107 protein-coding genes, 1 pseudogene and 1 riboswitch (2 of these 109 only partly in view) are annotated in these 113080 nt (G+C 62.3%); of the genes and pseudogenes, 44 read left to right on the top strand and 64 right to left on the bottom strand.

All coding sequences use genetic code 11. The features are described from left to right. The 3 genes in view from AB8B02_RS29800 to AB8B02_RS29790 are tightly spaced (at most 51 nt apart) and all read left to right on the top strand, a layout consistent with a single transcriptional unit that may run on beyond the window. Positions 1-928 carry the 3' portion of an L-threonylcarbamoyladenylate synthase gene (locus tag AB8B02_RS29800; RefSeq protein WP_120288449.1) on the top strand. 68 nt of this gene lie to the left of the window's left edge, so 928 of the gene's 996 nt are visible here — the last part of the coding sequence; its start codon lies off the left edge, out of view; the stop codon is at positions 926-928. A 51-nt stretch (positions 929-979) separates the two neighbouring features. Continuing rightward, on the top strand, positions 980-2437 hold the full coding sequence (locus tag AB8B02_RS29795) for an FAD-binding oxidoreductase (protein ID WP_120288448.1): 1458 nt from the start codon (positions 980-982) through the stop codon (positions 2435-2437). Then, positions 2434-2862, top strand: a complete 429-nt coding sequence (locus AB8B02_RS29790; RefSeq protein WP_120288447.1) for a GNAT family acetyltransferase — start codon at positions 2434-2436, stop codon at positions 2860-2862. The genes AB8B02_RS29795 and AB8B02_RS29790 overlap by 4 nt, the downstream gene beginning before the upstream one ends. Before the next feature lies 1 nt (position 2863). Here the strand turns inward: AB8B02_RS29790 and AB8B02_RS29785 are convergent, their stop codons facing one another. Beyond that, entirely contained in the window at positions 2864-3619 is a 756-nt protein-coding gene (locus AB8B02_RS29785) for an SOS response-associated peptidase (RefSeq protein ID WP_120288446.1), read from the bottom strand. 61 nt (positions 3620-3680) lie between these two features. Here AB8B02_RS29785 and AB8B02_RS29780 point away from each other — a divergent pair, with 61 nt between their 5' ends. From AB8B02_RS29780 to AB8B02_RS29765, 4 genes are all read left to right on the top strand, one after another. Further along, positions 3681-4196, top strand: coding sequence for a hypothetical protein (locus AB8B02_RS29780; RefSeq protein WP_120288445.1), 516 nt, complete (start codon positions 3681-3683; stop codon positions 4194-4196). A 4-nt stretch (positions 4197-4200) separates the two neighbouring features. Then, positions 4201-4623: an NUDIX hydrolase gene (locus AB8B02_RS29775; RefSeq protein ID WP_093759520.1), complete on the top strand. Its 423-nt coding sequence runs from the start codon at positions 4201-4203 to the stop codon at positions 4621-4623. 80 nt (positions 4624-4703) lie between these two features. Next, positions 4704-5078 (top strand): TIGR02301 family protein, encoded by a 375-nt coding sequence (locus tag AB8B02_RS29770; RefSeq protein ID WP_120288444.1) that lies wholly within the window; start codon positions 4704-4706, stop codon positions 5076-5078. 15 nt (positions 5079-5093) lie between these two features. Beyond that, complete coding sequence (locus tag AB8B02_RS29765) at positions 5094-5729, top strand: HAD family hydrolase (protein WP_120289111.1); 636 nt, start codon at positions 5094-5096, stop codon at positions 5727-5729. A gap of 9 nt (positions 5730-5738) precedes the next feature. Here the strand turns inward: AB8B02_RS29765 and AB8B02_RS29760 are convergent, their stop codons facing one another. Continuing rightward, positions 5739-7013, bottom strand: coding sequence for an acyl-CoA dehydrogenase family protein (locus tag AB8B02_RS29760; protein WP_120288443.1), 1275 nt, complete (start codon positions 7011-7013; stop codon positions 5739-5741). Between the two features lie 132 nt (positions 7014-7145). Between AB8B02_RS29760 and AB8B02_RS29755 the strand changes: the two genes are divergently transcribed. Further along, on the top strand, positions 7146-7925 hold the full coding sequence (locus AB8B02_RS29755) for an enoyl-CoA hydratase-related protein (protein ID WP_120288442.1): 780 nt from the start codon (positions 7146-7148) through the stop codon (positions 7923-7925). Between the two features lie 11 nt (positions 7926-7936). Here the strand turns inward: AB8B02_RS29755 and AB8B02_RS29750 are convergent, their stop codons facing one another. The 3 genes from AB8B02_RS29750 to AB8B02_RS29740 are packed head-to-tail and all read right to left on the bottom strand — an operon-like array spanning position 7937 to position 10166. Further along, positions 7937-8311 carry a DUF6285 domain-containing protein gene (locus tag AB8B02_RS29750; protein WP_120288441.1) on the bottom strand — a complete coding sequence of 125 codons (375 nt, stop codon included), beginning with the start codon at positions 8309-8311 and terminating at the stop codon, positions 7937-7939. Positions 8312-8369: 58 nt separating this feature from the next. Beyond that, entirely contained in the window at positions 8370-9368 is a 999-nt protein-coding gene (locus AB8B02_RS29745) for a phosphotransferase family protein (RefSeq protein ID WP_199712022.1), read from the bottom strand. 3 nt (positions 9369-9371) lie between these two features. After that, a complete protein-coding gene (locus tag AB8B02_RS29740) occupies positions 9372-10166 on the bottom strand; it encodes an enoyl-CoA hydratase/isomerase (RefSeq protein ID WP_120288440.1) in 795 nt (264 codons plus the stop codon). 218 nt (positions 10167-10384) lie between these two features. On the opposite strand from AB8B02_RS29740, the gene AB8B02_RS29735 reads away from it, so the two are divergent. After that, on the top strand, positions 10385-11176 hold the full coding sequence (locus tag AB8B02_RS29735) for an SDR family oxidoreductase (protein ID WP_120288439.1): 792 nt from the start codon (positions 10385-10387) through the stop codon (positions 11174-11176). Between the two features lie 153 nt (positions 11177-11329). Here AB8B02_RS29735 and AB8B02_RS29730 read toward each other — a convergent pair whose 3' ends face one another. After that, a complete protein-coding gene (locus AB8B02_RS29730; RefSeq protein WP_120288438.1) occupies positions 11330-12991 on the bottom strand; it encodes a flavin-containing monooxygenase in 1662 nt (553 codons plus the stop codon). Positions 12992-13202: 211 nt separating this feature from the next. Here AB8B02_RS29730 and AB8B02_RS29725 point away from each other — a divergent pair, with 211 nt between their 5' ends. From AB8B02_RS29725 to AB8B02_RS29715, 3 genes are read left to right on the top strand one after another with little or no spacing between them, the layout of a single operon-like run. Then, positions 13203-14336: a nitronate monooxygenase gene (locus AB8B02_RS29725; protein WP_120288437.1), complete on the top strand. Its 1134-nt coding sequence runs from the start codon at positions 13203-13205 to the stop codon at positions 14334-14336. A gap of 17 nt (positions 14337-14353) precedes the next feature. Then, positions 14354-15871: an acetyl-CoA acetyltransferase gene (locus AB8B02_RS29720; RefSeq protein ID WP_120288436.1), complete on the top strand. Its 1518-nt coding sequence runs from the start codon at positions 14354-14356 to the stop codon at positions 15869-15871. A gap of 6 nt (positions 15872-15877) precedes the next feature. Further along, positions 15878-16333 (top strand): PaaI family thioesterase, encoded by a 456-nt coding sequence (locus AB8B02_RS29715; RefSeq protein ID WP_120288435.1) that lies wholly within the window; start codon positions 15878-15880, stop codon positions 16331-16333. Positions 16334-16398: 65 nt separating this feature from the next. Here AB8B02_RS29715 and AB8B02_RS29710 read toward each other — a convergent pair whose 3' ends face one another. From AB8B02_RS29710 to ltnD, 5 genes are all read right to left on the bottom strand, one after another. Then, positions 16399-17604, bottom strand: coding sequence for an efflux RND transporter periplasmic adaptor subunit (locus AB8B02_RS29710; protein WP_092139487.1), 1206 nt, complete (start codon positions 17602-17604; stop codon positions 16399-16401). Then, a complete protein-coding gene (locus tag AB8B02_RS29705; RefSeq protein ID WP_120288434.1) occupies positions 17594-20779 on the bottom strand; it encodes an efflux RND transporter permease subunit in 3186 nt (1061 codons plus the stop codon). The genes AB8B02_RS29710 and AB8B02_RS29705 overlap by 11 nt, the downstream gene beginning before the upstream one ends. 458 nt (positions 20780-21237) lie before the next feature. Next, positions 21238-22515: a 3-oxo-tetronate kinase gene (gene otnK, locus AB8B02_RS29700; protein ID WP_120288433.1), complete on the bottom strand. Its 1278-nt coding sequence runs from the start codon at positions 22513-22515 to the stop codon at positions 21238-21240. After that, complete coding sequence (gene otnI, locus AB8B02_RS29695; protein WP_120288432.1) at positions 22512-23294, bottom strand: 2-oxo-tetronate isomerase; 783 nt, start codon at positions 23292-23294, stop codon at positions 22512-22514. Before otnI ends, otnK begins: the two co-directional genes overlap by 4 nt. Positions 23295-23311: 17 nt before the next feature. Further along, positions 23312-24244 (bottom strand): L-threonate dehydrogenase, encoded by a 933-nt coding sequence (gene ltnD / locus AB8B02_RS29690; protein ID WP_120288431.1) that lies wholly within the window; start codon positions 24242-24244, stop codon positions 23312-23314. 133 nt (positions 24245-24377) lie between these two features. Here ltnD and otnC point away from each other — a divergent pair, with 133 nt between their 5' ends. Beyond that, positions 24378-25046, top strand: coding sequence for a 3-oxo-tetronate 4-phosphate decarboxylase (gene otnC / locus AB8B02_RS29685; RefSeq protein ID WP_439065875.1), 669 nt, complete (start codon positions 24378-24380; stop codon positions 25044-25046). Between the two features lie 10 nt (positions 25047-25056). Here otnC and AB8B02_RS29680 read toward each other — a convergent pair whose 3' ends face one another. The 8 genes from AB8B02_RS29680 to AB8B02_RS29645 form a co-directional block, all read right to left on the bottom strand. Continuing rightward, a complete protein-coding gene (locus AB8B02_RS29680; RefSeq protein ID WP_120288429.1) occupies positions 25057-25311 on the bottom strand; it encodes a ParE family toxin-like protein in 255 nt (84 codons plus the stop codon). Then, the gene (locus AB8B02_RS29675; protein ID WP_120288428.1) at positions 25308-25508 is read right to left on the bottom strand and encodes a hypothetical protein; all 201 of its coding nucleotides are present in this window, start codon (positions 25506-25508) and stop codon (positions 25308-25310) included. The genes AB8B02_RS29680 and AB8B02_RS29675 overlap by 4 nt, the downstream gene beginning before the upstream one ends. A 52-nt stretch (positions 25509-25560) precedes the next feature. Then, positions 25561-26265: an ABC transporter ATP-binding protein gene (locus AB8B02_RS29670; RefSeq protein ID WP_068733264.1), complete on the bottom strand. Its 705-nt coding sequence runs from the start codon at positions 26263-26265 to the stop codon at positions 25561-25563. Further along, positions 26249-26983 (bottom strand): ABC transporter ATP-binding protein, encoded by a 735-nt coding sequence (locus AB8B02_RS29665; RefSeq protein WP_068733262.1) that lies wholly within the window; start codon positions 26981-26983, stop codon positions 26249-26251. The genes AB8B02_RS29670 and AB8B02_RS29665 overlap by 17 nt, the downstream gene beginning before the upstream one ends. Further along, positions 26980-27963, bottom strand: coding sequence for a branched-chain amino acid ABC transporter permease (locus AB8B02_RS29660; RefSeq protein ID WP_170849756.1), 984 nt, complete (start codon positions 27961-27963; stop codon positions 26980-26982). The genes AB8B02_RS29665 and AB8B02_RS29660 overlap by 4 nt, the downstream gene beginning before the upstream one ends. Next, the gene (locus AB8B02_RS29655) at positions 27963-28796 is read right to left on the bottom strand and encodes a branched-chain amino acid ABC transporter permease (RefSeq protein ID WP_210269314.1); all 834 of its coding nucleotides are present in this window, start codon (positions 28794-28796) and stop codon (positions 27963-27965) included. Before AB8B02_RS29655 ends, AB8B02_RS29660 begins: the two co-directional genes overlap by 1 nt. 267 nt (positions 28797-29063) lie before the next feature. Beyond that, positions 29064-30314: an ABC transporter substrate-binding protein gene (locus AB8B02_RS29650; RefSeq protein ID WP_120288427.1), complete on the bottom strand. Its 1251-nt coding sequence runs from the start codon at positions 30312-30314 to the stop codon at positions 29064-29066. A gap of 81 nt (positions 30315-30395) precedes the next feature. After that, complete coding sequence (locus AB8B02_RS29645) at positions 30396-31214, bottom strand: putative hydro-lyase (protein ID WP_120288426.1); 819 nt, start codon at positions 31212-31214, stop codon at positions 30396-30398. Between the two features lie 119 nt (positions 31215-31333). Between AB8B02_RS29645 and AB8B02_RS29640 the strand changes: the two genes are divergently transcribed. From AB8B02_RS29640 to AB8B02_RS29630, 3 genes are read left to right on the top strand one after another with little or no spacing between them, the layout of a single operon-like run. Continuing rightward, a complete protein-coding gene (locus AB8B02_RS29640; RefSeq protein WP_120288425.1) occupies positions 31334-32251 on the top strand; it encodes a LysR family transcriptional regulator in 918 nt (305 codons plus the stop codon). Between the two features lie 41 nt (positions 32252-32292). After that, positions 32293-33540, top strand: a complete 1248-nt coding sequence (locus AB8B02_RS29635; RefSeq protein WP_120288424.1) for a Zn-dependent hydrolase — start codon at positions 32293-32295, stop codon at positions 33538-33540. A gap of 22 nt (positions 33541-33562) precedes the next feature. Next, positions 33563-34471 carry an NAD(P)-dependent oxidoreductase gene (locus tag AB8B02_RS29630; RefSeq protein WP_120288423.1) on the top strand — a complete coding sequence of 303 codons (909 nt, stop codon included), beginning with the start codon at positions 33563-33565 and terminating at the stop codon, positions 34469-34471. Between the two features lie 73 nt (positions 34472-34544). On the opposite strand, the gene AB8B02_RS29625 is transcribed toward AB8B02_RS29630, so the two are convergent. Next, positions 34545-35621 (bottom strand): tartrate dehydrogenase, encoded by a 1077-nt coding sequence (locus tag AB8B02_RS29625; protein WP_093759542.1) that lies wholly within the window; start codon positions 35619-35621, stop codon positions 34545-34547. Positions 35622-35766: 145 nt separating this feature from the next. Here AB8B02_RS29625 and AB8B02_RS29620 point away from each other — a divergent pair, with 145 nt between their 5' ends. Continuing rightward, positions 35767-36546: an SDR family oxidoreductase gene (locus tag AB8B02_RS29620; protein ID WP_120288421.1), complete on the top strand. Its 780-nt coding sequence runs from the start codon at positions 35767-35769 to the stop codon at positions 36544-36546. A gap of 168 nt (positions 36547-36714) precedes the next feature. On the opposite strand, the gene AB8B02_RS29615 is transcribed toward AB8B02_RS29620, so the two are convergent. From AB8B02_RS29615 to AB8B02_RS29605, 3 genes are all read right to left on the bottom strand, one after another. After that, on the bottom strand, positions 36715-37626 hold the full coding sequence (locus tag AB8B02_RS29615) for a 4-(cytidine 5'-diphospho)-2-C-methyl-D-erythritol kinase (protein ID WP_120288420.1): 912 nt from the start codon (positions 37624-37626) through the stop codon (positions 36715-36717). Positions 37627-37630: 4 nt separating this feature from the next. Then, a complete protein-coding gene (locus tag AB8B02_RS29610; protein WP_120288419.1) occupies positions 37631-39418 on the bottom strand; it encodes a tetratricopeptide repeat protein in 1788 nt (595 codons plus the stop codon). A 310-nt stretch (positions 39419-39728) separates the two neighbouring features. Then, the gene (locus tag AB8B02_RS29605) at positions 39729-41387 is read right to left on the bottom strand and encodes an electron transfer flavoprotein-ubiquinone oxidoreductase (RefSeq protein ID WP_093759546.1); all 1659 of its coding nucleotides are present in this window, start codon (positions 41385-41387) and stop codon (positions 39729-39731) included. A 155-nt stretch (positions 41388-41542) separates the two neighbouring features. Between AB8B02_RS29605 and AB8B02_RS29600 the strand changes: the two genes are divergently transcribed. Beyond that, positions 41543-42376, top strand: coding sequence for a uracil-DNA glycosylase (locus AB8B02_RS29600; protein WP_120288418.1), 834 nt, complete (start codon positions 41543-41545; stop codon positions 42374-42376). Here the strand turns inward: AB8B02_RS29600 and AB8B02_RS29595 are convergent. From AB8B02_RS29595 to AB8B02_RS29580, 4 genes are all read right to left on the bottom strand, one after another. After that, the gene (locus AB8B02_RS29595; RefSeq protein ID WP_120288417.1) at positions 42373-43881 is read right to left on the bottom strand and encodes a glycosyltransferase family 39 protein; all 1509 of its coding nucleotides are present in this window, start codon (positions 43879-43881) and stop codon (positions 42373-42375) included. The two genes, AB8B02_RS29600 and AB8B02_RS29595, sit on opposite strands and share 4 nt — an antisense overlap. A gap of 82 nt (positions 43882-43963) precedes the next feature. After that, the gene (locus AB8B02_RS29590; protein ID WP_439065874.1) at positions 43964-44698 is read right to left on the bottom strand and encodes a ribonuclease HII; all 735 of its coding nucleotides are present in this window, start codon (positions 44696-44698) and stop codon (positions 43964-43966) included. 75 nt (positions 44699-44773) lie between these two features. Continuing rightward, on the bottom strand, positions 44774-45226 hold the full coding sequence (locus tag AB8B02_RS29585; RefSeq protein ID WP_120289109.1) for a VOC family protein: 453 nt from the start codon (positions 45224-45226) through the stop codon (positions 44774-44776). A 117-nt stretch (positions 45227-45343) separates the two neighbouring features. Then, on the bottom strand, positions 45344-46507 hold the full coding sequence (locus AB8B02_RS29580; RefSeq protein WP_120288415.1) for a PA0069 family radical SAM protein: 1164 nt from the start codon (positions 46505-46507) through the stop codon (positions 45344-45346). Between the two features lie 204 nt (positions 46508-46711). On the opposite strand from AB8B02_RS29580, the gene AB8B02_RS29575 reads away from it, so the two are divergent. Together AB8B02_RS29575 and AB8B02_RS29570 are read left to right on the top strand one after the other, a co-directional pair. Next, entirely contained in the window at positions 46712-47281 is a 570-nt protein-coding gene (locus AB8B02_RS29575; protein WP_089262399.1) for a glycosyltransferase, read from the top strand. Positions 47282-47316: 35 nt separating this feature from the next. Then, a pseudogene (locus AB8B02_RS29570) lies at positions 47317-47790 on the top strand (GNAT family N-acetyltransferase); the annotation flags it as partial. On the opposite strand, the gene moaB reads toward AB8B02_RS29570, so the two are convergent. After that, entirely contained in the window at positions 47787-48347 is a 561-nt protein-coding gene (gene moaB, locus AB8B02_RS29565; RefSeq protein ID WP_120288413.1) for a molybdenum cofactor biosynthesis protein B, read from the bottom strand. The pseudogene AB8B02_RS29570 and the gene moaB sit on opposite strands and share 4 nt — an antisense overlap. A gap of 5 nt (positions 48348-48352) precedes the next feature. Continuing rightward, entirely contained in the window at positions 48353-49294 is a 942-nt protein-coding gene (ypfJ, locus tag AB8B02_RS29560; RefSeq protein WP_089262405.1) for a KPN_02809 family neutral zinc metallopeptidase, read from the bottom strand. Between the two features lie 240 nt (positions 49295-49534). Between ypfJ and AB8B02_RS29555 the strand changes: the two genes are divergently transcribed. Next, positions 49535-50668, top strand: a complete 1134-nt coding sequence (locus tag AB8B02_RS29555; RefSeq protein ID WP_093759553.1) for a site-specific DNA-methyltransferase — start codon at positions 49535-49537, stop codon at positions 50666-50668. Positions 50669-50817: 149 nt separating this feature from the next. Continuing rightward, on the top strand, positions 50818-51504 hold the full coding sequence (locus tag AB8B02_RS29550; RefSeq protein ID WP_120288411.1) for a glutathione S-transferase N-terminal domain-containing protein: 687 nt from the start codon (positions 50818-50820) through the stop codon (positions 51502-51504). A 53-nt stretch (positions 51505-51557) separates the two neighbouring features. Here AB8B02_RS29550 and AB8B02_RS29545 read toward each other — a convergent pair whose 3' ends face one another. Beyond that, positions 51558-51986: a nuclear transport factor 2 family protein gene (locus tag AB8B02_RS29545; RefSeq protein WP_120288410.1), complete on the bottom strand. Its 429-nt coding sequence runs from the start codon at positions 51984-51986 to the stop codon at positions 51558-51560. A 91-nt stretch (positions 51987-52077) separates the two neighbouring features. On the opposite strand from AB8B02_RS29545, the gene AB8B02_RS29540 reads away from it, so the two are divergent. Together AB8B02_RS29540 and AB8B02_RS29535 are read left to right on the top strand one after the other, a co-directional pair. Then, positions 52078-53001: a LysR family transcriptional regulator gene (locus AB8B02_RS29540; RefSeq protein WP_120289108.1), complete on the top strand. Its 924-nt coding sequence runs from the start codon at positions 52078-52080 to the stop codon at positions 52999-53001. A 156-nt stretch (positions 53002-53157) separates the two neighbouring features. Continuing rightward, a complete protein-coding gene (locus AB8B02_RS29535) occupies positions 53158-53493 on the top strand; it encodes a hypothetical protein (protein WP_089262415.1) in 336 nt (111 codons plus the stop codon). Positions 53494-53571: 78 nt separating this feature from the next. Here AB8B02_RS29535 and AB8B02_RS29530 read toward each other — a convergent pair whose 3' ends face one another. Continuing rightward, the gene (locus tag AB8B02_RS29530) at positions 53572-54897 is read right to left on the bottom strand and encodes a methyl-accepting chemotaxis protein (protein ID WP_120288409.1); all 1326 of its coding nucleotides are present in this window, start codon (positions 54895-54897) and stop codon (positions 53572-53574) included. Beyond that, positions 54860-55396, bottom strand: a complete 537-nt coding sequence (locus AB8B02_RS29525; protein ID WP_120289107.1) for a PAS domain-containing protein — start codon at positions 55394-55396, stop codon at positions 54860-54862. Before AB8B02_RS29525 ends, AB8B02_RS29530 begins: the two co-directional genes overlap by 38 nt. 205 nt (positions 55397-55601) lie before the next feature. On the opposite strand from AB8B02_RS29525, the gene AB8B02_RS29520 reads away from it, so the two are divergent. After that, the gene (locus AB8B02_RS29520) at positions 55602-56891 is read left to right on the top strand and encodes a flavin-dependent oxidoreductase (RefSeq protein WP_120288408.1); all 1290 of its coding nucleotides are present in this window, start codon (positions 55602-55604) and stop codon (positions 56889-56891) included. Positions 56892-56934: 43 nt separating this feature from the next. Here the strand turns inward: AB8B02_RS29520 and mutY are convergent, their stop codons facing one another. Then, positions 56935-58047, bottom strand: coding sequence for an A/G-specific adenine glycosylase (mutY, locus tag AB8B02_RS29515; protein ID WP_120289106.1), 1113 nt, complete (start codon positions 58045-58047; stop codon positions 56935-56937). A 28-nt stretch (positions 58048-58075) separates the two neighbouring features. On the opposite strand from mutY, the gene AB8B02_RS29510 reads away from it, so the two are divergent. The 4 genes from AB8B02_RS29510 (at position 58076) to AB8B02_RS29495 (ending at position 60592) form a co-directional block, all read left to right on the top strand. Continuing rightward, entirely contained in the window at positions 58076-58555 is a 480-nt protein-coding gene (locus AB8B02_RS29510; protein ID WP_068733742.1) for a DUF721 domain-containing protein, read from the top strand. A 105-nt stretch (positions 58556-58660) separates the two neighbouring features. Continuing rightward, a complete protein-coding gene (locus tag AB8B02_RS29505; RefSeq protein WP_120288407.1) occupies positions 58661-59317 on the top strand; it encodes a DsbA family protein in 657 nt (218 codons plus the stop codon). Between the two features lie 62 nt (positions 59318-59379). Further along, complete coding sequence (locus AB8B02_RS29500; RefSeq protein WP_068733204.1) at positions 59380-59724, top strand: DMT family transporter; 345 nt, start codon at positions 59380-59382, stop codon at positions 59722-59724. A 616-nt stretch (positions 59725-60340) separates the two neighbouring features. Then, positions 60341-60592: a hypothetical protein gene (locus AB8B02_RS29495; RefSeq protein WP_120288406.1), complete on the top strand. Its 252-nt coding sequence runs from the start codon at positions 60341-60343 to the stop codon at positions 60590-60592. A gap of 536 nt (positions 60593-61128) precedes the next feature. Here the strand turns inward: AB8B02_RS29495 and AB8B02_RS29490 are convergent. After that, a complete protein-coding gene (locus tag AB8B02_RS29490) occupies positions 61129-61992 on the bottom strand; it encodes a S1 family peptidase (protein ID WP_120288405.1) in 864 nt (287 codons plus the stop codon). A 52-nt stretch (positions 61993-62044) separates the two neighbouring features. Beyond that, entirely contained in the window at positions 62045-62605 is a 561-nt protein-coding gene (locus AB8B02_RS29485; protein WP_120288404.1) for a hypothetical protein, read from the bottom strand. A 429-nt stretch (positions 62606-63034) separates the two neighbouring features. Between AB8B02_RS29485 and smc the strand changes: the two genes are divergently transcribed. Further along, positions 63035-66499 carry a chromosome segregation protein SMC gene (smc, locus tag AB8B02_RS29480; RefSeq protein ID WP_120288403.1) on the top strand — a complete coding sequence of 1155 codons (3465 nt, stop codon included), beginning with the start codon at positions 63035-63037 and terminating at the stop codon, positions 66497-66499. A 64-nt stretch (positions 66500-66563) separates the two neighbouring features. Here the strand turns inward: smc and AB8B02_RS29475 are convergent, their stop codons facing one another. Continuing rightward, on the bottom strand, positions 66564-67580 hold the full coding sequence (locus tag AB8B02_RS29475) for a DUF6892 domain-containing protein (protein WP_120288402.1): 1017 nt from the start codon (positions 67578-67580) through the stop codon (positions 66564-66566). Positions 67581-67703: 123 nt separating this feature from the next. Here AB8B02_RS29475 and AB8B02_RS29470 point away from each other — a divergent pair, with 123 nt between their 5' ends. After that, complete coding sequence (locus AB8B02_RS29470; protein ID WP_120288401.1) at positions 67704-68693, top strand: small ribosomal subunit Rsm22 family protein; 990 nt, start codon at positions 67704-67706, stop codon at positions 68691-68693. 67 nt (positions 68694-68760) lie between these two features. Then, entirely contained in the window at positions 68761-69141 is a 381-nt protein-coding gene (locus AB8B02_RS29465) for a COG4315 family predicted lipoprotein (RefSeq protein ID WP_093759564.1), read from the top strand. Between the two features lie 195 nt (positions 69142-69336). Here the strand turns inward: AB8B02_RS29465 and AB8B02_RS29460 are convergent, their stop codons facing one another. After that, on the bottom strand, positions 69337-72222 hold the full coding sequence (locus AB8B02_RS29460; protein ID WP_439065873.1) for an autotransporter domain-containing protein: 2886 nt from the start codon (positions 72220-72222) through the stop codon (positions 69337-69339). A 330-nt stretch (positions 72223-72552) separates the two neighbouring features. Between AB8B02_RS29460 and AB8B02_RS29455 the strand changes: the two genes are divergently transcribed. Together AB8B02_RS29455 and AB8B02_RS29450 are read left to right on the top strand one after the other, a co-directional pair. Then, complete coding sequence (locus AB8B02_RS29455) at positions 72553-73113, top strand: LemA family protein (RefSeq protein WP_120288399.1); 561 nt, start codon at positions 72553-72555, stop codon at positions 73111-73113. A gap of 26 nt (positions 73114-73139) precedes the next feature. Then, a complete protein-coding gene (locus tag AB8B02_RS29450) occupies positions 73140-74291 on the top strand; it encodes a M48 family metallopeptidase (protein WP_120288398.1) in 1152 nt (383 codons plus the stop codon). A 4-nt stretch (positions 74292-74295) separates the two neighbouring features. Here the strand turns inward: AB8B02_RS29450 and AB8B02_RS29445 are convergent, their stop codons facing one another. The 8 genes from AB8B02_RS29445 to AB8B02_RS29410 all read right to left on the bottom strand — a co-directional run bounded on the left by AB8B02_RS29445 (position 74296) and on the right by AB8B02_RS29410 (position 83564). After that, positions 74296-74928: a hypothetical protein gene (locus AB8B02_RS29445; RefSeq protein WP_089262445.1), complete on the bottom strand. Its 633-nt coding sequence runs from the start codon at positions 74926-74928 to the stop codon at positions 74296-74298. Positions 74929-75039: 111 nt separating this feature from the next. Then, positions 75040-76026 (bottom strand): acrylyl-CoA reductase (NADPH), encoded by a 987-nt coding sequence (gene acuI, locus AB8B02_RS29440; protein WP_120288397.1) that lies wholly within the window; start codon positions 76024-76026, stop codon positions 75040-75042. A gap of 139 nt (positions 76027-76165) precedes the next feature. Continuing rightward, the gene (locus tag AB8B02_RS29435) at positions 76166-76675 is read right to left on the bottom strand and encodes a 6,7-dimethyl-8-ribityllumazine synthase (RefSeq protein ID WP_120288396.1); all 510 of its coding nucleotides are present in this window, start codon (positions 76673-76675) and stop codon (positions 76166-76168) included. Positions 76676-76755: 80 nt separating this feature from the next. Further along, positions 76756-76908, bottom strand: a riboswitch (FMN riboswitch). Positions 76909-76973: 65 nt separating this feature from the next. Beyond that, positions 76974-78227 (bottom strand): MFS transporter, encoded by a 1254-nt coding sequence (locus AB8B02_RS29430; protein WP_089262451.1) that lies wholly within the window; start codon positions 78225-78227, stop codon positions 76974-76976. A gap of 78 nt (positions 78228-78305) precedes the next feature. Continuing rightward, the gene (locus tag AB8B02_RS29425; RefSeq protein ID WP_158596751.1) at positions 78306-78452 is read right to left on the bottom strand and encodes a hypothetical protein; all 147 of its coding nucleotides are present in this window, start codon (positions 78450-78452) and stop codon (positions 78306-78308) included. A gap of 40 nt (positions 78453-78492) precedes the next feature. Then, on the bottom strand, positions 78493-79950 hold the full coding sequence (locus AB8B02_RS29420; protein WP_439065872.1) for a cell wall hydrolase: 1458 nt from the start codon (positions 79948-79950) through the stop codon (positions 78493-78495). 364 nt (positions 79951-80314) lie between these two features. Next, positions 80315-83287 (bottom strand): pyruvate, phosphate dikinase, encoded by a 2973-nt coding sequence (ppdK, locus tag AB8B02_RS29415; protein WP_199712020.1) that lies wholly within the window; start codon positions 83285-83287, stop codon positions 80315-80317. Between the two features lie 118 nt (positions 83288-83405). Continuing rightward, positions 83406-83564, bottom strand: a complete 159-nt coding sequence (locus AB8B02_RS29410; protein ID WP_089262456.1) for a DUF3096 domain-containing protein — start codon at positions 83562-83564, stop codon at positions 83406-83408. Between the two features lie 247 nt (positions 83565-83811). On the opposite strand from AB8B02_RS29410, the gene AB8B02_RS29405 reads away from it, so the two are divergent. Beyond that, on the top strand, positions 83812-84177 hold the full coding sequence (locus AB8B02_RS29405) for a DUF1236 domain-containing protein (protein ID WP_089263628.1): 366 nt from the start codon (positions 83812-83814) through the stop codon (positions 84175-84177). Between the two features lie 266 nt (positions 84178-84443). On the opposite strand, the gene AB8B02_RS29400 is transcribed toward AB8B02_RS29405, so the two are convergent. The 7 genes from AB8B02_RS29400 to AB8B02_RS29370 form a co-directional block, all read right to left on the bottom strand. Next, complete coding sequence (locus AB8B02_RS29400; RefSeq protein ID WP_120288393.1) at positions 84444-85544, bottom strand: hypothetical protein; 1101 nt, start codon at positions 85542-85544, stop codon at positions 84444-84446. A 252-nt stretch (positions 85545-85796) separates the two neighbouring features. Next, positions 85797-87968: a glycine--tRNA ligase subunit beta gene (gene glyS / locus AB8B02_RS29395; protein ID WP_120288392.1), complete on the bottom strand. Its 2172-nt coding sequence runs from the start codon at positions 87966-87968 to the stop codon at positions 85797-85799. Then, positions 87968-88900 carry a glycine--tRNA ligase subunit alpha gene (locus tag AB8B02_RS29390; RefSeq protein ID WP_089262462.1) on the bottom strand — a complete coding sequence of 311 codons (933 nt, stop codon included), beginning with the start codon at positions 88898-88900 and terminating at the stop codon, positions 87968-87970. The genes glyS and AB8B02_RS29390 overlap by 1 nt, the downstream gene beginning before the upstream one ends. A gap of 407 nt (positions 88901-89307) precedes the next feature. Next, positions 89308-89499 (bottom strand): hypothetical protein, encoded by a 192-nt coding sequence (locus AB8B02_RS29385; protein WP_116661316.1) that lies wholly within the window; start codon positions 89497-89499, stop codon positions 89308-89310. 108 nt (positions 89500-89607) lie between these two features. Continuing rightward, complete coding sequence (locus tag AB8B02_RS29380; RefSeq protein ID WP_120288391.1) at positions 89608-90492, bottom strand: S49 family peptidase; 885 nt, start codon at positions 90490-90492, stop codon at positions 89608-89610. 234 nt (positions 90493-90726) lie between these two features. Continuing rightward, positions 90727-91503 carry a methyltransferase gene (locus AB8B02_RS29375; protein WP_120288390.1) on the bottom strand — a complete coding sequence of 259 codons (777 nt, stop codon included), beginning with the start codon at positions 91501-91503 and terminating at the stop codon, positions 90727-90729. Positions 91504-91507: 4 nt separating this feature from the next. After that, complete coding sequence (locus AB8B02_RS29370; RefSeq protein ID WP_068733164.1) at positions 91508-91735, bottom strand: putative signal transducing protein; 228 nt, start codon at positions 91733-91735, stop codon at positions 91508-91510. A gap of 236 nt (positions 91736-91971) precedes the next feature. On the opposite strand from AB8B02_RS29370, the gene AB8B02_RS29365 reads away from it, so the two are divergent. Next, the gene (locus tag AB8B02_RS29365; RefSeq protein WP_068733162.1) at positions 91972-92982 is read left to right on the top strand and encodes a polyprenyl synthetase family protein; all 1011 of its coding nucleotides are present in this window, start codon (positions 91972-91974) and stop codon (positions 92980-92982) included. A 9-nt stretch (positions 92983-92991) separates the two neighbouring features. Here AB8B02_RS29365 and AB8B02_RS29360 read toward each other — a convergent pair whose 3' ends face one another. Continuing rightward, positions 92992-93993, bottom strand: a complete 1002-nt coding sequence (locus tag AB8B02_RS29360; protein WP_120288389.1) for an NADP-dependent oxidoreductase — start codon at positions 93991-93993, stop codon at positions 92992-92994. A gap of 20 nt (positions 93994-94013) precedes the next feature. Next, positions 94014-94889, bottom strand: a complete 876-nt coding sequence (locus AB8B02_RS29355) for an alpha/beta fold hydrolase (RefSeq protein ID WP_120288388.1) — start codon at positions 94887-94889, stop codon at positions 94014-94016. A 156-nt stretch (positions 94890-95045) separates the two neighbouring features. Here AB8B02_RS29355 and AB8B02_RS29350 point away from each other — a divergent pair, with 156 nt between their 5' ends. Continuing rightward, complete coding sequence (locus AB8B02_RS29350; protein WP_089262474.1) at positions 95046-95477, top strand: winged helix-turn-helix transcriptional regulator; 432 nt, start codon at positions 95046-95048, stop codon at positions 95475-95477. A 43-nt stretch (positions 95478-95520) separates the two neighbouring features. Here AB8B02_RS29350 and AB8B02_RS29345 read toward each other — a convergent pair whose 3' ends face one another. Further along, the gene (locus AB8B02_RS29345; RefSeq protein ID WP_120288387.1) at positions 95521-96411 is read right to left on the bottom strand and encodes an AraC family transcriptional regulator; all 891 of its coding nucleotides are present in this window, start codon (positions 96409-96411) and stop codon (positions 95521-95523) included. Positions 96412-96544: 133 nt separating this feature from the next. On the opposite strand from AB8B02_RS29345, the gene AB8B02_RS29340 reads away from it, so the two are divergent. Further along, the gene (locus AB8B02_RS29340) at positions 96545-97300 is read left to right on the top strand and encodes an SDR family oxidoreductase (protein WP_120289105.1); all 756 of its coding nucleotides are present in this window, start codon (positions 96545-96547) and stop codon (positions 97298-97300) included. A gap of 69 nt (positions 97301-97369) precedes the next feature. On the opposite strand, the gene AB8B02_RS29335 is transcribed toward AB8B02_RS29340, so the two are convergent. Continuing rightward, positions 97370-98215, bottom strand: coding sequence for an alpha/beta hydrolase (locus AB8B02_RS29335; protein WP_439065871.1), 846 nt, complete (start codon positions 98213-98215; stop codon positions 97370-97372). A gap of 132 nt (positions 98216-98347) precedes the next feature. On the opposite strand from AB8B02_RS29335, the gene AB8B02_RS29330 reads away from it, so the two are divergent. From AB8B02_RS29330 to AB8B02_RS29320, 3 genes are all read left to right on the top strand, one after another. Further along, complete coding sequence (locus tag AB8B02_RS29330) at positions 98348-99772, top strand: amidase (protein ID WP_439062139.1); 1425 nt, start codon at positions 98348-98350, stop codon at positions 99770-99772. Between the two features lie 360 nt (positions 99773-100132). Continuing rightward, complete coding sequence (locus tag AB8B02_RS29325) at positions 100133-101368, top strand: MFS transporter (RefSeq protein ID WP_120289104.1); 1236 nt, start codon at positions 100133-100135, stop codon at positions 101366-101368. Between the two features lie 30 nt (positions 101369-101398). Beyond that, a complete protein-coding gene (locus AB8B02_RS29320) occupies positions 101399-102061 on the top strand; it encodes a sulfite oxidase-like oxidoreductase (protein ID WP_120288384.1) in 663 nt (220 codons plus the stop codon). Positions 102062-102082: 21 nt separating this feature from the next. On the opposite strand, the gene AB8B02_RS29315 is transcribed toward AB8B02_RS29320, so the two are convergent. The 4 genes from AB8B02_RS29315 to AB8B02_RS29300 form a co-directional block, all read right to left on the bottom strand. Beyond that, positions 102083-102649, bottom strand: a complete 567-nt coding sequence (locus tag AB8B02_RS29315) for a DUF2478 domain-containing protein (RefSeq protein ID WP_120288383.1) — start codon at positions 102647-102649, stop codon at positions 102083-102085. Between the two features lie 149 nt (positions 102650-102798). Next, on the bottom strand, positions 102799-103173 hold the full coding sequence (locus AB8B02_RS29310) for a winged helix-turn-helix domain-containing protein (protein WP_120288382.1): 375 nt from the start codon (positions 103171-103173) through the stop codon (positions 102799-102801). A 291-nt stretch (positions 103174-103464) separates the two neighbouring features. After that, the gene (gene wrbA / locus AB8B02_RS29305) at positions 103465-104064 is read right to left on the bottom strand and encodes an NAD(P)H:quinone oxidoreductase (protein ID WP_068733146.1); all 600 of its coding nucleotides are present in this window, start codon (positions 104062-104064) and stop codon (positions 103465-103467) included. Between the two features lie 66 nt (positions 104065-104130). Beyond that, positions 104131-104829, bottom strand: coding sequence for a pirin family protein (locus AB8B02_RS29300; RefSeq protein WP_120288381.1), 699 nt, complete (start codon positions 104827-104829; stop codon positions 104131-104133). A 107-nt stretch (positions 104830-104936) separates the two neighbouring features. Here AB8B02_RS29300 and AB8B02_RS29295 point away from each other — a divergent pair, with 107 nt between their 5' ends. Then, complete coding sequence (locus tag AB8B02_RS29295; RefSeq protein ID WP_120289103.1) at positions 104937-105863, top strand: LysR family transcriptional regulator; 927 nt, start codon at positions 104937-104939, stop codon at positions 105861-105863. Here the strand turns inward: AB8B02_RS29295 and AB8B02_RS29290 are convergent. Continuing rightward, positions 105860-106960, bottom strand: a complete 1101-nt coding sequence (locus AB8B02_RS29290; RefSeq protein WP_158596750.1) for a glycosyltransferase family 4 protein — start codon at positions 106958-106960, stop codon at positions 105860-105862. The genes AB8B02_RS29295 and AB8B02_RS29290 overlap by 4 nt on opposite strands. 387 nt (positions 106961-107347) lie before the next feature. On the opposite strand from AB8B02_RS29290, the gene AB8B02_RS29285 reads away from it, so the two are divergent. Next, positions 107348-108316, top strand: a complete 969-nt coding sequence (locus AB8B02_RS29285) for an ABC transporter substrate-binding protein (RefSeq protein WP_120289102.1) — start codon at positions 107348-107350, stop codon at positions 108314-108316. Here AB8B02_RS29285 and AB8B02_RS29280 read toward each other — a convergent pair. The 3 genes from AB8B02_RS29280 to AB8B02_RS29270 form a co-directional block, all read right to left on the bottom strand. Beyond that, entirely contained in the window at positions 108288-109544 is a 1257-nt protein-coding gene (locus AB8B02_RS29280; protein WP_120288379.1) for an MFS transporter, read from the bottom strand. The two genes, AB8B02_RS29285 and AB8B02_RS29280, sit on opposite strands and share 29 nt — an antisense overlap. After that, positions 109541-109909: a hypothetical protein gene (locus tag AB8B02_RS29275; protein WP_231078134.1), complete on the bottom strand. Its 369-nt coding sequence runs from the start codon at positions 109907-109909 to the stop codon at positions 109541-109543. The genes AB8B02_RS29280 and AB8B02_RS29275 overlap by 4 nt, the downstream gene beginning before the upstream one ends. Before the next feature lie 99 nt (positions 109910-110008). Continuing rightward, on the bottom strand, positions 110009-112213 hold the full coding sequence (locus AB8B02_RS29270; RefSeq protein WP_439065870.1) for a TonB-dependent receptor: 2205 nt from the start codon (positions 112211-112213) through the stop codon (positions 110009-110011). Positions 112214-112449: 236 nt separating this feature from the next. Here AB8B02_RS29270 and AB8B02_RS29265 point away from each other — a divergent pair, with 236 nt between their 5' ends. Further along, on the top strand, positions 112450-113080 hold the 5' portion of the coding sequence (locus tag AB8B02_RS29265) for a helix-turn-helix transcriptional regulator (RefSeq protein ID WP_439065869.1). It continues 410 nt past the right edge of the window; only the first 631 of its 1041 coding nucleotides appear in the window; the start codon lies at positions 112450-112452; the stop codon falls past the right edge of the window.

The following is a 113080-nucleotide window of genomic DNA, read 5'->3' as shown; positions in this document are numbered from 1 at the left end:
CCTGCGCGCGGGCGGGCTGCTGGCGTTCCCGACCGAGACGGTCTACGGGCTCGGCGCCGATGCAGCCAATCCACGGGCCGTGGCGGGGATCTATGAGGCCAAGGGACGGCCGTCGTTCAATCCGCTGATCGCCCATGTAGCCGATCTCGCCGCAGCCCGGCGCATTGCCCGATTCGATGCGCGCGCGCTGGCGCTTGCCGAGGCGTTCTGGCCGGGGCCACTGACGCTGGTGCTGCCCAAGGCGGCGGACTGCCCGGTGGCTGATCTGGCCACCGCCGGCCTCGACACCATTGCCATTCGTGTGCCGGCCCATCCCGTGGCCCACGCGCTCCTGCAGGCCTTTGGCGGTGCCGTGGTGGCGCCGTCAGCCAATATCTCCGGGCATGTCTCGCCGACCACCGCAGCCCATGTGCTGAGCGATCTGGATGGCCGGATCGACATGATTCTCGATGGCGGACCGGTTGAAGTGGGCGTTGAATCCACCATCGTCGGTTGTTTCGACACGCCGATGCTGCTCCGCCCCGGTGGCCTGCCGCGCGAAGCGATCGAACAGGTATTGGGCCAGCCGCTGGCGAGCCCGCCGGACGAACCCGCAAGCGATACAAACCAGCCGCTGGCGCCGGGCATGCTGGCCTCGCATTATGCACCGCGGACACGGGTGCGGCTGCTGGCCGAGGCCGTGAATCCCGGCGAGGCATTGCTGGCTTTTGGGCCGGCGTCATTGCCGGGTATGGAGGCCGCCGCTGCTATCCTGAATTTGTCCGAACAGGGCGATCTCGGGGAAGCCGCCACCAATCTTTTCGGCTATCTTCGCGCGCTCGACGCCGCTGCTATGGCTTCGGGCGCGAGCGGCATCGCGGTGATGCCGGTGCCGAACCATGGGCTCGGCGAAGCCATCAATGACCGGCTGCGCCGCGCGGCCGTGTAACGCGAACACGAGACCAAGAAACGCGCCAAGAAAATATCCAAGGGAATAGTTATGAATATCGTCCAGCCGAAGCCGCCCACGCTTTCTCCCGAAACCATTGCGCGCTTCCGGGCCATCGTCGGCGACAAATACGCCATCACCGATCAGGCCGACGTGCATCAATACGTCACCGAGGATCGCAACCTGTTTTTCGGCACCTCGCCGCTGGTACTGCGCCCAGGCTCGACCGCCGAAGTCGCCGCGATCTGCAAACTCGCCACCGAGACCCGCACCGCACTGGTGCCGCAAGGCGGCAATACCGGGCTCGTCGGCGGCCAGACGCCCTATGGCGGCGAGGTCGTGCTGTCGATGCGCCGGATGGACAAGGTGCGCGATCTGGACACCTCGTCCAACACCATGACGGTGGAAGCCGGCCTCGTGCTGCAGGTCGCGCAGCAGCGCGCCGCCGAAGCCGACCGGCTGTTTCCGCTGTCGCTGGGCTCCGAAGGCAGCTGCACCATCGGCGGCAATCTCTCCAGCAATGCCGGCGGTACGACCGCCCTCGCCTATGGCGTCGCGCGGGAGATGGCCCTCGGCCTCGAAGTCGTGCTGGCCGATGGCCGCATTCTCAATGGCCTGTCGAAGCTGAAGAAGGACAATACCGGTTACGACCTGCGCAATATCTTCATCGGCGCTGAAGGCTCGCTCGGCATCATCACCGCGGCAACGCTGAAACTGTTTCCGAAGCCGCGCGCGGTCGAGACCGCCTTTGTCGGCCTGAAGTCGCCGGACGATGCGCTGAAGCTGCTCAGCATCTCCCGCTCCGAGGCCGGCGGCAACCTCACCAGTTTCGAACTGATCGCCGATATCGCTGTCGATTTCAGCGTCCGTCACGGTATCGGCATTCGCGATCCGCTCTCCAGCAAACACGCCTGGTATGTCTTGATGGAATTGTCGTCGGGACGCGACGATGCCCGCGCGACATTGGAGGCGATCCTCGAACGCGGCTTCGAAGACGGCATCGTGGATGACGCCGTGATTGCCGAAAATATCGCCCACCGTCAGGCGTTCTGGAAACTGCGCGAGGAAATCTCGCCAGCGCAGAAGCCGGAAGGCGGATCGATCAAGCACGATATCTCGGTGCCGGTCGCTTCCGTGCCCGCCTTCATCGCCGAAGCCAATGCGGCCGTCGTGAAGCTGATGCCCGGCGCACGTCCGGTGCCGTTCGGTCATCTCGGCGACGGCAACATCCACTACAATGTCACGCAGCCCAAGGAGACGCTCGGCGACAGCGACGGCCGCGAGAAATTCCTGGCGCGCTGGCACGACGTCAACGAAGTCGTCTTCGACGTCGTGTTGCGCATGGGCGGTTCGATCTCCGCCGAACATGGCATCGGCCAGATGAAGGCGGCTGAGCTGCCCTCGGTGAAGGACCCCGTCGCCATCGAGCTGATGCGCAGCTTGAAGGCGATGCTGGATCCGCTGAACATCCTCAATCCGGGCAAGGTGCTGCTGCCGGTGCAACATTGAAAGTTGCCCGGCTCGTCGACACCGACATTCAAGCGGTCGTTCAGCTCTGGCTGCGCTGCGGACTGGTGCGGCCCTGGAACGATCCGGAGGCCGATATCAGGCTGGCGCGCACAGGCACCAATGCCGATGTCCTGGTCGGTCGCAAGGGAAGGACCATCGTCGCCTCCGTGCTGGTCGGCCATGATGGCCATCGCGGCTGGGTCTATTACGTCTCGGTCGATCCCGACCACCAGCGCCAGGATTTCGGCCGCGGCATCATGAGTGCAGCCGAAGACTGGCTGCGCGAGCGCGGCATCGAGAAGATGCAGCTCATGGTGCGCTCGGATAATACCAAGGTGCAGGCGTTTTATGAGTCGCTCGGCTATGGCGAACAGAAGCGCGTGATCTATGCCAAGTGGCTCGACGGACGGCCGCTGACGCCCTGAACTAGAACAATGATCCCTGCCCGTCGTCCTCGACCACCACGACCTTGCGCGGCGCCCTCATCGGCTTCACCTGCTCCACAGCGGCCTCTTCCGCCGAGATCGGCAGGATCAGTTGCGCATCGTCATTGGCCACCTTGTTGACGGCCATCGCCACCGGATGCCAGGCGAAGGTGCCGTCTGCGGGCGCAGCGAGCATCGTCATCACGTCGGACGCGCTATCCGAACTGCAATCGAGCCACTGGCCGAAATGATCGGGTGCGATCGTCACCGGCACGCGATGGTGCAGTACCGACATGCCCGTGCTGGCTTCCGCAGTGATGATCGCAACCGTGTCGACTTCTTCGCCGTTCGGTCCCATCCAGGTCTCCGCAAGACCTGCGAATCCCATAGGCCCGCCTGCACGTGGGTGGATAAAATACGGTTGTTTGCGTTCACCGCGATTTTGCCATTCGTAATAGCCATCGGCCGGAATCAGACAGCGGCGGCGGCGAATCGCGTTTTTGAAGGCCGGCTTTTCTTGCACCGTCTCGGCGCGTGCATTAATCAGAAGCGTAAACTTCCGCGGGTCCTTGACCCAGGAGGGCAAAAGGCCCCATCGCATTAGACGGAAATGCCGGGATCCGTTTTCAACGATGACAACAGGAACCGGCTGCGTCGGCGCAATATTGTACCTCGCAGGAAAATTCGGTTGCTCGATATAACTGAATACCTGCCGTAACGCTTCCGGCGCTGATGTAATGACAAACCGCCCGCACATTCTCGATCCGCAATCCTGCCTCTTCAGGCGGTTTTAACCCAAAACCCCAACAGTGCGACATATGACCCTGACGGCCATACAACCGGCGCAGCATGACCATCACGATCTGGCCAGTGCCGGTGCCGGCCCCGTCGCGTCCGCTGCCGAGCTGATGGCCGCCAATATCAACCCACGCACGGGTCTGGCGACCGACTATCTCAATCACTTCAATGAAGCCATCATGTTGCTCGAGCTGATCCCGGACATGCCGGACTGCTATGAGCTGTTCCTGGAATGGCAGCCGCTCAGCTATGCCGAGCACTTCATCAAATCCAACTTCAAGGCACGCGATCTCGCCATCGCATCCTATGAGGCTGCACGCCCGGCCATCCGTGCAGAATTCGATGCGCTGGTCGCGAACATGACGCAAATCCTGACAACTGTCGGCGAAGCCATGCGCACCGTGCAGCAGGACCGGACCCGCGCCATGCTGGCCGAACAGGCTGCCGGCTGGGTCAAGCCCATGGTCGGAACGGCCGGCGGCATTATCAACGGCCGCGATCAGGAATCCGACATCGATAGCATTATGGCGCAATGACCTCGTGACCGACACGCCTCCTACCCATCCGCAGCTCGCTACCAGCGCCGCCATCTTCCGGGATGGCAAGGTACTGCTGGTCCGCCGCGCCCGCTCGCCGGGCAAGGGCTTCTATTCGCTCCCCGGCGGACGCGTGGAATTCGGCGAATCCCTCGCCGTCGCGCTCGCACGCGAGGTGATGGAGGAAACCGGGCTGACCATCGATATTGTCGGCCTGTCCGGCTTCCGCGAAGTGCTGCCCAACGACAAGGTCGCGGGGCATTACCTGATCATGTCCTTTGCCGCTCGCTGGGTGGCTGGCGAGCCCGAGCTGAATGACGAACTTGACGATTTCCAGTGGGTCGCGCCGGACGATCTCGGCGCCTTCAAAACCACCGATGGCCTCGGCCCGATCCTCGCTATGGCGGAAGATCTGGTCGGACCATAGATAGCTCCTTGCCGCACCAGCAGCGTTGCCTTGCTTCAGACGCCTTGAAAAGGCATATCAGCCGGGTTCCGGGACCATTCATGTTGAAGCATCTGCTCATCATTCTGACCATTGCGATGACCTGCGCTGGCTCTGCCCGGGCACAGGACACGGCTGCGCCGTTCGACAATGACCTGCAGCGGATGTCCGAGATTCTCGGCGCGCTGCATTATCTGCGCGGCATCTGCGGCAACAACGAAGGCAACAAATGGCGCAACGAAATGCAGGCGCTGGTCGATGCCGAGACGCCGTCGGGCGAGCGCCGCGCCCGCATGATCGCCGGTTTCAACCGCGGCTATAACGGCTTCCAGCAGACCTACCGGACCTGCACGCCTGCTGCCAGTATCGCGATCCGCCGCTATATCGACGAAGGCTCGCGGATCTCGCGCGATCTCACCGCAAGGTATGCGAACTAGATGAAGCCACATGCCATCGACACTGTCTTTTTCGATCTCGACGGGACGCTGACCGATCCCAAGATCGGCATCACGGGCTCGATCCAGTATGCGCTCGGCAAGCTCGGGCTTCCCGTCCCGACACAGGACGAACTGACCTGGTGCATCGGCCCACCGCTGCGCGCCAGCTTCGTGGCACTGCTCGGCAGCGAGAAAGATGCCGATCGCGGCGTCGAACTCTATCGCGAACGCTTCGGCACGATCGGCCTGTTCGAGAACACGCTTTATGATGGCATCACCGCGACGCTCGATACGTTGCACACAACAGGCCGCCGGCTGTTTGTCGCCACCAGCAAGCCGCATGTATTTGCCGATCGCATCGTCGATCACTTCGGCCTGCGCCAATACTTCACGCGCGTATTTGGCTCAGAGCTCGATGGCACTCGCGTCGACAAGAGCGACCTGCTGCGTTATGCGCTCGACGAAACCTCCGCCGATCCCGCGCGAGCGATCATGATCGGCGATCGCAAGCACGACATCATCGGCGCAGCGAATAACGGCATTCCGGCGATCGGCGTACTCTATGGCTATGGCGGCCGCGAGGAGCTAACGAGCGCCGGGGCGAAGCACCTGGTGACCTCGCCTGCAGAAATTCCAGGCTACATCAACTGACGCAGCACATCAGTGCTTGTTGACGCCCATATAGCCAAACAGGAATCCTGCAACCTTGCGCTTCTGGATTTCCTCGCTGCCTTCGGTGATGCGATAGCGACGGTGATGGCGATAGATGTGTTCGAACGGCTTGTGCCGTGAATAGCCCATGCCGCCATGCACCTGCATCGCGCGATCGGCGGACTCGCAGCACAGCCGGTTGGCCCAGTAGTTACACATCGACACCTTGTCGGACAGCGTGTGTTCGACCTGCGCCTGGGTGAGCTGGTCCATCTCCCACGCCGTCTTGCGGATCAGGAGTCGCAGCATCTCCGCCTGCGTCGCCAGCTCGACCAACGGAAACTGAATTCCCTGGTTGCGCGCCAGCTCCTCGCCGAACGGTTTTCGCTCGCGCGCATATTTCACGCTTTCATTGATGCAATAGACTGCGGCGCCGAGTGAGCTCGCCGCCTGACGGATGCGGTTCTCATGCACAAAGCACTGCGCCAGCGACAGACCACGACCGATCTCGCCGAACAGTGCATCATCCGGCACGAACACATCGGTGAATGACACGCGCGGATGGTCCGTGGGCATGTTGAAGGTCCACATATACTCTTCAATCTTCACGCCCGCAGCCTTCGCCGGCACCAGGAAACAGGTGATACCGCGCGCATCGCCATCGTTCCCCGACGTGCGCGCGAACAGCGCGCAATGCGTGGCCACGTGCATGCCCGTGGTCCACATCTTCTCGCCGTTGATGACCCAGCCCTTAACGCCATCACGCGTCGCCTCGACGGCCGTCGTCTCCATATGCGTGGCATCGGAGCCGTGCTCGGGTTCGGTGAGGCCGAAGGTGATGCGATATTTGCCGGTGATCGAGCCCTCGATCATCTCCTTCTGGTCCTCGCGGCCGTAACGATCCAGCATCGTCACCAGCGGCAGATTGCCGACAATGGAATGTTCGTTCTGCAGATCGTTGTGCAGGCCGAGGCCTTTGGCGGCGAAATGTTCGCGGATGACAGCCATCCAGAGATTGCTGCCATCTTTGCCGCCATAGCGCTTTGGGATTGCAAAGCGCAGATGGCCGGCGCCGTCGGCGAGTTTCTTCGCCTGACGCAGCAGCTGCTCCCATTCATGCCGCGGCAACCCGCCATTGTCGAAATCGGTGCGCGCCCATTCGCGGCGATGATCGAAGAAGCGGATATTGTCATCCCGCTCTTCGAGCGGTTTGATCTCGCGCAGGATGAATGAATCGAGTTCAGCGAGATAGGCGACCAGATCGGCCGGCAGGGAAAAATCCAAGGCGCTCTCCCGATTGTTTTCCGAGCTTTGTTGCTCTTGTTAATCGAGCGATTAAGATGGCATCGTCCGATCAAGTCAAGCGCGCCCGCGCGGCGTAAATTCTGCCTAACGAAAAACAAAAGGGAGGCCGCGATGGCTCTGCAATTCTCAACCGTGACCCGCAAGGGACCGATCACCATCGTGACGCTGTCGCGTCCGGAAGTTTACAACGCACTGCACACCGATGCGCATAACGAGTTGCACGAGGTGTTCAACGACTTCGCTAGCGATCCCGAACAGTGGGTGGCGATCGTCACCGGCGCCGGCGACAAAGCGTTCTGTGCCGGCAACGATCTGAAGTGGCAGGCCGCCGGCGGCAAGCGCGGCTGGAACACGTCGGGCTTCGCCGGCCTCACCGCGCGCTTCGATTGTGACAAACCGATCATCGCTGCGGTGAACGGCGTCGCCATGGGCGGAGGCTTCGAGATCGCACTGGCCTGCGACCTGATCATCGCTGCGGAGAATGCGACCTTTGCCCTGCCCGAGCCGCGCGTCGGCCTCGCCGCACTCGCTGGCGGCCTGCAGCGCCTGCCGCGCCAGATCGGCATGAAGCGCGCCATGGGCATGATCCTCACCGCGCGCCATGTGAAGCCGCAGGAAGGCTATGAGCTCGGCTTCGTCAATGAAGTGGTGCCGCAGGGCGAGGCCCTGAACGCCGCGCTGCGTTGGGCCGAGACCATCTGCGAGAACTCACCGATGTCCATCCGCGCCTCCAAGCAGGCGATCCAGAAAGGCATGGCGGTGTCGCTGGAACAGGCGATTACCGAGCAGCGCGAATATCCCGCGGTGAAGGCCATGGCAGCGTCGGAGGATTATGTGGAAGGGCCGAAGGCGTTTTCGGAGAAGCGCAAGCCGAACTGGAAGGGGAAGTAGCGCCGCGGCGCTTACTTCGGTTCCAGCTCGCGTTTGTACGCCGCGTAATTCGGCTGATCGACGGCGAGCTTCGCCAGTGTCGTCTGCCACAGATGCTCTTTCACATCGGGCGTCGTGAGATCGATGTCGCCTTGCGCGATGCGGTCGGCAAGATCCTGGTTCAACCCGTCGAGCGTGCCATGCACGCCGAGCAGCATCGTCAATCCATGTAGCTCGGCGGCGTCGCTGTCGCCGGCGAGCGTGAGCTGCCGGGTCACCAGATCGAGCGCGTTGATCGCGACCCGCAGCTTGAACGCCGCATGGCCCGAGATCTGAGGCGCAATGTCGTTGCGGAGGAAGTCGGCAACGGCCTTTACCAGTTCGTCCGGCCTCGGTTCGTCCTGCATGTCATCACCTTGTTTTTGCGCATGATCTGATCCGAAAACCGGTCGCCACTTTTCGGGGTCATGCGCGCGGCGCCAATAGCCGTAACAGATCGATCTCCGTCTCCGACGAGCGCCGCCCGATCATCGCACGCTCCATCGAATGATCCGGGCCGAGACGAAACCGCTGCATCATGCCAACGCACATCACGCCCCAGCGCAGCGTGCCCATCACTTCCCAGAATTTCACGCGTGCCACATCGACGGCGATGCCGCTGGCCGTCTCGTAGCCGGCGAACAAATCTTCATAGGTGCCGAAACCGCCGACCGGCTTGTCGATGACGCCGAAGCGCCATGAATTGACGCAGATCCAGCCGAGATCTTCCATGGGATCGCCGAGATGCGCGAGCTCCCAGTCCAGCACCGCGCGGACGCCATCGGGCCCGATCATCAGATTGCCGTGACGGAAATCACCATGCACCAAAGTGACGCGCTCGGACGGGCCGGGATCGTGATCGCGCAGCCAGCAGAGCGCCAGCTGGAACACCGGCCGCGGCCAGCCAAAACCGTCGATCTCACGCTGCAATTCGGCGATTTCTGCTGCGGCATTCATGCGGCGAAGCTGCGGCAGGCTTGCAGCGGACAGTCCGTGGATCCCGGCAAGGATCTCCCCGCATTGCCGGGCAAGTTTGGGCCGCGCGTCGGCGAATTCATCGTCACGCAAGATCTTGCGCGGGATGGTTTCGCCGGCGACTCGCTGCATGATGAAACCCGTTCCCAGATCGTCATCCGCTTTGAGAACGTGAAGCACCTTCGGCGACGGCAGACCGGCGTCATGCGCGAGTTGCATCAGCACCGCTTCGGCATCGAGCCCTGCGGCTCGGCCGGGCGCAGCGCCATAACCCGACGGTGCGCGGCGCAGGATTGCGCCGATGGCGCCATCAGGATGCGTGATGTCGAACGACCACGTTTCTTGGCTGGCGCCGCCGGACAGCCGCGCTGCGGATGTCACGCCGGTGGCGCCATTGCACCACGACGTGACGCTGCGTGCGAGCAGCTCCGCGACGGAAGCTGAGCTCAAGGCCTATTTGCCCGTGAACTTGGCCGGACGTTTTTCCAGGAATGCGGCGACGCCTTCCTTGAAGTCCGGCGAAGCACCGGCGGCGCGCTGCGATTTTACCTCGAGATTGATCTGGTCCTCGAAGGAATTCTCCGGGCTTTCCCAGTAGAGCTTGCGGATCAGCGACAGCGCCAGCGTCGGACCATTGGCGAGATCGTGAGCGAGCTTCATGGCTTCATCCATCAGCGCCGCATCGTCATAGACGCGATTGACGAGGCCCCATTCCAGCGCCTTCTCGGCCGGCAGCTTTTCACCAAGCAACGACAGTTCGACCGAACGCGCCTTGCCGATCAAGCGCGGCAGGATCCAGGTCGAGCCGCAATCCGGCACCAGCCCGATACGACGGAAAGCCTGCAGGAAATAGGACGAGCGCGCACACAGAATGAGATCGCCCATCAGCGCAAAGCTCATGCCAGCGCCGGCGGCGGGGCCATTTACCGCGGTGACGATCGGGCAATGCAGGTTCTGCAGCCGGCGCAGGAACGGATGGAAGGCAGTCTCCAGCGTGGCGCCGGCGTTGCTGCGCGCCTTTGTGAGCTGATTGTTGCGCCCCTGAAGATTGGCGCCCGTGCAGAAGGCACGGCCGGCGCCGGTGAGGACCACGCAGCGCACGTCCGCCTTGCGATCATCGATCTCGTCCAGCGCTTCGCCGAGGCCGCCGAGCATGTCGACCGACACCGCGTTCATGACCTCCTGATGATCGAGCTTCAGGATGGCGACATTACCGTCGAAATCGAGCGTGACGTGTTTGAACTGCATGGTTTCCTCACGGGATGATCCGCGTGTTTATTCCGCGGTATGGAAGCTCTGTCTGGGCATGATCTGATCCGAAAACCGGCATCCACTTTTCGGGATCATGCGATTGTATGTCAGGCGGCATATTTGATTTTTCGGACGCGCTTGTCCATGCTTCCTGGGGAACACCAGCCCACCAACGGACGCACGGCATAACGCGCGCCAAACATGGAAACGCTGACATGGCAACGCCAACACACATTTTCGACCTGAGCGGCCGCGTGGCCATCATCACCGGCGGCAATGGCGGTATTGGCCTCGGCATCGCGCAGGCGCTGGCCACCGCCGGTTGCAACGTCTCGATCTGGGGCCGCAACGCCGAGAAGAACAAAGCCGCGGCTGCCACCATGGCGGATTGCACCGGCAAGGTCGACACGCTGGTCTGCGACGTGACCGACACCGCCTCGGTGAAGGCGGCGATGGATGCCACGCTCAAGACATTCGGCCGTGTCGATGGCTGCTTCGCCAATGCCGGCATCGGCGGCGGCGGCCGGCACAATTTCATTGACCGCACCGAAGAGCAGTGGCGTACCATGTTCGCCACCAATCTGGACGGTGTCTTCCATGCCTTCCAGGTGGCCGCACGGCATATGACCGAACGGGCCGAAGGCGGTGACAAGTTCGGCCGGCTGGTCGCAACATCGAGCCTCGCCTCGATCTTCGGCACCGCGCGCAACGAGCACTATGCGGCGACCAAGGCCGCGATCAATGCGCTGGTGCGCGCGCTGGCCGTCGAATTGGCCCGTCAGGGCGTGACAGCCAATGCGATCCTGCCCGGCTGGATCAAGAGCGACATGACCGCCGGGATCATGGGCAACGAGAAATTCGTCGCCAATGTGATGCCGCGCATTCCGGTGCGCCGTTTCGGCGAGCCCTCGGATTTCGGCGGCATCGCGGTTTATCTGATGAGCAAGGCATCGTCGTATCACACGGCGGATACGTTCGTGATCGATGGCGGGTATACGGCTTTTTAGCCAAAAACACAGACGTCATCCCCGGGCGGCGCGAAGCGAGCTTCGCTAGATGTCCCGGGGATTCACGTCTTGGCCTCAGCGCGAAGTAAGACGTGGATGGCCGGGACAAGCCCGGCCATGACGACCGGGGGGACCTAGTTTCTCGGCCCACCTCTACGATGCCACCGCCTCCTTTGGCCGCGCGCCCACCGTCATCGCGAATCCCTCATAGTCCTTTGTTGCGACATCATTGCAGATCTGCCGGTAGACACCGACGCCGCCGATATAGGGCATGAAAATCTGCGGCTTGCCGGGAATATTCGCGCCCATGTACCAGGAATTGGCCTGCGAATAGAGCGTGCCGGCCGCCACCTCATTGACATGCGCGACCCACTTGTCCTCCGCGGGATGCGTCGCCTCGATCACCTCTGCGCCACGGTTACGCATGTAGCTAAGGCAGTCGGTGATCCAGTCGACATGCTGCTCAATGGACACGATCATGTTCGACAGCACAGACGGCGAGCCGGGGCCGGTGACGATAAAGAGGTTCGGGAAGCCGGCACTCATCAAGCCGAGATAGGTTCGCGGGCCTTCCGCCCATTTGTCATTCAGCGTCTGGCCGCTGCGGCCGCGAATGTCGATCTTGGCGACCGAGCCGGTCATCGCATCGAAGCCGGTGGCGAGCACCAACGCGTCGACCTCGTAATCCTTGCCGCCGGTGCGCACGGCATGCGGCAGAATCTGCTCGATCGGATGGGCCTTGATATCGACCAGCGTCACATGCGGGCGATTGAAGGTCGCATAGTAATCTGTGTCGACGCAGATACGCTTTGAACCAACCGGATGATCCTTCGGCTGCAGCAGCCTTGCCGTTTCGGGATCGCTGACGATCTCCGAAATTCTCTCGCGGATAAAATCGGCGGCGGTATCGTTGGCGCGCTGATCCAGAACCAGGTTATTGTAGACGCCCATGAAGGTAAGCCCGCCCGATGTCCATCGCGCATGATACTTCTCACGCCTTTCATTTTCCGGATCGTCGAGCGCGCCGCGATCCGGAATCGGCTGCACGATGCCGTTCTTGAAATCCTCACGCGCCTGCCGGCGAATCTCCGGATAATTGTCGCGAAACGATTTACGCTCATCATCGGTGAGCGGCGCATTGCGCGCCGGCACGCTGAAATTCGCGGTGCGCTGGAACACGGTGAGCTGGCTCGCCTGTTCGGCGATCAGCGGGATCGACTGGATCGCCGACGAGCCGGTGCCGATGACGCCGACGCGCAGGCCGGTGAAATCGACTGTCTCATGCGGCCAGTTGCCGGTGTGATAGACCTTGCCCTTGAAGTCCTTCATGCCCCTGAATTCGGGCGTACGGGCGTTCGACAGGCAACCCGTCGCGAGCACGACATGCTGCGCGGTGGTGGTCTGACCATCGGAAGTCGTCACCGTCCATCGATTGGCGCGTTCGTCGAAGACAGCAGCTTTGACCGTCGTGTTGAACTGGATATCCCTGCGCAGATCGTAGCGATCGGCGACATGGCCGGCATAGCGCAGGATTTCCGGTTGCGGCGCGTAGCGCTCACTCCAGTTCCATTCCTGCTGCAATTTGTCATCGAACGAGAACGAATACTGCATGCTCTCGACGTCGCAGCGAGCGCCGGGATAGCGGTTCCAGTACCATGTGCCGCCGACATCGCCGCCCTGTTCGAACACCTTCACGGCAAGACCGAGGCCACGCAATTTGTACAACAAATAAAGCCCTGCGAACCCGGCGCCGACGACCACGACATCGATACGCGCGTTCTGATGCGAGACAGGTTGCGGCTGAGCAGCGGCCATGCGTTCACTCCCGTATTTTTTGCTTTGCTTGTTACAGGTAGCATTTCCCGCATAACGCGAAAGCGCAAGCAGGAAATCGGGCGTCGTTGCCCCGGTATTTTGCCAGGCGGAATGCCCCTCGTCCGCTTGGCATCGCCCTTCCCCATACGCTAGCGTTCATCACGAACTCGCCACATGAAGCGGGTCACAAGAGATTCAGGGAGACACGCCGATGAAGTCGCCGATCTGCGAGATGCTGGGCATCGCGTTTCCGCTACTCGCTTTCAGCCATTGCCGCGACGTGGTTGCCGCCGTCAGCCGCGCCGGCGGCTTCGGTGTGCTCGGCGCCACCGCGCATTCGCCGGAAACGCTGGAGCAGGAACTGAGGTGGATCGACGATCACGTCGACGGCAAGCCCTACGGCATCGACGTGCTGATCCCGGAGAACATCTCTACCGCAGGCGAGAAGGATGTCACCTGGAAGTCGCTGGAGCGCCGCATCACGCCGGAACATCGCGCTTTTACCAAGAACCTGCTGAAGAAATACGGCGTCGATCTCAAGATCACCGAAGTCTCCTCCGATCAGCCGCAGCCATTCGATGGCGAGACTGCACTGCGGCTGCTCGACGTCTCCTTCAATCATCCGATCCGGCTGATCGCCAATGCACTCGGCGTGCCGCCGAAGGCGATGATCGAGATGGGCAAAGCCCATGGCGTCCCCGTGGCAGCGCTCGTCGGTGCCAAGGAACATGCGATCCGGCAGGTTGCGGCCGGCGTCGATATTCTCGTGGCGCAGGGCACCGAGGCCGGCGGCCATTGCGGCGAGGTCTCGACCATGGTGCTGGTACCGGAGGTGATCAAGGCCATCAAGCCGATGCGCGAGGTCCCGGTGCTCGCCGCTGGCGGCATCATGACCGGGCGGCAGATGGCCGGCTGTATGGCGATGGGCGCGGCAGGCGTCTGGACCGGTTCGGTGTGGTTGGCCACGACAGAATCCGAAACCTCCGAAATTTTTCGCGAGAAGATGATTGCCGCCTCGTCGCGTGACGCGATCCGCTCCAAGGGACGCACAGGCAAGCCCGCACGGCAATTGCGCTCGGTCTGGACCGATGCCTGGGATCGCGGCGAGGACAGTCCCGGCGCGCTGCCGATGCCGCTGCAGAGCCTGATCAGCCGCGATGCTTTCGCCTCGATTGATCGTTCCGCAGCCGCGGGCAATGCGCAGGCACGGGATCTGGTCAGCTATTTCGTCGGGCAAGGCGTCGGCCTGATTGACAGCGTCAAGTCGGCAGGCGCAGTTGTGCAGGAATTCAAGGAGGACTTTGCCGAAGCGGCAGAGCACCTCACCATGCTGGTTTCCGAATAAAGGCAAGAGCAAGAACAATGGCAGCGTCGAACCAAGCTGAAGACCGCATCCCCGTCATCGTCGGCGTCGGCGAATTCTCGGATCATCCGAAGGAGCTCACGGAGGGTCTCGAGCCGCTCGCGCTGATGATCGAGGCGCTGAAGCGCGCGGAGCAGGACTCTGGCGGGAAGCTGCTTGGGGATATCGACTCGCTCGACATCGTGAACTTCCTGAGCTGGCGCTACACCGCACCGGAGAAGCAGCTCAGCGAGAAGCTCGGCATCGCGCCGAAGCACGCCTATTACGGCCCGGTCGGCGGCGAGAGCCCGATCCGTTACATTCATGAAGCAGCCAAGCGTATCGCGCGCGGCGAATCTCAGGTCGCAGCGATCACCGGCGCGGAATCGCAGGGCACGGCCACCAAGGCCGAACGCGCCAAGGTGGATCTGCCCTGGACGCCATTCGCCAAGGATGCGCCGGAGCCGCTGCGCGGTGCCAACTACCAGAAGCCGATGGCGACCAAGCTCGGCGTGGCCAAACCGGTCACGGTCTACCCGTTCTATGAAGCCGCCTCCGCCGCGCATTGGGGCCAGACGCCGCGCGAGGCCCATCGCGAATCCGGCGAGCTGTGGTCGCGCTATGCAGGCGTCGCGGCGACCAATCCGGAAGCGTGGAACAAGAAGGCCTTCACGCCCGACGAGATCACAACGCCGACGCCTGACAACCGGCTGATCGCCTGGCCCTATACCAAGCTGATGGTCGCCAATCCGATGGTGAACCAGTCGGCCGCCATCCTCGTCACCAGCCTTGCCAAGGCGCGCGCTGCCGGCGTGCCCGAGGATCGCATCGTGCATATCTGGGGCGGCGCTTCGGCCGAGGAGCCGCGCGACTATCTCGACCGCGACCAGTATGTGGAAAGCCACGCGCAGAATGCGGTGCTGAAAGTCGCGATGGATCTGGTCGGCGGCTCCGGCAAGAATTTCGGCGCCATCGAGCTCTATAGCTGCTTCCCCTGCGTGCCGAAGATGGCCCGCCGCACCCTCGGCCTTGGCAGCGATGTACAACCAACCGTGACCGGCGGTCTCACCTTCTTTGGCGCGCCGCTGAACGACTACATGGCGCATGCCGCCTGCGCGATGGTCCGCAAAATCCGCGCGGGGACCAAGACTGGATTGCTCTACGCGCAAGGCGGCTTCGTCACCAAGCACCACGCGCTGGTGGTGTCGAAGGCGATACCCAAGGCACCGATCGCACAGGATACAAACGTGCAGGCAGACGCTGATCGCAACCGCAAGCCCGTTCCGACATATGTCACCGAGGCCTCGGGCAACGGCACTGTCGAAAGCTTCACGGTGATCTACGGCCGCAGCGGCGAGATCGAGCACGGCGTGGTGATCCTGCGCACTGCTGCCAATGAACGCGCGCTGGCGCGTGTGCCGGTGCAGGACCAGGCGACGCTGGCGTTTCTGATGGATCAGGACAAGACGCCGGTGGGAGCGTCAGGGCCGATCAGCACGGCAGGTGACGGCGTGCTGGAGTGGCGAAAGGCGCGATAAAGCGAAATGACCAAATTCATTCCAAAGGACGCAAACTTCGAGGCCCGCGTGCAGGCGAGCTTCGCCCGCCAAACGGCGATGGCGACACTGGGTATCGAAGTTGCGCGTCAGGCAGCCGGCGAAGTCGAGCTCAAAATGCCGTACAACACCGCCTTTACGCAGCAGCACGGGTTCATTCATGCCGGCATCATCACGACAGCGCTGGATACAGCCTGCGGGTATGCCGCCTTCTCGCTGATGCCCGACGATGCCGCGGTTCTGACCGTCGAATTCAAGACCAATTTTCTGGCCCCGGCCCGCGGCGAGCAGTTCCTGTTTCGGGCCCGCGTGCTCAAGCCCGGCCGAACCATAACGGTTTGTGAGGGCCAGGCCTTTGCGGTGGAGCGAGGCGAGGAGAAACTGATCGCAACAATGAGCTGCACCCTGATGGCGCTGTTCGATCGCGAAGGCATCACGCACTAGATAATCGTAAACGCAGGGGTCGTTATGCCGGGCATACGAGCCCGGCATAGCGCGGCGTCAACGCCCTACCCCTTCACTTCCTTCTTGTCCGTCTCTGCCGTCGGCTTACCGCTCTTCGGCGCGCTGCCGCCGGTAATGCGGACCTTGTCGCCGTCGTTGAGGCCGTCCGGCGGGGCAATGACGATACGGTCATCGGCGGTGATGCCGGACGCGAGCTCGATGTCGCGGCCGAGATCGCGGGCAATGGTCACGGTCTTGAACAGGATCTTGTCGTCCGGGCCAACGGTCGCGACGCGTAGACCGCTCTTGTTGAAGATCAGCGCCGAAGCCGGCACATGCAGCGGCGCGGAATCGCGCGCGAGGCTCATCTTCACATTGGCATAGCCACCCGGCAGCAATTCGCCATTGGGGTTGTCGAGCACGAGCTGCATGCGCGTGGTGCCCGACGCCACATCGACCGATTGCGACGAGGCCTCCACCGTGGCCGGGAACGTCTTGTTCGGATGATCGGGCACGCTGATGATCGCCTTGGCGCCTAACCTGATCGCCGGCACATAGCTCTGCGGCACGTCGACATAAACGCGCAACTTCTTGATATCAGATACCACGAACATCGCGGCGCCGGTGCCGGTGCCGCCCGAGATCAGCGCGCCGACGTCGGTATTGCGCTGGGTCACAACACCATCGAACGGCGCGGTGATCTTCTTGTAACCGGCGAGTGCTTCCAGCCGTTCGACATTGGCCTGGCCGGAATTCACGGCGGCGCGCTTGTTATTGAGGTCGGCGGTGCGTTCGTCGATTTCCTGCGCCGAGACGAAATTCGACGCCACCAGCGTCTTGCGGCGGTTCAGCGTCGCTTCCGACAGTTTGGCGCTGGACTGCTGGCTGACAAGGTCAGCACGGGCCTGCAGCAACTGCTGATCGAGGTCCGGGGCTTCGATCTCGGCGATCACCTGGCCGGATTTGACCTGTGCACCGATATCGGCGCTCCAGCTCTTCAGATAGCCCGAGACGCGGGCAAAAATCGGCGCGCGGTAATAGGCTTCGAGCCGGCCGGGCAGATCGAGCGACGCGTTGAGAACGCGGGCATCCGGCGGAGCCACAGCCACCGTTGGGATCGCCTGATCGTCGGTCCAGGCCTTTAAATCGCTCTCGGTCTTGGCGCGGGCCATGATGCCGGTGACGACGATGGCGCCTGCGGCGCACAGGCCAATCACTCCGACCAGGCCGAGCTTGCGGCGCGATACCGGGGGGGTCTGCTCAGTGGGCATGCAAAGTCTCCGAGGTGGCCGCGTCCGGCGCAGGCTGCTGTTTCTTGTGAACCATGCTGAACACCACCGGCACGAACATCAACGTGGCGATGGTAGCAAAAATCAGGCCGCCGATGACAGCGCGGCCAAGTGGCGCATTCTGCTCGCCGCCTTCGCCCAGCCCGAGCGCCATCGGCGCCATGCCGATGATCATGGCCAAAGCGGTCATGAGCACAGGCCGGAAGCGGACGAAACCGGCTTCCGAGGCGGCCTTGATGGGGTCGCCGAGGATCGCGTAGCGCTCGCGGGCAAAGGAAATCACCAGCACCGAATTGGCCGTCGCGACACCCATACACATGATGGCACCGGTCAATGCCGGAACCGACAGCGTGGTCTGCGTCGTGAACAGCATCCAGACGATACCGGCCAATGCCGCCGGCAGCGCGGTGATGATCACGAACGGATCGGACCAGGACTGGAAGTTCACGACGATCAAGAGATAGATCAGCACGATCGCGCCGAGCAGGCCGAACAAAAGGCCGGCGAAGGCGCTGTTCATGGTCTGCACCTGACCGAGCAGCGCCACATTGCTGCCCTTCGGCACATCCGCCTTGGTTTCTTCGAGCACCTTGTAGATATCGTTGGACACGGAGCCGAGATCGCGGCCCTGCGTGGTGGCATAGATCTGCACCATCGACTGGATGTCATATTGCGACACCACGGCATTCGAGGTCGAGCGATTGATGCTGGCAATGCCGCCGAGCATCGGGGAGTTGTTGCTGGCATTCACGGCGGTGATCGGCAGCGTCTCCAGCGCCCCCAGCGAATCCAGTTTGTATTGCGGCGTCTGCATCACGATGGAATAGGACACGCCGTTATCAGGACTGAGATAATAGGTCGGCGCGACTTGCGACGAACCTGCGAGGTTGACCACGAGGCTGTTGGTGACATCGCGCTCGGTCAGGCCGACATACTGCGCACGGGTGCGGTCGACATCGATGTTGAAGCCGGGATTGTTCGGCGACTGCTGGAGCCGTGCATCGGCAATGCCGGGAATGCGACGGATCTTGCCGAGCAGCTTGTTGGCATATTCGAAGTTCGCCGCGAGATTCGCACCGCGGATCTGCAGGTCGATCGGGGCCGGAGCGCCGAAGTTCAGGATCTGGCTGACGATGTCGGCAGGCAGGAAGGCAAAGCTGACGCCCGGGAACTGCCGCGGCAGTTGCTCGCGCAATTGTCGCACATATTCCTCGGTCGGCCTGTGGCCTTCCTTCAGCTTGATCTGGAAGTCACCATCCTGGGGGCCGATCACGCCGGTGTTGTTATAGGTGAGATTGATGCCGGAGACGGGCATGCCGATATTGTCGGTCATGGTCTCGATCTGATCCGGCGGGATGATCTTGCGCACCGCCTTGGTGATATCAGCGAACTGGTTCGCGGTTTCCTCGATGCGGGTGCCGACCTGCGCGCGAACATGCATCAGGATGGCGCCGCCGTCGACCGACGGGAAGAAGTTACGGCCAAGGAACGGCACCAGCAGAAACGACACGCCGACGACGCCGAGGAAGCCAATCACAAAAACGGGGCGCCGCGCCAGCGCCATATCCAGCAGGCCGTGATAGCCGCCACGGATACGCTCGAAGCCGGCCTCGAAGCCACGCTGGAAACGCACCAGCGGATTGCGGGTCGGCGGTTTCTCGCCGTCATGATGGACATGCGGCTGCAGCAGATACTTGGCCATGGTCGGCACCAGCGTGCGCGACAGCAGGAACGACCAGACCATCGCGAACATCACCGCTTCGGCCATCGGTACGAACAGGAAGCGCGCAATGCCGTTGAGGAAGAACATCGGCACGAAGACGATACAGATACACAGCAGTGACACGAAAGCCGGCGTCACGATCTGCGCCGCACCATCCATGATCGAGGTCTCGACGTCCTTGCCCTGCTCTAGATGGTAATTGATGTTCTCGATGGTCACCGTGGCATCGTCGACGAGAATGCCGACTGCGAGCGCCAGACCGCCCAGCGTCATGATGTTCAGCGTTTCGCCGATCATCGACAGCATGATGATGGCACCGAGCACCGCCAGCGGGATCGACACCGCGATGATAACGGTGGAACGCCAGCTGCCAAGGAACAGCAGGATCATCACCGACGTCAGCAAGGCCGCGATGACGCCTTCCACGGCCACGCCCTCGATGGCGCCGCGCACGAAGCCGGATTGGTCGCCGATATAGCTGATCTTCAATGCGTCCGGCAACGCGGCGCGATAATCGATCACCTTCTGCTTGATGCCGGATATGATATCGAGCGTCGAAACCGAACCGGCCTTCAGCACCTGCATCAGCACCGAGCGATTGCCATCCACATGCACGATATTGGTCTGCGGCGGATTGCCGTCGCGCACGGTGGCGACGTCATCCACATAGACCATGGCGCCGTTGACGCTCTTGATTGGCAGCCGGCCGAGTTCTTCGATCTTCAGCGGCGAGTTGTTGAGGTTGATCGTGTATTCGAACTCGCCGATCTTCTGCGTGCCGACCGGCGTGATCAGGTTCTGCGCCGCCAATGCATTGGCGACGTCCTGACCCGAGAGACCACGCGCCTGTAGCGCGCCCGGATTGAGATCGATCTGAATCTGACGCTGTTTGCCGCCAAACGGATATGGGATCGCGGCACCTGGCACGGTGACCAACGGCGTACGGAGCTGGTTGATGCCGATATCGGCGAGGTTCTGTTCGGTAAGACCGTCACCCGACAATGCAACGTTGATGATCGGAACCGTCGAGGCCGAGTAGTTCAGAATCAGCGGGGGCGTGGCGCCGGGCGGCAACTGCTTGATCAGCGTCTGTGAGATCGCGGTGACCTGCGCGTTGGCGGTGCGGATGTCGACATTGGGCTGGAAGAAGATCTTGATGATGCCGAAGCCGGCATAGGAATTGGCAGTGATATGCTCGATATCATTGACCGTGGTGGTCAGTGCGCGCTGGAACGGCGTGGTGATACGGCCGGACATCTGGTCCGGCGGCAGGCCGGTATACTGCCAGACCACGCCGATGACGGGGATGCGAATATCCGGGAAAATATCGGTTGGCGTGCGAAGTGCGGCCAGCGGCCCGACAATCAGCAGCAGCAGGGCCAGCACCACAAAGGTGTAAGGCCGGGTCAGGGCGATGCGCACCAACGAGATCATGAACGGGCAGTCCTCGATATATTGACGAGAGGGGCACTGCGGGAACCCGCCTGCCCACGATCGAATTCACCTGTTTAGAGAGATCATCCGCATCCGATTAGTGAGCCGGGCCGGCATAAGCCTATCGGCTCGGTTCATGAATGAACGGGCAATCCTCTTTGCATGAAGGGCTGCGAACGAGCGGTTTCCCGGCCTGTCCACGCCAGCAGATTTACCCGACCTGCGACAAAATAGCTAACGCGCGAAGCCTCACGGCAATTCACTTCAGCGGTATTGTTAATTGTTTCCGGGCCGCCGTGGCGTCCGCACAACAGTTTTAGGCTTAAATAGACGCGGCTGCGGCTCGCGACACCCAAGGTGTCATGGGCCGGTCAAGATGAACTATCTGTAATGCGCGCGGCGCAAGCAGCGCCCTGCCTATTCGGGCAGCCTGTCGCCCCGGGATTGGGCGACACTCATCAGGTCATCAGGCCAAGCGCATCTTCAAAAAAAGCCGGTCCACCGAAATTGCCGGACTTCAGCGCCAGCAGCATCTGGCGCTCTGCCGCGCCGACTGCGCGCAACACCGGCACACCGGCGGCGATTTCCGCACCGACCAGAAAACCCGGAATGCCCAAACGATCCACGACAGCGCCGGAAGTCTCGCCGCCAGCCACGACGAGCCGTTGTACGCCGGCGCGGACGAGACCTTCAGCGAGATCGGCCATCGCCTGCTCGATGGCGTGCCCCGCCGCATCGCGGCCATGGCGCTTTTGCAGGGCTGTCACCTGATCCGGCGTCGAACTGCTGGCGATCAGGACCGGGCCTTTGCCGAGCCGCTCTTTCGCCCAGCCGAGCGCGCGCTGAACTTCCGCGCCACCGGCAATCACCTGTTCGGGATCGAGATGCAACACCGGCATCACCAGTTCGGCGCGCGCGATCTGCTGCAGCGTCGCCTGCGAACAACTCCCAGCCAGACAGGCTGCAGCGCCGCCCACAGGCGTATCCTTGATCGATGTCGCCGCATTCGCCTTGACGCGCCCCGACGCGACCAGTGCGCGCGCGAGACCAAGCCCCATGCCGGACGCACCGACCGAGACGCGATGACTCAGGGCGACCGCACCGATGGTTTCCAGATCGCTGGCAAACACCGCGTCGATGATCGCCGCGCCAAAGCCATTCTCCGACAGTCCATCGAGATGCGTCCGCACCACGTCGGCGCCGCAGGCGACAACGCCGAGATCGACCAACCCGATATTTGTCGCGCTCTGCCGCGCCAGCACACGGACGAGATTGGAGTCGTGCATCGGATTGAGCGGGTGATCCTTCAGCGGACTCTCGTTCAGCGGCACGGAGCCAACGAACAGATTGCCCTGATAGACCGTGCGGCCGGTCTCGGGGAATGCCGGCGTCACCAGCACGATATTGTCACCGGAATCGAGCCGCAACGCGTCCATCACCGGGCCGATATTGCCGGCATCGGTGGAATCGAATGTCGAACAGATCTTGAACAGCACATGATCCGCGCCGCGGCTGCGTATCCATTTTTCGGCGGCGCGCGATTTCTCGACCGCCTTGCTGGCCGCGATCGAGCGACTCTTCAGCGATACTACAACGGCATCGACGTCCGGCAGCTGCAGATCATCAGCAGGAATGCCGATGGTCTGCACCGTGCGCAGACCGCAGCGGGTCAGCGTGTTGGCCAGGTCGGACGCACCCGTGTAGTCGTCAGCGATGCAGCCCAGCGCCAGCGTCATGCTTTCACTCCGGCATAGGGCTTGAACCAGCCAAGTCCTGCGACCGTGTCGCCGGCCGGGCGATATTCGCAGCCGACATAATTGTCGTAGCCGAGCCGGTCGAGTTCATCGAACAGGAACGGATAGTTCAGTTCCTCACCGGACGGTTCGTTGCGCGACGGCACGCTGGCGATCTGGATATGCCCGATCCACGGCAGCATCTCGCGCAGCCGCATCGTCACGTCACCGTGCATGATCTGGCAGTGATAGATATCGAACTGCAGCCCGAGATTGGGAATCTTCATGTCAGCGATGATGTCGCGCGCGAACATGAAGTCGTTGAGAAAATAGCCGGGCACGTCGCGCGGGTTGATCGGCTCAATCACCACGTCGACGCCATGTTCGCCGAGAAAATTCGCGGCCCATTCAACGGATTTGCGGAAGGCCGCGACGGCCTTCCGATCCTTGCGATCGGCGAGACCCGCCATCATGTGCAGGCGGCGGACATTGGTGGCCAGGGCATAAGGCAGTGCCGTGTGAATGCTCTGCCGGAGCTCATCGAACTTGTCGGGACGTGCGGCAAAACCCTTTTCGCCGGCATTCCAATCGCCCGGTGGCAGATTGAACAGCACCTGCTTGAGCCCGTTGCGTTCCAGTCGTTCGGCGATCGCTTCCGGCGGATGCTCGTAGGGGAACAGGAACTCCACCGCAGTAAAGCCTGCCTTGGCCGCGGCATCGAAGCGATCGAGGAATGCGTGTTCGTTGAACATCATGCTGAGATTGGCGGCGAAGCGGGGCATCGATCGTCCTCGTGTTCTTAATTCGGCTCGCCCGGCAGCTTGGTGCCGGTGACCTTGGCATACATCCGCGCCACCGACGCATCGTCATCGCGGCCCATGCCGGAGGCCGAGGTCATCAGAAACATCTGCAGTGCCGCAGCGGAGACCGGCACGGGGAATTTCGCTGTACGCGCCATGTCCTGGATGATGCCAAGATCCTTGACGAAGATATCGACCGCGCTGCGCGGCGTGTAATCGCCATCGAGCACATGCGGCATGCGGTTCTCGAACATCCAGGAGTTGCCGGCGGAGGCGGTGATCACCTCGTAGACCTTGCGGATATCGAGACCCTGCTTGGCGGCAAACGCGATGGCTTCCGAGGCGGCGGCGATATGTACGCCTGCGAGGAGCTGGTTGATCATCTTGAAAGCGGCGCCCTGCCCGGCGGCATCGCCGAGTTCGTAGAGCTTGGCGGCCATCGCATCGAGCGCCGGCCGCGCCTTGGCAAAGGCAGCCTCGCTGCCGGATGCAAGAATGGTGAGTTCGCCCTGCGCCGCGCGCTGTGCACCGCCGGAGATCGGGGCATCGAGGTAATGTCGGCCGGTGGCTTCGAGATCCCCGGCAAGGCGGCGGGCGACATCGGGATCCATCGTCGCGGACGATACGAATACCGCACCTTTCGGCAGCGTTTCGGCAACGCCATCCGTCCCGAACAGGATGGTCTCCGTCTGCGCGGCATTGACGACGACGCTGATGACGATATCCGCACCCTGCGCAGCGCCGGCCGGGGTATCCGCGCCCTGCCCTCCGTCGGCCACGAAGCGCTTCACCGCATCCGCCGAGACGTCACAGCCGGTCACCATGAAGCCGGCCTTCTTGAGCGACAAGGCCATGCCATAGCCCATCGATCCCAGACCAATAACGGCGACGCTTGGTCTCTCAGAACTTGGTTTTTCAGATGCAGGTGACATGCGGCAATTCCCTAGGGGTCCTCGATAGCCAGCTTGAGGCGGCCTTGCCTCTCGGTAACACGGCTTGGCCATCATGCCAAAGCGTGGGAAAAAGCATCACGAGGAAATGCCTAGAAAAGACCGAGGACATCCGGTGACTGACACAAAGCTCCGTGAAGAGATCTGCCGGCTCGGCCGCTCGCTGTTCGACCGTGGGCTGACGCCGGGCTCATCAGGCAATATCAGTGTGCGCTGCGATGATGGCGGCTGGCTCGTGAGCCCGACCAATGCGTCACTGGGCTCACTCGATCCGGCCCGGCTGTCGCGCCTCGACAGCAACGGCCGCCTCATATCTGGCGACGCGCCAACCAAAGAGGTTCCGCTGCATACGGCACTGTATGAGACACGCAGCGCCGCCCGCGCCGTGGTGCATCTGCATTCGACCCATTCGGTCGCCGTCTCGATGCTGCCGGAAATCGATCCGCGCGCCGCGCTGCCACCGATGACGCCCTATTACCTGATGAAATGCGGCGCGACGGCCCTGGTGCCGTATTATCGGCCGGGCGATCCGGCGGTCGCCGACGCCATAAAGGGCCTCGCCGGCAAATATTCATCCGTGCTGTTGGCCAATCACGGCCCGGTGGTGTCCGGCGACACGCTGGAAGCAGCGGTCTATGCCATCGAGGAACTCGAGGAAACCGCGAAACTCTATCTGCTGCTGCGCGGGCTCAACCCGCGACACCTGACGCCGGCACAAGTGAAGGACCTGGTGGCGACGTTCGGGCTGGTTCTGCCCGATCATGACGCGCATGGGCACGATTGAGCCAGGCGGCTCATTTAAGGAGTTGATCGTAGTCGGCGTGCGATCCAATCCAGAACCATAGCAAACCATCATCAACCTCAACGGCCAAAGCCCGATAACGCAGGCCAACGCGCGCCGAAACGTAGCGGCCGATCTTCTTCAAGTGCAGCGAAGGGTGACTGGGGTTACTTTTCAGCAGTGCGAAATTCTTGTCTGCCAATGAACGAACGTGAACGGGTAATCGCTGATAGGCCGCCCAGAATTCCGGACTGGCGAGGTGTTTCACAGGTCGCGCGCGCGGCCTTGGCTGGAGCCGTTCAGAGCTTGCTCGGCCAAGCGGTCCAGCTTCCCTGACGATGCATCAGCAGCAATCTTTTGATCGAACACTTCGGCGTCAAAAGCCTCGAACCAGGCACGGAATTGCGCTAGCTCCGCCGGTGGCAGATTCTCGATCGCCTTCTCGATGTCTTCGACGTTGCTCATCCAAGAACGATAACACGTTCGTCAGCGGCTTTAAACGGGACAATTCCGGGACTTACAGCCCCAGATACGCCTTGCGCACATCCGGATTGGTCGCGATCTCCGAGGCCTTGCCCTGCATCTGGACGCGGCCGGTCTGCAGGATGTAGGCGCGGTCGGCGATCTCCAGCACTTCGGCCATCCGCTGCTCGACGATCAGCACAGTCATGCCCGCGTCGCGGATCTTGATGACCGCCTGAAAGATCTCGTCCACCAGCTTCGGCATGATGCCCTGCGACGGCTCGTCGAGCATCAACAGGCGCGGTCGGGTCATCAGTGCGCGGCTGATGGCCAGCATCTGCTGCTCGCCGCCGGACAGGGTTTCGGCGCGTTGCTCGAGACGTTCGGAAAGGCGCGGGAACAGGTCGAACACCAGCTTCAACGGCTCGTCGCGATCGGGCTTGCCGCGATACATGTAGCTGCCGAGGCGGAGGTTGTCTTCCACCGACAACCGCGGAAACAGCCGGCGGTTTTCCGGCACATAGGCGATGCCGCGCGCGGTGATGAGATGCTGCGGCACGCCGTTGATCTGCTCGCCATCGAAGGTGACGGTGCCCGAACGCGGGCGCTCGGCGCCGGCAATGGTCTTGATCAGCGTCGACTTGCCGGCGCCGTTGGAGCCGCAGACGGCGACGATCTCGCCCTTGGCGACGTCGATGGTGACGTCCGAAATGGCGACCAGCCCCTGATAGGCGGTGGTGGCCTCACGCACCGACAGCATGGCGATCCCCGAGATATGCACTGATGACTTCAGGATGCCGCACGACATCCGCGGGTTTGCCCTCGACAAGCTTCTTGCCGAGATTGAGCACGATGGCGCGGTCGACCAGCGGCATGACGATTTCCATGACGTGTTCAACCATCAGCACGGTGACGCCGGTCTCGCGGACCTTGCGGACCAGGGCCACACCCGACTGCGCCTCGAGCGGCGTCAGGCCGGTGAGACATTCGTCGAGCATCAGGAGCTTCGGTTCGGTGGCCAGCGCACGCGCCACTTCGAGGCGGCGCTTCTCCGACGGAATGAGATCCCTAGCAAGCTTGTCGGCGCGCGGGGCAAGACCGCAGAACTCAAGCACCTCATGTGCCTTGCGCCGCGCATCGCGCATCTTTTCGTTGCGGATCAGCGCGCCGACGATGACGTTGTCGATCACGGTCATGGTCTCGAAGCTCTTCACCACCTGGAAGGTGCGCGCGATACCGCGCTGGCAGCGTTCCGCCGCCGGCATCTGCGTGACGTTCTCGCCGTTGAACCAGATCGTGCCCTGCGTCGGCGGCAGCACGCCGGCGATCAGGTTGAACAGTGTCGACTTGCCGGCGCCGTTCGGCCCGATCAGGCCGACGATTTCGCCAGCGCCGACGGAGATCGAGACGTCGCTATTGGCGATCAGGCCGCCGAAGCGCTGCCAGACGCCACGGGTTTCGAGAAGAGGTGTCGTCATTGCGGCACTCCTTTCGAAGCCGGACGTCGCGAGAACAGGCCGATCAAACCATCGGGCCGCGCCAGCGAGATCACGACGATCACTGCGCCATAGAGGATGAGATCGACGCCGCGGCCGGAGCCGCCGATGAAGGAGCGCGTCAGTTCGGTCATCGGGATCAGGATGACCGCGCCGAGCACCGGGCCCCACAGCGTGCCGATACCGCCCAGCACCGCCGGCAGTGCCATCAGCAGCGAGAACTGGAAGGTCATGACGCTTTCGGGGTCGATATAGGAAACGAACTGGGCGTAGAACGCACCGCCGATCGCGGTGAGGAAGGCCGAGACGGCGGCCGCGCCCATCTTGGAATTGAACACCACGACGCCGAGGCTTTCGGCCGCATCGGGATTATCCTTCACCGCGCGCCACCAGAAGCCCCATTTGGAGTCTTCCAGCCACCAGGTGATGAACCAGGCGACGCAGCAGAACACGAGGGCGAAGTAGTAGAAGGGCAGCTTGCTACGCGTGAACTGGAACTTGGCCCAGCTATCGCCGCGGACCGGGATGTCGATGCCGAGCGCCGCACCGGCATAGTCCCAGTTGTGGAACAGCAGGAAGCCAATTTCGGCGATGACGATGGTGGCGATGACGAAGTAATGGCCGCGCAGGCGGAAGGTCGGATAGCCCAAGGCGAGCGCGATCAGCGCGGAGATGATACCACCGCCGAGCATGCCGAACCACGGCAGCACGCCGAATTTGGTGAACAGCAGCGCCGTCGTATAGGCGCCGAGGCCGAAATAGAGCGCATGCCCGAGCGAAATCTGGCCGCAATAGCCGCCGAGGATATTCCAGGCCTGCGACAGCGCCGCATACATCAGAGTCAGCACCATGATGTTCTGGACATAGACGTCCTTGACGAAGAACGGCACGCAGGCGGCGATGGCCGCAAGCGCGGCGGCGAGGATGAGGTCGCGGCGGCGACGTTGGGTGAAGCTGTCCATCAGATCGATCCGAACAGGCCGCGCGGCCGGACAAAGACGACGAGAAGATAGACGGCATAGATGCCGACCGATTTGAGCGACGGCGGCAGGATCATCGCCGTGGTCGCCTCGACCAGACCGACGATGATGCCGCCCGCGAACGCGCCGAACACGCTACCGAAGCCGCCGAGCGCCACGGTGACATAAGCGATCAGCGCAAAGGACGCGCCCACGTCGGGATAGATGTAGAAGAAGATCGCCATCACGCCGCCGGCCAAACCGATTAGCGCCGAGCCGAGGCCCCAGCCGAGGGCGAACACCTTGTTCTTGTCGATGCCGACCAGCGCCACGGCACCGGCATCCTCACGGGTCGCTTCGAGCGCGCGACCGAAGTCGGTCTTCTTCATGAAGAAGTAGAGCGCGCCGAAGGCGGCAATGGAAATCAGCGCGCCGACCAGCTGTGGCACCGGCAGAAATACGCCGAAGATCGAGATGGTCTTGCCGCCGAGCATCGAGGCCGGGATGCTGCGATAATCCGGGGTGAAGAAGAACTGCGCGAGGCCGCGCATCAGAATGGCGAGGCCGAAGGTTGCGAAGATCTGCACCATGCCGATATTGGCCTTGGCCCGCATCGCGAAGCGTATGATCACGAGATAGATCACCGCGCCGAACACGAACATGCCGGCCGCCACCAGCGGGATCGACAGCAGTGGGTCGACCGCCCAGAACATGAACAGGAAGAAGGTGAGGTACATCGCCAACATCAGGAATTCGCCATGGGCGAAGTTGGTGACGTCCATCAACCCGAAGATCAGCGCGAGGCCGACCGCGAGCAGGCCGTAGAGCAGCCCCATCAGCAATCCGCTGGCAAGGCTCTGGATGATGGTCGCGGCGGTCACGAAGTAATCCTCTCTGTCTGTCGTCCCCGCGAAAGCGGGGACCCATAACCACCGACATCACAACTGGGCGATGCCGGTCAGACCAGGTGCAAACCAATCCTTCGGAGGATATGGATCCCCGCCCCCCGCACGCCTTCGGCGTGCTAGGCGGGGATGACACCGGAGTGTGTGGTGACGTCGTCGAGTCCGACGACGACGCCACATGCGTTTAGAGAACGCGCCTTACGGCATCGGCCAGATCGCATCCGCCACGGCGGCCTGCGGCGGGAAGATGGTAACGAACTTGCCACCATTATACTGCAGCAGTACCGGATCGGCGTTGTTGTTCTGGCCCAACTCGTCGAACTTGACCTTGGCCCACGGCATGATCGTGCTTTCGCCCGGCATGTCGGTGGCGACCAGCGCTTCGCGGATTTTCTCACCATCGGTGGACTTGGCACGATTGATGGCGTCGGCCATCACGATCAGGCCCATGAACTGGCGCGAGGAGTAGTCGTTGAAGTCCTTGCCGGACTTCTCCTTGAACATGTCGTTGATCTTGCCGACCATCGGACGCTTGGCGGCGAGATCGAGCGAGAAAGAACCGCGCGAGATCACGCCCGGAATCTTGTCACCGACCGCGTCATACAGCGCCTTCTCGGAGAAGCCGGCGTCCTGTGCGACGATGTTCTTGGCCTTGTAGCCGAGTTCGCCCATGGTCTTGATGAGCAGGATGCCATCGGTGGTGTAGCTCGACGGCATCAGCACGTCGGCATTGGCAGCTTTGAGCTGCTGCACTTCGGCAGTGAGCGACGGCGAATTGGCGCGATACTTGATGTCCGCGACGATCTTGTAACCGCGGTCGGCAGCGAGCTTGAGCTGCGCATTCGCCGAGTCCGTACCGAAAATCGTGTCTTCATGGAACAGCGCCAGCGTCTCGATCTTCTGCCCCCTTTTCTTCAGCGCATCGAAGAAATCGAACATCGCCGTCGAGAACATTTCGTCATGCGGAGCGGCGCGGAAGTAATATTTCAAACCGCGGCGATGCAAGCTTGGCGACGAGTTGTCGGCCGACAGGAACGGGATCTGGTAGCGCTCGCAGATCTGGCTGACGGTGACGGCTACGGCGCTCTGGTAGGTGCCGACGATGGCCGAGACCTTTTCCTGGGTGATGAGGCGTTCGGCTTCAGCGCGGCCCTTCTGCGGATCGGCCTGGTGATCGGCAAATACGAGACGCACCTTGGCGCCGCCGAGACCGGTGAAGCCTTCACCCTTCGCCATCGGCAACGCGAAATCGTAATCCTTGTTGATGATATCGGCAGCCGTTTCGAAAGCCTTCTGCGCGTCGACGCCGATCTGCGCGCTGGCGCCAGACAGCGGATAAATCACGCCGATCACGACTTCCTTGACCTGGGCGCGCGCAGGCTTGGCGAGAGGCAGCAGCGCGGCGGAAGCGGCGCCTCCAAGCAATACGTTTCGGCGAGAAATCGTCATGTCTTTGTCCTTTGTGACCGGCGGCTATCGATGAAACTAATCAAGGTTACGGTAAAGCCCGAAAGATCGGCAAGCTGCTTCTTATAAAACAGCCAAATGCTTATTCTTCAGGTCCGTGACGAGCATGACACCCGGCGCATGCGTAATCGCAAACGGTACGCGCGCTGCAGCAATGACGGCTTGCGGCGTCACGCCACAGGCCCAGAACACCGGGATCTCGTCATCATTGATGCGCACCGCATCGCCGTAATCAGGCTTGTTGATATCCTTGATGCCGATCGACTGCGGCAGACCCAGATGTACCGGCGCACCATGCACTGCGGGAAAACGCGAGGTGATCTGGACGGCGCGGATCGCATCAGCCGGCTTCAGCGGTCGCATCGACACCACCATCGGCCCGGCGAACGGGCCTGCGGATTTGCAGGCGATGTTGGTGCGATACATCGGCACCAGCACATCCTGCTCGATATGACGGATCGGCAGATCGTCGGCCATCATGGCTTCCTCGAACGAATACGAACATCCGATGACGAAAGACACGAGATCGTCGCGCCAGTACTTCGTCACCTCGTAAGGGCGATCAATCGCCTCGCCATCCTTCCAGACGACATATTGCGGAATGTCAGTCCGGATATCGAGATCAAGACCGAGCGCGGGAATGCTTGGATTGCCGACATCCGACATGCCGATGATCGGGCACGGCTTCGGATTGAGCTGGCAGAAGCGATGAAAGGCTGCGGCCTGGGCTTCCGGCAAAATCACGAGATTGCCCTGGACATAACCCGGGGCTACTCCGGCGGTGCTGCCATATTTGCCCGCGCGATATTCGCGGCGAGCAACCGCGCTGGGCAAATCCGAGGATCGATCGTCGCTTTGCTGCGCTGCCGAAGAAATAGCCATCTTAGTGTCCTGCCTAATTCTGCCTCGACACGCACTGAAACTCAGGGCTAGTATAATGTCTAATCGTTGTTTTTAATCGACATCCATAAATCCTACTTATCGATAGCCGGATCGCATCCATGGCGGACTTCAAGGCGCTGGAGACTTTTCTCTGGGTGGTCAATCTCGGCAGCTTCCGCGGCGCGGCCCAGAAGCTCAACACGACCCAGCCGGCAATCTCCCAGCGTATCGCGCAACTGGAACAAGAGATGGGCGTGCGGCTTCTGCAGCGTGACCGCCGTATGGCCTCGCCGACGACGGCCGGACGGCAGATGCTGGTCTATGCCGAAAAGCTGATCGGCCTGCGCTCAGAGATGATGGCGGCGGTTGGCGATCGCTCGGCAATGCGCGGCGTGCTGCGGCTCGGCGTCGCCGAGACCATCGTCCACACTTTGCTGACGCGGCTGATCAAGCACGTCAACATCTCGTATCCGAACCTGTCCCTCGAAATCGAGGTTGATATCACGCCGAACCTGAATGCGCGGCTGCAGGCACAGGAGATCGATCTCGCTTTCGTGCTCGGGCCGCTTTCGACATCCAACATTCGCAACCGTGTGCTGTGCGACTACCCCGTCGGCTTTCTCGCCAGCCCTTCGCTCGGGCTCGGCAATGATCTGCTCTCGATCCATGACCTCGCGAAATTTCCCATCATCACCTTCTCGCGCAAGACCCGGCCCTACGAGATCGCGCGCTCGCTGTTCAACCGGCCCGACCTGCCACCGATCCGGCTGCACGCCAGCGCGTCGCTGTCTACCGTAATGCACATGGCGATTGAGGGCTTAGGCATAGCACTGATCCCGACAGCCATCATCGAGAACGAACTCGCGGACGGACGCCTACAATTGCTCAATACCAACCTGCAGCTCCAGCCGCTGACATTTTCGGCAAGCTGGCTCGCGTCACCCGACACGGCCGCGATCGAACTCGTCGCAGGCATTGCTGCGCAACTGGCGCAGAACAGCCCATTGGTTGACGAGCCGGCAGCGTCGGGTCATTGAAAAGCAGGCCTCTTCAACACAAACTTCTCGGGACAGACCGCATGACCAAGCTTGGCGACAACCTCAAAATCGATTCCGCACGGCTGTGGGACACGATCAACGAGACAGCGAAATTCGGCGGCACCCCAAAAGGCGGCGTGCGACGCCTGACGCTCGGGCCTGAAGACAAACTGGTCCGCAACTGGTTTCGCAAGGCCTGCGAAGACGCTGGCCTGGAGGTGCATGTCGATGCCCTCGGTTCGATGTTCGCGCTGCGCAAGGGCCGCGACATGTCTAAGGCGCCGATCGGCATCGGCTCGCATCTCGATACCCAGCCGACTGGCGGCAAGTTCGACGGCATTCTCGGTGTGCTCGGCGCGCTCGAAGTCGTCCGCACGCTGAACGATGCCGGCATCGAAACCGAGATGCCGATCTGCATCGCCAACTGGACCAACGAGGAAGGCTCGCGCTTTGCGCCGGCGATGATGGCCTCCGCCGCCTATGTCGGCGACTTCACCACCGACGACATTCTGTCACGCAAGGACATTGCAGGTGTCACCGTCGGCGAAGCGCTCGACGAGATTGGCTATCGCGGCGACGTTGCGGTCGGCACGCAGAAATTCTCAGGCTTCGTCGAACTGCATATCGAACAGGGCCCGATCCTCGAGGCAGAGAGCAAGACCATCGGCGTGGTTGAAGCTGGCCAGGGCGTGCTGTGGTTCGACGGCATGATCACCGGCTTCGAGAGCCATGCCGGCTCGACGCCGATGCCACTGCGCAAGGATGCGCTGGCGACATTGTCGGAGATCGTGCTCGCCACCGAGCGTGTGGTCAGCAATATCGGCGCGCTCGGCACCATCGGCGAAGCCGTGATCGCAAATCCGTCACGCAATGTGATCCCCGGCGAGATCGCCTTCACCATGGATCTGCGCAGCGCCGACGCCGGCAAGCTCGACGCCATCGAGAAAGGCGTGCGCGATGCCATCAAGGAGATCGCTGCGCATCGCAAGGTCGACGTCGCCTTCGACAAAGTCTGGCACAAGCCGCCGACGCACTTCAACAAGGACTTCGTCAATGCGGTCGAGACCGCCGCGACGTCGCTCGGCTACTCGCATCGCCGTATCACCTCAGGCGCCGGCCACGACGCCTGCAACCTCAACAACATCATGCCGACTGCGATGGTGTTCATTCCGAGCAAGGATGGCATCAGCCACAACGAGCTCGAAAGCTCGACGCAGGAAGATTGCGCCGCCGGCGCCAATGTATTGATGCATACGGTGCTGGCGCTTGCCGGCGTCGCATCGAAGTAACGAAGACAGACAGGGGATAGTGATGCGGGGTGTATTCGTCGATGCCAGCGAAGAGCTGGCGAAGATTCTGGAACGGCTGACGCAGCCGGGCGACATCGCGGTAAAGATCAATCGCGATGAGGACATCAAGTCGGCCGATTTGCCTGAGGTGCTGGACGGCGCCGAGATCGCCATCATCGATCACACCTATCTGCCGACCGATGTGGCCAAGCAGTGCGCCGGCCTGAAGCATGTCGTGTTTCTCGGCACCGGCGCGCGCAGCTACATGAATATCGAGGAGCTTGCCGGGCTGGGGATCGAAGTCCACCTGATCCGCGGCTACGGCGACACCGCCGTCGCCGAATGCGCCATTGCACATATGTGGGCTGCCGCACGCGGCCTTGCCCAGCAGGACCGTGAAATGCGGGCCGGCAACTGGCTGCGCGATGAAGGCATGGAGCTCACCGGCAAAACGGTTGGTCTGATCGGCTTCGGCGGCATCGCTGCGGAAGTCGCGCGTATTGCGCTCGGTTCGGGCATGAAGGTGATTGCCTGGAACCGGTCGCCGAAGACCCATCCCGGTGTGGAATTCACCGACATGGAGACAGTGCTGGCCAAGAGCGACGTCGTCTCGATCCATCTGCTGCTGAATGACGAGACGCGCGGCATGATAACACGCGACCGCATCGCGCAGATGAAGAAGGGCGCGATCCTCGTCAATACTGCCCGCGGCGCCGTGATCGATGAAGCGGCGATGATCGATGCGCTGCGCTCCGGCCATCTGCGCCATGCCGGTCTCGACGTGTTCGACATCGAACCGCTACCCGCGAACCATGTGCTGACGACACTGCCTAATGTGACGCTATCGGCGCATTCCGCGTTCCGCACGCCAGAGGCCAGCATCAATCTGATCGCAGCGGCGTGGAAGCATTGCCGGCGGATTGCGGCTTAAGCGCTGCGAACTCCCAAAATGAAAATGCCCGGCTCAAAAGCCGGGCATTTTTCTAGATGCGCAAGAAGCAGAATTACTCCACCATCTCCGCGACGGCCTTGCCGCAAGCGCCTGTATCGGCCTGACCGCCGAGATCGCGCGTCCGCAGCGTGCGTTCACCGAGCGTGCGTTCAATCGCCTTGACGATGGAATCCGCTGCAGCCTTCTCGCCGAGATGCTCCAGCATCATCGCGCCGGACCAGATCATACCGATCGGATTCGCGATGCCCTGCCCGGCAATATCCGGCGCCGAGCCATGCACCGGCTCGAACACCGACGGGAAATCGCCAGTCGGATTGATATTGCCGGATGGCGCGATGCCGATGGTGCCGGTGCAGGCCGGGCCCAAATCGGACAGGATGTCGCCAAACAAGTTGGATGCAACCACGACGTCGAACCAGTCCGGATGCATTACGAAATTCGCGGTGAGAATGTCGATGTGATACTGGTCCCACTTCACATCGGGATAGTTCGCGCCCATCGCCTTCACGCGTTCGTCCCAATAGGGCATCGTAATCGCGATGCCGTTGGACTTGGTCGCCGAGGTCAGGTGCTTCTTCGGCCGCGACTGCGCGAGATCGAACGCGAACTTCAGGATGCGGTCGACACCGGTGCGGGTCATCACCGTCTGCTGGGTAACGAATTCACGGTCGGTGTCCGGGAACATGCGACCGCCGACGGATGAATATTCACCTTCGGTATTCTCGCGCACCACCCAGAAGTCGATGTCGCCGGGTTTGCGACCGACCAGCGGACAGGGCACGCCGGGCATCAGGCGCACCGGGCGTAGATTGACGTATTGGTCGAATTCGCGCCGGAACTTGATCAGCGAGCCCCACAACGAAATGTGATCCGGAATCTTTGCCGGCAGGCCGACGGCGCCGAAATAGATCGCATCGTGCTTGCCTATCTGCGCTTTCCAGTCGTCCGGCATCATCTGGCCATGCTTCTCGTAATAGTCATAGGACGAGAAGTCGTAATGATCGAAATGCACCTTCACGCGATGCTTTTTCGCTGCCGCTTCAAGGACGCGCAGGCCTTCCGGCATGACTTCCTTGCCGATGCCGTCGCCGGGGATGACCGCGATCCGATATTCTTTTTGTGCGCTCACGTGGGGTTTCCTTCGCCAGTAATTCTGCCTGCAGATGTGGACCAAAGCCGGCCTGCGATCAACGCTGCACTGCAATGTTGACCGGTTTTGCCGCAGGGGCCTAACTCTGTCGCAGACAATCCCTTCTGCAATCCAGAGGCATTCCATGGATCTTCATTTGCGCGGCAAGCGCGTCCTGATCACGGGCGCATCCAAGGGTATCGGCGCGGCGGCCGCGGAAGCGTTTGCCGAAGAAGGCTGCGATCTCCGCCTCGCGGCCCGCAATGTGGAGCAGATGCAAGCGCTGGCAGACCGGCTGCGATCCAACCACCAGATCGACGTCGCCGTGCATGGCGTCGATCTGCGCAAGCCGGACGATCTGGCGTCGCTGGCGGCTGCCGCCGGCGATATCGACATCCTCGTCAACAATGCCGGCGATATTCCCGGCGGATCGCTCGACAGGATCGACGAGCCGACCTGGCGCCATGCCTGGGATCTCAAAGTGTTCGGCTTCATCAATCTGACGCGCCTCGTCTATGCGCAGATGAAGGCCCGCGGCCACGGCGTGATCGTCAACGATATCGGCGCGGCCGGCGAGAAGTTTGACGCCAATTACATCTGCGGAAGCGCCGGCAATGCGGCGCTGATGGCGTTTACGCGGGCGCTGGGCGGCAAGAGCCTGAAGGACAATATCCGCGTCGTCGGCATCAATCCCGGCCCGGTCGAGACCGAGCGTCACGTCACGCTGATGAAGACCCGCGCCAAGACCCAATTGGGCGACGAGAACCGCTTTCGGGAATTGCAGCAGGGTCTGCCACTCGGCCGCGCTGCGAAACCGCGCGAGATCGCCGACATGATGACGTTTCTGACGTCCGATCGCGCGGGCTATACGACCGGCGTGATCTACACCGTGGATGGCGGATACAGCGCAGGCTGGAGCAGTTAGTCGCTTTTCTTAACCTCGCCCCGCTTGCGGGGAGAGGTCGGAGCACGAGCGGCAGCGAGTGATCCGGGTGAGGGGGAGCCAGTGTTTCACTCGCTGGCTCCCCCTCACCCGTCGCGGACTTCGTCCGCGCCACCCTCTCCCCGCAGGCGGGGCGAGGGAAAAAGCGCGCTAGCTCAGTGCGCCGGAATGCACCCACCACAGCGGATGAGCGAGCTGGATGGCGCCGGCCGCGCGCTGCGCGTCGGTGTCATTGCCGAACAGCGCAAAACAGGTCGCGCCCGAACCCGACATGCGAGCCAAGCGAACGCCTTCGGCACCGCGCAAGGCCGACAGCACGGTGTCAATCACGGGCTCGACCTTCAATGCGGGCGCTTCAAGATCATTGGTTCCGGCATTGAGCGCGTCGATCCAGGCATCGAGTGAGCCGCCTTCATTCGGCCAGGTGGCCCGTTTCAGGACGTCTTTGACGCCGACACGCAGCTCGCCATTCTTCAGGCCGAGCTCCTTGAACACATCCTTGGTCGCTACCGGCACGCGCGGATTGACCATCACGCAGGGCAAACGCGGAATGCTGAGCGGCAGCAGGTTTTCGCCCACACCCGTCATCACGCAGGCGTGCGACGGCACGCAAACCGGCACATCGGCGCCGGTCAGGCGCGCCACTTCGAGCACGCGGGGATCGTCCATTTCGAGATTGTTGGCGCGCACCAGGAGGCGGAGCGCTGCGGCAGCATCCGCCGACCCGCCGCCAATGCCGGCGGCAACCGGCAAGTGCTTGTCGAGTGCAAAGCGCCCGAATGTAAGACCCTCGACGCGCTCGCCGAGCAGCCGTGCGGCCTTGATCACGAGATTATCGGCGGTGTCGCCGCATTCCTGCGCGCGCGGGCCGGTCGCGGTCAGCGACAGATCGCCGCCCGCATCCAGCGTCAATCTATCGGCGCAATCGGCAAAGGCCACGACGCTTTCGAGATCATGATAGCCGTCAACTCGACGGCCGATGACGCGCAGGGTCAGATTGACCTTGGCGCGCGCATCTTCTTCGAGAACCGGGCTCGTTGAACCGGTCGTGCCCCCAACCATTGAATCAGCCGCCTTTACCGTCTTCTTTTTTCTTGTCGTTGGATGCAGCCGACGACGATGGCTCGTCCGACAGACCGTTTTCCATCTTGGCTTCGATCTTCGGAATCTCTTCGGCTTCCGGCTTCAGATCCTTGGCGTGCTGCCACTGGAACTTGGCTTCCAGCTTGCGACCGACGCGCCAATAGGCATCGCCGAGATGGTCGTTGATGGTCGGATCTTCCGGCTTCAGGTCGATGGCGCGCTCAAGCTGCTTCACAGCGTCGTCGAAATTGCCGATGCGGTAATAGGCCCAGCCGAGCGAGTCGACGATGTAGCCATCATCCGGACGCTGGTCGACGGCGCGCTTGATCATCTTCATGGCGTCGTCGAGGTTGATGCCCTGATCGATCCAGGAATAGCCGAGATAGTTCAGAACATGCGGCTGTTCGGGCTGCAATTCGAGCGCCTTGCGCATGTCGACTTCAGCCTTGGCCCACTGCTTCGAACGCTCCAGGCAGATGCCGCGGAAGTAGAAATACACCCAGTTCGGCTTGTCCTGGTTGGCGGAAATGACGTCGATGCCCTTGGTATAGGTCTCGGAGCAATCGGCGAATTTCTTGCGACCACGCTCGATATTGCCGAGCGCCATAATGGCTTCGAGATCCTTCGGATCTTCGGCGACGACGCCCTTGAGAATCTTGATGCCTTCGTCGCTGCGATCAGCCGCATCGAGATCGGTGGCCTGCTGGATCTGCGCGTTGCGCTTCAGCGCCGAATTGGCGGGCACGCGCTCATAGACCTTGATGGCCATCTGCGGCTTCTTCACCGACTCATAGAGGTCGGCGAGCGACAGCAGCGCCAGCGAGTGATCCGGCTTGAGGTAAAGCGAGAGCTGCAGATAGACCAGCGCGAGATCCTCACCGCCGCGGCGTGTCAGCGACGCGCCGATGCCATAGAGCGCTTCAGCAGCGCCAGCCTGCGGGCTGTCGACCAGCGGCGCCAGCTTCTTGCCGGCCTTGGTCTCGCGGATACCTTCCAGCACCAGCGGGTGACGGGCGAGCTTCTTGTTGAAGGTCTCATAGATGCCGAGCGCTGCGGCATCGTCCTTGTTGCGCGAGGTCCAGCGGCCATAGGCGTCGACCACGCGCAACGCGGAGTCGTCGAGCTTGTAGGCACGCTCGAAACGGGCGCCCGCATCCTTCTGCTTGTTGGCAAGATCGAGGATCAGGCCGGCATGCAGATCCTTGAAGATCGGATACCATTCCGGACCGGCCAGCTTGTCGATATTGGCAATCGCCGTCCTGCTCTCACCGGCGCCGTAGCCGGCCCAGGCCGACAGCAGCGTCGCAACGAGGTCGGTGATCGGGCCACGCACTGACTGGTTGATATTGGTTTGCGCAGCAGCGTATTTCTTCAGCTTGAGATCGCGCACGCCCACAACGAGGCGGGCGACGCGGTTCGACTTGTCGATGGTGAGGATGCGATCGGCGAGCTTGACGGCCTCTTCGATATCGCCGTCCGCGAGCGAGGAGATGAAGGCGCGATCGAGCAGTTCGTTGTTCTTCGGATCGGTACGCAGCGCGGAGCGGTAAAACGCCGCAGCCGAGGTGGCGTCGCGCTCGACGCTGGCGTGGCGGGCGGCCAGATAGCTGCCGGCGGTGGTGAGCGACTTCAGGTCACGGGAGGTGGGAAACTGGGCAGCCGAGCTATCGCCGGTATGATCCGGGGTTTGCGCCAGCAGCTGACCGGGCATCGCGAGGACGGCGACCGTCGCGGCAGCGAGCGTCAAACGATTGAAACGGATGGACAACATAGGGTTCGCCTAGCTCCAGGATTTACGGGCAGGATATCGAGCAAAATGCGAGCAGGACTGCAAGACAGGCTCGGATGCGCAGCCGACCCGGCAATAGTACGCATGTCAACAATGCCGCGTTTGGCGGTCAATCGCAAGGATCGGGGGCGCGATCGCACCAATGGCACCTTGAAGCCTGTCAGCAATTGGGCCGCCGGATTGCGCCACTGCCCCTGAAAACGCTCGCACTGTGGCGTTATCGTGACATCCGGCCGGTGTAGCGGCCCGCCAACAGGCGCCGCTGCTCACACAATCGTAATCAGCGAGCCGGTTACATCGCCTCGTAGTTCGGGCCGCCGCCACCTTCCGGCGGAACCCAGGTGATGTTCCCGTTGGGGTCCTTCACGTCGCAGGTTTTGCAATGGACGCAATTCTGCGCATTGATCTGGAATCGCGCACCGCTCGACTCTTCAACCCACTCATAGACGCCTGCCGGGCAATAGCGATTCGACGGGCCGGCAAAGACGTCGTGCTCCGACGACTTCTGCAGCGCCATGTCGGCAACTTTGAGATGGATCGGCTGGTCTTCCTCGTGATTGGTGTTCGACAGAAATACCGAGGACAGGCGATCGAAGGTGATCTTGCCGTCCGGCTTCGGATAGACGATCGGCTGATACTGCTTGGCGGGCTTGAGCGCCTTGCGATCCGGCTTCTCATGCTTCTGCGTGCCGAACAGCGAGAAGCCGAACGTGTTGCACCACATGTCGAAGCCACCGAGCGCGTTGCCGAGGAGGGTCCCGAACTTGGACCACAGCGGCTTGGCATTGCGGACCGGATAGAGATCCTTCCCGATCGAGGACGACCGCCAGCCGGTCTCGTATTCCATCAACTCGTCATTGGCGCGACCGGCCGCCAGCGCGGCGGAGACGTGTTCGGCCGCCTGCATGCCTGATGCCATGGCGTTGTGAACACCCTTGATGCGCGGCACGTTGACGAAGCCTGCGGCGCAGCCGATCAGCGCCCCGCCCGGGAAGACCAGCTTCGGCACCGACTGGTAGCCGCCCTCGGTGATCGCACGCGAACCGTAGGCGAGGCGCTTGCCGCCTTCGAATGTGTCGCGGATCAGCGGATGGGTCTTGAAGCGCTGGAATTCCTCGAACGGATAGAGATAGGGGTTTTCGTAGTTCAGGTGCAGCACGAAGCCGACAGCCACGAGGTTATCGTCGTAGTGGTACAGGAACGTGCCGCCGCCCACGTCATTGTCGAGCGGCCAGCCGAACGAGTGCTTCACCGTGCCCTTCTGGTGCTTGGCCGGATCGATCTGCCAGACTTCCTTGATGCCGATGCCGAACTTGCCGGGCTCGCAATCCTTGTCGAGGGCGAATTTGGCGATGATCTGCTTGGTCAGCGAGCCACGCGCGCCTTCGGCGAACAGCGTGTATTTGCCGAGCAGTTCCATGCCGCGCGTGAACGAATCCTTCGGCTTGCCGTCGCGGCCGATGCCCATGTCGCCAGTGGCGATGCCGCGCACGGCGCCATTGTCGTCATACAGCGTCTCGGCAGCCGCGAAGCCGGGATAGATTTCGACGCCGAGAGCTTCTGCCTTCGCGCCCAACCAGCGGCACACCATACCGAGCGAGGTGATGTAGCAGTGATGATTGTTCATCAACGGCGGCATCAGGAAGTTCGGCAGCTTGAAGCCGCCGGTCTTGGTCATGAAATAGAACTGGTCGTCCTTGACCTGGGTCTTGAGCGGGCAGTCCGCATCGTCGCGCCAGTCCGGGATCAGCTTGTCGAGATTGACGGGATCGATCACCGCGCCGGACAGGATGTGCGCACCGACTTCGGAACCCTTTTCCACCACGACGATGGACAGGTCCGCATTGAGCTGTTTCAGCCGGATCGCGGCCGACAGACCGGAGGGCCCGGCACCGACGATGACGACGTCGAATTCCATGGACTCGCGCGGCGGAAGTTCTTCAGTGCTCATAATCTCGTCTCAGACCCGTTTCCAACCCGTTCAGAACGCTTCTAAGGGCTGTTGTTTCCGATTTTTGACGGAAGAACAACCACCTAAATGCACAGGGGGCGTTTCGCTGGGCGGCGATCCGGCCTAGATTGCTGGCATGCCTGTGACCCCCTCTCATGACGCCTGAACCCCACCCCAGCGTTGCGCAACTGCTCGCCTTTTATCTGGAGGCCGGGGTCGATTGCGCATTGATGGATGAGCCGGTGAACCGGCTGTCGGACGACCTCCCGCCGCCTGCCCGGGAGCTGTCCGACAGCGCGCCGAAGCGACCACCGCTGAATGGCATGCCGCCGCCCCCAGCACGCCCACCCGCACGCGTCGAGGTCGCCCCGGACGTGGCGATTGCCGCCGCCCGGGACGCCGCGCGCACCGCGCCCTCGCTCGAGGTGCTGCGTGGCATGCTGGATACATTCGACGGCTGCGCCCTGAAATCGACCGCGACCCAACTGGTGTTTGCCGACGGCAATCCACAGGCGCGGATCATGTTCGTCGGCGAGGCACCCGGCCGCGACGAGGACATCGAGGGCCTGCCCTTCGTCGGCCGCTCCGGCAAACTGCTCGATCTGATGATGGGCGCGATCGGCCTGAAGCGCACCGACGTCTATATCGCCAATGTGATTCCATGGCGGCCGCCGGGCAACCGCACGCCGACGCCGCAGGAGACGCAAATCTGCCTGCCGTTCATCCAGCGCCAGATCGAGCTGGTGAATCCGGACATCCTCATCACGCTCGGCAATCCCTCGACACAGACACTGCTGCAGACCCGCGACGGCATCATGAAGTCCAGGGGACGCTGGGTCGACTACGACACCGGCACCCGCAAGATCAAAGCGCTCGCGACGTTCCACCCCGCCTATCTGCTGCGCTCGCCGTCTTATAAGCGGATGACCTGGATGGATCTGCGCGCGATCGCGAAGGCGCTGGAAGCGCCGTCGGGCAGGACCAGCTAGGGCGCCTTCGGCCGCACGATCGCCCAGCCGATCCGCAGCAAGGGTTGCCGGCCATTCACCAGACGCTCGAAGGCGCGCGGGACTTCCGGTACGAGATTAGGGAAGCGCTGCGCGATCTCCGCGGGCGGCGTGCCGATCGTATCTGCCGCGCGCCACACCACGACGCCGCCGGTCTCGGCGAACTTCGCGGGCGTGATCCATGGCGTGCGCGAAGGCACTGCATCGTTCAGCAAATGCGGCCGTGACGCGCTCATCCCGATCAATGCTGCGAGTTGCGCATCGCCGGCCACCGCCGGCAATGACTTATTGGTCCGGCGCTCGAAGCTCTCGCCGAAGAAGCGCCCGATCTCGCGTGCAGGCAGCGCCGTCACATCTTCGGGGCCGTCGACCCAAGGCAGAATCACAAGACTGGCGAAGGCTGCGAGGGCCGGCGCGATGATGGCGAAGGCCCAGACCTTGCGCAGCACGCGCTGGCGCCGCAGCGCGATCAGATCGCCCGACGCCACGACGACGGCCAGACCCGACATGACCAGAGCAATGCCGGCGCCGCCGACAACGCGATCGAGGCCGTAAAGCGCGCCGAACAGGCTGCCGAGCAATCCCGGCGCGAGTGCGAAGAAAAACACATAGCCCCGCGCCGGCGGATCGACCGGTGGGCGGAAGATGATGGGAGCTTCCTCGGTCTTCGGAACGATGCGGCCCCAGTTCATCACCGTGAGAACGATCACGCCGGTAATTGACGCAAGCAGCCAGGCCATCAGCACGCCCCACTGCCGCGCCTGGCCGGCGATATCGGTCAGTTGCGGCGGTACAGGCACAATCGGTGCCCCGGCCCGGATCACCCACATGGCCCATGGCAATGTCAGCACCGCGATGACCAGTAAGGCATAAAGCGGGTCGAACGACGTCAGGTTACGGCGGCCACGCGAGGTCGCGAGACCGAAGACGAGCGGCAGCGGCAACAACCACATGGCATGAGGCGTGGTCAGCAGCAGCAGGCCGGCCTCGATGGACAGCGCGAACCAGGCATTGCGACGGCCCTGCCCGATCGCGAGCCAGGCATGCAGCAGGAACATCGCCCAGAGCGGACGCGCCAGGATCAGCGGGCCGAATTCGATGCTGGGCGTGCTAAAGGCCGTAACCGTCATGGTGAGCAGCACGGCGATGACAGCCTGCGGGCCGCCGACGATGGCACTGCCCAGCTGATAGACCGCGCGGAAGGTGAGGACGGCGCAGATCTGCGCCAGCAGATAGACACCGAAAACATGATTGCCGGCGGCCCGAAAGGCGATGTCGGCCAGCCAGAACGCCAGCGGCGGTCCCATATGGGTACCGACTTGATATTCCCGGCCATAGGCCAACACGGTGGCGAGATCGCCCGGCGGTCCGCGATACAGCAGCAGGGGGACGACGAGCCAGATCGCGGCCTGACACAGCACGACGATCCAGAACACCAGCCGTGGCCGGGCGCGGATCAGTTCGACGATCAGGGAGGTGAAACGCATTGAACGTCTGAACCGGCCAGCAGGGAATGAAGCGTGCTCAGGTGATACGGCGCAGAGCCAAGAGAGGCAACCGCCTGAGCGCTCAGGCGGATATCTCGATATCGATGGTGGTGTGGACTTCGATCAGACCCGCCGCACGGACGCCAGTCTGATGACGCGCACGCGCCGCAACAACCGGCGCGAACAGGCTGCGATGATGAATGCTGGGCCCCAATTCGTTCAGCGCGGCCATATGCTGCGGCACGCCATAACCTTTGTGCACCTCGAAACCATAGCCCGGACAATCCTCGGCCAGCCGGCACATCAGCCGGTCGCGCGACACCTTGGCGATGATCGAAGCTGCTGCGATGGAGAGCACCAACGCGTCGCCGCCAATGACCGCCTCGCAATCGGCCGTCGTGTCGATCTTGTCGCGGCCATCGACGAACACATGTTTCGGCGCGTCCGGGAGCGACGCGACCGCACGCGCCAGCGCCCAGAGCGACGCCCGCAGGATGTTGTCGCGGTCGATCCGGGCGGGTGATGCGTAGGCGACGGCAAATGACGACGTAGCGCAGATTTCCTCAAACAGCGCCTCGCGCTTGCTCTCTGTCAGCTTCTTGGAATCGTCGAGGCCTTTTGGAATGTTGTTCGGATCCAACACAACCGCGGCGGCAACGACCGGTCCTGCCAGCGGACCACGCCCGGCCTCGTCGCAACCAGCCACCGGCCAGATGCCTCTCTCCAGCAGCGCGAATTCGCGCGTAAAGCATGGCGCGACAACGATCTTGCTCTTGCACGGCTTGGCGGGGGGCTTCTTTTTCGCATCTCGAATCATCCGGCGATCCTGCTGAAGCAGGCCAACACGCGCAACCGGGAACTCGGGATCGTGCCCGCTATTCAGATTGCCGCTTTAATCGTCCAGATGCACCCGCCGGTCGTCGCCGACCTCGATCCCCGGTGCCGTCACCACGTCCCAGGCGTGCCCGTCCGGGTCCGCAAAGTAGCCGGAATAGCCACCGTAATCGGTCTTTCGCGCTGGCTTCAAAAGCGATCCACCACAATCGACAGCGAAAGCGAGGACCGCATCGACCTCGCCTTCGGAGCGGCAATTCCACGCCAGCGTGCTGCCGCGAAACGCCTGCGGCCTTGGATGGTCAGGCAATGTCGCGTCCTGCGCCAGTTGATCCCATGGAAACAGCGCGAGGACGCTGGCGCCGGTGTCAAAAAAGGCGATGGCCTCGCCAGAGGCACGGGCCTTTCGCGTAAAGCCCAGCGCTTCGTAGAACGCAATGCTCCTGCGCATATCCGCCACGCCCAACGTGATTACCGTCATGCGCGCGATCGGCGCCGGTGGTTTCGTCATCGTCATGCGTGTCACTCCTGTACTCACTCTATAGATCGAAAAGAGGGACGTTGGCAGGCTCTGGTTTCCTGCCAACGTCCCCTCTCCACCACTCCGTACGCTGCGAGACCTGCGGAGTTAGAACAGATTCAGTTGCTGACCGGCACCGGCCGGCTTCTCGAAATGATCGAGGGTGAGTTTCGAACGACGCTTGTTGAGGCCAAGCTTCGTGCAGGCGATCTCGAAGCGGCGACCGATCATCCAGGCCATCGGTCCGGTGCCCTTCATGCGCGTGCCCCATTGCGAGTCGTAATCGCGGCCACCGCGCATTTCGCGGATCAGCGTGAAGACATGGCGGTAGCGATCCGGATAATTCGCGATCAGCCATTCGCGAAACAGATCGCGCACTTCCATCGGTAGCCGCAACAAAACGTAACTGGCTTCCTTGACGCCGGCATGCGCGGCGGCATCGAGAATGCGCTCGATCTCGCTGTCATTCAGCGCGGGGATCACCGGCGCCACCATCACCGTGGTCGGAATGCCAGCCTCGGATAGCTGCCGCAAAGCTTCCAGCCGCTTCGACGGCGTCGACGCGCGCGGCTCCATGGTGCGCGCGAGCTTCGGATCGAGCGACGTCACCGACAGCGCCACTTTGACCAGATTGCGCTTCGCCATCCGCGCCAGGATATCGATATCGCGCGTCACCAAGGCAGACTTCGTGACGATGCCGACGGGATGGCCGGTCTTCTCCAGCACTTCGAGAATGCCGCGCATCACCTGCCGCTCGCGCTCGATCGGCTGATACGGATCGGTATTGGTACCGATCGCGATCATCTTCGGCTCGTATTCGGCGGCGGCCAGCTCCTTCTCGAGCAGCGCCGGCGCATCGGGCTTCACGAACAGTTTGGATTCGAAATCGATCCCGGGCGAGAGACCGAGATAGGCGTGGGTCGGCCGCGCGAAACAATAGACGCAGCCATGCTCGCAGCCGCGATAGGGATTGATCGAACGGTCGAAGCCGATATCCGGCGACTCATTGCGCGTGATGACCTTGCGCGCGGTGTCCGTCGCAACGGTCGTCTTGAACGGCGGCAATTCATCGAGGCTCTGCCAGCCATCATCAAAGGCTACCCGGGCCTCGGCCTCGTAGCGCCCGCTGTCGTTGGACTGGGCACCGCGGCCGCGCCGCCGCTGCTTGTCGATCGCCACTGCGATCTCGGGAAAAGGGGAAAGCGCACCCGCCGGCTTATCGGAGGGCGCCGGGACCGGCGGGTGCTTGAGGGCAGCGATCTGGCGACTCATGAAGCCACGATAGCGTACACATGGAACAAAGCAAGAACATAAATAGGGTGGCACACGGCCGGGGCACTGTGCATTCTCCCGCCGCCTTGCAGGGGCGGCCGAAAGTCGAACCGCCCCGAAATTGCAGCAGCCGCCGGTGCCGCATAGACTATGACGAAATGATAACGCGGCCACCCCGTTGTTGAGAGGTATTATCCGACACCCATGCTGAGCGTGATCATCCCCACCGAAGGCGTCGAACAGCCCGCTGTTGCCACACTGGCAGCGCTGGTGCCGGGCGCTGCTGCCGGTGTGATCCGCGAAGTGCTGCTGGTCGATCGCGCTGGCACCGATGTCATCGAACGTGTCGCCGATGTCGCGGGCTGCGGCTTCCTGACCTCGCAGGGATCGCGCGCCGCGGCGATGGCCGCCGGCGCCAAGCAGGCGCGCTCGCCCTGGCTAATGTTTCTCCATGCCGGCGCCGTGCTCGATGCCGGCTGGATCGAGGAGACCCAGCAATTCATCCAGCGCGTATCGACCAGCAACCGCCCCCGCGCGGGCATTTTCCGCTATGCGCGCTCGCCCTATGACGAGACCAATTTTCGCGATGGCCTGAAGCACCTGGTCCGGATGATCACAGGCCCCAAGGCCGATCAAGGTCTGCTGATTGCACGCGAACACTACGACCGTCTCGGGGGCTACGCACCCGATGCCCGGCGCTCCGAAGCGCGGCTGCTGCGCCAGCTCGGCCGCTCCTCACGCACATTGCTGCGCAGCCGGATCATCGTCGCCTGACCATGGCCGCCCAAGCCCCCGATGCTGTTCAGCTTGCAGTGCTACGCGATCTCCAGCCTGGCGATATCGACTGGGTCATCCGCAGTCACGGCGAGCTCTATGCGGCCGAATACGGATTCGATGCATCCTTTAAGGCGCTGGTAGCCGACATCGCCGCAGAATTCCTTGCATCATGCGATGCCACGCGCGAACGATGCTGGATCGCCGAGATGGATGGCGCGCCCGTCGGCTCGCTGTTTCTCGTAAAGGCATCCGACGATGTCGCCAAGTTTCGGCTCTTGCTGATCGATCCCAAGGCGCGCGGACAAAAGCTCGGCCAGCGCATGGTGACGGAATCCATCGCCTTTGCGCGGCAATGCGGTTATCGCAGGATCACGCTGTGGACCCAGAGCAATCTGGGCGCTGCGCGAAAAGTCTATCAGGATGCAGGTTTCGCGCTGGTCGCCACCGAGCCGCATCGCAGTTTCGGGCAGGATTTGATCGGCGAGACCTGGGAACTCGTGCTCTAGACCGACGCGCCCTTCGCCTTCGGGCGTCGCAAATGCTCATCCAGCCGCGGCATGATCTCCACGAAATTGCAGGGCCGCGTGCGGTAATCCAGTTGCGCGGCAAGGATGCCGTCCCAGCCATCGCGGCAGGCGCCGGGCGAACCCGGCAGGCAGAAGATAAATGTCGCGCCGGCGGTGCCAGCAGTCGCGCGACTCTGGATCGTCGAGGTACCGATCTTGGCGTGGCTCAGCATGTGAAACGCAATCGAGAAACCATCCATCCGCTTCTCGAACAGCGGCTCGATGGCTTCCGGCGTGACATCGCGGCCGGTGAACCCCGTGCCGCCGGTCGTGATGATCGCGTCCACGCCGGGATCGGCAATCCATGCGCGCACGATCTTGCGGATCGCTTCGACATCGTCCGTGACGATCTCGCGCTTCGCCAACACGTGACCAGCCGATGTCAGCCGATCGGCCAGCGTCGCGCCGGACTTGTCGTCATCGAGCGACCGCGTGTCGGAAATCGTCAGTACCGCAATGTTGAGCGGTACGAAGGCTTTGGTCGTGTCGGGCTCCATCGTCGTTACAGTCGATCCGTCGCGAATGTATTGCAGGCCTGCACGGTGCCCTGCTGATAGCCGGTCATGAACCAGCGCTTGCGCTGTTCGGCAGAACCGTGCGTGAAGGAATCCGGCACGACGCGACCCTGTGCCTGACGTTGCAGCGTATCGTCGCCGATGGCGGACGCGGTCTGCAGCGCGGCATCGATGTCACCGGCTTCGAGGAAACCGGGCCGCTTCTTCGATTCGCGATTGACCCAGACGCCGGAGAGGCAATCGGCCTGCAGTTCAACGCGAACCTGCAGCAGATTGGCCTCAGCCTTGCTGCCCGCCTGCTGCTGCAGCCGTGTCACGCGCGGAATGATCCCGAGCAGGTTCTGAATGTGATGGCCGGCTTCATGCGCAATGATATAGGCCGCGGTAAATTTACAGGCATTGCCCGAGCAACCGCGGAATTTGGTTTCGACCTGACGGAAGAAGCCGGTGTCGAGATAGATCTTCTTGTCGGGCGGACAGTAGAACGGCCCCATCGCCGACTGCGCATTGCCGCAGCGCCCGCCATTGGTGGCATTACGAAACAGCACGATCTGCGGCCCGGTATATTTCTGCCCGCTCTCCTTGAAGATTTCGTCCCAGCGATCGTCGATCTCGCCGAGCACGCCGGAGATCATGCTGCCCATCTCGTCGGTGGGTGCGCCTGATTTCGTCGGCGTCGAGCGCCGATCGGTCTGATAGGTCGGCGCCTGCTGGCCGCCGGTGAGAATTTCTGCACCGCCGATCAAGATGCGCGGATCGATGCCGAACGCCCAACCAACGAGGCCAAGCACAATCACCGTGCCGATGCCGAGACCACCGCCACCGCCCGGAATTCCGAAACCACCGCCACCTCCGCCGCCATATCCGCCGCCGCTATCGTCACGACGGTCGTCGATATTGTCGCTGCGACGGAAGTCATCGTAACGCATGAGGTAATTCCTTCATTTCAAGTCGCAGCATTTTAGACCGGTTTGACGCGATCCGAACACCATAACGCAATTGCAGCGCAAAATTTCCATTCCATTAAGCATTAACCTGCCCGGCAAAACTTGCCTAGTTCGAACTCGTTACCAATTAAGTCGATTTTTACTTTGCCCGGTCAATGTCTGCCTGTCGGTTGTTTAGTCCCGCGTCGCCGACAGCGTCGCCTGAGTCAGAGTAATTGAGTCATGGTTGTTTCGCGTCGCGGGGCGTCTGCAAGGGCGCCCCGCTCTCACTTCGAAACCTCTCCGAGCAGCAGCATCGTCATTGGTGATTGCGTCGCAGAGATGTCAAAACTCCCGGCAGGGTCGGTCGATCTGGTGTTCGCAGATCCGCCGTACAATCTGCAGCTGAAGGGCGATCTCAAGCGCCCCGATGAATCGCATGTCGATGCGGTGAATAATGACTGGGACAAGTTCTCGTCATTCGCCGCATATGACGACTTCACGCGCGCGTGGCTCCTCGCCGCACGCCGTATCATGAAGCCGTCGGCGACCCTGTGGGTCATCGGCTCCTATCACAATATTTTCCGCGTCGGCGCGATCATGCAGGATCTCGGCTTCTGGGTCCTCAACGATATCGTGTGGCGCAAATCGAATCCGATGCCGAATTTCCGCGGCCGTCGCTTCACCAATGCGCATGAGACCATGATCTGGGCTGCGCGCGATGAGAACGCCAAGGGCTATACGTTCAATTACGAAGCCCTCAAGGCCGCCAATGAAGACGTGCAGGCGCGTTCCGACTGGCTGATCCCGCTCTGCACCGGCGACGAACGCCTGAAGGGCTCGGACGGCAAGAAGGTTCACCCGACCCAGAAGCCGGAAGGCTTGCTCGCCCGCGTGCTGCTGTCGTCGTCGAAGCCCGGCGACCTCGTGATCGATCCGTTCAACGGCACCGGCACCACTGGCGCTGTCGCCAAGCGCCTTGGTCGCAATTACATCGGCTTCGAACGCGACCGCGACTATGCCGCCGCTGCCGAAGCACGCATCGCCGCGATCGAGCCACTGCCCGAGGCAACGCTGGCACCGTTCATGACCGCCCGCAGCGCACCCCGCGTGGCGTTCTCCGAACTGGTCGAGCGCGGCATGATCTCGCCCGGCACCAAGCTGGTCGATCTGAAGAAGCGTCATGGCGCACTGGTGCGCGCCGACGGCGCCATCATGTTCGGCGACAAGGTCGGCTCGATCCATCGCATGGGCGCGATGGCCCAGGGCTCGGCCTCCTGCAATGGTTGGACGTTCTGGCACGTCGAGACCAAGAAGGGCCTGCGCCTGATCGACGAACTCCGCGCCGAAATCCGCAGCGAGATGGGCGCGGTCTAAACGCCCCACCCATGCCACCGGCCGGACGCATGCGCCCGGCCATCGTCAAAACATCGCTTGCACTCCCCCTGAATTCCAAGCACGAGACGACGGTCCGCATCAGCGGCCCCGCCTCGTGCTTTGACGTATGAAATCCAGGGAGATTTGAGATGCTGAAGTTTTACTTCAACGGGTCGCCGAACCCGACCAAGGTCGCGCTGTTTCTGGAAGAAGCCGGCGTGGCCTATGAGCCCATCGCCATCGACACCCGCACAGGCGCGCAGTTCAATCAGGACTTCCTGAAGGTCAATCCGAACGGCAAAGTGCCGGCGATCGACGACGACGGCGTCAAGGTGTTCGACAGCAACGCCATCCTGCTCTACCTCGCCGAGAAGACCGGCAAATTCCTACCCGCCAACACCCCGGCCAATCGCGGCGAGATGCTGTCCTGGCTGATGTTCGTCGCCACCGGCGTCGGTCCGTTTTTCGGCCAGGCCGTGCACTTCAAGCATTTCGCGCCAGAGAAGATCGATTACGCGCATAACCGCTATCAGTTCGAGGCGAAACGCCATCTCGGCGTGCTCAATGAACGCCTGGCCGGACGGCAATATATGGTCGGCGACAGCTACACGATCGTCGACATGGATGTCTGGGGCTGGGTGCGGATGACCAACTTCATTCTCGGCGACGAAGGCTTTGGCCAATTCCCCAACGTAAAGCGCCTGCATGATGAGATCTCGGCACGCCCGGCCGCAGCGAAGGCTGTCGCCCTGAAGGACACATTCAAGTTCAAGGCCGAGATGGACGACGAAGCCCGCGCCGCCATGTTCAAACATCTCGCCACCAGCGCAGCCTGATCACGAGCCATCCAACGAATGCCGGACGCAACACTGCGCCCGGCATTTATGTGTCAGGCGTGCAGGCGCGCCATTTCCTCCGGGAAAGGGCCCAGCACCCGCTCCACGAGCGCCGTGTCGCAATATTCCTTGATCGTGGTAATCTTGCCGTTCTCGACGCGCCACACCATGCAGTAGTCGTTGTCGTAACGATCGCCAGTCTTGGTGACATTGTCGCCCTTGGCCTCGACCACCACCAGATTGCCTTCCGCAATGAAGTTGGAAGCGACCGTGCGCGGTCGAATGTCGAATAGCGACCTGAAATGCCCCATGAGGCCGTTGAGGATCGCGTCCTTCCCCTTGAACGTACGCCCCCAGGAATACTGGCCGACGACGATCCAGCATGCGTCATCGGCGAGATGATCGGCGAAGGTCGTGCCGCTGCGGTTGGCTGAATCGCTATAGACCTGCTGAATAAGCTTCTTGTTGTCTGCCGTGCTCATTGTTCTGCTCCATCGTTTGAACGATGACGCAGTATGGGTTGGACAATCCCCATTCTTCCAATCGATAGTCTGTATGATATATATTCGGCTCATGAATTTAGCCGCGCTGGATCTCAATCTGCTTGTCGCGCTCGATGCATTGCTGCTGGAAGGCAATGTCGGCCGAGCCGCGATGCGGATCGGCCTGTCGCAACCGGCGGCGAGCCACGCGCTGCGCCGGCTCCGTGATGTTCTCGGCGATCCCCTGCTCGTCCGCGTCGGCGCCCGCATGGAGCTGACGCCGCGCGCGCAGGCCCTGCGCGGTCCACTTGCCCAGACACTGGAGCAAGTCCGCGGACTGTTCATCCCGGATGTCTTCGATGCCCGCCAAAGCGACCGGCACTTTCGGCTGATGATGCCGGATCTGGCTGTCGAACTGCTGATGCCGCCATTGATGAAGAAGCTCGACAGTGTCGCGCCGGGCGTCCAGATCAACATCGTGCCATGGCGCGGCCCGTCGATCATGACGGCGGAATTCGCCCGCAGCCTCGACATGGTGATCAGCATCGGCAACGCCTTCAACGGCTTCCATCGTCAGTTGCTCTATGTCGATTCCGACGCCCTTGCCGTCCGCAAGGGCTATCCGGCAGTAGCGCGCCTGAAGACGACCGAGGGATTTCTCAAAGCCCGTCATATCGCCGTGGTGCTCCGCGGCCAGAGCGAAGATCTGATCGACGACTGGCTGCGCAGCAAGAAACTGGAGCGGCAGATTGCCCTCGTCGTGCCGAGCTATATCGAGGCGCTGCATGTCGCGGCACGGACCGATCTCGTGGCCTTTGTGCCGCGACGCCTGATTGCCGCATTGGCTCAGCCACTATCGCTCACGACAATTGCGCCACCATTCGATCCCGGCATCGACGAACAATTCATGTTCACGCCGACACGCGCGCAATTCGATTCCGGATCGATCTGGCTCCGCAAGATCATGCTGGAGACCGGCCGCGAACTCGACCCGCCAAAGCGCCGCACGGCCTGACGCAGCGCGCCTCGGTCAATTTTGCCGGCAAAGCTTGCCGGCAGGCAACGCCTGACAGCTACTACAAATACCTAACCGCTTATGATTTCTGAATATTTCTGATGGCCTGATTTTTGCGTAGCGGGTCGCAAACATCTCACAGCAAGAGAAATTCAGATGTCGAACTCCATTATCTCCAGCATGCAGTCCTTCAAGCTTCCGACCAGACTGCAGCCATCCGACAAGGCCGAGAGCGGCCTCGGCAATGCAACAGCGATAGCAAAATCGCCGGAAGAGAAATTCCTCGACTACGCGAAAAAGACGCCAGCAGAAAAAATGCGCGACGCGCTGCTGTCGAGCATCGGCGTAACGGAAGAAGAATTGAACAACATGTCGCCGGAGCAACGCCGGGAGGTCGAGCAGAAGATTGCCGACAAGATCAAGGAAGCCGTGAACAAGAAGACCGAGAATGGCGGCAGCGCCAGCGGCTTCTTCACGGATATCAGCGCCTAACAGGCGCGCCTTTCACCACAAACGAAATTGGCGCCGCAACGGCGCCAATTCCAGATCATTCGAAATGAGCGGACGCGATCAGCGCGCGGCAGCCTGGCGTACCAGATTTTGCCGGGCCTCGCCGAGATAGCCGCGGATTTCCTTGGTCAGCAATCCCGACTGCGACGACAGATCGCCCGATGCCACCATGGTCGATGTGGCGAGTTGTTCGGTGTCCTTGGCGGTCGTTGCCAGCGACTGGATGTTGGTTGAAATCTCGCGCACGACGGCGAAGGCCTCGTCGATGTTGCGCGCGATATCGGCCGTTGCCGCCGACTGCGCTTCGGAGGCGCTCGCGACCTTGCCGGTGATCTCGTTCACTTCCGCAATCACGGTGCCGATCTCGGTGATCGACGAGCTGACTTTGTCGGTCGCTGACTGAACCTGGCCGATTTCCTTTTCGATCTCGGCGGTGAAGTTGGCGGTCTGTGTCGCCAGCGCCTTCACTTCGTGCGCCACCACGGCAAAGCCGCGGCCGGCATCGCCCGCGCGGGCCGCCTCGATCGTTGCGTTCAGCGCCAGCAGATTGGTCTGGCTGGCGATCACGTTGATCGAGGTCACGACTTCACTGATGCGTACGGCGACAGCGCGAAGCACATCGACATTGCTGGCTGCATCGGCGACGCGTTCGACCGCGCGGCCGGCAATCGCCGCCGAGCGATTGACGTCGGCGCCCACTTCGCTGGCGCTTGACGACAGCCGCGCTGTGGCCGAAGCCACCGATTGCATGTTGGCGGACGCCTGTTCGGATGCAGCCGCCACCGACGTGACCCGGGTCAATGTCGAGGATGCGCCAGTCCGCAGATTGCCTGCCGTGCTGCTCATCTCGACCGCGCCGCTGTCGAGCGCGGATACGATGCCACCCACCGTGGATTCAAGCTGGCTGGTCTGGCGCTCGAAATTCCTGATGCGGTCGGCGATACTGTCGGTCGCAGCATTCATCGCTTTCGCGCCATGCAGCAGGCCGCCATGCAATCCGCCCGGCAGGATACGCCGGTAATATTTATTGTCGTTGAGCGCTGCCATCGCCGCGGTGGATTCGCGCACGAAAGCATCGCAGCCGTCGATCATGTCATTGACGCTGTGCAGCAACTCGCCGGTCACGCCGCGCACGGGAATTCCCAGAATGCGGGCCTCGAAGTCGCCCTGCGCAATGCGCTGGCAGGCCACGCGCGCCTTCTCGATCAGGCGCGCCGTCTTGCCCATCAGGACAAGCGCGGTAACAGCCGCAGCGATCGCAACGGCCTGACAGACCATGGCCGCGAGCGGAAGACCGAAGAACTGAAGCACCAGAGCAAGCGCAGAGCCGGCAATGACGACGAGCGTGCTAAGCTGCGCTCTTGAGAGAAAACATAAGTTCGTCATAGCTGACTTTCTGGGATGCAACGAAATCGGTAAGGGCCTTGTAGCCGGCGGCGAGGGATTCCTTGCCGTTCACGTGTCGCTTCTCGATTGCCAGCACGTCGGCATAAAGAGGCGCGATCGTCTTCTTGATGAGATCCGGCGGCGGGACACGGCGATTGGAATGATAGCCGGCGATCTTGCCGTCGAGGCCGTAGGACGGCGTGACATGGGCGAAGACCCAGTAGTGATCGCCATTGCTCGCCATGTTTTTTACGAAGGCGAAAATCTCGCGGCGCTCCTCGACCGTGTCCCAGAGCAGCTTGAAGACGCTGCGCGGCATATCGGGATGACGAATGAGGTTGTGCGGCTGGCCGAGCAGGTCGGCCTCTTCGTAACCGGCCATCTTGCAGAACAGACGGTTCACATAGGTCATGCGCCCCTTGAGATCCGTCTTTGATACGATGAGCTCCGATGCCGGAAAGAAAGTCTCGCGGCCGCTCGGCTTAATCTGGTTGGACATCATTGACCTGTCGGTGACCGATTCACCCCAAAAGTAGTGCTACCGGTATTAGGGAACGCGGCTGAATTTTGCGTTAAGGTTCCGTCCACCATGAATTCGCTGCCGGCGGACGATCGGACGCGTTTCCCCGTCGCGATCGTCCCAGTTGCCGCCATCGCCTCTCCCGTGCCATGACCTCGATCAAATCGAGGGGGAGGCAACAAAGATGACCGTTCTCATTGCGGGCGGCGGAATTGGCGGACTGACGCTTGCGCTCAGCCTGCACCAGATCGGCGTGCCATGCCGCGTGTTTGAAAGCGTGCCGGCACTCAGGCCGCTCGGCGTCGGCATCAATGTGCTGCCGCATGCGGTGCGCGAGCTGATCGAGCTCGGCCTGCACGACCAGCTCGACGCATCGGGCGTGCGCACCCGCGAGCTCGCCTTCTTCTCCAAGCACGGCAAGCCGATCTGGAGCGAGCCGCGCGGCATCGAAGCCGGCTACAAATGGCCGCAGTTCTCGATCCATCGTGGCAGGCTACAGCAGATCCTGCTCGACACCGCCATCGAACGCCTTGGCGCCGAGAACATCCTCACCAGCCATCACCTGAGCGGCTGGACCGAAACGCCGGACGGCGTCCGCGCCGACTTCATCGACAAGGTCACCGGCAAATCCGCCGGCAGCTATGACGGCACGCTGTTGATTGCCGCCGATGGCATCCATTCGGCGATCCGGCAGAAGCTCTATCCGCAGGAAGGCGCGCCGCTCTGGAACGGCCGCATTCTCTGGCGCGGTATCACCAAGGGCGATGCGTTTTTGACCGGCCGCACCATGATCATGGCCGGCCACGAGATCCTGAAATTCGTCTGCTATCCGATCTCGCAGGAGCCGGACGCCGACGGCAAATACGACATCAACTGGGTGGCCGAACGGCACATGCCGCCGACCTATGAATGGCGCCGCGAGGACTACAACCGTGCGGCCAGACTCGACGAATTCCTGCCCTGGTTCAAGGACTGGCGCTTCGACTGGCTCGACGTACCCGGTCTGATCAGCAATTGCCCGCACGCGTACGAATATCCGCTGGTCGACCGCGATCCGGTCGATCGCTGGACCCTCGGCCGCGTGACGCTGATGGGAGACGCCGCGCATCCGATGTATCCGATCGGTTCCAATGGCGCGTCGCAGGCCATCCTCGATGCACGCGTACTGACGCGTGAAATTCTTGCGCTTGGCGACGTGCCGGCTGCGCTCGAAGCCTATGAGGCCGAGCGACGCCCCGCGACCACCGACCTTGTGATGTTGAACCGCCGCAACGGACCGGAACAGGTCATGCAGATCGTCGAGGAGCGCGCGCCTGAGGGATTCAATGTCGTCACCGACGTGCTCTCGCAGCAGGAACTCGAAGACATCGCCGCCAACTACAAGCGCGTCGCCGGATTCCAGGTTGAAGGCCTCAATGCGAAGCCGCCGATCGTGACGATGCCGCAATCATCGCAACTTTCCGGCGCGGGCTGATGCAGCTCGCGCGCCGGCGCATTCAAGCGTCCGGATTCAAACTTCAATCCAGTCCATGCGCGATGACCTTGCGCATGACGTTCGGCAGAGCTTCGTCATCCAATGTTGCGATCGGGACCCAGCGCATCCCCTCCGGGGGGCGGGTGCGGGGCGGCACATGCGCCGTATAGACGGCGAGCTCCAGCGGGAAGTGCGTGAAGATATGGGTGACCGCACCGACTTTGCGATGCCACGCCGTGAGATTTTTCAGGGTCGGCGCCTGCTTCAAGGCATCCTTGTCATCGTGACCCGCCAGCCACTCCGATGACGGCACTTCGGTCATATTTCCGAGCAAGCCCTTTTCCGGGCGGGTGCGCACCAGGAGTTCGTTGCCGCGCGTGACCACGAAGGCTGCCCCCTTGCGTAAGGTGCCGGCCTTCTTCGGCAGTTTGCGCGGAAACGTCTCCTGATCGCCGCGTGTCCTGGCGGCGCAATCGTCGTTGATCGGGCACAGCGCACAGGCGGGCTTCTTCGGCGTGCAGATGGTGGAGCCCAGATCCATAAGCGCCTGGGCGCTGTCGCCCGCGCGCGTCGGACCGAGCAGCGTGGCGGCGAGCCCCACGATGACGGGCTTGGATTTCGGCAGCGGTTCTTCCACCGCATAGAGCCGCGACGTCACGCGCTCGATATTGCCGTCCACCGGCATGCATTGGCGGCCAAAGGCAATCGCGGCGATGGCCGATGCCGTATAGGGCCCGATGCCGGGCAACGCGCGCAGGCCGTCCTCGGTATCCGGAAAGGCGCCGCTATGATCGCGCAGCACGGTGACGGCGCAGGCATGCAGATTGCGCGCGCGGGAGTAGTAGCCGAGCCCTGCCCACATCCGCAGCACGTCGTCCTGCGAGGCGCTGCCGAGATCGCTCACCGTGGGCCAGCGCGCCAGGAACTTGGCGAAATACGGCCCCACCGCCTGAACCGTGGTCTGCTGCAGCATGATTTCCGACAGCCAGACCCGATAGGGATCGATGCCCTCGCCCGGCAAAGGCCGCCACGGCAATCTCCGGCGATGCTTGTCATACCAGGCGAGCAATTGGGCCGGACGCTTGGCGGCGGCGCTTTCCCCGCTATCCCGTGCGGAAGGTTTCTTTCGTCGGGTGGCGGCGGCTGATAGACTCATGCCGACCATGTATCCAAAACGCCCGACCATGAACAAGCCCGGCTACATCTCGGCGAAACCACTCTCCGTCCTGCTCGGCGGGGTGTTTGCCGATGCCTATGCCAAACAGGGCTTTGCTTCGCGCGAGCTGGTGACACGCTGGGCCGAAATCGCCGGCCAGCAGGTGGCGAATTTCTCGGAGCCCTTGAAGATCCAGTGGCCGCGGCCGGTGGAAGGCCAGCCGCAGGAGCCGGCGACGCTCATCCTGCGCGTCGAGGGCCCGATGGCGCTGGAGATCCAGCATTCGTCGGATGCGATCCTGCAGCGGGTGAATCGCTTTTTCGGCTGGAATGCGGTCGGCAAGATCGCGCTGCGCCAGGCGCCGCTGTCACGGCCGCAGCCTCGCCGCACCGTGAAGCCGCCGGATGCCAAGGCCATCGCCCAGGTTGCGGAAACGCTGCCCGAGGTCGAGGACGACGCCTTGCGCGAGGCGCTGGCGCGGCTCGGCGCCTCGATCAAGCGAAGTTGAGGCTTTCCAGCCCGGCCGGAACCGGCGCGTGCTTGCCACATTTGTGGTTTCAAGTTAGCGAAGCGAACCTTGTCCCGGCGTCCGCCGCCGCTTTGGAGCATTCCTTTGATCATCACGCGCCGTGACTTCACCGCCGCCATTGCCCTCACCGGCGCCGCAGCAGCCATCGGCCTGTCGCCGCTGCAGCTGATCTCCGAGGCATTCGCGCAGAACGCCGTCGACGTCGCCAAGCCGGTGTCGCTGCCCGACATGGCGCTCGGCCCGAAGGATGCCGCCGTCACCGTCACCGAATATGCCTCGATGACCTGCCCGCATTGCGCGGCCTTCACCGAGCAGGTGTTCCCGAAGATCAAGGAAGCCTTCATCGACACCAACAAGATCCGCTTCGTGTTTCGCGAATTCCCGCTCGACATCAAGGCCGCCGCCGGCTCGATGCTGGCGCGCTGCATCGCCAAGGAAGACTCGGGCAAGTACTTCGCCGTCATCGACATGCTGTTCAAGCAGCAGAACGACTGGGTGATGAAGGACACCGCCGCAACCCTGACCCGCATCGGCAAGCAGGCCGGCCTCAGCCAGCAGGCCGTGGAAGAATGCCTGAAGGACCAGGCGCTGCTCGACAAGATCGCCGCCGACCAGAAATACGCCAATGAAGTGCTGAAGGTGAACTCGACACCGACCTTCTTCATCAATGGCGAAATGCTGAAGGGCGAGCAGTCGTTCGAGGAATTCTCCAAGAAGATCACCCCGCTGCTGAAGAGCTGAGGTCTTCTTGTCCCTCCCCCGTTTTTGCGCGGGGAGGGATTCCTGAACGCCCGAGCCCTTTCATGACCCCGACCTTCCTCAACTACGCCGCCCTCGGCTGCGCCATCGTGCTCGAAACCATCGGCACGGCGCTGCTGGCGCAGTCGCAGCAGTTCACGAAGCTCTGGCCGACGTTCGGCATGGCCGTCTGCTACATCCTGTCGCTCTATTTCCTGTCCCATGCGCTGAAAGTGATGCCGGTCGGCATCGCCTATGCGATCTGGAGCGGGCTCGGCATCGTGCTGATTTCTGCGGTGAGCTATTTCGCGTTCCGGCAGGCGCTCGATCTCGCCGCCATTATCGGCATCGGCTTCATCCTGACCGGCGTGGTCATCGTCAACGCGTTCTCGGCCAGCGCGTCGCATTAGCGCGCTGCCGCGCATCGTCTTCTCTGATTCTTCGCTTCAAACAGCCGAGCTCTCGCATTCTCGCGGCGCTTGCGCGTCCGAGGTGTGAGCAATCCCCCTCCTGAAACATGAGGGGTGGCGGCGCGCCATCAGGCGCAAAGGGTGGTGTGTGTCGCGATCCGCTCCACCGGAACGCCGGCAAGCTGCAACCGCGCAACGCCTTGAGGGCGCGCCACCGCGACGTCTTTTTAGCTGAGGGACCGTTCTTCCGGGTAAAGGGCAGAGCTCCGCACTCCGCTTATCCCGACGATTTCGCGCCGTTCACCAATACCACGTCCAGCCAGCATGAGTGGCAGAGCCCCGTAGTGGGCCCGGACGGTGACCCCAAGCCTCCCGAGTGTGCGGGGTACGTCACCCCACACCCGCAGGCGCCGCATCCTGTCCCACCTCAAGACGCCTCATGAAGCGCCCCTCGCGAACCGGATAAGATTTGATTATAATCTTATAGGAAAACTGTCAAGTACCCGCCGGGCATTTTTTCGATGCCGGATGCAACTGAAGCCGCGCTCATGCGTTCATGTAGTTCACCCAAAAGAATAGTTCAGTCCCCCTCGTCCAACTCGATGAGACTTGCCCCATGCCGACACGCGCCAGCCACCTGCCGCATTATGTCGAGCGCACCGCGCTTCAGAAATTGCGCGATACGCCGGGCCTGCTTGCGCCGCATTTGATGCCTGCCGGGCCGAAGACCCTGTCCAAGATGGTCGCCAAGACCTGGATCGCGCTCCAGGCCGGCTCGCTGGTGCGCTATTGCATCACGCCCGAAGGCGAAGCCGCGCTGAAGGCCAAAATTCCGATGCCGCGCAGCGCAGAGACTCACGCCCGCTGACACCCTGCGGCTGACACCCTGCGATAGCCGGATGTTAACGGATAGTGTCCTCGCGGATTAACTGTGTTTCCACACATTATCGAAGCGTAAACGCGCATTAAGGAACGCTTAAGCGCCATCTCCGCATTCTCATCCCATTAGCGTGAGGGCGTATCATGTTTGAAAATTTCATCTGCGAGATCATCGGCCTGGCATTTCTCGGCCTCTGCATCGCCGTGCTCGGCGCGCCGCAGCAGCGTCGTCCGAATGGATATGCGCGGGACGTGTGAGTTGATCTGCAGCGACGCTAGCTCGCCTCTATCTTGCGCCAACAGGGCGGAGCACGAGTGGCACACGTAGCGCTCCATACTCATGCTCCGACCAATCGGGCCGCGGCCAACGCAGCCTCGACATCCAAAATCCAACTGACACCGAAGCGACCGCATGCCGTAGAGCAACGACCAGCTCGCAGGCCAAGCGCTGGCATGATGGAGGGCCGTCGGCTACCTTCTCCTAATAGCCAAGGAACTCCTTCGCCGTATCCGCTGCAGCAAAAGTCACTTTGTCGTCGATTCGGGCGGATCAGCAGGCAACAAGTTCATCGTCTCTCGAATAAACTCTGCTGGGATCACGACACCGAGTTGGAGATCCCGAGGAGACGATGTGCCATCGTTGGCGAAGAGCTGTTGCGTAACGAGACCGACAACCATCTGAAGCGTTTCGCCTAGATTGATGTTGTTGTTATACATCCGACTTCGATCGATAAGGTAAACAGGGCCGCCACTGTTGCCGGGGAATACACGAAAGTCGAATATCCAGCTGGGATGCAACTTAACTGGAGTGAGCGGAAAAGAGGCGATCTTCCCGCTACGAAGGACAGGAAAGCCGTACGGGCCCGATGCACCTAATGGGTATCCCAGGCAAAACAATTCATCGCCTGCATGGATCTCGTACTTGCTGACATCTGCCTCTGAAGCGAGGAGAGTGTCGCCAATTTGCTTCATTGCACCGTACGAAGCAGGCAATGCCACGTATATAGCGGCCACGTCCAGGCTCGGGTGGCGGACGAAGATGGGCTTTCCGCTATCGCGAATGAAAAGACTTTTCGGCTTGACCACATACGAGCCATCAGTCTGTTTCTCACGGGTGGTTATCGTAGCGACGTCACCCTCAATGTCATCGAATACGTGAGCGGCGGTGACCAACACGAAATAGCTGAAGGCGCCCGCTTTATCGGGCTTGCCGACTACAAATCCGGTTCCCGTCGAACTCTTTCCTTTTTCTTTGGAGCTTGGACCTACTACTTGGAAGGTCGTTTCCATAAGAATTGTATTCAGCTCGAAAATCTGCGTTGCCACCGGAGCAGCTTCGGCTGTTGCAATAGCTGTCATAATGAGAACGGCCCCGGCAATCCGCCACATTAGATATCTCTGATTTTAACCTGCGTCTGTGGTTGCATAAAAGCAAACGCGGCTAATCTCGCTTGAGGCCTTCAATTTGTTCAGCGTCGTACTTGACGAGTTTCCCACCAAACCACGTTAGCTTTGCAAACTTCTCATCCGCGTCGAACTCGATAAAATCAGGCCACTTCGGGTGCGCGCGATGACTTCGCCGTTTCCAAGGAGCAACTGGCCAGAACCATCTACTAAATACTGCGGCGCTTCGTTCTGGTGGATTTCTACGCTTACTCACGTTCTCAGTCGTCTCTAGCAAGTAGGCGATCATGTGCTCCGCAATATGCAACACGCCGCTGTGAGTAACGTACGCATCAGCCGGCTTGCGCCCAGCCTCCGATTGAGAAGAAATCAAACCAATCCACAAATCTATGTCACCTTCCTCTAGCCCACCTAAAATATGGTGGGCCTCCGTTAGGCGTCCGGTCGCATTCCCCGACAGGCCAATATAGGATTTGTCCTTTCCGTCTTTGCTTATCGCAAGATACAAAAAATCCGTAACGCCGTTCTGCTCACAAACAACCTTTGCGCTGCGTATCGAATTGAACGGGCCGTACCAATCAACGGCAATCATCAACATTGAAGCAGGCATCATCCAAGCCTTTGAGTAGCTCTAACTCCACTGAGGTTACATCGCCCAGCACAACTCTGATATAAAAATACCCGCAAAGGTTGCTTTTTTCTGCTGCGCTGGTTTGAGTTCAGACCGAGCCGGTTTCGCTCCAATTGTAAAATCGGCAAGTGCTAAAGTGATCTAGTCCAACCGCACCTCCCCCATCCCCCTTAAAACAAGCCCTTTTTCGCTCCCTCCCCCACCTATCCCCCGCAAAACCCTTGGGAAAAGCGGGGTTCCGCGGTTGCGCGGCTGCCCTCGTCTCGCCATTGTCCGGGCCAATGAGAGCCGCGACCAGCGAGTCTCCGTCCGCGCGGCAGCTGCATTTATGCTATTGTTCGTGCTGGGGGATTCGCGATTCTCGGGGCTTTTCGGCTAACCTAGAGTACCGTATCCATGAAACTCACGCGCCTGCGCCTGCACGGATTCAAGTCGTTCGTCGAACCGACCGACTTCATGATCGAGCCCGGTCTGACCGGCGTCGTCGGCCCCAATGGCTGCGGCAAGTCCAATCTGGTGGAAGCGCTGCGCTGGGCGATGGGCGAGACCTCGCACAAGTCGCTGCGCGCCGCCGACATGGACGCGGTGATCTTCGCCGGCTCCGGCAACCGCGCCTCCCGCAACCACGCCGAAGTGGTGATGACGATCGACAATACCGATCGCACCGCGCCGGCCATGGTCAATGACGCCGAGATTCTCGAAATCTCCCGCCGCATCGAGCGCGAAGCCGGGTCGCAGTACCGCATCAACGGCCGCGATGTCCGCGCCCGCGACGTGCAGATCCTGTTTGCCGACGCCGCCACCGGCGCGCGTTCGCCCGCCCTCGTCCACCAGGGCAAGATCGGCGAAATCATCCAGGCAAAGCCCGAGCAGCGCCGCCGCGTGCTGGAAGACGCCGCCGGCGTCGCCGGCCTGCATGCGCGCCGCCACGAAGCCGAGCTGCGCCTGAAGGCCGCCGAAACCAATTTGACCCGCGTCGAGGACGTGATCGGCCAGTTGTCGGGCCAGATGGAAGGCCTGAAGAAGCAGGCCCGCCAGGCGATCCGCTACCGCGAAGTCGCCGGCAAGGTGCGCAAGGCCGAAGCCATGCTGTTCCACCTACGCTGGCTGCAGGCGCATCAGGACAATGCCGAAGCGGCAACGCTGCACGACCAGTATGTCCGCGATCTCGCCGAACGTACGCGTGAGCAGGGCGAAGCCGCGCGTATCCAGGCGATCCGCGCCAGTGAATTGCCCGCGCTGCGCGAGGCGGAAGCCGCCGCTGCCGCCGGCCTGCAGCGCCTGACCAATGCCCGCGACATGCTCGACCGCGAGGAAGAGCGCGCCAAGGAGCGCGCCGCCGAGCTCGACCGTCGCCTGACGCAATTCGAGAGCGACGTCGCGCGCGAGATGAAGCAGTCGGAAGACGCCGAATTCGCGCTGCTGCGTCTCGACGAAGAAGACGCGATGCTCAAGGAAGAGATCATGCAGCGCGTCGAGCTGCGTGGCGGCGTCGATGACCGCGTCTCCGAGGCCGAGGCCGTGCTGGCCGCCGCCGAGCGCACCTTCACCGAACTCACCACCGCCCATGCGGACATGACCGCCAAGCGCAACCAGTTGCAGTCCAACGTGCGCAGCCAGGCCGATCGCCTCGCGCGTCTGGGCCAGGAAATCGCCAGCGTCGAGGCCGAGATTGAGGCGCTGACGGCGCAGACGTCAGGCTTCGGCGACCTGGACGAACTCGCCGCCCTGATGGAGACCTCGCAGGAAATCCTGCTGCAGGCCGAAGGCAGCGTGGCCGACAACGAGGCCGCCCATGTCGCGGCACGGCAGACACTGGAAGCCTCGCGCGCGCCGCTCAACGACGCCGACAGGAAGGTGCAGCGGCTCGAGACCGAAGCCCGCACGATTTCGAAGATCCTGAACGGCGAAACCAAGAACCTGTGGCCGCCGATCATCGATGGCGTCAGCGTCACCAAGGGCTATGAAAAGGCGCTCGGCGCCGTGCTCGGCGACGATCTCGACGCGCCGGTCGATCCCTCGGCGCCGATGCGCTGGACCAATGCCGGCGATCACGCCAACGATCCGGCGCTGCCTGCGGGCGTGGAATCGCTGGCCTCGCATGTCAATGCGCCGGCCGAACTCGCACGCCGCCTGAAGCAGATCGGCGTCGTCTCCAAGGATCAGGGCGCAGCCCTCGTCTCGCAGTTGCAGACCGGCCAGCGGCTGGTGTCGCTGGAAGGCGACGTCTGGCGCTGGGACGGTTTCGTGGCCGGTGCCCATGCGCCGACCGGCGCCGCCCGTCGCCTCGCCGAACGTGCACGCCTGACCGATATCGAAGCCGATCTGGAAAACGCCAAGATCGACGCCATCGCCAAGCGTGAAGCGCTGGAAAGTGCCGAACAGGCGCTGAAGGCTGCGGCTTCGGCCGAAGGCGCATCGCGCGATGCGCTGCGCAATGCCCGCCGCGACGTCGACCAGGCCCGCGAGCGCCATGCCAATGCCGAGCGCGAGATCAACCGCCATGCGGCCCGCCGCGCGACGCTGACCGAAGCGCAGTCACGCCTCTCCAACGATCGCATGGAAGCCGAAGCGGCGCATGAGAGCGCGCATGCCGCGCTGGAATATCTGCCGGAAAGCTCCGACGCCGAGGCGCAGCTCGCGACCGTGCGCGGCGAGATCGAAGGCCATCGCCGCGGTGCCGCCCAGGTGCGCGCCGAAGCGCAGGCGCTGGCCCGCGAGGCCGAACTCGCCGACCGCCGCCTGCAGGCGATCATCGCCGAGCGCACCGACTGGGCGAACCGCAAGACCTCCGCCGCGTCGCAGATCGAAACCGTCGCCGCCCGCGTCGCCGAAGTGACCCGCGAACGCGCCGAACTCGAAGACGCCCCGGCGCTCTATCTACAGAAGCGCCGCGCGCTGATCTCGGAAGTCGAGAGCGCCGAACAGGCCCGTCAGCTCGCCGCCAATGCCCTCGCCTCGGCCGAAAACGCCATGCGCGAGACCGACCGCGATGCCCGCGGCTCGCTGGAAGCTTTGTCGGCCGCGCGCGAAGCCTGCGCACGCACCGAAGAGCGGATGGAAAGCGGCAAGCGCCGCTTGGAGGACATCGAGCGCGAAATCCGCGACATGCTGGAAGTCGAGCCGGAAGGCGTCGCGGCGCTGGCCGAAGTCCGCCAGGACGACACGCTGCCGCCGTTGGCCGATATCGAAGCCGATCTGGAAAAACTGCGTCGTGATCGCGAGCGTCTCGGCGCCGTCAACCTGCGCGCCGAAGAAGAGCTCAACGAAGTCGAAGGCACGCATAACGGCCTCGCCACCGAGCGCGACGACCTCGTCGAAGCCATCAAGAAGCTGCGCACCGGCATCCAGAGCCTGAACAAGGAAGCCCGCGAACGGCTGATGACCTCGTTCGACATCGTCAACGGCCACTTCAAGCGCATGTTCGTCGAACTGTTCGGCGGCGGCGAAGCCGAGCTGAAGCTGATCGAGAGCGACGATCCGCTTGAGGCCGGTCTCGAAATCGTCGCCAAGCCGCCCGGCAAGAAGCCGCAGACCCTGTCGCTGCTGTCAGGTGGTGAGCAGGCGCTGACCGCGCTGGCGCTGATCTTCGCGGTGTTCCTGACCAACCCGTCGCCGATCTGCGTGCTGGACGAAGTCGACGCGCCGCTCGACGACCACAACGTGGAGCGCTTCTGCAGCCTGCTGCATGAAATGTGCGCCTCGACCGAAACGCGCTTCATCACCATCACGCACAACCCGATCACCATGGCGCGCATGCACCGCCTGTACGGCGTGACGATGGCTGAGCGCGGCGTGTCGCAGCTGGTCTCGGTGGATCTCGAAAACGCCGTGAAGATCCTCGATCAGGAAGTGGCGTAACTCTTCCTGCCCTCCCCCCGCGCAAAGCGAAGCTTCGCCAGGTGGGGAGGGCAGCGCGCCTCTCCTACGCGTCGATGCGCACCGCGACGCCACGCGCCTTTAACGCCGCGATCAAAGCCGGATCGCTGATGGCGGTTTCCGGGAATGTCAGCTTCTTCAGCGCAGGGAGCTCGAGCAGACGCCCGGGATTGTCGCACACCGACGGCAGATGGAGCGCTTCGAGCTTGCCGAGGCCGACGAGATCCGCCGCATCCAGCCGCTCGATCATCGCGATGCAGGTGAGCTGCCGCAGGTTCTGGCACAGGCCGATCCCGACCGTGCTGGAAATGTCGAACTCCTCGCTCTCGCCGTCCCAGAAATAATAGCAATAGGGATAGATCTCGTTGCCGCCATCGAAGGTGATGGCCTCGACCTTCGCCAGGTCCGCCTCGGTCAGGGGATAGCGCACCAGATAATCGTGGGCCTCGCTGATCAGATCGTAACCGTCCTCCTCGAGATCGACCGCGCGTTTCAGCACGAACGCGGCAAGATCCTCGGGCGCGGCCAGATCGAGCGCGCCGCTCTCCAGCAATGACGACATGACGGCGAGTTTGAAGTTCGGATCGCCGAAGGGAGCGCCGGGCGCACCGGCAGCCACCGGATACGCCATCGGCTGCTTGTCCGGATAGACGGCCGCCGGATTGCGCAACGAGATCGCGTAAAGCTCCTGCCAGCGAAACTCCAGCGCAAGCTTCGTCGCATGCGAGACGTCGGCGACGAAATGCATGGAATCGTAGACCGGCGCGCGGTGCGACAGCGCGAGCTGCGGCAGCGCCGCCAGCGCGTCCGCAACCGGCATACCGATCCGCAGACCGAGAACACCCAGCGTGGCGGGGAACGGGTCGCGATAACGAATAGCGCCGATCCGTCCCGCTGTATCGATTTGCGCTTCAAAGCCGTGCTGCTTCGACAAAGCGGTGACGCGGCCCTGCTGATGCGGCGCAGGTTCGCACCAGCGCGCACCAAGCGCGCGGCTGAGATCTTCGCGCGCGTCACCGGGCAGAAGCGCCGCAAGTGCGGTGAAATTGACCGGGTGATCCATCGTCGATATTCCTGTCTTGGCGTCACCGACGCCATCTGGTGAGAAGGCCTGTTGGTGTCGCAGCCGCGGCCCCGGGTTCAATACGAAGGTCGCGGCGCGCCGCGACGGAATGACGGATCACCGATGTCGAGCGATCTCCCCGCCGAACTTACCGCGGCCCTCAACGCCCGCCTGCACGGCTTCTCGCGCAACGACGCGGCTGCGCGCTCCGATGCAATCTCGCAGACCTATCGCTCTGGCGGCGGCTCGACGACCATCCGGAACGAGAGCGACGCACTGGCCTATGCGCTCGCCCGCATGCCCGCGACCTATGCGGCGGTCATCGCCAGCCTCAATGCGCTGCAGGAGACACGACCGGACTTCGCACCGGCCACGCTACTCGATTGTGGCGCCGGGCCGGGAACGGCGACATGGGCCTGCGCCGAAGCCTTCGCGTCGCTCGCTGCGTTCACGCTGCTCGATGCCAATCCCGCTCTGCGCGCTCTTGCGCTCGGTCTGGCGCAGGACAGCCACCGCATCCCCGCGATGAACTACACGCTCGGCGACGCTGCCGCGACAATCGCCAATGCCCCATCCGCCGATCTCGTCATTGCGAGCTATGTCATCAATGAGCTCAACGACGCCGCGCGGACGAAACTCGTCGCGGCGATGTGGGCGAAGACCAATGATACATTGCTCATTGTCGAGCCTGGCACGCCGGCGGGATATCAACGCATCCTCGATGCACGTGCGCAGCTCATCAAGAACGGCGCGCATGTGATCGCGCCCTGCCCGCATGACGATGCATGTCCGCTGACAAAGCCCGATTGGTGCCACTTCAGCCAGCGGCTGCAGCGCTCCCGTGTGCATAAACAACTCAAATCCGCAGAACTTCCCTATGAGGACGAGAAATTTATTTATGTCGCGCTGTCGCGTGCGCCTGTTGCGCAGCGGCCGTCGCGCGTGCTTGCGCAACCGGTGACGACAAAGATCGAAATCACGGCAAAACTCTGCACAAATGCAGGCGTGATCGCCGCGAGCGCACCGCGCCGCGACAAGGCGAAGTATGCAAAGTTCCGCAAGCTCGACTGGGGCGATGCGGTTTTCGATGCACCGACATCATCCATGGAATAATTCTCTACAGCTGGCGTTTGTTCTCCTGACGCGACTGCGTCGCCCAATCATCAGGAGTAACGCTGCAATGACCAAATCATTCGCCGCCCTCGCGGCTCTGACTCTCATGCTCGCCTCAAGCGCCGCCTCGGCGCAGATGCTGAAGACCGCCGACACCGCCAAGGGCAAGACCTTCGTCGATGCCAAGGGCATGACGCTCTACACCTTCGACAAGGACGCCGGCGGCAAGTCGATGTGCAACGGCCCCTGCGCCGAAAACTGGCCGCCGCTGTTCGCGGTGGACGATGCCAAGCCAAGCGCCGACATGACCATCGTCGTGCGCGACGACGGCAAGAAGATGTGGGCCTATAAAGGCAAGCCGCTCTACACTTTCAAGAAGGACACCGCCGCCGGCGACACTAATGGCGACGGCTTCCTGAACGGCGCCTGGCATATGGCGAAGCCGTAAGCGGCTTCTTGTTTCCCCTCTCCCCCGAACGGAGCGTAGCGACGTTTGGCGGGAGAGGGTGGATCGAACACGCGAAGCGGGTTCGAGACGGGAGAGGGGGCGCCACAAGCAAGGCCCTCTCCCGCCTTCGCTCCGCGAAGGCACCCTCTCCCGCGGCGCGCAGCTTCGCTGCGCTGGGGGAGAGGGGAAAAAAGATCAGAACGAATGCCGGATGCGGCCCATCACCTGATGCGCGACGGCATCGTTGCTGCCGACGATCGCATCATAGTTCACCGACAGCACCGTGAGCGGTGCCAGCTTGCCCGACACGCCGGCACCGATCACGCCGCGATCGCGCAGCGCGCTGCCGGTCGCAGTGATGAACGAACCCGGCAGCGTGGTGTCGGCGAAGCTCGCAGTGATGCCGCGCACGCCGTCGCTGAATTCATGCAGCCAGGCCAGCCGCAATTCCGGCGTCAGCACGCCGCCATTCAGCGCGTAGTCATAGGCGAAGCGGGCGCCGACGCTGGAGCGCAGCGATTCCGAACTGTCCGAGCCAACCACGAGGGCCGCCGCACCACCGCGTTCGGCGAAGCCATCGGTCATCACCCGCGTATATTGCAGGCCGATCTCCGGCGTGACGACCCAGCCGCTGACGCGCAGATCGGTGCCGACCGTGCCGCGGATCGCATAGTGATCACCGCTGAAGGCCGCGGTGTTCGTCGTGCCGACTGCCACGCGCGTGGTGTCATAATCGCTGAAGCCATAGAGGCCCATGGCGGTCGCGAACCAGCCGGGCGCCTGATAGGTGCCGTAGCCGCCGATGGTGCCGGTCGAGATCTTGGTGTGGCTGCCAACATTATCGATATCGCCGCGGGTCAGCGCGTAGCCACCGAACACGCCGGCGACGATGCTGTCCGTGATGTGCCGGTCGTAGCCGGCGAGCACGTTGACCGTGTTCGACTTGAAGCTTGGCGCGTCAGTGCGTGCGCCTTCGCGGGCGAAGCTGGCGCCCGACGTGATGAACAGGCCCTCTTCCGCGGCGAGAGCCACCGGACGCAGACCGGGCAGAGCCTTGGTCACCGGCGCATAGGCCATCGCATCGGCGGCATTAGCGCCCCAGCCGGCATCGGCCAGCGCAGAACTTGCGCTACCAGGGAATCCCGTCACCGCGGCCAGCGCACGATCCGCACCGAAATTCTTGTCGAACATGCCGCCGTCGAACATCGCCAGCGCATTACCGACGCCGGACATGTCGGTGCCGAGGCCGCCGAGGCGGTTCTGCGTCAGGTGTTGGCCGACCAGCGAGGTCGTCTGGAACGCGTCATTCATGGTCATGCGGCCGAGGCCCTGATAGGCCGCGGGCGTGAGCTGCGCCAGCGCCGCGCCGACATCTGCCGAGCTGGCAACGCTGTCGAGCAGATTGACCACCGCACTGCTGGTGGCGGTGGCCGGCAGATTGTCGAACAGCGAGGCGACGCCCAGCGAGCCCGCGCTGGCAAAGGAGGCGAACGAAGACGACGTTCCGGTGATCACCTCGAATGACGTATAGAGCGTACCGCCGATATTCACGGTCTGACCGGCCTGCAGTGCGGCGCGCTTGGCGTCGGTGAGGCCCGCCTTGTTGTAGTTCAGCGTATCGGTGCCGACGCCGCCATCGACGAGACCGACGATGCGCGAGCCCTTCATGATGTTGACGGTGTCGTTGCCGCCTTCCATGTTCACGGCGCGGCCGTTATTGCCGATAATGGTGCCGTAATTGGTCAACAGGTCGTTGCCTTCGCCCATCTGGATGGCGGAGCCATCGCCGCGAATGAAGCGGGCGGAGCCGGCAGCATAGGTCACGCCGTTCAGTGTACCGTTGGCAGGATCGGGCGTACCGGTATCGGTCAGAACCGTAGCGTTCGGGTTCGGGATTGCGCCGTTGCCGATGATCGTTCCATAGTTCGTAATCGTATCGTTGTCCGCTGCGGTGCCAAGCTTGTTCTCCATGCGGATCGCATAGCTCTTCTGGCCAACGATGGTTCCGTAGTTGGTCAACGTGGTTGCGGCGAGGCCGCTGCGGTTGAGATTGCCGTCGTTATTCACGACGATGCCAGCATCGGCACCGGAGATCGTTCCATAGTTGAGAATCGTTCCGCCACCGATGGAGAGACCTTCGCTCGCGTTGGCAAGGCCATTTTTGTAACCGGCAGCGCCCGTCCCCTCGATAATCCCATAATTAGTTACGCTAGCAATGTTATCGACATCGACGCCATCGCCGTCACCAACGCCGCTGCCATCATAAGCGCCGGTGATGCGGCCATAGTTCACTACGGTGCCCGCGCCGTCGGATCCCACGCCGGATCCGTTGCGGCCGATGATTGTCGCTCCGACCTCATTGGTAACTTTCACATCGACATCGGTGGTGATGCCGTGGCGTAGGCCGGAGATAATGCCACCGGTCTTGTTGATTACAGTGCCGGAATGACCCTGCCAGTCGATGCCGTCATTGCTGGCACCGACTACTCCTTCCGAATAGATCAAACCGTAGTTTGTCACCACCGCGCCCTGCCCGGGACGGATCGCGTCATTGGCTGTGCTCTTGATCACGCCGGTCGCAAAGTTGACGATGTTCACCGTCGCCGTCGTCGAGGAGATGGCATCAAAATCGAGCGCCTGACCGCCGTTCGAGAGGATCGTGCCGTAGTTATAGACGTTGACCGTGCCGCTTCCGATATCATTGCCGATCTGGAAAGCGTCGTTGCCAATGCCCGTGATCGTACCACCCGCACGATTCCACAGAGTCAGATTGCGCGGCGTTCCGGAGCCAGATGTGCCGATAGCGCGCGTGGTACCAGTGATCGTGCCAGAATTATCGATGGTCACGCCGGGTGCGGGTGAAGGAAGCGGGCCGGTCACACCCCATGTAATTGCGGTTGCTCCGGTCAGCAGGCCACCGGCCTCCACGGTTCCAGTTTCCGTACCGTTTAGCGTTTTGGACGCGTCGCTCGCACCGTTTGCCACCGTGAACGATGCCGCCTCCGCCGTCATCGGCGCGAACAGCGCCGCCACAACCACGCCCATCGCAAGCCGGCTCGCGCCGTTACGCCATTCCAACATCACAGTTCATTCCCCAGCCCAAAGGTTAGGGTTTCATTAGGTTTTGCGCATGACAGCTGGATGACGGATAGCGCACCGGCGCTAACCCGCAGGCGATCTGCTGATGTCTCCTGTCGACTGATGCAGCACCGCAACGGTGCAGACCGACAACATCTCCTTCCAAAGTTGTAGCAGAGGGGTACACATGACAGGGCGCGATGGGGGAGCGTCTTTGAACGTATTCCACCCTCGCGGCGACCAATCCCTGCCGCGACATGCCTGCGGCCCCTGCTCTGTGGCCGCGTGATCGGCTAGGCTTTGGGTTTGATGGTTTCTTTTGGGGGTTCTTACATGTCGACCGGCTGGATCGTTCTTGGCGTCATCGTTGTCCTGATTGTCCTGGCATTTGCTGCCTACAACCGACTGGTGGCGCTGAGCCAGCGGGTCAACCAGTCCTTTGCCGATATCGACGTGCAGCTCAAGCAGCGCCACGACCTGATCCCGAACCTGATCGAGACCGTGAAGGGCTATGCGGCGCATGAGCGCGGCACCCTCGACGACGTCATCAAGGCGCGCAATTCGGCGATGAATGCACAGGGCCCGGCGCAGGTCGGCGCCGCGGAAAACCAGCTCTCCGGCGCGCTCGGCCGGCTGATCGCGCTGTCCGAGGCCTATCCCGACCTCAAGGCCAATGCGAATTTCCAGCAGTTGCAGACCGAGCTCTCGGACATCGAGAACAAGATCGCGGCGTCGCGCCGGTTCTTCAACAATGCCGTCTCCGAATACAACACCGGCATCCAGCAGATGCCTGCGGCCCTGTTCGCCGGCACCTTCGGCTTCCATCCGAAGGTGTTCTTCGATCTCGGCGAGACCCGTAAGGAGGTCGAAGCCGTGCCGCAGGTCAAGTTCTGATCGCGGCCTGAACCGAGCAGCGCATCATGGCCGCCTATGGTCTCTATACGCATATCGCCTCGAACAAGACGCGTTCGATGCTGCTGCTCGCAGGATTGTTCCTGCTGATCTATGTGATGGTGTTCGCCGGCGCCCTGATCGGCGAGGTGGCCGTTAACAGCAACGGCTCGGTTGCGTATTACATCAACGCTGCAACACGCGACCTGATCAAGGCGTTGCCCTTCGCCACCATCGGCGCAGTGCTGTGGATCGTCATCGCCTATTTCGGTCATCAGAAGATGATCGACAGCATCACCGGCAGTGCAAGCGTGACGCGGCAGGAGCAGCCGCGACTCTATAATCTCCTTGAAAACCTCTGCATCTCGCGCGGCATACCGATGCCGAAGCTGAAGGTGATGGACTCTGATGCGCTGAACGCCTTCGCCACCGGCCTGAACCCCAGGCAATATTCCGTCACGGTCACGACGGGCCTCCTGCGCGCGCTCAACGATGACGAGATGGAAGCAGTGCTCGGCCACGAGCTGACGCATATCCGCAATGGCGACGTGCAGCTGATGGTAGTCGCCGTCATCATCGCCGGCGTGGTCGGCTTTGCGGCTGAACTGTTCTTCCGGATATTCATCAATTCCGGTTTCCGCTTCGGCGGCAGCCGATCGTCGCGATCGTCTTCCTCGTCTGACAGCAACAGCAAGGGCTCCGGCGGCGGTGCGGTGTTCGTGATCATCATCGCCGTGGCGCTGATCGCGTTGGCCTGGGCGCTGTCGCTGGTGGTGCGCTTCGCGCTGTCGCGCTCGCGCGAATTACTGGCCGATGCGGGGTCGGTGGAGCTGACCAAGAATCCCGACGCCATGATCTCGGCGCTGCGCAAGATCGAGAATCGCGGCGAACTGCCTGGCGCGACTTCGGCCGTCATGGAGATGTGCATCGACAATCCCCGCGAGGGTTTTGCCGACTTGTTCGCGACACATCCATCGGTGGATTCGCGGGTGGCTGCATTGGTGAAATTCGCCGGAGGACACGATCCCGGCCGGATGGCACTGCCGTCCGATACGGATGCGCCCGGAGAGGCCGACGACACGCCGCCGCTGCCGCCGCGCTCCGGCCCATGGAGCAACGGCAAATCGCCTACAGGCAGCGCGCAGGAGCCGCTACAGGGCCCTTGGGGTCGCCACGCCTAGTTGCTTAGTTGGTGGATTTGCGCAGTTCGAGCGCTTCAGTCTTTTCCGGCTCCGGCGTCTTGGCAATTTCCTTGGCCGGCTCGGACTTGATCGATCCGACGGCGTCGATCTTGCTGCTCTCGACGCGCGGGGTCGAGACGCGGGTCACGGTGTTGTCGGCGCCAGCGGAAGCATCGGCCGAACGGGTGGTGGACGGCGCGCGCAGCGAGCGCGGGGCCGACAGCGAGCGGGCCATCAGCATCTGGCCGCGGCCGCCCTGGTGGCGGAAATCGCAATACGCGAAGCCCATGCCGGAAACCGAGCCACGGAAGCTGCGCTCGTCATTCTTGTTGAGATTGAAACACGGTTCGAACGGGATGCCCTTGATCGAGGCGCAAATGGCCTCGCCGCGGACCTGCAGCGTGTTGCCCGGGAGGCGCATGTTGCGCGCCGGACCGGAGCCCGAGAACTGCACGGCGCCCGCCGCACCGCCATCGTCGAACACGCGGCCTGCGCCGCGGGTGCCGTCGAAACAGGTGAAGGCAAAGACCTTGCCGGCAACAAACTTGCGGGCCTCTTCGGCCGTCATCGACCCAGCCAGCGCGGGGGTCGCCACCGTGGCGGCAAGCACCGCTCCCAACACATAACGCGCAACCATAGGATACTCCGAACAACCGAGCGCGGATGACCGCCTGATGTCTTTACCCGCTGCTTACCATACCAACCGTGGCAACAATGGAGCAGGTTGGTTGGTAAAGTCTGAACGTCGTTAGCCGATCTTTACCACGATTCGCCCGCGGACCTGACCGGCCAGCACCTTGGCGCCGGCCTCGATCACCTGGTCCAGCGGAATTTCCTGAGTGATTTCAGCGAGTTTTGTGTGATCCAGATCCGTCGCCAACCGCGCCCAGGCCTGCTGTCGCAGCTCGATCGGGCACATGACAGAATCGATGCCGAGAAGACACACGCCGCGTAAAATGAACGGTGCAACCGAAGATGGCAGGTCCATGCCGGCTGCGAGACCGCAGGCGGCGATAGCGCCGCGATACTTGGTCATCGACAGGAGATTCGCCAGGGTGGTCGAACCGACGCTGTCGATGCCGCCCGCCCAGCGCTCCTTTGCCAGCGGCTTGGCCGGGCCCGACAGCTCGTTGCGGTCGATGATCTCGCTGGCGCCGAGGCCCTTGAGATAACCCTCCTCCGAGGTCCGGCCAGTCGAGGCGATGACCTGGTAGCCGAGCTTCGACAGCACGGCGATGGCCACGGAGCCGACGCCGCCGGCAGCCCCCGTGACGACGATCGGCCCATCGGCCGGCTTCAGCCCGTGCTTCTCCAGCGCCAGCACGCTGAGCATTGCCGTGTAGCCGGCCGTGCCGACCGCCATGGCGTCGCGGGTGGTCATGCCGTCCGGCAGCCGAACCAGCCAGTCGCCCTTCACGCGGGTCTTTTCGGCATATGCGCCAAGATGGGTTTCGCCCATGCCCCAGCCATTGCCGATCACCTTGTCGCCGGGCTTCCAGTTCGGATTTTCTGAGGCTTCCACCGTGCCTGCGAAATCGATGCCGGCGATCATCGGAAAGCGGCGCACCACCGGCGCCTTGCCGGTGACGGCGAGGCCGTCCTTGTAATTCACCGTGGACCATTCGACCCGCACGGTGACGTCGCCGTCCATCAATTCGGATTCGTCGAACTGCGTCAGCGCAACCGTGGTGCCTTTGTCAGCCTTGTCGATGCGGACAGCCTTGAACGTTCCCAACACGCCACTCCCGAGTTTTTGCTTGTGATTTCCGTTGCCGAATTATGCCGCGCCGTTGCGGGAAACGCCACCCGCGCCAGCCGGGCAGGAGCTCTGCAGCGCTGCCCGGCCATGGCGGCATAACGCGGTGTTGCGGCGATCAGGCGGCCAGTTGCCGGGTCGCCGCAATATTGGCGATGGTCGCCGCACAGGCCGTCGCTGCCTCGGTGCCCTTCACAACGAAATGCTCGCGGAAGAATCTGACGTGCTCGGCGTGCTCGTGGAAATGCTGCGGCGTCAGCACCGCAGATATCACCGGCACCTCGCTGTCGAGCTGCACCCGCATCAACCCGTTGATGACGGCGTCAGAGACGAATTCATGGCGATAGATGCCACCGTCCACGATGAGCCCGGTGGCGACGATCGCGACATAGCGCCCGGTGCGCGCCAGCAATTTGGCCTGCAACGGAATTTCGAAGGCGCCGGGGACTTCGAAGATATCGATCTGGCTGTCGGGCACGCCTTGCCGCGCAAGTTCGGCTGTGAAGCCGACACGGCATTGATCGACGATATCTTTGTGCCAGCACGACTGGATGAAGGCGATCCGCCCGGTCGATGGTGCAAGATTTACGGAAGTGGAAGTTTTGAAGTTCATCACAGGCTGATTCATGGATGCTCTCGCGGTTTGAGACCAGAATCAGGACGTACGGTCACACGCCGAGCATCCGCCGAAGCGGAGTCCGTGCGCATACCCGTTCTCTTTCATCCGGACTATGACCGTCGGCTCCGGCATCGCACCGGATCTGCTGACCCTGACGGTGTAACCCGTCAGGCGCTCGCGGGCTCCCGAGCTTGCGCCCGATTACCGCCGGTGGGGATTTTCACCCCGCCCTGAGAACGAAGGCCGCCCCGATTGGGACGGCCAAGATCAATTTTTATCGCTGGAGATCAGCGAGTCAACAACAGGCTCATGCCGGCTGTGCAATCGGACGCTTCACCGGCTCTTCCACGATCGGCAGATTGATCAGCGCCGACAACACGCCAAACAGCACCGACAGCCACCACACCGGCGTGTAGGAGCCGAACTTGTCGAACACGACGCCGCCCAGCCAGGCGCCAAGGAAGCCACCGACCTGATGGCTGAAGAAAGCAAAGCCGTACAGCGTGGCCAGCCAGCGCGTGCCGAACATCAGCGACACCAGACTCGATGTCGGTGGCACGGTGGAGAGCCAGGCAAGCCCGCTGATGGCGCCGAAAACGAGCGCCGAGGTGGTCGTCAGCGGCAGCATGATGAAGGCCACCGTCGCCAGCGCGCGGGTGAAATAGATGAAGGAGAGGATGTAGCGCTTCGGCAGTTTGCCCTGCACATAGCCGACCGTCAGCGAGCCGATGATGTTGAACAGGCCGATGATGGCAATCACCCAGCCGCCCACAGCCGCCGGCAAGCCGCGATCGACCAGATAGGCCGGCAGATGCATGGTGATGAAAGCGAGCTGGAAGCCGCAGGTGAAGAAGCCGAGCACCAGCAGCACATAGGAGCGATGGCCGAAGGCTTCCGTGAGTGCGCTCTTGAACGACTGCTTCTGCGCCACCGGCGCGTCGGCGGACGCAGCACTCGCGGTTGGAGTCGCCAACGCGAGCGACAACGGGATCACCAGCAACATCAGCACCGCAAACACGGTGAGCGTCGCCTGCCAGCCGGTGTTGTCGATCATCGCCACTGTGAAAGGCGCGAAAATGAACTGGCCGAACGAGCCTGCGGCGGTGCCGGCGCCGAGCGCGATGCCGCGCCATTCCGGCGGCACCAGTTTGCCGAAGGCAGACAGCACCAGATTGAACGAGCAACCCGACAGGCCAAAACCGATCAGCAGTCCAGCGCTGATATTCAGCTCGAGCGGTGTCGAGGAATAGCGCATCATCAGCAAGCCAGCCGCATAGAGGAAGGCGCCGACGCAGATCACGCGCACGCTGCCGAACTTGTCGGCAACGGCGCCGGCGAAAGGCTGGCCGATGCCCCAGAGCAGGTTTTGCACGGCGAAGGCGAGCGCGAAAACGTCACGGCCCCAGCCGAACTCCTGGCTGAAGGGCTGCATGAAGAAGCCGACGCTGGAGCGCGGCCCGAAGGTCAGCATGCCGATCAGCGATCCGCAGATGATGATCACCAGCGGCGTACGCCAGCCAAAACCAGATGCCGGGCGCGTCGCGCCGTCAATTGCCGCCATGTCGTTTCCCCGGATCAAATTCGGATTGAAAATTCAGCCGGCCCAAGAGCGCAGGCCCAGTCCGGATTGGACGGGAGATTAATGCATTCGCATGGAAATCCCAATGGCGTTGATGGGGATTTCGGGGGATGCATTGCTGGGATGCAGGGCCGCGCAGACGTCATCCCGGCCCAGGGTCGGGATGACATTTGCGGAATCCGGAATGGAAAGAGCGATGCCGGGCATGGCATCGCTCTTGGCAGGCTCGGAGGTAAAGTCGTGGCTGCTACGGCTTGATTTCGGAGAGCTTGGCGGAGATTTCCGCCGTCTGCGCCGCCGTGCCCCAGCTTGGCGCTTCGCTGCCGTCGCCCCAGTTACGTGGGCGATAGAAGGAATGCACGCCGGTCTTGTACATCTTCTTCATCTCGCGGACCCAAGACGGGTGCACCCAATAGGCATGATAATGCGTGGACTTCGCGACTTCCGGCAGCCAGATCCGACCATCCAGTGTCGCCTTCGCTATCTTGCGGGCGCGTTCCCACATGTCGGGCTCTTTCACGACATCCGGAATGCCGTCGCAGGCGAAGGTGAACTGGCAGGCCAGGCGGCGATGCTTGTTCTGATAGACGACGCCGCAGACGGTTGTCGGATAGAAGCCGGAGAACACGCGGTTCATCACCACCTGCGCCACCGCCATCTGGCCGCGCACCGCCTCGCCGCGGGCCTCGAAATAGATGGCTTCCGTCAGACATTTTTCCTGCTTGCCGCGGGTCTGCTCGGTGAGGCCCATACGTTCGGCCGGCGTCTTCGCACGCTGATTGGCGCTGTTGACCTCGCCCTTGCCGGCAACGCTTTCGCCGCCGTCGGTCGGGTTGATCACCGCATTCGGCACCACCGCCGTAGCCTTCATGTCCGGGTCGAGGCTTGAGCCCGGCATGGCAATGCCCGGCACGGCTGTGCCTGGCACAGCTGTGCCTGGCATTACAATGGTCGGCTCTTCGCCGGGTTGCCAGCGCTCCATGGTCTCGACCGATGCGCCGAGCGACGAGCTACCGAAAAACAGGCTCGCGGTCTTCACCGAGAAGCCGTCCTTGGCCGGCGCCGGCTCAACGGGGATCACCGCTGCATCGGTCTTGGCGTCCTCGGTGGGCTGCACGGACTGCGATGCGTCGTATTGAGCAAGCGGCGGGGCACGCAGCGCTTCATCGAGTTCTGGATCGAGCGGGGCATGCTGCGCGGATGGCAGCGCATCGACGGTCTTCGCGCCCATCACCGATCTGTTGTCGTCGAAAGAGTCCTGTCTGGCCGGCTCATCGGGCGCCACGGTCTCCGGCGCGCGGATGGCGAGGCGATCGCCCTTCAGCGATCGATCCACCTTGGGGAAATCGGCGGCCTCATAGCGGCGCGGCTGTTGCGCCAGCGGATTGCGGGTCAGTGCACCGGTGATGTCAGTCAGCGCTCCGCTGGCGGCGATGCCGGAATTGTCGAGGCTGGCGAGCTGCAAGGTCGGATTGCGCGAGGCCGTGCCCATTGGGCGACCGAACGAGAATGTCGCAACCTGGATGGAGGAGACGGCGGGCGCGAACACGCGCTTCTGCCAGCGTTCGGTCACGCCCGGCTGGCGAGCCAGCAGCGAGGCGATGTCCTGATAGCCAGATTCTGTCGGGGCCAATGCGAAAACGCAGAGACCGAAGCCGAAGAACGCGCCACGCGCGCCCTTCGGCCGGTTACGCAGTACTAACATCGATACGCTCACGCAACGCTTACACCAGCATCGCCCTGCACGGCACTAATCTGCACATCCGTACATTTCGATCTATTTCGTTAGTACGGAATCAAAGTTGCCGCGGAGTTAATCGGCGATGCAACGACGCCACACGCAAGCTGTACGAACGCAGCGCAAAATCATTCGAAAGCCTTGGTAAACCGCGGCTCCACAAAAGTAGTAAACATCGCGTTGACAAAGATGATGAAGAGAAATTTGCACGCGCGTGAAAATGTTTGCGAGTTCCATTCCGACGCACGAACAAACACGGCATGAGGCACGCAATAAAAATGGCCGGGGGAACTCCCCGGCCATTTTTCAGATCATGAAATCAGCGAAGCACTTACGCCTGGCTGGAAATTTCCTTGCCGAGCGCAGCCTGTGCGGCAGCGAGACGCGCGATCGGCACGCGATAGGGCGAGCACGACACGTAGTCGAGGCCGATCTCATGGCAGAAGGCTACCGATGCCGGATCACCGCCGTGCTCACCGCAGATACCAACCTTGATATCAGGGCGAGTCTTGCGGCCACGCGCGACGCCAATCTTCACGAGTTCGCCGACGCCGCTGCGGTCGACCGTGATGAACGGATCGACGGGCAGAATGCCCTTGGCGATATAAGTACCGAGGAAGCTCGCGGCGTCGTCACGGCTGATGCCGAAGGTCGTCTGCGTGAGATCGTTGGTACCGAACGAGAAGAACTCGGCGGTCTCGGCAATCTCGCCAGCCAGCAGACAGGCACGCGGCAGTTCGATCATGGTACCGACCGAATAGTTCAGCTTGCCGCCGGTCTCCTTCATCACCGACACCGCAGTGGCATCGATGCGCGCCTTGATGAGATCGAACTCCATCTTGGTGACGATCAGCGGCACCATGACTTCGAGGCCGACCTGTTCGCCAGTGCGCTTGCCCGCTTCGATCGCGGCTTCGAACAGCGCGCGCGCCTGCATCTCGGCGATTTCCGGATAGGCGATCGCGATGCGTACGCCGCGGAAGCCGAGCATCGGATTAAACTCGGCGAGATCACGCGCACGGTCCGCAAGCTTGCGCGGATCGGTGCCCATGACACGCGCCACTTCCTCGACTTCGCCCTGGGTGTGCGGCAGGAATTCGTGCAGCGGCGGATCGAGCAGACGGATGGTAACCGGCAGGCCCTTCATGATTTCGAACAGTTCGACGAAGTCGGCACGCTGCATCGGCAACAGCTTGGCAAGCGCGGCGCGGCGGGCCTGCTCGTCTTCGGCGAGGATCATCTCGCGCACGGTGCGGATGCGGGTCTCTTCGAAGAACATGTGCTCGGTGCGGCACAGGCCGATGCCTTCCGCGCCGTACTTGATGGCGGTGCGGGCATCTTCCGGCGTGTCGCCATTGACGCGGACCTTGAGCTTGCGGACCTTGTCGGCCCAGCCCATCAGCGTTGCGAACTCGCCCGACAATTCCGGCTCGATCATCGGCATGCGGCCAGACAGCACATGGCCAACCGAACCGTCGATGGTGATGACGTCGCCAGCCTTGAACACACGACCGCCGATCGACATGGTGCCGCGGCCGTAGTCGACGCGGACGGTGCCGCAGCCGGAGACGCAGGGCTTGCCCATGCCGCGCGCGACCACCGCCGCATGCGAGGTCATGCCGCCGCGGGTGGTAAGAATGCCTTCGGCAGCGTGCATGCCGTGAATGTCTTCCGGCGAGGTTTCGACGCGAACAAGAATAACCTTCTTTCCGTCGGCCTGCAGCTTGGCGGCTTCGTCCGACGAGAACACGATCTCGCCCGATGCGGCGCCTGGCGATGCCGGAAGGCCGGTGGCGATGACGTCGCGATTGGCTGATGGATCGATGGTCGGATGCAGGAGCTGATCCAGCGACGCCGGATCGATGCGCGACACGGCGTCCTTCTGCGAAATCACGCCTTCATTGGCGAGTTCGACCGCGATGCGGATCGACGCCTTGGCAGTACGCTTGCCATTGCGGGTCTGCAGCATCCAGAGCCGGCCCTGCTCGACCGTGAACTCCATGTCCTGCATGTCGCGGTAATGCTTCTCGAGCTGGGTGTAGATGCGCGTCAATTCCTTGAACGCCTCCGGCATCGCCGCTTCCATCGACGCCTTGTCCGAACCGCTCTCGATCCGCGCGTCTTCGGTGATGTCCTGCGGCGTGCGGATGCCCGCCACCACGTCTTCACCCTGCGCGTTGATCAGGAATTCGCCATACAGCTTGCTCTCGCCGGTCGACGGGTTGCGCGTGAACGCAACGCCGGTGGCCGAGGTCTCGCCCATATTGCCGAACACCATGGCCTGCACGCTGACGGCGGTGCCCCACGACTCCGGGATATCGTGCAGGCGGCGATAGGTCACCGCGCGGGTATTCATCCAGGATGAGAACACGGCGCCGACGGCGCCCCAGAGCTGCTCGTGCGGATCCTGCGGGAAGTCCTTCCCCGTTTCGCGCGCGACGGCTTCCTTGTACTGGCCGACAAGCTTGACCCAGTCGTCACCATCGAGATCGGTGTCGAGTGTGTAGCCCTTGTTGTCCTTGTAGGTGTCGAGAATGTCCTCGAAGTGATGATGCTCGAAGCCGAGGACCACGTCGGAATACATGGTGATGAAGCGGCGATAGCTGTCATAGGCAAAGCGCTTGTCGCCCGACAGTTCGGCCAGCGCTTCCACCGTGGTGTCGTTGAGACCGAGATTGAGGACCGTATCCATCATGCCCGGCATCGAGGCGCGGGCGCCGGAGCGCACCGAAACCAGCAGCGGATTTTTCTCGTCGCCGAAGCCCTTGCCGGTGATCTTGCCGACGGCCTCGAGCGCCTTCTCCACCTGCGACTGCAATTCCTTCGGATAGGATTTGCCGTTCGCGTAGAAATAGGTGCAGACCGAGGTCGGAATGGTGAAGCCGGGAGGCACCGGCAGGCCAAGATTGGCCATTTCGGCGAGGTTCGCGCCCTTGCCGCCGAGCAGGTCGCGCAGGCCAGCCTTGCCCTCGGCCTTGCCGCCGCCGAACGAATAAACCCACTTGCCAGCCTTGATGACGTCAGTCACCGGCTTGCTGGTGGCCTTCTTGACGGCCTTGGTCGCCGAAGTCTTGGCTGTAGAAGATTTGGCTACAACCGCCTTCTTGGATGCGGGAGCCTTTGCAACGGGCTTCGGAGCAACCTTTGCTTTCACAGCCGTTTTGGCCTTCGCCGCGGATTTTGCTGCAGGTTTTGCAGCTGGCTTCTTAAGCGCCTTGCGGGCCACCGAAGCTACTTTGGGCGCAGCCTTGGACAGCTTTGACTTCGCAGGGGCTTTCTTGGACTTCGAGGCGGTTTTGGCCATGGTTCTCAATCAATCCGCGAGAGGAAACGACAGGGAAATGTGCCGCGTTACACCACGTTTCAGGGACGTGGCGCAAGCAGCCCGGAGGTACCGCTGTAGGTAACGGCCGTGTCGAAATTTAGCCGATCTTCAACATCCTGAAGACGCCGAGTCCGGCCAGTCCGACGAAGATCAGATAGATCGCCACCACCAGATTGAGAAACCGCGGCATGATCAAAATCAGAACGCCAGCGATGAGCGCGACGATCGGCTGGATGTGAGCTGCCGTGATGACCATGGGGTGTCTCCGTGAGGGAATCGATTCGGGTGCGATGCGCCGCGGGGATTTAGCAGCATAAAGACGCCCTGCCCATCAATGGGTTCCCGCATACCTGCATGCAGTGCATCAAAAACCAGCAATTGCGCGTGGAAAATTCCGGAACGATCGCTGGCGGCATGCATTGGCCGACGGTGAATAAACCAAACCAGGCTGGATGGCACAGACCGGCGCGGCAAGCCGGACATCGTTCACGAAGGAGACGATCATGCGAAACAAACTTATTGCAGCAGCGGCCCTTGTCGGCGCGCTCAGCACTCCGCTGGCCGTGCAGGCTCAGGGCGTCACCGTCGGTGTATCGGGCGGCGATCGCGTCATCGTCGACAACAACGATCCCGATGGCATCACCGTGCAGGAGCGTCCGGCATTCCGTGAGTATGTGGTGCGCGAACGCGTGCCGACCTTTACCGTGCCCGATCGCATCGTCGTCGGCACCACGCTGCCGGAAGCCGGCGTGACCTATTACGACGTGCCGCAGACGGTTGCGACGACGCCGTATCGCTACACGGTGGTGAATGGTCAGACGGTGCTGGTGGAGCCGCGCTCACGCCGCATCGTGCAGGTCGTCGACTAGCACGTCACGTTGAAAGAAGATTCGTTCGGGCGCCGCGAATGGCGACCGGGCGAAGAAGCCCCGCCCCGGTCATCCCCCACCGGGCGGGGCTTTTTTTGTTTGCGCATGACGCCACAAGCTCCGCCTCATGGTGAGGAGCGCGACTTCGCGCGTCTCGAACCATGAATGGGTGAGCGCCGGCGTTTGCAGCCATCCTTCGAGACGCGGCGAAGATGCCGCTCCTCAGGATGAGGACGGAGTGTTGCAGCACCTTCCTGTATCGACGCTTATCCGCTCTTCAGCAGCGACAGGATGTGATTGGTCGACTTGTAGCTCGCCACTGCATTGTCGCGGAAACTCGGCGTCCAGTTGGAGGCGGTCCGCTCCTCATCGCTCATCGCCGAATAGGTATTGAGAATGCCGAGGCTGAACTGGCTGGGATCGCCGCTCTTCTGGCTTGCCTGCAACGCCTCGAGAATGCTGGTGCGATTACGTGAATCGAGCACCTGCTTGGCGGCGAAACTCTCTTCCTTCGAGAACAGACCATCCTGATTGAGGGAGATCGCTGACAGCGAACGGTTGTCAACGGCGGAAAAATCCGCGAGCTGGCCGGTCTTGCGGCGGCTGTCATAAACGAGTTCGCCCTTGCCCGCCTCTTTCGCCGCCTTGGCCTGCGCATCCAGCGCCGCACGCACGCTCTTCGCAACGGTGGCGATGTCCTGCACGGGCGTCGTTGTATCGGGCTGCGCGAGATAGGCTGCGACCGGATCGTTGGCGATGCCTGATGGCGCCTTGGTCGGTGTCTGCTCGGTCGCCTGAATGCCCTTCAGCACGGCCTCGCGCTGCGCGGACCAGGCCGCCGAGGCTTTCTCTTCGCTGCCCGCGGCATCGAGATAGTCCAGCGCCGCCTTGTAGATGCCGCTGAAATCGCCGGTGAGCTTGGCCGTGCCTGCAGCAGGCGCCAGCGCCGCGTTGAAACGATTGCCCAGTTCGGCTTGGGCGACCTTCTGCTCGTCGGCGGTGAAGGTACCGCCATTGTTGGTGGCCATGGCGTAGAGCGAACGGCGATCCAGCGTCGAGAGATCGATGGTCAGCTTGCCGTCCTTGTCCAGCGGACCCGTCGCCTTTGCGGCCACATATTGGGCCGCCAGCTTCGCCCGCAGATCCGTAATGACGGTCGCGATATCCTTGTCGGAGCCGGAGCTCGCAAGCTTCGCCCGCGCCGCCTCCGACAGCGTCAGATTGGTCGCCGCATCGGACGAGGACGACGAGGCGCTTTCATTACTGTTGAGCGCATTGGCCAGCGATGGCTGCGCAGTGGCGGCGGCCCGCGCATAGGCGGAGCCGTAATTGGCATAGGGATTGAGGCCGGTATGGACCGAGGTCATGGGCGATCCTTGGGCAGTCCTGCCCGCGCTGGGAAGCGACGGTTAAGAAACCGTTACGGAACCGGACCATTTCAAGGGATGGTTAATGAAGGGTAAATGTTTCGGAAGGTGTCGGGATATTTCTGGGCTCGACACTCTGTCATGCCCGGGCTTGTCCCGGGCATCCACGCCTTGGCAGCGTGCACAGGAAGACGTGGATGGCCGGGACAAGCCCGGCCATGACGTAGAGAGGACGGTATACCGGCCTCCGTCTCAATCCTGGATCTTCGAGAAATCCGCCACCGCACGCGTCGCCGCGCGGATCTCGTTCAACAGCTTCAGACGATTTTCGCGGACCGCCGCGTCGTCGTCATTGACCTTCACTCTGTCGAAGAACGCATCCACCGCCGGCCGCAGCTTGGCCATGGCGGTCATCGCGCCGGCGAAGTCTTCCTTGGCAACAGCCGCGCTCGCTTCCGGACCTACCTCGGCAATCGCCTTGGCCAGCGCCTTTTCTTCATCGAGCTTGAACAGCGCAGCATCCGGCGCGCCGTCGAACTTGCGCTTGTCCTTCTTCTCCTCGATGGCCAAAATATTATTGGCGCGCTTGGTGCCGGCCAGCAGGTTCTTGCCATCGTCGCTATCGAGAAACTTGCCGAGCGCTTCGACGCGGCGGACCACCATCAACAGATCGTCCTGACCGCCGAGCGCAAACACCGCATCGACGAGATCGTGACGCGCGCCTTGGTCGCGGAGTTGGCCTTTGAGGCGGTCCGAAATAAAATCTCTCACACCACCAGCAGTCCAGGCATCATATGCCGACTCAACCGCACCACGAACGGAGTCGGAAGGCTTAGCCCATCCCTCGATTCCCTTACGAACGATCGCGTTGCCCTGAGACGTATAGCCTGTGAGACCCTCACCGAAAATGTTCGCTAAGCTAACGCGAAGATTGTTAGCGACAATCATCCGTATCATGCCGAGCGCCGCACGACGCAATGCGAACGGGTCCTTCGATCCCGTTGGCTTCTCGTCGATGGCCCAGAAGCCCACCAGCGTATCGAGCTTGTCCGCCAAAGCCACAGCGATGCTCACCGGATCAGTCGGCACACGATCGGTCGGACCTTGCGGCTTGTAGTGATCCTCACTCGCGGCAGCGACAGCGGCGTCCTCGCCTTGCGCCAGCGCGTAGTACTTGCCCATCAAGCCCTGCAGCTCGGGGAATTCACCGACCACTTCGGTGAGCAGATCGGTCTTTGCCAGCTTGGCTGCGCGCGCAGTCTTCGCAGCATCGGCGCCGACCAGCGGCGCGATCGCGGTAGCCAGCTTTTCGATACGGGCGATACGCGCGGCCTGGGTGCCGAGCTTCTCATGAAACACGATCTGCTCGAATTTCGGCAGCCGCGCTTCAAGCTTCGTCTTTAGATCCGTCTCGTAAAAGAACTTCGCGTCCGACAAGCGCGCGCGGATGACGCGCTCGTTGCCGGCGATGATCGCCGTGCCGCCGTCGCTCGCTTCGATATTGGCGGTGATGATGAACTTGTTGGTCAACTTCTGCGTCTTGGGATCGCGGACTACAAAGCACTTCTGGTTGGCGCGGATGGTGGCGCGGATCACTTCGTCCGGGATCGACAGGAAGTCCTTGTCGAACGAGCCCATCAGCACCACCGGCCATTCGACCAGGCCCGCGACTTCGTCGAGCAGCGCGGGGTCTTCAACCAGCTCATAGCCCTGCGCGAATGTGAGCTGCCGCGCATCGGCCAGGATGATCTCCTTGCGGCGCTCGGGATCAAGCACGACCTTGGCGGCCTGCAGCTTCGCCACGTAATCGTCGAAACGGCGCACCTGGATCGCGTCGGGCGCGAGGAAGCGATGACCGTAGGTGGTCTGACCGACACTCACGCCGCTCAGGTCGAACTGCACCACTTCCGGTTCTTCGGTTTCGATGCCGAAGGTCGCAACGATGGAATGCAGCGGACGCACCCAGGTCAGCGCGCTGGATTTCGCGGAAGCCGCACCCCAGCGCATCTGCTTCGGCCACGGGAAGGTGCGGATGATAATGGGGAGGATCTCGGCCAGCACGTCGACCGTCGGCTTGCCCGGCTTTTCCGTCAACGCGATGTAGAAATCGCCCTTGGGATCGCGCTGAATTTTTGCTTCGTCGAGCGACGCAAGACCGGTGGCTTTCAGAAAGCCCTGGATCGCGGCTTCGGCGCCGCCGACGCGAGGTCCCTTGCGCTCCTGCTTGAGGTCCGACTGGCGTGCGGGAATGCCGTGCACCGTCAGCGTCAGGCGACGCGGCGTCGCAAAAGCCTTCGCGCCTTCATAGACGAGACCTTCGGCGACCAGCCTATCGGTCACAATGCGGCGCAGATCTTCCGCCGCCTTGGCCTGCATGCGGGCGGGGATTTCTTCGGAGAACAGTTCGAGGAGAAGATCAGGCATCAGGCAGCACTTCCGGCTTCGGTATGCACCCACGCTTCGCCGCAGGCCTTGGCGAGTTCGCGGACGCGCATGATGTAGCTCTGGCGCTCGGTGACCGAGATCACGCCGCGCGCATCGAGCAGATTGAAGACATGGCTGGCCTTGATGCACTGGTCATAGGCCGGCAGCGCCATCAGATGTTCTTCGCGCTTGTCGCTCTTCCAGCCGGCGTCGAGATATTTCTTGCAGGCGGCCTCGGCCATCTTGAACTGCTCGAACAGCATCGCGGTGTCGGCGTGTTCGAAATTGTGCCGCGAATATTCCTGCTCGGCCTGCAGGAAGACGTCGCCATAGGTCACCTTGTCGGCGCCGTCGCGGCCGTTGAAGTTGAGATCGTAGACGCGGTCGACACCCTGCACATACATCGCAAGACGTTCGAGACCGTAAGTGAGTTCGCCAGCGACCGGCGCGCATTCGACGCCCGCGACCTGCTGGAAGTAGGTGAACTGGCTGACTTCCATGCCGTCGCACCAGCATTCCCAGCCGAGACCCCAGGCACCCAGTGTCGGGCTCTCCCAGTCGTCCTCGACGAAGCGCACGTCATGCAAGGCGGTGTCGATGCCGATGGCCTTGAGGGACTGGAGATAGAGGTCCTGCAGGTTCGCCGGCGACGGCTTCATGATCACCTGGAACTGGTAATAATGCTGCAGCCGGTTCGGGTTCTCGCCGTAACGGCCATCCTTCGGCCGGCGCGACGGCTGCACATAGGCGGCCTTCCAGGGCTTCGGCCCCAGCGCGCGCAAGGTCGTCGCGGGATGGAAGGTGCCGGCGCCCATTTCCATGTCGTAGGGCTGCAGGATCACGCAGCCCTGCTCGGCCCAAAACCGCTGCAGAGCGAGAATGAAGCCCTGGAACGAACGTTCCGGGCGCATGTGCGGAGGCAGGGAGTCCATGGTGGTTTTCTGGGCCGTTTTTCCGGGGATTCGCCAAGGGGATCAAGGCGGATCAAAGCGCGCGGACCGTATCGGCGCGGCCTTGCGGAATCAAGGCAATGCGGCCCGATTTGGCGGTAACCGGAGGGTAACCGCGCCGGCACATCGCCTGATCAGCAGGGGCAGTCGTTAAGTCCCGCGCACTATCCTGAATGGCATCGGTGGGAACGAACCCGGTCGTCGGGACTTGCCCCATTGAACGGTCCGGCAACGACGGTTGCACGGACCGGAGACCTCCAAGTCTTAAGTTGTCCAAATCTCCAGGGCCGAAGGACCTCCAAGCCTGAAAGCCCAACTTTGTCGCCGGTCTCGAGGACGTGCCCCGTCCTCAGGCCGGCGCAAATGTTTTGGGGGCCCGTTTGCGGCGTCTAGCCCGGCCGATACGCGCCCGTGACGGGATCGCGGCGCAGGGTCGGGACGTCCGTGGTCCCACTGCGTTCAGCCACCCGCGCCTGGCGGGCTTCTTCCAACTCATGATTGATCCGCTTGGCGGTTCTGTAGGCCCAGCGGACAACGGCTGCGCTCCCAAGCGCGCCTGCAAGTGCGACCAGCGGCGGCATCTGTCGATTCCTGTCGTTCATCTCAAGCCCCCTGCCGATAGTCTCGCGCAAGTGCCGGATTCCTGCAATTAGCTTTTAAGCCACCAAATGCCGCGCAATACCGTCCTGCTAAAAGCCGTATTTGGACCACAGCGCGCGCGTCTCCAGCGCCGAGATCAGTTGATCCGGCAGTCCCGACAGGCCGTCGAGCGATAGCTGCGAGCCCGCTCCCGATTTGCGACCGAGCAGACCTGACAACATGCCGGATGGCTGCGCGATCACTGGCATCTGCACCTTGTCGCCATAGCGCGCGCGCAGCACCGAGCGCAGATCGCCAATGGCATCGCTAAGGCCAAGCGCGATGGATTTTTCGCCGGCCCAGTATTCTCCGGAGAACAGCACGTCCTCGGCGCCCTTCAGCCGGGCACCGCGGCTCTCCTTCACGAGATTGATGAAGATCGCGTGGATTTCGCGCTGAAGCGATTTCAGCCGCGCCACATCATCGGCATTTTCCGGCAGGAACGGATCGAGCATCGCCTTGTGCTCACCCGCCGTATAGAGACGCCGCTCGACACCGATCTTCTTGATCAATTCCTGAAAACCGAAGGTGCCGCCGACGACACCGATGGAGCCGACGATCGATGACGGATCGACAAAGATTTCATCGCCGGCGCAGGCGATCATGTAGCCGCCGGACGCCGCGACGTCCTCCACGAACACGAACACCGGTAGTTTCTTCTCCGCCGCGAGCTGGCGGATGCGCAGATAGATCTGCCGCGACTGCACCGGCGAGCCGCCCGGTGAATTGATCACCAGCGCAACAGCCTTGGCATTCTTCGTCGCGAATGCCTTGTCCAGCAGCCTTGCCACGCCCGCGAGCGACAATCCCGGACGCAGCGGCGTGACGGCGCCGATCGTTCCGGACAGACGCACCACCGGCACGACTGCAGTTGCGCGACGGAAACGCGCAGGCAGCAGCCTTGTGATCGCCGCTTTTAAATTGGATTCGCTCATTCAAATTTCCTCGACATTAACCAACTTTTATCACGCTGCTGTCATTGAACCGAGAGACGCTTTCAGCGTTTGAAAACCATAACAGGCCTTTACGCCGCAGCGGGAGAAGACATGAAAATCTATCTGCTCATGCTGATCATCGGTACGCTGCTCACGGCGATCCACTTCACGTCGGCGCCGCAGAAACGTTCCGAAACAGCTCCTCAATAAACAGTACGCTGACTGCGGCATCGCCTAGAGCGATGTCCGAAGCGACGACCACGGCAGAACCGCCTGCCCGGCCAGCACGCGCTGGATATGGAGATCAGGCGCGCCATCCGCATCCCGCAGCGAGATGCCGGGCTCAATTGCCGCAGGCGCGCGGCCACCCTTCACAGCACGCACCAACACCCTGATCGCCGGCGCCGTCGCATCGCCATGCACCGGCATGATTGCGACGCTGCCGAAGCCGCGACCCAGCGCCGCTAGCACATCGGGCAATCCGTCCGCCCGCCAGATCAATGTCAGCACGCCGCCGGATTTGAGCAGCCGCCGCGCCGCGTGAATCCATGTCTGCAACGTGTCTTCCGTCGCGACATGGGCGATCTCGCGCGACTTGTTCGGCGAAGCGCGATGGCGCGCGGGATCGTTGAAGGGCGGATTCATCAGCACCGCGTCGGCGCTGTCTTGCGGCAGGCCTGCGGCAGCGAACAGCTCCGCGCTTGCGGCGATGTCGAGCGTCACGACATCCGCAGCAATACCATTCGCTGCAGCATTTTCCCTCGCCAGTTCAGCCAGTTGCGGATCGATCTCGACCAGCGTCAGGGACAGGCCGGGGACACGCCGCGCCAGCGCCAGACCGGCCGTCCCCACGCCCGATCCGAAATCGACGACCTTGTGACCAGCCTGCGCTGACGTTGCGGCCGCCAGCAGGATCGCGTCATGGCCGGCGCGATGGCCGGATTTCGGCTGCCGCAGCCGCAATTGGCCACCCAGGAAGCCGTCCTCCGTGGTCACGATCGCGTCAGCCATCACATCAATCCTGCGGCCGCAACTCGTGGGCCAGTCCGGCATCCGTCAGCACGCGGCGCGCCTGCAGGTCATCGTCCTCATGCACCAGGATCCGGCGCGGAATGATGCCCAGCGATCCCTCGATCACGCTCATATTCTGGTCCAGCACCAGATGGTGGATATTCGCGCCGTCGAGCAGCGCGCCCACCGCCGAGACCAGCACCACATCGTTCGTCCGCATGATTTCGCGCAATTGGAGGTCGCTCCCTGCCAGTAACCGGGTGTGTATCTATGGGGAAGTCAAGGTTCCGATGCCCTTGCCGCGCCGCTGCGCAGTTTCTATTGTGCGGCCCGATATCGGTCGACGGCAATTCAGCAGATGGGGACACCTGTTTTCAACGTGAATTCGCCCTATTTGAATATAAGCGCTGCCAGTGCCTGCCTTTTTCATGGCCCGACGAAGCGCCCTTGTAATTCGGAGAGCCCAGCGTGGCGGTGATTGTTCCCTTCGAGAGTCACGCGACAGCGTCGATCGACCAGTTGGTCAGCCTTGTCGCCTCTGACATGGAGCGCGTCAATGCGACCATCCTGTCGCGGACCGGCTCGGAAGTCACCATGATCCCCGAGGTCGCCAACCACCTGATCTCGTCGGGCGGCAAGCGGCTGCGCCCGATGCTGACGCTCGCGATGGCCAACCTCACCGGCTACACCGGCGACGGCCATATCAAGCTCGCGGCGTCCGTCGAATTCATGCACACCGCGACGCTGCTGCATGACGACGTGGTCGACCAGAGCGAACTGCGCCGCGGCAAGCTGTCCGCGCGCATGCTGTGGGGCAACGAGGCCAGCGTTCTTGTCGGCGACTTCCTGCTCGGCCAGGCCTTCCGCATGATGGTCGAGGTCGGCTCGCTACGCGCGCTCGATATTCTATCCTCGGCTGCCGCCACCATTGCGGAGGGCGAAGTGATGCAGCTCGCCGCCGCCAAGAACACCGCGACCACCGAAGACGAATATCTCGCGGTCATCCGCGGCAAGACGGCCGAACTGTTTGCCGCCGCCTGCGAAGTCGGCCCGGTGATCGCGAACCGCCCGAAGGCCGAACAGACCGCGTGCCGTTCGGTCGGCATGAATCTCGGCATCGCCTTCCAGCTCATCGACGACGTGCTCGACTACGGCGGCAAGGCCGCCAAGCTCGGCAAGAATGTCGGCGACGATTTCCGCGAGGGCAAGATCACCCTGCCCGTGGTGCTCGCCTTCCGCCGCGGCAACGACGCCGAGCGCGAATTCTGGATCAAGGCGCTGGAGCGCGGCGAGATCGGCGAAGGCGACCTCGATCACGCGATCGGCCTGATGACCAAGCACCGCGCACTGGAAGACACGATCAACCGCGCCCAGCATTACGGCGCCATGGCGGTCGATGCACTGGCGCTGTTTCCGTCGTCGCCGATGAAGACTGCACTGGAGCAGGTCGTGGCGTTCTGTCTGGCACGGACGCACTAAGGCCAGACCTCACTGCACCGCGATGACCACCTTGCCCTTCGCGCGGCCGGTCTCGACATAGGCCAGCGCATCCCCGGTGTTCTCGAACGGGAACACCTTATCGACGACCGGCCGGATCACGCCGGCTTCGATCAGGGACGTAATCTCGCTCAACTGCTGCCCCTGCGCGCGCATGAACAGGAATGAATAGCGTAGGCCGAGGCGCTCGGCTTTTTTCCTCACGCCACGGCTCAGCAGACGCATGATCAGTTTCAGGAACAGGTTCAGACCGGCTTCCTTGGCGAAAGCCGGATCGGGCGGACCGGAAATGGAAATGAGCTGGCCGCCCGGCTTGAGCACACCCAGAGATTTATCGAGCGTCTTTGGATCCTGACTATTCAGCACAAGATCGTAGCCCGACAGGACCTTCTCGAAGTCCTGCGTCTTGTAGTCGATGACCACATCCGCCCCGAGACTTTTGACCAGTTCGGCATTCTTTACACTGGTTGTCGTCGCAACTGTAGCGCCGAGATACTTGGCGAGCTGGATTGCAAAAGTCCCGACACCACCGGAGCCGGCCTGAATGAAGACCTTCTGGCCGGGCTTCACCTTGCCCACTTCGACCAGCGCCTGCCACGCCGTTAGCCCCACCAGCGGGATGGATGCCGCTTCCGTCATGCTGAGATTTTTCGGCTTCAGCGCCACGTCAGCTTCATTGATGGCGATGAATTCGGCGAATGTACCGACCCGATGATCGCGCGGCCGCGCATAGACTTCGTCGCCCACCTTGAACCGGCTGGCCTTGGATCCTGTCCTGACAACCGTTCCGGCGACGTCGTGACCCAGGATAAAAGGCGGACGATAGGGAAGAATAAGCTTGAACTCTCCATCCCGGAGCTTGGAATCCAGCAGGTTCACAGCTGTGGCGTGAACCCGGACCAGAACATCAGTGTCCTGCACTTCCGGTTCGGGCACGTTGGCCAGGCGCAGAGCGCCCTTCTTTTTGTACTTATCAACGACGAATGCCTTCATGGGCTTTCTCCAATCTCAAGTTAGCAGCGGCGCCAATCGCTCAGGAAGGAAAGAGCCTTCGGCACGAAATCAGCGTGGTACTGGAATATCCCGCCATGCCCGGCGTCTTCGTAGATCACCAGTTGCGCTCCGGGGATGCGTTCGGCCAAGTCGGTGCTGTTCACAGTCGGGACCATGATATCGTTGTCGCCATTCGCGATCAGGACGGGGATCTTGATACGGCCGAGATCCTGAGGCGCCTGTCGGCCCCAGGCTTTGATTGCCTTAAGTTGCCGCAGGAAGGCGCCAGGAGTCGGGCCCTTGTCCCTGTCCGCCTTGCGTTCCTTCAACCGCTTCAGAAAGGCCTTCGCGGCCTGGCGACCATTGGCCGTAGATGTGAAAAACAGATACAATTTCGGGTCGTGTAGCGTCAGCAGACCCTTGATCATGAGCGGCCAGGACACCGCTCCGACCTTATCGATACCTTTGCCGCCCGCAGGACCGGTGCCAGTCAGGATGAGCTTTCGCACAAGACCGGGAGCTTTAAGCGCAACATCCTGCGCCACAAATCCGCCGAGGGAAAAGCCGAGCAGATCGACCTTCTCGAAACCCAGCGCCCGGATCAGGGCAATCGCGTCGCGCGCCATTTCGTCGATAGTCACAGGTGCTGTTCCGCCCGACGCGCCGATGCCGCGATAGTTGGTCGCGATCACGCGGTGTTTGCTGGCGAGGCCGTCAACGATCCGCGGGTCGAAATTGTCCAGCACTGCTCCCCAATGATTGAGGAGAATGAGCGGCACGCCGCCCCGGGGGCCTAGATCTCGATAGGCAAAGGCAGTTCCTCCGACGTTGATGGAGAGATTGGGCGCCTCAACGTAGCGCGCACCAGATCCAACGTTGCCAGGAGCACTCGTCATTGTTTGCTCCATTGCCGCAGCACCTGTGCTGTCACCAACCCGACACGGCTGCGCTCTCCTGTACTCATCGCTTCTGCCTTCATTTTATCGTGGAACATCCTTGGAGACGGTGTTACTATCGAATTAATAGTAAGTCACTACTAAAAAGATACCGACATGAAGAATCTTTCGGACCAGCCATGCCTGATTGCCCGAAGCCTTGCGGTAGTGGGGGACGCATGGAGCATGCTGATCATGCGCGACGCCCATGCGGGGCTGACCCGCTTCGATGATTTCCGCAAAGGCCTCGGTATCGCGCCAACGATGCTAACGGGGCGTCTTTCAGCCCTGACCGACGAAGGGCTGCTGGAGAAACGTCGCTATTCCGAGCGTCCGCCACGGGACGAATATGTGCTGACGGAAGCCGGCCGCGACTTTCTGCCGGTGCTATTTGCGATCGGTGCGTGGGGACGCAAGCATCGCGGCGGGGGCGACGTCACCCGGTTCTTCGACGCAGAGGCCGGAACGGAGATCGATCCCGTTACCATCGACCGCGAGACCGGCGCTCCGGTCGGAACACGTCCCATTCGCGTCGCCGCAATCGAATGAGCCGCGCGGCATTCCGGCGCCATGGCCGGCAATGCGCTGGCGATCACGCCACGGAGCGTGCCTTGTCACGCGCAGCCTCGATGTCGCGTACCGGCGGCGCGCCGAACATGCGGCCATATTCCCGGGTGAATTGCGGCACGCTCTCATAACCGACGGCGAAGGCCGCGCTGCTCGCGGTCGCGCCCTCCCACAGCATCAGCCGCCGCGCCTCGATCAGACGCAACTGCTTCTGAAATTGCAGCGGCGAGAGCGACGTCACGCTGCGGAAATGCTGGTGGAATGATGACGGGCTCATGCCCGCAACATCTGCAAGACGCTCGACCAGCACCGGCCGCGCGAAATCGGCGCGCAACACCGCGACCGCGCGCGCGACACGTTGTGCGTGACTATCCGGCCAGCCAAGCCGTCGGATCGCCGGCCCGTGGCGACCAGCCAGCAGCCAGTAATGCATCTCCCGCACCAGCTGCGCGCGCAGCACCGGCAATGACGCCGGACGATCGAGCAAGCGCATCAGCCGCAACGCCGCGTCCGCAACTTCGGCATCGGTGGGCTCGACCCGGACACGCGCGAGATCAGCGCTTGGCTCCGCTTTCATCTCAACAACCAGTTCGGCGATCACGGCCAGATCAAGTTCGAACACCAGCGAGAGATAGGGCGCGGCAATGCTCGCCCGCGTGATTTGACTGACGATCGGAACATCGGCCGTGATGATCAGCGAATCCCCGGCGGCGAAGACAAAACTCTCCGTGCCCATGGTGACATGCTTGGTGCCCTGCACGACGAGGCAGATCAGCGGCTGGAAGATCGCGTGGATAATGTCGCTGGGTGTGGTTGCGCGCACGGCAGCAAGGCCAAGGATCGGCGTAGTCGCGATGCCGGCACTATCAGCATGGGTCTCTGTGTAACGGCGAACGGCATTGAGAAGCGTGGTCATGAGGCTCAGCCTACATCATCGTAAATGCGCCAGCACATGATTTTGGAGGATTAGGCAAGGAACGTCGAGCTTCGGGCAACTAGCCCTGGTTCGTCGGGGCGATATCGGAATGGTCACACCACAGGAGCTGACCATGACCAAGATTACCCTCATTACCGGCGCCAGCCGCGGTCTCGGCCGCAATACCGCTCTCAACATCGCCCGTCACGGCGGCGATGTCGTCCTCACCTATCAAAGCCGCAGCGAAGACGCACAGGCTGTCGTCTCTGAAATCCAGCACATGGGCCGCAAGGCGGTGGCGCTGCAACTCGACACCGGCAAGATTGCCGGCCTCGCCAAATTTGCTGGCCGTCTGCGAACAGCGCTGCGCGAAACCTGGTCGCGCGAGACGTTCGACCATCTCGTGAACAATGCCGGACACGGCGATTATGCACTGATCTCCGACACTACCGAGGCGCAGTTCGACGGGCTGGTGAACGTCCATTTCAAGGGCGTGTTCTTTCTCACGCAGGCACTGCTGCCACTGATGGCAGACGGCGGTCGCATCGTGAACCTGTCGTCCGGACTGACCCGCATGTGCCTCCCGGGCTACGCCGCTTATGCCGCCATGAAAGGCGCCGTCGAGGTGATGACCATGTATATGGCGAAGGAACTGGGCAGCCGCCGGATCACCGTGAACACGGTCGCGCCCGGCGCAATCGAAACCGATTTCGGCGGCGGTGCCGTGCGTGACAATCCAGACATCAACAAGACGATCGCCGGCATGACCGCCCTTGGCCGCGTCGGCCTGCCCGACGATATCGGACCGATGATCGCGAACCTGCTGTCGGAGGACAATCGCTGGGTGAACGCGCAGCGGATCGAGGTGTCGGGCGGACAGGGGCTGTAGACAAAACAATCCCGGCGCTGACGAGCGGCGCCGGGATACGTCTCACATACTCAAATTGCTGGTCTGATTCTAAATCCGCGCGACCAATTCCTTGATCAGCGTCGTGATCCGCCCCGTCGGCGATTCCAGCTCTTTCATGATCGAGAAGTGATCAGCGCCCGGGATCTCCTCATAGCTCACCGGCAAACCGTACTTTGCCCGGTGCACGGCAAGGTCCGCCGTCTGCTGGCGCAGGATCGGCAATTCGCCGCCGCCAACCACCAGCGCGAGCGGCTTGTTCGGGCCGCCATCCTGCAGCAGCGGCGACTGCCGCTTCGACATCGCCTCGTCCAGCTTCAGCTTTTCATTCAAATAGGACGCGCGGATCGGCTCGAGATCGTAGATGCCCGAAATGGCGACGCCGCCCTTCACCTTCGGATGCGACAGCGTCGTCGAGGTGAGATGACCACCGGCGGACCAGCCGGACACCACGATGCGGTTCGGATCGCCGCCGAGCGAGGGAAGCTTCTCAACCAGCGCATCGACGCCGGCATGCATCTCGGCCACGATCTCCTCCAGCGTCGCATCCGGCGCGAGTGTGTAACCAATTGCAGCGACGTTGATACCGTGGGCGATGGGACCTGCAGCGAAGCAGGTGAAAAAATCCTTCGAGCGCATCTGCCAGTAGCCACCATGGATCAGCAGCAGTGTCGGCCCGCTGTCGGCGGCCTTGATGAAATCGAACCTGTTGCGCTCGCGCGGGCCATAGGCGACGTCGAGATGCGCGGGATACTTCGCCTTCATCGCGTCAGAGCGCTGGCCCCATCCGGCGGCGATGTCGGCGCTGCCCGCAACGGCAGTCGAGTTGTTCAGACCGGCATCGAGCTGCTCGCGCGTCATCGCGCGCCAGTTGGAATCGCCGAAAGGCTTACTCATGGTTGCATCCCTGCATTGTGTGAGGCGACACTGCCTGCGAGTCCCATTTATCCAGAAAATGGTCTACACGGCTACGTCGGGATCGACATCCCAAGCATACGAATTGCTCTGCATCCGAAATTGGAGACGTGCGTGGCCTCTCAGCAAGATCTCATCAAAGCAACGGCCTGCGCCGTGGTCGATCAACTCAATGCCGGGACGGTAACGCCGCTCGACCTGCTGGACGCGCTGGAAGCGCGCATCAAGGAAGTCGATGGCCAGGTCAACGCGCTGCCGATCCTGTGTTTCGATCGCGCCCGCGATCACGCGAAGGAATTGATGAAGAAGCCGCTCGGCGAACGCGGCATCCTTGCCGGCCTGCCGGTGCCGATCAAGGATCTCACCGCCGTCGCCGGCGTGCGCACCACACAGGGCTCGCCGATCTACAAGGACGTGGTGCCGACCAAGTCCAACGTGCTGGTCGAACGCCTCGAAGAAAACGGCGGCGTGATCTATGCGAAATCCAACACGCCTGAATTCGGCGCGGGCGCCAATACGTTCAACGAAGTGTTCGGTGCGACGCTGAATCCGTGGGACCTGTCGAAGTCGGCCGCCGGCTCGTCCGGCGGCGCCGCGGCAGCACTTGCCAGCGGCACGGCGTGGATTGCCCATGGCTCCGACATGGGCGGTTCGCTGCGCAACCCCGCCAGCTTCTGCGGCATCGTCGGCCTGCGTCCGAGCGTCGGCCGCGTTGCGTCCACGCCCGCCGTGGCGCTCGCCCGGATGGTGAGCGTGCAGGGCCCGATGGCCCGCACCGTGGAAGACCTCGCGCTGATGCTGGATGCCATGAGCGGCGAACATCCCGCCGATCTGATCTCGCTGCCGAAACTGCCGACCTCGTTCCGCTCGGCCGTGCGCGCCGGTACCAAACCGAAGCGCATCGCCTATTCGCCGGATCTCGGCATCACCCCCGTGGACCCCGAAGTGGTCGCCATCACCCGCAAGGCAGCGATGGCATTCGCCGACGCCGGCGTCATCGTCGAGGAAGCGCATCCCGACCTGCGCGAAGCCCACGAATGCTTCCATGTGCTGCGCGCCTACGACTTCGCGATCTCGAAGCTCCAGCTGCTCCGCGACAAGCGCGATCAGCTGAAGCCGGAAGTAATCTGGAACATCGAGCAGGGCCTGAAGCTCACGGTCGATGACCTGGCGAAGGCGGAAGCGCAGCGTGTCACGCTGGCGGCACGTGCCTACGAGTTCTTCCAGACCTACGACCTGCTGCTGTGCCCGGCGACCATCACGCCGCCGTTCCCGATCGAGCAGCGCTATCTCGCCGAATGCAACGGCACCAAATTTGATAACTACGTGCAGTGGCTGGGCATCGTCTATGCGATCACCCTGACCTGCTGCCCGGCGCTGTCGATGCCTTGCGGCTTCACATCGACGGGTCTGCCGGTCGGTCTGCAGGTGGTCGGCCCGCCGCGCGGCGAAGCCTCACTGCTCGCCGGCGCACGCGTGCTGGAAGACATTCTGGGCCTGCGCGATTCCACGCCGATCGATCCGCGTCCGGCGAAGTAACGGAACTCCGCCCTCATACTCGCTCGTCCTGGCTGGCCTTGTGCCGCCAGGACGATGTCTTTGGGCAGGGCCGCCCGGAGTACCGCTACCCTTCATAGACTTTTGTCTAAGCCACATTGTCGCACGTCGCGGCTAGTCATGTGCGGCCGCGGCCGGGATGCGGGCATCGCCTGACAGAACGATCCTGCCAGCAGCAATGCATTCCGCGGCATTGGCTTTTCGTGCCGAGCGTGGCAACGGGACATTTCATTTCACGGAATACGAGGGTTCTACGTGGCAGATTCATTCGCACCGCCGGCGGACGGCAAACTCCATTTCGACGACGCCAAAAAACGCATCAAGGCGATCTTCATCGGCTCGATGGGCAATCTCGTCGAATGGTACGACTTCTACGCCTACACCGCCTTCGCCCTGTATTTCGCACCGGCCTTCTTCCCGAACTCCGACCCCGTCGTTCAGCAGCTCAATGCGGCCGTGCTGTTTGCCGCCACCTTCCTGATGCGGCCGCTCGGCGGCTGGCTGTTCGGCTATCTCGCCGACACCTATGGCCGTCGTATATCGCTGACGATCTCGGTCCTGTGCATGTGCTTCGGCTCGCTGATCATCGCCTGCACGCCGACCTACGCCACCATCGGCATCGCGGCACCGATCCTGCTCGCGCTCGCCCGCATCATCGAAGGCCTCAGCCTCGGCGGCGAATACGGCGCCAGCGCCACCTATCTCTCGGAAGTTGCCGATCCCAAGCATCGCGGTTTCTATTCGAGCTTCCAGTATGTCACGCTGATCGGCGGCCAGCTGACCGCGATCATCGTGCTCCTGCTGCTGCAGAAGGTGTTCCTCACCGAGCAGGAGCTGAAGGACTGGGGCTGGCGCATTCCGTTCGTGATCGGCGCTGGTCTTGCGGTCTTCACCGCCGTGATGCGTCGCGACATGCACGAGACTGACCAGTTCGTTGAAGCGAAGAAGCAGGCCAAGCCAATGGGTTCGCTGCGCGCGCTGATGGCCTATCCGCGCGAATTGCTGCTGGTTGTCGGCCTCACCGCCGGCGGCACCGCAGCGTTCTATACCTTCACCACCTACATGCAGACCTTCGTCAAGCTCTCGGTCGGCCTCACCGCGGACCAAACCACCACGGTGATCTTCGGCACGCTGATATTCGCCTGCCTGCTGCAGCCGATCTATGGCGCGATCTCCGACCGCATCGGCCGCAAGCCGCTGCTGATCTTCTTCGGCGTTGCCGGCACGCTGGCGACTGTTCCGATCCTCACCACGCTGCAGACCACCAAGTCGCCATTCACGGCGTTCCTGCTGATCTGCGGCGCCTGGATCTTCGTGGCCGGCTATACCTCGATCAATGCGGTGGTGAAGGCCGAACTGTTCCCGACCAATATCCGTGCGCTGGGCGTCGGCGTGCCCTATGCGCTGACGGTGTCAATCTTCGGCGGTACGGCGCCGGCGATCGCGCTGTACTTCAAGCAGATCGGTCATGAACAGTGGTTCTACTATTATCTGTCGGGCATGATCTTCCTGTCGCTGCTGATTTACGCCACCATGCGCGACACCAAGCACAAGTCGGCGATGCACCGTCACGAGTGATGGTCAACGTCTAGCCAAGGAGCGTCAGCCATGACCGAGGATCACACCCCGCCGGAATCCAAGCTGACGCAGACCAAACAGCGCTGGGCGCGCGAAGGCCGGTTTCTCACCGGCAAGATTGCGCGCCCGGACGACCAGCGGCTCCCGCCCGGCCAGCACCTGACCCAGGATTGGCCGGTACTGGATCTGGGCATCACGCCAAACATCCCTCGCGAGCGCTGGCGCCTCGATGTCTACGGCGCCGTCGAGACGCCGCTGTTCTGGGATTTCGGCCAGTTCAGCGCGCAGCCGCAATCGACCTTCATCTCGGACATCCACTGCGTCACCACCTGGTCGCGTTACAACAACCAGTGGGAGGGTCTTTCGACCCGCGCGCTGCTCGACGCCTGCCAGCCGAAGCCCGAGGCACGCTTCGTGGTGCTGGAATCCCATGACGGCTACACCACCAACCTGTCATTGGAAGACTTCGCTGCCGAAGACGCACTGCTGGCACATTCGTGGCAGGGCTCCCCGATCGAGCGCGACCATGGCGGCCCCGTGCGCGTGATCGTGCCGCATCTGTATTTCTGGAAGAGCGCCAAGTGGCTGCAGCGCATCCAGTTCGTCGGCGACGACAAGCCCGGCTATTGGGAAGTCCGCGGTTATCACAACCGCGGCGATCCGTGGCAGGAGCAACGGTATTCGGACGATTGACGACTGCGCGTTGATGGAATTCTATTTCACCACTTCGCAAACGCTGCGATGGTCCTGACGTATAAGTCCCTCGGTGCGACAAGAGACTTTCGCCCACCAGCCGTCGAGCGACTCGCGATCGCAATGCAGCTTCACGCTCATGCCATCGGCAAATGCGATCCATTCGGCGAAGCGATGCAACGGCACGGCGATCACCACGGGGATATCGCTAGAGAGCGCGCGCTCGATCAGATAAGCGAGCCCCTTGCCCTCGCGCTCCTGCTTGCCGAACCGGTTGATGATGACCAGATCGGCGCCCTCGTCGATGGCGTCGGCGACCTGCGTGCCGGCATCGAGCAATTGTCCGACATCGAGCTTGCAGCCCTTGGCGCCGGGACCGAGATCCTGAAACAAGCGCACGTGCGCACCGGTGTGCAGCATGACCGCAGTCAGCTTCGGCACGTCGAATTCGCGATGCCCGAGTTGCACCAATCCGACGGCGCGAATGCCCTGCTTGCTCAAATCCGCCGCGAAGGTGTGCAACACTGCGTCGGGATCCTGATCCTTGTCATAGACAAGCGCAGCCAGATCGCATTGGGCGTCGAACATTGCGAAGTTCCAGTTTAGACCACGGCGCGCCACGAGCGACCAAGGATGCATCAATCCTATTCCAGAAAAGAGCCATTCGAAAGCGCGATCGGGGTGACCGTCACGATATATTTATCCGGATACAACGGTGATACCGCCGGCTGGACCGGTTAGAACCTGCGCTTCTTGCCGATGTCGCCCTTCAGCGCCAGCAGCTCCTTGCGCGCGGCGGTGGCCGCAGCGTTTTCGATGCCGCGATAGCGCTTGATGAGCGTAAGGCCGAATGGCGTGAGGAGAGCTCCGCCCCCATTCTTGCCGCCAGTCTGGCGCTCGACGGCAGGCTGCCCGCAGATCCGGTTGAGTTCATCCACCAGATCCCAGGCGCGCTTGTAGGACATCGCCATGGCGCGGCCAGCGGCCGAAATCGAACCGGTGGCATGAATATGTTCGAGAAGCTGAATCTTGCCCGGTCCGATCCGTCCCTCGGGATCGAGGTCGATGCGGATACTGAGGGCTGGCGCGGGCGGGCTGGCTGGCTTCGACATAGCCGAAGTCTACGTCCCCAGACGCAACGTTGCCAGTCCAACAATCGAGGAACGTTTCAGTGTTGGCGGCATTCGGGGCAAACGACTTCGCCCCTGGTCACATGCGCGATGCCGCGACAAAGCCATTTCCGGGCCATCGCGTGCAGCGGCCGCCGGGCCAGCTGATAGATGAAATACACGTCGAGCATGATGAAATCGAATCCGTTTGTTCCAGCATAGATAGAGCGGCGCTCTGCAATCAGAACGCCGCCTTTCTCTTGTCAGCCATCTCTTTTTAGTTAGCCACGCAGCTTAACCGTGAAGTTTCTTCGCGGTCTCGGCGATCGCCTTGCCCTGATAGCGGGCACCGGCCAGCTCGTTGGCCGAAGGCTGGCGGCTGCCGTCGCCACCGGTCAGGGTGGTCGCGCCGTAAGGCGAACCGCCGGTGACTTCATCGAGCTTCATCTGGCCCTGGAAGCCGTAATTGAGGCCGACGATGGTCATGCCGAAATGCAGCAGGTTGGTGATGATGGAGAACAGCGTGGTCTCCTGGCCGCCATGCTGGGTCGCGGTCGCGGTGAAGGCACCGCCGACCTTGCCATGCAGCGCGCCCTTCATCCACAGGCCACCGGCCTGATCGAGGAAGTTGGCCATCTGCGAGGACATGCGGCCGAAGCGGGTGCCGGTGCCGACGATGATGGCGTCGTAATTGGCGAGATCGTCGATGGTCGCGATCGGGGCAGCCTGGTCCATCTTGTAGTAGGACGCCTTGGCGACCTCGGCAGGCACCAGTTCAGGCACCCGCTTGATATCGACAGTGGCACCGGCTTCGCGGGCACCTTCGGCGACGGCATTGGCCATCGCTTCGATATGGCCGTAAGCGGAATAATACAGAACGAGTACTTTGGTCATGGTCAGTCTCCGTTGGATTGGGATGAATAGGTCGGGTTGATGATTGGTGGGCGCCTTTGACTTGCGTCAGGCGGCGTCCACCAGAACGAGTTCGGAATCTTCCAGCGCCTTGATCGTGACGTTTGCTTCATCACGGATGGCGACGCCGTCGCGGGCGTTGACGCGAATGCCGTTGATCTCAATCGCGCCAGCCGCCGGCACGAGGTAGCCGTTGCGCGAGCTACCCAGCGGATATTGCGCGGTCTCACCGGCCTTCAGCGTCGTTGCCAGCACGCGGGCGTCAGCCCGGATAGGCAGTGCCCCAGCGTCGTCCTTGAAGCCACTGGCAATGGTGACGAACTGGCCGGAGCGATCGGCCTTCGGGAACGGCTTGGCGCCCCAGCAAGGCTGGCCGCCCGTTTGTGTGGGCTCGATCCAGATCTGGAAGATCCGCGTGGTCGATGCCTCCAGATTGTATTCGGAGTGCCGGATGCCTGAGCCCGCACTCATCACCTGGACGTCGCCAGCCTCGGTGCGACCCGTGTTGCCCAGACTGTCCTGATGCGTGATCGCGCCTTCGCGGACATAGGTGATGATTTCCATGTTGGAATGCGGATGAGCCGGGAAACCGGTGTTCGGCGCGATCTCGTCGTCGTTCCAGACGCGCAAGCTGCCGTGGCCCATATTCTCGGGGTCGTAGTGGCTGCCGAACGAGAAATGGTGCTTAGCCTTGAGCCAGCCGTGGTCGGCGCCGCCGAGTTTGTCGAAAGGTCTGAGGTCGATCATGACGAAATCTCCGTCGTTTGATGCATTTGCATCCTGGGCATCTGGATATGGCCTCTCAGATGGCGCATAAATAGAAATGATTGAAACTCATCGTTTCGGATTTTGAGATGTCAAAACTTCCCGACTTCGAGGCGCTGGCGATTTTCGCCAAGGTGGTCGAACTGCGGTCCTTTGCGGCGGCGGCAACCGAGCTGACCCTGTCCAAGGCCACCGTCTCCAAGGCGGTGAGCCGGCTGGAGGACCGCCTCGGTGCCAGGCTGTTCAACCGGACCTCGCGGCGGCTGGCGCTGACCGATGCAGGCCGGACGCTGGCGGTGAAGGCTGCGCAATTGCTGGCGGACGGCGAAGCGCTCGAGAACGAGGCGCTGGCGCAGTCGGCGACGCCGCGCGGGCTGGTACGGCTGGCCGTGCCGATGACCTACGGCACCAATACGGTGGCGCATCTGCTGCCGGAGTTCCTCGCCAAATATCCGGAAGTCTCCATCGACCTCAGCCTCAGCGACGCCACCGTCGATCTGATCGGCGAAGGTTTCGATGCTGCAATCCGCATCGCCACGCTGCCGGACTCATCGCTGATCGCGCGGCGGCTCTGCCCGGTGAAGCGCCACATCGTGGCGGCACCGTCCTATTTTGCGAAATACGGCCGGCCGACGCACCCCATGCATCTCGCCGACCACAAATGCTTTGGCTACACCTATCTCTCGACCCCCGGCGTCTGGCACTTCACCAATGCGGCCGGCGAACAGGCCAGCGTTCGGCCGGCGGGGCCGCTCCGCGTCAACAATGGCGAGGCGCTGCTGCCTGCGCTGATCGCCGGATTGGGGATCAGCGACTTGCCGGATTTCATCGTCGGTGATGCATTGGCGAGCGGCGCGCTGGAAGCCGTGTTGCAGGACTGGTCGCAATCGTCGAGCGGTGTCTACCTCGTCACGCCACCGGGCGGTCCCCGCCCTGCCCGTGTCGAAGTGCTGCTGGAATTTCTTGCTGACAAACTCGCTGCCACCGGCAAGCGCGCACGCAAGACATCAGGCTAGCTCGCCTTCATCATCTGCCCGTAGATGCCGAAATACTGGTCGCGCATATTGGCGATATCGAATTCGGTGACGAAATCCTTCGCCGTCCTTGCGATCTTCGCGGCGAGCTCAGGCTGCGCCGCAAGCGCCGCGATCTTGTCGGCGAGATCCTCGGCGGATCCGACCTTGAATTTGATACCGTTCGAGCCATCCACCAGCAGTTCGGCCGGGCCATCGACATCCGCGGCGATGACAGGCAGGCCGACCGCCATGGCTTCGAGCAGCACCAGTCCGAAACCTTCGAAACGCGATGGCAGGACGAAGATATCGGCCTCGTCCAGCGGACGGCACACATCGGTGCGCCCACACAGAAAGCGAATACGATCGGCGACATTTTCGGCGATCGCCTGTGCCTTCAAACTCAGGAGGGTCGACTCGTCGCCCGCTGGCGGGCTGCCGACAAAATCGCAGCGAATGTCGAGCCCGCGTGCCGCGCAGAGACTGACCGCCTTGATCAGGATGTCCTGCCCCTTCTGCTTGGGATAGATGCGGGCCACGTTGATCAGCCGCAGCGGCGAGCCGAAGCGACGTTGCCGCGCCACTCTATCGAATGTCGCGAGCGGGATGCCGTTATGCACCTTGAACAGGCGCTTCAGTTTGACAGCTTCACATTCACGCTCGACCGCAGCAGAGATCGCGATGTTCCAATCGACGAACCGCTGATGCAGCCGAAGCTTTACGCGGTCCCACGCGTTGACGAGGCCGGTATTGTGAATCGTGTAGCCGACGCTCATCGGACGATACAGTTTACTCAACATGGCGAAGTGCTTGGCGCCGCTGTCATGCGCATGGATGATGCGAATATCGTGACGGCGGATGATGTTGAGTAAACTTAGAATGACACGTGGATTGCGGTTCCCGGGTGGACGCTTGAGGAAGTAGACCGGATGACCTGTCGCGGAGAGCTCGGCAGCAAGATCGGGATGGAAAAAGTCGTTAATGACGACGAAAACCTGCGGAATGTCCTCTCCCGGCGTGCAACTGGCAGCGAAATTGATCAGCAGTCGCTCGGACCCGCCCACGGTCAGCGACGAAATCAATTGAAGCACACAACCCACTTTGAAATGCTCCCGGCCCGAATGCCGGGCGACTTCCAAATCCGTCGCGCTCCAAACGGCCCGATTGCGAAATAGCGCCAGGGTTTTTGTCTGTTCGGAGTAATCCATTCCCTATTTCGGCTGACGCTCGTGGCTATTCTGCGGCGCACCAAATGCGCCGCGGAAGGGAATTCTGGCGGAAAGGCGGCAGAGTTGGGCGGGAATGCGCACGCAGGTTGACGGTGGGCCAAAACACATCAGATTTTCTGAAAGCGCAAAACTTCCACGCCATTTCCAGCAACGCTACATTCGTTGCTTTCGCTCGATGATATTCAGTCAGCCATTTCATTGACTGAATCCGTGTCGGACGTAGCTTTGATGCTCGCCATTGCATCAGAGAAAGTGACCATGACCACCGCCTCCCCTACACGCCGTTTGCTATCAACGCTCATCGCCACAGCCTTCAGCGCAACGCTCGCCACCTCCGCTTTCGCGGCAGACCAGATCACGCTGCGCGTCGGCGACCAGAAGGGCGGCAACCGCTCGCTGCTGGAGATCTCCGGCTTGGCGAAGGACTTGCCCTACAAGATCCAGTGGTCGGAATTCCCTGCGGCGGCGCCGATTCTCGAAGCCATCAATGCCGGCGCACTCGATGTCGGTTACACCGGCGACCTCTCGTTCCTCACGGTCTATGCCAACGGCGCACCGATCAAGGCGATAGGCGGCACACGCTCCAATGCGGACACACAGGCGATCCTGGTGCGCAACGATTCACCGATCAAGACCGCTGCCGACCTCAAGGGCAAGCGCCTCGCAGGCACCCGCGGCGGCTGGGGCCAGTTCCTGATTGAGGCGACGCTGGAGAAAGCCGGTTACAAGACCAGCGAAGCAACTTTCGCGCCGCTCGGTCCCGTCGATGCCAAGATTGCACTTCTCGCCGGTTCGATCGACGGCTGGGCCGTATGGGAGCCGTACATCTCCTATGCCGTGCTCAAGGACAATGCGCGGGTGGTTGCCGATGGCACCGGTCTGACCCCGACCCTGACCTTTATCGTCGCTTCCGAACAGGCGATTGCCACCAAGCGCGAGGCCGTCGCCGACCTGTTGCAGCGGCTCAACAAGGCCCGCACCTGGTCGCGTGAGAATGTCGAGGTCTATGCAAAGAACACCGCCGAGCTGACCAAGCTGCCGGAAGACGTGCTGGCGCGCGCCTACAAGGCGCAGGACACACGGCCGATCGCCATCGACGATGGCGTGGTGAAGGAGTTCCAGGAAGCCTCCGACCGCGCCACGCGCTACGGAATCCTGTCAAAGCAGGTCGATGTCAGCAAGGCCGTCGATCGCAGCTTCACGCAGGCTGCGCCGGCGTCAAACTAGCGGGCGGTTGCGCGGCGAGAATGCGCATCGTTGCAATCGCCGCGATCAGCGACAACACTGTGGCGACGCTGAACAGCGTCCCATAGCCGAGCAGATCGGCAATACGGCCCGACAGCATCGAGCCGATGAAGTAGATGATGAGCTGGGCGCAGGCGAGAATGGTGAAGTCGGTGCCCGGCTGATCCTTCGATGCCGCGGCCATGAACAGGCTGTAGAGCGCGACGATCTCCATATAGCGGATCAAGGTCTGGAATCCGGCCGCGCCGAAAATCGGCCAGATGCCGGTCACCACGCCCAGCGCATGCGCCGTGAACAGCGCAAAGCAGATGGTGCGGAGAATGCCGAGCAACCCCAGCGTCCAGCCGGTGCCGCAGCGTTGCAACAGCCATGCTGCGCCAGCGGCACCCGCGAGGCCCGCCGTCGTCGCGGCGCCGCCGGAAAGATAACCTATCTGTTTGAGCGGCACGCCGGCATCGACGAGATAGCTGCCCTCCATCGCCTTCACGAGGCCCTCGCTCATCCGGTAGATCAGTGCGATCCAGAGAATGTTGCGCACCTCGCGGCGGCGCAGGAAGGCCATCACGGAAGGCCGCGGCTTCGACGGATCGATCTGCCCGGCTTCGTCCTCGCGCATGGCGAAGGCGGCAAAGAGCGGGATCAACGAGAAGCCGGCGATGGTCAGCAGCATACCGGTCCAACCGATCTGCGCATACAGCACCAGCCCGAGCGTGCCGCCGATCACGACACCGAACGCGACCGAGCCGCCCTGGATGGCGTTGCCGATGGCGCGATCCTCCGGCGCGAGATATTTCGCGGCATAGCCATCAGTGGCGATATCCTGCGTCGAGATCAGCAACGAGCCGAACAGGCCAACCGTGATGATGCCCCAGATATTGGTTGCGCCGAGCGGGATCAGGCACAGCAGGCTGATAATCACGCCGGTCTGGGTCACGATCACCCAGCCGGCGCGATGCGCGCGCGCGAACGGGCGGATGCGATCCACCACCGGCGCCCAGAAGAACTTCAGCAGCAACGGCAGAAACCAGAGGCTGAGATAGCCGATCTCGCTGCGCGACACGCCGGCTTCGCGCATGATCGGCGGCAGGGCGGCGGCGAACAGATAGGACGGGATCGCCTGCGCCAGATACAGCCCGCCGAGGACGACGAACAGCCGCTTGCGCCCCATGACGGCGACCGGCGCAGATGCGTTGAGCTCCGCGGTGCTCATGCGAGGCCGCGATGTTCGGCGAGAAAGGCGCGCGCGGCGATCTCGTCCTCGAGCGCCACCAGCGGCATCGGCCAGAGCTTCCGAAACGTCTCTTCCATCTTCTTGTTGGCGCCCGGGCGTACAATCGCCACGGCACGGCAGCGCGCGGAGATATGGCCGCGCGTCGCCTTGAACCACAGCGCCTGCTCCCGCTCGCCGGCGACGGACAGTTTCCCGCCGCCCCCGAACACGGTCAGAAGTTCGAATGGCGCATCATGCTCGCCGACCCGGGCCAACGCGGCCAGATAATCGCGCTCGTCCGTCTCCGCGTAAGGCGGCAGGAACCGTAGCGTCAGCAGGCTCCCATCAATCTCCAGATCCACCATGATGGCAATTAAAACTCCCTGGGAAGTGGCCTTGGAAGGTTTGTCTCGTTTGAGCGTGATCTGATCCGAAAACCGGCGACCACTTTTCGGGATCACGCCCTAGAATGTCTTGCGATAGCCGACCGTCACGGTGCGGCCCCAGGAATAGACCGGCAGGTTGCGCACCGAGGTTGCTGTCGGGTTCTGCAGCTCCGTATCGAACAGGTTGTTGACGGCTGCATAGGCCTCGCCGCCATAGACCGGCCCGCTCAGCGCGGCATTCATCGTGAAACCACCCTCGATGGGATAGACCGTATTGGTCAGGTTGATGCCGCGGTTGCGGCTGGCATAGCCCTCGCCTTCAATGCGCAGCTTGATGCCGTTGTCGAAGCGATAGTCGCCGAAGATCAGACCGCGCACCGGACTGCCGATCCGGTTGTTGGGCAGCCACGAGTCGAGCACGCCATCCTTGTTGGTGTCGTAGCGGCCTTCCTTGTAGCCGATCGTGGTACCCAGCGTGAAATTCCGGCTGATCGCCATCTCGCCGATATATTCGACGCCGTAGATCATTTCCTTCTGCTGCGAGATCAGGTTGGTGACCGGATCGAACGTCACGCCCTTCTCGGAGGTGCTGACAAAACCGGTGATGCTGCCCTTGTAGGGGCCGTCGCCGCCGCGGACGCCGATTTCATAGTTATTGACGATCTGGGCTTCCGGCGCGATCGAGGTGAAGGAGATGGTCTGGCGCGCCAGCGGCAGGCAGTTCGGCGTCGCCACCGGACAGGCAAAGGCCGTGGATGACAGGCCGGCGCGGCGCGTATAGGCGCCGACATCGGGCAGCGCATAGCCCTGCGAGAAACCGCCGAACAGATCGATCTTGTTGTTGAGCTTGAAGGTCGCGCCGAGATTATAGGTCGGCGAGGCATATTCGTACTGGCCGCCGATAACATTGAGCGCCGGCAGAACGAAGCGCGTCACGGGCGAGATCGCGGCATAGGCGGCCGGACGCAGGAAGTCGTCGACGCTGAGATCGAAATGCTCGTAGCGAACGCCGCCCCGCGCGGTCAGCCGATCGGTGATCGGGACTTGTACCAATGCAAATCCGGCGGTCGTCACCTGGGTCAACGGCGTGAACACATCGCGGCCATCGGTCAGCGTCTGCCATGTCTTGTCATGGACGACGTCCGTGCCCCAGGTCACCTTGGCGCCGTTCCAGATGCGGTCGAGCGGCGTATCGATCGTCAGATTGACGCCTCCGCGCTCGGAATACAGCGTGGTCTGGTTGGCGGGGCTGGTCGGGCTCAGCGGGTTGCCGGAATAATAAACCAGCGAGTTATAGGGATAGGAGAACTCCGAATAGTTGAAGCGCTTCTTGATGTCATTGTAGAAGCCGACCACGCTGAGATTGCCGAGCACGAAGTCGGTATCGCTGTAGCGCAATTGGAACGAGCGCGAATCTTCCAGCACGCTCTGCCCGGTATAGGGCTTGGTGAAATCCGGCTTCGCATAAGCGCCGGAATAGTCGGTGAGGTATTTCGGCGTCTGGTCGAGATAGAACTGGCTGATCGAGGCTTCGATGCGCTTGCCGCCATCGAAATCGTAACCGATCTTGCCCAGGAAATTGCCGCTGGCGAGACGATCACCACCTCCCTGCCCGAGCATGGCGTCCGATGGCAGCTCGCGGCCCGCGCCGTCATAAGTCTTCTGCGCGCCGCGGCCGCTGCCGACGAATACATAGTCGATGCCATTCGTGCCCTTGCCACTGACCGTCGCCGACATTTCCGGTGCCAGCGAACCGCCGGGATCCGCGGTGAAGGTGCGCAGCGCCGTGTTGACGCTGACGCGCGGACCGCCCGGCTGCGCTTTCTTGGTGACGAAATTCACCGTACCGCCCGTCGCGCCGGCGCCATACAGGCTCGATGCACCGGCGACCAGTTCGATGCGCTCGACGGAATTCAGATCGATCAGCGACAGGACGCGCGAGACGTCGCGGAGCGGCGTCGTCAGCGGCACGCCGTCCATCAGCACCAGAAGGTCGCGGCCGCGATAGCTTTCGGAAGCACCGGAGATGGTCTGGTTCGACACCGAGAAGCCCGGCAGCAATTTTGCCAGCAGCGCCGATGCGCTGCCGCTCTGCTTGAGCTGCTCGTCAATCTCCTTCTGATCGACCACCTGCACGGTCTGCGGAATATCCGAAATCGAGCGCTGGGCACGCGCGGCCGTTACCGTGATCTCGTCGAGCGTGACGCCCGCGCTCTGCTGCGCAACGGCCTGCGACGACATGAGCCCGACGGCGGGGATGAGAAGGAACTGGCTGTAACGCATGAGCTCGGAATCTTCCGTATGTTCGTGGCGACGAAGCACTGGAGAGGTCGAGCCGGTCAATTCGACCGAGGCCGCAGCAGTTTGGAATCAATGTAAATTCCAGCCGCAGCTTTACTCTTCTTACGCCTGTGCATTCCGTCTATCGTCACAGCGATACGGCACAGCCCATTGCATGACTTGGACTCGGTGAATTGATAGTCGGACTGGAGCGAACGAAGCGGTTTGGATTCGATGCTGTGGCAAACGCGCATCAGTCGCGATCTCCATCCTGCGTCGATGCCGCTCCTGATTGCCCTCTCGTCCCGCTCTGGCTGGTTGCCGACGATATCGATGACACCCTGCGCAAGCCGCTTGAGAGCCGCCTGCCGTGGAAGACCGTGCAGCGCAATTCGCTGGGATCGTTTCGCGCAGCGCCGTTCCAGTCAAAGGCGATCCTGCGGATGCAGCCGCATCTCGGACTGATGTCGTGTTTCGATCCCGCACCGCTCTGGACCATGCCCGACGACGATGCCGCTACGACTGGCAACGACTCGTCGCAGGATATCCTGGTGCTGCGGCCTTCCGACGGCGTGGTGATCGTCCAGCAGGATGGCCAGCGCCAGACATGCATGCCGCGCGAGGCGATCATTCTCGATCCCGGCCGCGCCACCACCTTCATCATGAATGATGTGAGCCGCGTCGACTGCCTGCTACTCACCAGCAATGGCCATACCGGATTGCGCCACATCGCCCATGACAATGGCGGGCTGATCGCGCTCGGCCATTACGCCGCTGCCGTAATGCGCGGATTGTTGCCGATGAATTCGGCGGCGCTGACCGGCCTTGCCATCGATTATATGAACGGCCTCGTCGCCACCATGATCGATG

Origin of the sequence: Tardiphaga sp. 862_B3_N4_1, assembly GCF_051811085.1 — a bacterium.
GTDB classification, from domain to species: Bacteria; Pseudomonadota; Alphaproteobacteria; order Rhizobiales; family Xanthobacteraceae; genus Tardiphaga; species Tardiphaga robiniae.
This window is presented reverse-complemented; position numbering and strand designations above follow the sequence as displayed.

Bases quoted from the DNA above. Each gene is read 5' to 3' on its own strand.
- AB8B02_RS29795 (WP_120288448.1), top strand. From the start codon at position 980: ATGAATATCGTCCAGCCGAAGCCGCCCACGCTTTCTCCCGAAACCATT.
- AB8B02_RS29785 (WP_120288446.1), bottom strand. From the start codon at position 3,619: ATGTGCGGGCGGTTTGTCATTACATCAGCGCCGGAAGCGTTACGGCAG.
- AB8B02_RS29780 (WP_120288445.1), top strand. From the start codon at position 3,681: ATGACCCTGACGGCCATACAACCGGCGCAGCATGACCATCACGATCTG.
- AB8B02_RS29770 (WP_120288444.1), top strand. From the start codon at position 4,704: ATGTTGAAGCATCTGCTCATCATTCTGACCATTGCGATGACCTGCGCT.
- AB8B02_RS29755 (WP_120288442.1), top strand. From the start codon at position 7,146: ATGGCTCTGCAATTCTCAACCGTGACCCGCAAGGGACCGATCACCATC.
- AB8B02_RS29750 (WP_120288441.1), bottom strand. From the start codon at position 8,311: ATGCAGGACGAACCGAGGCCGGACGAACTGGTAAAGGCCGTTGCCGAC.
- AB8B02_RS29740 (WP_120288440.1), bottom strand. From the start codon at position 10,166: ATGCAGTTCAAACACGTCACGCTCGATTTCGACGGTAATGTCGCCATC.
- AB8B02_RS29735 (WP_120288439.1), top strand. From the start codon at position 10,385: ATGGCAACGCCAACACACATTTTCGACCTGAGCGGCCGCGTGGCCATC.
- AB8B02_RS29730 (WP_120288438.1), bottom strand. From the start codon at position 12,991: ATGGCCGCTGCTCAGCCGCAACCTGTCTCGCATCAGAACGCGCGTATC.
- AB8B02_RS29725 (WP_120288437.1), top strand. From the start codon at position 13,203: ATGAAGTCGCCGATCTGCGAGATGCTGGGCATCGCGTTTCCGCTACTC.
- AB8B02_RS29720 (WP_120288436.1), top strand. From the start codon at position 14,354: ATGGCAGCGTCGAACCAAGCTGAAGACCGCATCCCCGTCATCGTCGGC.
- AB8B02_RS29715 (WP_120288435.1), top strand. From the start codon at position 15,878: ATGACCAAATTCATTCCAAAGGACGCAAACTTCGAGGCCCGCGTGCAG.
- AB8B02_RS29710 (WP_092139487.1), bottom strand. From the start codon at position 17,604: ATGCCCACTGAGCAGACCCCCCCGGTATCGCGCCGCAAGCTCGGCCTG.
- AB8B02_RS29705 (WP_120288434.1), bottom strand. From the start codon at position 20,779: ATGATCTCGTTGGTGCGCATCGCCCTGACCCGGCCTTACACCTTTGTG.
- otnK (WP_120288433.1), bottom strand. From the start codon at position 22,515: ATGACGCTGGCGCTGGGCTGCATCGCTGACGACTACACGGGTGCGTCC.
- otnI (WP_120288432.1), bottom strand. From the start codon at position 23,294: ATGCCCCGCTTCGCCGCCAATCTCAGCATGATGTTCAACGAACACGCA.
- ltnD (WP_120288431.1), bottom strand. From the start codon at position 24,244: ATGTCACCTGCATCTGAAAAACCAAGTTCTGAGAGACCAAGCGTCGCC.
- AB8B02_RS29675 (WP_120288428.1), bottom strand. From the start codon at position 25,508: ATGAGCAACGTCGAAGACATCGAGAAGGCGATCGAGAATCTGCCACCG.
- AB8B02_RS29670 (WP_068733264.1), bottom strand. From the start codon at position 26,265: ATGCTGTCGGTGCGTGAGGCCACCACCGCCTATCAGGGGCTGGTCGCC.
- AB8B02_RS29665 (WP_068733262.1), bottom strand. From the start codon at position 26,983: ATGACGACACCTCTTCTCGAAACCCGTGGCGTCTGGCAGCGCTTCGGC.
- AB8B02_RS29660 (WP_170849756.1), bottom strand. From the start codon at position 27,963: ATGGACAGCTTCACCCAACGTCGCCGCCGCGACCTCATCCTCGCCGCC.
- AB8B02_RS29655 (WP_210269314.1), bottom strand. From the start codon at position 28,796: ATGGGGCTGCTCTACGGCCTGCTCGCGGTCGGCCTCGCGCTGATCTTC.
- AB8B02_RS29650 (WP_120288427.1), bottom strand. From the start codon at position 30,314: ATGACGATTTCTCGCCGAAACGTATTGCTTGGAGGCGCCGCTTCCGCC.
- AB8B02_RS29645 (WP_120288426.1), bottom strand. From the start codon at position 31,214: ATGGCTATTTCTTCGGCAGCGCAGCAAAGCGACGATCGATCCTCGGAT.
- AB8B02_RS29640 (WP_120288425.1), top strand. From the start codon at position 31,334: ATGGCGGACTTCAAGGCGCTGGAGACTTTTCTCTGGGTGGTCAATCTC.
- AB8B02_RS29635 (WP_120288424.1), top strand. From the start codon at position 32,293: ATGACCAAGCTTGGCGACAACCTCAAAATCGATTCCGCACGGCTGTGG.
- AB8B02_RS29630 (WP_120288423.1), top strand. From the start codon at position 33,563: ATGCGGGGTGTATTCGTCGATGCCAGCGAAGAGCTGGCGAAGATTCTG.
- AB8B02_RS29620 (WP_120288421.1), top strand. From the start codon at position 35,767: ATGGATCTTCATTTGCGCGGCAAGCGCGTCCTGATCACGGGCGCATCC.
- AB8B02_RS29615 (WP_120288420.1), bottom strand. From the start codon at position 37,626: ATGGTTGGGGGCACGACCGGTTCAACGAGCCCGGTTCTCGAAGAAGAT.
- AB8B02_RS29610 (WP_120288419.1), bottom strand. From the start codon at position 39,418: ATGTTGTCCATCCGTTTCAATCGTTTGACGCTCGCTGCCGCGACGGTC.
- AB8B02_RS29605 (WP_093759546.1), bottom strand. From the start codon at position 41,387: ATGAGCACTGAAGAACTTCCGCCGCGCGAGTCCATGGAATTCGACGTC.
- AB8B02_RS29600 (WP_120288418.1), top strand. From the start codon at position 41,543: ATGACGCCTGAACCCCACCCCAGCGTTGCGCAACTGCTCGCCTTTTAT.
- AB8B02_RS29595 (WP_120288417.1), bottom strand. From the start codon at position 43,881: ATGCGTTTCACCTCCCTGATCGTCGAACTGATCCGCGCCCGGCCACGG.
- AB8B02_RS29590 (WP_439065874.1), bottom strand. From the start codon at position 44,698: ATGATTCGAGATGCGAAAAAGAAGCCCCCCGCCAAGCCGTGCAAGAGC.
- AB8B02_RS29585 (WP_120289109.1), bottom strand. From the start codon at position 45,226: ATGACGAAACCACCGGCGCCGATCGCGCGCATGACGGTAATCACGTTG.
- AB8B02_RS29580 (WP_120288415.1), bottom strand. From the start codon at position 46,507: ATGAGTCGCCAGATCGCTGCCCTCAAGCACCCGCCGGTCCCGGCGCCC.
- AB8B02_RS29575 (WP_089262399.1), top strand. From the start codon at position 46,712: ATGCTGAGCGTGATCATCCCCACCGAAGGCGTCGAACAGCCCGCTGTT.
- moaB (WP_120288413.1), bottom strand. From the start codon at position 48,347: ATGGAGCCCGACACGACCAAAGCCTTCGTACCGCTCAACATTGCGGTA.
- ypfJ (WP_089262405.1), bottom strand. From the start codon at position 49,294: ATGCGTTACGATGACTTCCGTCGCAGCGACAATATCGACGACCGTCGT.
- AB8B02_RS29555 (WP_093759553.1), top strand. From the start codon at position 49,535: ATGGTTGTTTCGCGTCGCGGGGCGTCTGCAAGGGCGCCCCGCTCTCAC.
- AB8B02_RS29550 (WP_120288411.1), top strand. From the start codon at position 50,818: ATGCTGAAGTTTTACTTCAACGGGTCGCCGAACCCGACCAAGGTCGCG.
- AB8B02_RS29545 (WP_120288410.1), bottom strand. From the start codon at position 51,986: ATGAGCACGGCAGACAACAAGAAGCTTATTCAGCAGGTCTATAGCGAT.
- AB8B02_RS29540 (WP_120289108.1), top strand. From the start codon at position 52,078: ATGAATTTAGCCGCGCTGGATCTCAATCTGCTTGTCGCGCTCGATGCA.
- AB8B02_RS29535 (WP_089262415.1), top strand. From the start codon at position 53,158: ATGTCGAACTCCATTATCTCCAGCATGCAGTCCTTCAAGCTTCCGACC.
- AB8B02_RS29530 (WP_120288409.1), bottom strand. From the start codon at position 54,897: ATGACGAACTTATGTTTTCTCTCAAGAGCGCAGCTTAGCACGCTCGTC.
- AB8B02_RS29525 (WP_120289107.1), bottom strand. From the start codon at position 55,396: ATGTCCAACCAGATTAAGCCGAGCGGCCGCGAGACTTTCTTTCCGGCA.
- AB8B02_RS29520 (WP_120288408.1), top strand. From the start codon at position 55,602: ATGACCGTTCTCATTGCGGGCGGCGGAATTGGCGGACTGACGCTTGCG.
- mutY (WP_120289106.1), bottom strand. From the start codon at position 58,047: ATGAGTCTATCAGCCGCCGCCACCCGACGAAAGAAACCTTCCGCACGG.
- AB8B02_RS29510 (WP_068733742.1), top strand. From the start codon at position 58,076: ATGAACAAGCCCGGCTACATCTCGGCGAAACCACTCTCCGTCCTGCTC.
- AB8B02_RS29500 (WP_068733204.1), top strand. From the start codon at position 59,380: ATGACCCCGACCTTCCTCAACTACGCCGCCCTCGGCTGCGCCATCGTG.
- AB8B02_RS29495 (WP_120288406.1), top strand. From the start codon at position 60,341: ATGCCGACACGCGCCAGCCACCTGCCGCATTATGTCGAGCGCACCGCG.
- AB8B02_RS29490 (WP_120288405.1), bottom strand. From the start codon at position 61,992: ATGTGGCGGATTGCCGGGGCCGTTCTCATTATGACAGCTATTGCAACA.
- AB8B02_RS29485 (WP_120288404.1), bottom strand. From the start codon at position 62,605: ATGTTGATGATTGCCGTTGATTGGTACGGCCCGTTCAATTCGATACGC.
- smc (WP_120288403.1), top strand. From the start codon at position 63,035: ATGAAACTCACGCGCCTGCGCCTGCACGGATTCAAGTCGTTCGTCGAA.
- AB8B02_RS29475 (WP_120288402.1), bottom strand. From the start codon at position 67,580: ATGGATCACCCGGTCAATTTCACCGCACTTGCGGCGCTTCTGCCCGGT.
- AB8B02_RS29470 (WP_120288401.1), top strand. From the start codon at position 67,704: ATGTCGAGCGATCTCCCCGCCGAACTTACCGCGGCCCTCAACGCCCGC.
- AB8B02_RS29465 (WP_093759564.1), top strand. From the start codon at position 68,761: ATGACCAAATCATTCGCCGCCCTCGCGGCTCTGACTCTCATGCTCGCC.
- AB8B02_RS29460 (WP_439065873.1), bottom strand. From the start codon at position 72,222: ATGTTGGAATGGCGTAACGGCGCGAGCCGGCTTGCGATGGGCGTGGTT.
- AB8B02_RS29455 (WP_120288399.1), top strand. From the start codon at position 72,553: ATGTCGACCGGCTGGATCGTTCTTGGCGTCATCGTTGTCCTGATTGTC.
- AB8B02_RS29450 (WP_120288398.1), top strand. From the start codon at position 73,140: ATGGCCGCCTATGGTCTCTATACGCATATCGCCTCGAACAAGACGCGT.
- AB8B02_RS29445 (WP_089262445.1), bottom strand. From the start codon at position 74,928: ATGGTTGCGCGTTATGTGTTGGGAGCGGTGCTTGCCGCCACGGTGGCG.
- AB8B02_RS29435 (WP_120288396.1), bottom strand. From the start codon at position 76,675: ATGAATCAGCCTGTGATGAACTTCAAAACTTCCACTTCCGTAAATCTT.
- AB8B02_RS29430 (WP_089262451.1), bottom strand. From the start codon at position 78,227: ATGGCGGCAATTGACGGCGCGACGCGCCCGGCATCTGGTTTTGGCTGG.
- AB8B02_RS29425 (WP_158596751.1), bottom strand. From the start codon at position 78,452: ATGCCCGGCATCGCTCTTTCCATTCCGGATTCCGCAAATGTCATCCCG.
- AB8B02_RS29420 (WP_439065872.1), bottom strand. From the start codon at position 79,950: ATGTTAGTACTGCGTAACCGGCCGAAGGGCGCGCGTGGCGCGTTCTTC.
- ppdK (WP_199712020.1), bottom strand. From the start codon at position 83,287: ATGGCCAAAACCGCCTCGAAGTCCAAGAAAGCCCCTGCGAAGTCAAAG.
- AB8B02_RS29410 (WP_089262456.1), bottom strand. From the start codon at position 83,564: ATGGTCATCACGGCAGCTCACATCCAGCCGATCGTCGCGCTCATCGCT.
- AB8B02_RS29405 (WP_089263628.1), top strand. From the start codon at position 83,812: ATGCGAAACAAACTTATTGCAGCAGCGGCCCTTGTCGGCGCGCTCAGC.
- AB8B02_RS29400 (WP_120288393.1), bottom strand. From the start codon at position 85,544: ATGACCTCGGTCCATACCGGCCTCAATCCCTATGCCAATTACGGCTCC.
- glyS (WP_120288392.1), bottom strand. From the start codon at position 87,968: ATGCCTGATCTTCTCCTCGAACTGTTCTCCGAAGAAATCCCCGCCCGC.
- AB8B02_RS29390 (WP_089262462.1), bottom strand. From the start codon at position 88,900: ATGGACTCCCTGCCTCCGCACATGCGCCCGGAACGTTCGTTCCAGGGC.
- AB8B02_RS29385 (WP_116661316.1), bottom strand. From the start codon at position 89,499: ATGCCGCCGCTGGTCGCACTTGCAGGCGCGCTTGGGAGCGCAGCCGTT.
- AB8B02_RS29380 (WP_120288391.1), bottom strand. From the start codon at position 90,492: ATGAGCGAATCCAATTTAAAAGCGGCGATCACAAGGCTGCTGCCTGCG.
- AB8B02_RS29375 (WP_120288390.1), bottom strand. From the start codon at position 91,503: ATGGCTGACGCGATCGTGACCACGGAGGACGGCTTCCTGGGTGGCCAA.
- AB8B02_RS29360 (WP_120288389.1), bottom strand. From the start codon at position 93,993: ATGAAGGCATTCGTCGTTGATAAGTACAAAAAGAAGGGCGCTCTGCGC.
- AB8B02_RS29355 (WP_120288388.1), bottom strand. From the start codon at position 94,889: ATGACGAGTGCTCCTGGCAACGTTGGATCTGGTGCGCGCTACGTTGAG.
- AB8B02_RS29350 (WP_089262474.1), top strand. From the start codon at position 95,046: ATGAAGAATCTTTCGGACCAGCCATGCCTGATTGCCCGAAGCCTTGCG.
- AB8B02_RS29345 (WP_120288387.1), bottom strand. From the start codon at position 96,411: ATGACCACGCTTCTCAATGCCGTTCGCCGTTACACAGAGACCCATGCT.
- AB8B02_RS29340 (WP_120289105.1), top strand. From the start codon at position 96,545: ATGACCAAGATTACCCTCATTACCGGCGCCAGCCGCGGTCTCGGCCGC.
- AB8B02_RS29335 (WP_439065871.1), bottom strand. From the start codon at position 98,215: ATGAGTAAGCCTTTCGGCGATTCCAACTGGCGCGCGATGACGCGCGAG.
- AB8B02_RS29325 (WP_120289104.1), top strand. From the start codon at position 100,133: ATGGGCAATCTCGTCGAATGGTACGACTTCTACGCCTACACCGCCTTC.
- AB8B02_RS29320 (WP_120288384.1), top strand. From the start codon at position 101,399: ATGACCGAGGATCACACCCCGCCGGAATCCAAGCTGACGCAGACCAAA.
- AB8B02_RS29315 (WP_120288383.1), bottom strand. From the start codon at position 102,649: ATGTTCGACGCCCAATGCGATCTGGCTGCGCTTGTCTATGACAAGGAT.
- AB8B02_RS29310 (WP_120288382.1), bottom strand. From the start codon at position 103,173: ATGTCGAAGCCAGCCAGCCCGCCCGCGCCAGCCCTCAGTATCCGCATC.
- wrbA (WP_068733146.1), bottom strand. From the start codon at position 104,064: ATGACCAAAGTACTCGTTCTGTATTATTCCGCTTACGGCCATATCGAA.
- AB8B02_RS29300 (WP_120288381.1), bottom strand. From the start codon at position 104,829: ATGATCGACCTCAGACCTTTCGACAAACTCGGCGGCGCCGACCACGGC.
- AB8B02_RS29295 (WP_120289103.1), top strand. From the start codon at position 104,937: ATGTCAAAACTTCCCGACTTCGAGGCGCTGGCGATTTTCGCCAAGGTG.
- AB8B02_RS29285 (WP_120289102.1), top strand. From the start codon at position 107,348: ATGACCACCGCCTCCCCTACACGCCGTTTGCTATCAACGCTCATCGCC.
- AB8B02_RS29280 (WP_120288379.1), bottom strand. From the start codon at position 109,544: ATGAGCACCGCGGAGCTCAACGCATCTGCGCCGGTCGCCGTCATGGGG.
- AB8B02_RS29275 (WP_231078134.1), bottom strand. From the start codon at position 109,909: ATGGTGGATCTGGAGATTGATGGGAGCCTGCTGACGCTACGGTTCCTG.
- AB8B02_RS29270 (WP_439065870.1), bottom strand. From the start codon at position 112,213: ATGCGTTACAGCCAGTTCCTTCTCATCCCCGCCGTCGGGCTCATGTCG.